This is a genomic window from Mesorhizobium sp. WSM1497 (genome assembly GCF_001672455.2).
Classification (GTDB): Bacteria; Pseudomonadota; Alphaproteobacteria; order Rhizobiales; family Rhizobiaceae; genus Mesorhizobium; species Mesorhizobium ciceri.
The window spans coordinates 3,916,356-4,026,634 of record NZ_CP021070.1 but is presented as its reverse complement, the minus strand read 5'-3'; the positions used below and the strand labels follow the sequence as shown (position 1 = coordinate 4,026,634).

The following is a 110,279-nucleotide window of genomic DNA, read 5'->3' as shown; positions in this document are numbered from 1 at the left end:
CCGCCGGTCTGAATCGATCGCGACTATCGACCTGACAAGCCCACTCGATGCGAGGGTAAAGGTCCTTGTCCATTTCATAAAGCAGTGAGTCGCTCATGATCCCGCTGGATGCAAATACCGACAACCGGTCCCCAGGTCCCATCTTTCCAAGAAGGTCATCGATAAGGCGCCTGTATTCTGGAAGATTGTCGAGTTGCAGCGGGAGCGTGGCTTCCCTGGCAAAGACGTAGCTGATCGGTGACAGCACCTGGCGGCCAATCGGGAAAAAAGTACCGAAAAACGCCAGCACGGCGGCAACGGCTATCGCGGCGGTCGACCATCGCGATCTCAGCGCCGGCATCGAAACGATCGCAACGATTGCCTGGGCGTAGGCAGGAAAAAGCCAAAGAAACATTGGCACCGAATGATGGCGATCCGGGTCCTGCATGCGGGTGAAGAGGAAGAAGGTAAGTACCGAAGCAACGGCACAGAACAGGGAAAATCTGTTTTGGCGTATGATGGAGATGCAAAGGCCGAATACGATCAACAGCCAGTTCACATAGCTGAGCCGCGATCCTGCCTGGTCAACCTGTGAAACGAAGCTTGTCTTGTATCCGCTGTAAAGGTCGCCATAGCTGGTTCCCAGTATCTTGAGGACCAGGGGTTGCTGGAAGGTCAGCGCGGCTCCGACAACCACGAGGATCACACACAGGCCCCCGACGGCGGCATTGCGGAGTGCCGGGACGTCGCGGTCTTTCGCGACCTGCAGAAAACAGAAGAAGGCCGCGGAAGTTCCGACCCCGATGACGGGATAGGCATACCAGCGGCGCAGCACGAATGCCAACCACAGGCATACGCCGACACGCATTCCGCTGATCACCGGTTCATGGGTCAGGAACCTCGATTTCCAGAGAAAATAGGTTGCCGCGCAAAGCGCGAGGCAGCCGGCAATGTCCGGCAACCCACGAAGCGTCGCCGCCCAGAAGGGCGTGTAGAGAAAGGCCGCAATCCATACGGTGAGCCAGCTTCGGCATGAAGGCGTCCCGGTCGCCGCCTCCAGATAGCTTGTTCTGCCGATGAGAAGAGCGGTCGGAACCAGGTAAACAGCGACTATTCCGGCGATGTAGGAAAACCTCGAATCGCCAAAAATGATGTGAAACGGCATCAGCGGCACCAGGATCGCCGCACTGTAGTCGTCGGTGGCGATCGAGGTCCTCAAATGGCTGAGCCACTCGAGAGGGCTCTGAACCAAGAGCGTGCCCTGCCGGCTAAACGTGTCGAAATAGGCAGCGAAGTCCCAGTAATAGACAGGCTGTTCAAGCCCTACATAGATGAGAGCAAGAGCAACTCCCAGCAGAGCGGTACACACATATGTCGTTGCCCAAAATCCGAGAGATTTGTTCTTCGTCACTTGCGGCCGCCAGAAGGAGAAGAGGCAGAACTATCAAAGCCAGCCCGGACTACCGTTTATGCAGCCAGGATCCGTTCCGGCGCATGAGCGGCCGACAAGGATTGGCCAAGTCTCACATGCAGAGCACCCAAACGCTGCCGGCAGGGCCGGCAGCGCCGATTTTCCAAGGCTCAGGTCGTCCCGGCATTCTTCGGCTTGGTCGAACCGATCATTTTCCAGTTCTTGTAGAACATGGAATTGATGCGCTCGACGCTCACCGAGACGATGGCCAGCATACCCGCGATGAGGCGGGGAACCGGCGATGGTCTGATAATGTCCATGAACACGCAGTAGCGGCGGCCGTCATACTCGTTGACCGAGCGATGCAGCAGCGTGTCGTCGAAGATGAACAGCGGATTGTCGTACCAGTAATTCTTGACGTTGCCGCACTCGACGAAAATCTCCGACTTCACCGGGATCAGATTGTAGAGAATGCGCAAGCTGAGCCGCAGCGGGCCGAAATGCCAGGACGTCGATTCGCGCTTGCTGAAGACGGAAACGGCGATGGTCTTGATGTATTTGAAATCCTTGTTGAACTCGGCGACGTTGTCGATCCTGTGCTTGCCGTACCACTGGTAGACATACATGCCGCGCCGGCCGGCGCCGAAATTGGCATCGATATCGGCGATGATCTCATCCTTGCGCGCCTTGAAGATATCCAGGACCTCGTTGACCTCGCGCTGATAGTCGGCGGGAAACTGCTCCAGCTTCCACACGCCAGGATTTCTGTAGCACAAGAGGTCGACCAGCAGGTTGAACGGCGAAAGCAGCCAGGTGAACAGGCCGTTGCCGAGAAAATAGCCTGAGAACAGCGACAGATCCTTGCGGTCGTTGCGCAGCACGTCGATCAGGCCGCAGACGATGAAGATCGTCGTCAGGATGGGGGTGAAATAGAAGCCAAGGGCGAGAAGCGGGATGGCAATGGCGAATTTGCGAAGGGATTTGCGAAGATTTTTTGTCATTTTTCCACGCGCCAAGCGCGATCCTGTTGCGAATGAGGTGCCCAAATCAAGGCAATGGCCACCGCCCGGTCGTGCGCCTTGATAAGGTTTTTTGGGTTACCACACAACGGCCCTGCTACCGCGGCCGGCTGGCTGCCTTCTGGATCTGGTCAATAGCCTCACGCAAGCCGGCTATTCCCGCTCTTTGCGCAGCTTTGCCCAATAATCGAGCCGCTTCCTGATATCGCGCTCGAAGCCGCGCTCGGGCGGATCATAGAAGGTCTGGCGACCCATCTTCTCCGGAAAATAATCCTGCCCCGAAAAGGCATCCGGCTCGTCATGGTCGTAGCGGTAGCCCGCGCCGTAATCCTCCTCTTTCATCAGCTTGGTCGGCGCGTTGAGGATGTGCTTGGGTGGCAGCAGCGAGCCGTGTTCCTTGGCGGCCCGCGTGGCGGCCTTGAAAGCGTTATAGACGGCGTTGGATTTGGGCGCGGTGGCGAGATAGACGGTGGCCTCGGCAAAGGCGAGTTCGCCTTCGGGCGAGCCGAGATAGTCGTAGGCATCCTTGGCGGCATTGGCGACGACAAGCGCCTGCGGGTCGGCAAGGCCGATGTCTTCCATGGCCATGCGCACCAGCCGGCGGCCTAGATAGAGCGGATCCTCGCCGGCATCGAACATGCGTGCGAGATAGTAGAGAGCCGCGTCAGGATCTGAACCGCGTACCGATTTGTGCAGCGCCGAGATCAGATTGTAATGGCCGTCCTGGCCCTTGTCGTAGATCGGCGCGCGGCGCTGGACGATGCGCTGCAGACCCTCGGGATCGAAGACCTCGCCGGGCTTGGCTGCTCGCCAGACTTCCTCTGCCAGGGTAAGAGAGGCGCGGCCGTCGCCATCGCTCATGCGGATGAGCATGGCCCGCGCCTCGTCGTCGAGCGGCAGCGCCCTGCCCTCGGTCTCCTCCGCCCGCGCCATCAGCTTGGAGATGCTCTCCTCGCCAAGCGAATGGAAGACCAGAACGCGCGCGCGTGACAACAAAGCGGCATTCAGTTCGAAGGACGGGTTTTCGGTCGTGGCGCCAACCAGCACGACTGTCCCGTCCTCCATGACCGGGAGGAAACTGTCCTGCTGTGCGCGGTTGAAGCGATGGATCTCGTCGACGAACAACAAGGTCTGGCGGCCATTGGCACGGCGCAATTTGGCTGATTCGAACACCTTTTTCAGGTCGGCGACGCCGGAAAAGACAGCCGATATCTGCTCGAAGGCGAGACTCGTTTCACCGGCGAGCAACCGCGCCACGGTGGTCTTGCCGGTGCCGGGCGGCCCCCAGAAAATCATCGAGCCGAGCGAGCCGGAACCGATCAACCGGGTCAACGCGCCGTCAGGCCCCGTCAGATGCTCCTGGCCGACGACCTCGCCAAGGTTCCTCGGCCGTAGCCTGTCGGCCAGCGGCCGCCCAGGCGGCTTCTTTTCCGGTTCATCGACGCTGAACAGATCGGCCATGCACTTCTTTTTCGTTGGAGCATGAGCCCGAATGCACGGAACCCAGCCCTAATAACGCAACACCTGACGCAGTATCTGCCCGCCGCGCTCGACCGTAAAGCGCCACCAGCGCGTATCCGTCTTGGCCGCCAGCTCCAGGGTCGCTGCGGTATCGATGGTGGTGCCGTTCACCTCGCGCACGATGTCGCCCGGCTGGAAGCCGAAATCGGCGGCCGGTGAATCGCGGTTGATGTCGACCACGGTGACACCCTTGATGTCCGTGCGCAGGCCAAGCCGCTGCGCGAGCCGGGGCGACAGCTCCGCGACCTTGGCGCCCGAGAACGGGCTGCGGCCATGCAGCGTCACCTCGGCAGCCTTCATGCCTTCCGGAGCACGCTCCAGCGCGATATCCATCGCCGCCTGCTGGCCCTTGAAATTGGCGGTGGTGCCGATCGACAGCGTCGCCATCCGGTAGTCCAGCGCTTCGATGCTCTCGACCGGCTTGCCGTTGAGCTGCAGCACCACGTCGCCGGGCTTGAGCCCTGCCTTGGCGGCCGGTCCGGTCGCCTCGACCGACGAAACCAGCGCACCGGTCGGCTTCTCCATGCCGAGCGATTCTGCGATCTGCGGCGTCACCGCTTCGAACTCGGCGCCGATATAGGGCCGTTCGAAGAAGTCGAGCCCGGCCTTGGCCGCGTCGGCAAAGGCGCGAACCATGTTCGAGGGAATGGCGAAGCCGATGCCGATCGAACCACCGCTGCGGCTGTAGATGGCCGTGTTGATGCCGACCAGCTGGCCGCCCATGTTGATCAGCGCGCCGCCGGAATTGCCGGGATTGATGGCGGCGTCGGTCTGGATGAAGAAGCTGGAATCGGAGACGCCGATATGGCTGCGGGCCAGTGCCGAGACGATGCCGCTGGTGGTGGTCTGGCCGACGCCGAAGGGGTTGCCGATGGCCAGCAGCAGGTCGCCGACCTCGAGCGCGTCGGAATCGCCGATGGCAATGACCGGAAACGGCTTGTCCGAGGTGATCTTGAGCACGGCAAGGTCGAGAGTCTCGTCCTTGAGCAGCACCTTGCTGTCGAACTCACGCCCATCAGCGGTCGCCACCTTGACCCGGTCGGCATCCTTGATGACGTGGTAATTGGTGACCACGACGCCGGTCGGATCGACCAGCACGCCGGAGCCCAGCGAAGACTGCGCGCGCGGCTGCGAGCGGCCGAAGAATTCCTCGAAGAACGGATCACCGTCGAAAGGCGATGTCACCTTGGCGGTCTGCGAGGCATAGACGTTGACCACCGCCGGCGCCGTCTGCTTGACCAGCGGCGCAAACGACAGCTGCACCTCCTCGCGGCCGAACGGCACGCGCTTGTCGGGACCGGACGTCGCGTTCTCGCCCTCGACGCCATGCAGCAGGTCGGTCAGCACATCTGACAGGCCGGGATCTGTCTTGGTCTCCTCGGCCAATGCCTGCCTGACCACCGGTGCGGCCGCAAACGCCATGATGGCGAAAAGCAGAACAAAGGGCAGTCTTCTGGCGCGCATTCGCGAATCCTCCAAGGCAAGTTCGGGGGCATTGTCCCGACGATTGTGCAAAATGAAAGGCTAAGCCGCTGAAATCCGACTATTTTGGGCCAAAACCCCAGGGGCATGCCCGGAAATCGGATTCCGGCGCGGTTTGCTGCTTTCAGAAAACAAAAAGGGGCCCGCAGGCCCCTTTGAACTCATTTGGGAAAACCGAGCCTTATGCGGCTGCGGCGTCCGCGTCAGCGCTTTCGGCCTCGATGCGAGCGCGGTCGCCGGCGCCCTTGGCCGAGACGTCGCGATCGACGAATTCGATGACAGCCATGGCGGCGTTGTCACCGTGACGGAAGCCCGCCTTCATGATGCGCAGATAGCCGCCATTGCGGTTGGCGTAGCGCGGCGCGATGGTGTCGAACAGACGCTTAACGACGCCTTCATTGCCGATCTGGGCAATGACCTGGCGGCGGGCGTGCAGGTCGCCACGCTTGCCGAGCGTCACCAGCTTCTCGACGATCGGACGCAGGTCCTTCGCCTTCGGCAAGGTGGTGACGATCTGCTCGTGCTCGAGCAGCGACACGGCGAGGTTGGCAAACATCGACTTGCGATGGCTAATGCTTCGGGCGAAGCGGCGGCCTTTGAAACCGTGGCGCATGGCTCTTTTCCTTCTTCAGTTGTTCAAGAGGCCGCGGCCTCTGATGGTTTTCCGCATGACCGTCGGATCGAGCGACCCACGCCGCTGATCCTTGGAATTCATGCTCAATATTGGTCTTCGTAACGCTTAGCGAGGTCTTCGATGTTTTCCGGCGGCCAGTCCGGCACTTCCATGCCGAGGTGCAGGCCCATCGCCGCCAGGACTTCCTTGATCTCGTTCAGCGACTTGCGGCCGAAGTTCGGGGTGCGCAGCATCTCGGCTTCGGTCTTCTGGATCAGGTCGCCGATATAGACGATGTTGTCGTTCTTCAGGCAGTTGGCCGAACGCACCGAAAGCTCGAGTTCGTCGACCTTCTTGAGCAGCGCCGGGTTGAAGGCGAGCTCGGTGACGGCCTCGGCGGCGACTTCCTTCTGCGGCTCGTCGAAGTTGACGAACAGGCCGAGCTGGTCCTGCAGGATGCGGGCGGCGAAAGCCACTGCGTCCTCGCCGGTGATCGAACCGTCGGTCTCGATCGTCATGGTCAGCTTGTCATAGTCGAGAACCTGGCCCTCGCGGGTGTTCTCGACCTTGTAGGAGACCTTCTTGACCGGCGAATAAAGGCTGTCGACCGGGATGAGGCCGATCGGCGCGTCTTCGGCGCGGTTGCGGTCGGCCGGCACGTAACCCTTGCCGGTGTCGACGGTGAATTCCATGCGGATTTCAGCGCCTTCGTCCAGCGTGCAGATGACGTGGTCGGGGTTGAGGATCTCGACATCGCCAACCGTCTGGATGTCGCCGGCAAGAACCGCACCCGGTCCCTGCTTGCGAACGACCATGCGCTTGGGACCATCGCCTTCCATGCGGATGGCGATTTCCTTGATATTCAAGACGATGTCGGTCACGTCCTCGCGCACACCGGCGATGGACGAGAATTCATGTAGAACGCCGTCGATCTGCACGGCGGTAACAGCCGCACCGCGCAGCGAAGACAGAAGCACGCGGCGCAGCGCGTTGCCCAGCGTCAGGCCAAAGCCACGCTCGAGAGGCTCGGCGACCAGCGTGGTCAGCGTCTTCTTCTTCGACGAGAACTCGATCTTGTTCGGCTTGATCAGTTCCTGCCAATTTTTCTGGATCATGATGCTTTCCTTCCGTTGACCCGCCACCATCCAATCGTGGCGGGCGACCTGGAATGCCGCGGAGGAGCGCCCAAGGGCGCTCGCGCGGCGTTCGGTAAATGCTTAGACGCGACGCTTCTTGCGCGGGCGGCAGCCATTGTGCGGGATCGGCGTCACATCACGGATCGAGGTGATGGTGAAGCCGGCCGCCTGCAGGGCACGCAGTGCCGATTCACGACCGGAGCCGGGTCCGCAGACCTCGACTTCGAGCATGCGCATGCCGTGTTCCTGGGCCTTCTTGGCAACATCCTCGGCAGCCATCTGGGCAGCGAACGGGGTCGACTTGCGCGAACCCTTGAAGCCCTGGGCACCGGCCGACGACCAGGCAATCGAATTGCCCTGTGCATCGGTGATGGTGATCATCGTGTTGTTGAAGGTCGAATTGACGTGGGCAACGCCCGACGAGATATTCTTGCGTTCGCGACGGCGAACACGAGCGGCTTCCTTGGCCATGATAGTCCTTTCAGTTGATCTCTACACCGCCGTAATGCCAGCGGCTCCACCTTCGTAAGGGAGTAGGGGAATAGGGCAGCAAGGAAGTAGGGAAAAGTGCGACCCGACTGGCGGGCATTCCCTACTGCCTTACTCCCCTACTCCCTTATTCCCCTAAAAAAATTACTTCTTCTTGCCGGCGATCGACTTGGCCGGGCCCTTGCGGGTGCGCGCATTGGTATGCGTGCGCTGGCCGCGGACCGGCAGCGAGCGGCGGTGACGCAGGCCGCGGTAGCAGCCGAGGTCCATGAGCCGCTTGATGTTCATCGAGACTTCGCGGCGCAGGTCGCCTTCAACCTGGTAATCGCGGTCGATGGTCTCGCGGATCTGCAGCACTTCCGCGTCGGTCAGCTGGTTGACGCGGCGCTCGGCCGGGATGCCGACCTTGTCGACGATCTCCTGGGCGAACCGCTTGCCAATGCCGTGAATGTACTGCAGCGCAATGACAACGCGCTTGTTGGTCGGAATGTTGACGCCGGCTATACGAGCCATGTTCTTCCCTTCTCCATGTGGGCCGGCCAATCCTCAAAAACAAGGTAGGCTCGGCGCTGTCTTAAGTTGCCCCGCGTCCGGTGGAGGCCGGCCCATGCGGGAGTTTCCAGTTCAATGCGGCTGCCTTGCCCTTGCGGACAAGCAAAGCTCATGCCTGATAGGAGGACGGGCCGCCATACCGCAGCGAACCGCCTCCGTCAAGTGCAATCGTTAATTTCCCCGCACCGCGTCCTTGAGCACCGCTTCGATCTGTTCCGTCACGGCGTCGATATCGGCCATGCCGTCGACACTGCGGAGCTTGCCCTTGGCATAATAGTAGCCAATCAGCGGCGACGTCTTCTTGTAGTATTCCCTCAGGCGCTCTTCGAACACGGTCGGATTGTCGTCCTTGCGAACGGGAAGGCCGGCGGCCTGCGCCTCGTCGGCGCGTTTGACGATCCGGCCAACCAGGGCCTTGTCGTCGACCACGAGTTCAATGACGGCGTCGAGCCCCTGGGAGCGGTCCGACAGCATCTGCTCGACCGCATCCGCCTGCACCAGGGTCCGCGGATAGCCGTCGAGGATGAACCCCTTGGCGCAGTCGGGCTGATCGATACGCTCAGCGACGATCGCGTTGACGATCGCGTCGGACACCAGTTCACCGGCATCCATCACCGCCTTGGCGCGCTTGCCAACCTCGGTGCCTGCCTGGACGGCAGCACGCAGCATGTCGCCCGTCGAGAGCTGGGGTATGCCGTGTTTTTCTACCAGTCTTTGTGCTTGCGTCCCCTTGCCCGCTCCTGGCGGCCCAAGCAATATCAACCTCATCTGGCTTTCTTCCCCCCGCGCAGCTTCGACTTCTTGATCAGGCCTTCATACTGGTGCGCGATCAGGTGACCCTGAATCTGCGCAACCGTATCGAGCGTGACACTGACCACGATCAGAAGCGATGTGCCACCAAGGTAGAATGGTACGCCAGTCGCCGAGATCAGGAACTCCGGCAGCAGGCACACCAGCACCAGATAGATGGCGCCGACGACGGTGATGCGGGTGAGAACGTAATCGATATAATCGGCGGTGCGCTCGCCCGGACGATAGCCCGGGATGAAGCCCGAATGCTTCTTGAGCTGGTCGGCGGTGTCCTTCGGGTTGAAGACAATCGCGGTGTAGAAGAAGGCGAAGAACACGATCATCGCCGCATAAAACAGCATGTAGAGCGGCTGGCCGTGGCCGAGCGAGGCGAGCACGGTGCTTGCCCACGCCGGCAGGTTCGTCGTCTGCGAGAAGCCGGCGACGGTGGCCGGCAGCAAAAGCAGCGACGAGGCAAAGATCGGCGGAATGACGCCCGACGTGTTGAGCTTCAGCGGCAGATGCGAGGTATCGCCCTGGAACATCCGGTTGCCGACCTGGCGCTTCGGATACTGGATCAGCAAACGGCGCTGGGCGCGCTCGAAGAACACGATGAGCGCAATGACGACGATAGCCAGCACGATGATCGCCAGGATCAGGCCGGTCGACAGCGCGCCGGTGCGGCCAAGCTCCAGCGTGCCGGAGATGGCGTGCGGCAGGCCGGCGACGATGCCGGAGAAGATGATCAGCGAAATACCGTTGCCGATGCCGCGGGCGGTGATCTGCTCGCCCAGCCACATCAGGAACATGGTGCCGCCGACCAGCGTGACGACGGTCGAGATGCGGAAGAACATGCCGGGGTCACTGACGATGCCGTTGCCGCCTTCCAGCCCGACAGAAATGCCATAGGCCTGGACCAGCGCAAGCAGCACGGTGCCGTAGCGCGTGTACTGGTTGATCACCTTGCGGCCCTGTTCGCCTTCCTTCTTCAGCGCTTCCAGTGACGGGATGACCGAGGTCATCAGCTGCATGATGATGGAGGCGGAGATGTAAGGCATGATGCCGAGCGCAAAGATCGCCATGCGCTGCACGGCGCCGCCGGCGAACATGTTGAACATGCCGAGCACGCCCTTGCTCTGCGAAGAGAAGGCCTGGGCGAAGGCGTCGGGATTGATACCGGGAAGCGGGATGTAGGTGCCGAGGCGATAAACCAGCAGCGCGCCGATCGTGAACCAGATGCGCTTCTTCAAATCCTCCGCCTTGGCGAAGGCCGAGAAATTCAGATTCGAGGCTAATTGTTCAGCAGCCGAAGCCATGCCTGATTCTCCGCTTGGTAACGCTTGATGGCCCTGAGGTCAGGCGGCGCGTTTCACCGAAGCTCACGAGATAAGCTCCGGGCTCTAAACATGCAAGCGGCCGCGTTGACGCGGCCGCCTCGTTGAGCAGATCAAAGCGAAATCGTGAGCAAAAACGGATCCCACTCCTGCCGATCGCGCTTCAAATTGCCGTTACTCGGCAGCTGCCTTTTCCTGCGGCAGCTTGACCGAACCGCCGGCCTTTTCGATCTTCTCGATCGCGGCCTTGGAGGCGCCGGCGACGTCAAAGGCGAGCTTCGCCTTGATCTCGCCATCCGAGAGGATGCGCACGCCGTCCTTGACGCGGCGGATGACGCCGGCGGCAACCAGCGATTCAGCCGTCACGGTTGCCTTGGCATCGAGCTTCTTGGCGTCGATGGCCACCTGGATGCGGGCCAGCGACACGACGGTGAAGCTCTTGGCGAAGATGTTGTTGAAGCCACGCTTCGGCAGGCGCCGGTAGAGCGGCATCTGGCCACCCTCGAAGCCGTTGATGGCGACGCCGGAGCGCGCCTTCTGGCCCTTGACGCCGCGACCGCCGGTCTTGCCGGAGCCGGAGCCGATACCACGGCCGAGACGCTTCTTGGAGTGCGTCGCGCCGTCCTTGTCACGCAGATCGTTGAGTTTCATCTGACTTCTCCTGCGCTCTGGCTCAGCCCTCGTCCACGACGCGGACGAGATGCTGGACGGCAGCGATCATGCCGCGCACGGAGGGCGTATCTTCCAGCGTGCGCTGCTTGTGCATCTTGTTGAGGCCGAGGCCGACCAGCGTCGCGCGCTGTTCCTTCGGACGGCGGATCGGCGAACCGATCTGCTCAACGGTGATGGTCTTGGTTGCTTTCTTGGCCATGGTCAAAATCCCTGGTCAGATCGACTATTCTTCAGCCGCAACGGCGGTGCCGCGGCGGGCCTGAAGGGTCGAATACTTGATGCCGCGAGCAGCAGCCACATCCTTGGGATGCATCTGGCTCTTCAGCGCGTCGAAGGTGGCGCGAACCATGTTGTAGGGGTTCGACGAACCCATCGACTTGGCGACCACGTCATGCATGCCGAGCGTCTCGAAGACAGCGCGCATCGGGCCACCGGCGATGATGCCGGTACCTTGCTTGGCGGCGCGCAGCAGCACGCGTCCAGCACCCCAGCGTCCTTCGACGTCGTGATGCAGCGTACGGCCCGAGCGCAGCGGCACGAAAATCATGTCGCGCTTGGCCGATTCAGTTGCCTTGCGGATAGCTTCCGGCACTTCGCGCGCCTTGCCGTGACCAAAGCCGACGCGGCCCTTCTGGTCGCCGACGACGACGAGTGCTGCAAAACCGAAGCGACGGCCGCCCTTGACGACCTTGGCGACGCGGTTGATGTGGACGAGCTTGTCCACCATGCCGTCATCGCGTTCTTCACGATCGCGGCCGCGGCCGCCATCCCTACGTTCCTGTGCCATATCCTGTTCCTTGTTTTTTTCCGGAAGCACGGTTGCTGATAAGATCCGATGCCTCGCCCCGAATAAATCGGGAAACGGTCACCGGGGGCGAAATCATTTCCTTCGCATAATCTTTATCCGAAAAGTCTGCAACTTTTCGGGATCATGCTTAGAAGCTCAAGCCACCTTCGCGGGCAGCCTCGGCGAGCGCCTTGACGCGGCCGTGATAGATGTAGGCGCCGCGGTCGAAGACGACTTCCTTGACGCCGGCCTTGGTGGCGCGCTCGGCGATCAGCTTGCCGATCGCGGTGGCGGCAGCGGTGTCGGCGCCGGTCTTGAGCGAACCCTTGAAGTCCTTCTCGAGCGTCGAAGCGGCGGCGATGGTGTGGCCCTTGGCGTCGTCGATGACCTGCACATAGATGTTCTTCGACGTGCGGTGAACCGACAGACGCGGACGCTCGCCGGCGACCTTCTTGATCTGACGACGGACGCGCTGCGCGCGGCGCTGCGTGGATTCCTTGGTACCCATGATGGTCTTCCTTGCCTTCAAAAAACGGGGGCCGCCATATGCGGTAGGCGAAAGCGCCTCCCGCGACCGCTCCCCGCGGCGTTACACTCTTGGCTTGGCCCTTTCCGAAAAGTCTTCAACTTCTCGAGGCCAGGCCTACTACTTCTTCTTGCCTTCCTTGCGGACGATCTTCTCGCCGGCGTAGCGGACGCCCTTGCCCTTGTAAGGCTCGGGACCACGATACTCGCGGATCTCGGCCGCAACCTGGCCGACCTGCTGCTTGTCGATGCCGGCCACAGTGATTTCAGTCGGCTTCGGCACGGTGATGGTGATGCCCTGCGGCGTCTCATAGACGACGTCATGGCTGAAGCCAAGCGCCAGCTGCAGGTTCTTGCCCTGAAGTGCCGCGCGATAGCCGACGCCGGTGATCTCGAGCTTCTTCTCGAAACCGTCCTTGACACCCTGCAGGATGTTGACGATCTGCGTGCGCGACATGCCCCACTTGGAGCGGGCGGTCTTGGTCTGGTCGCGCGGCTGGACAGCGATCTCGCTGCCTTCCATCTTGACCAGCACTTCGTCGTTCACCACGAACTTCAGCTCACCCTTGGGGCCCTTCGCCGTCACGGTCTGGCCGTTGACGGTCGCGGTCACGCCCTGCGGCAGCGAAACGGGTTTCTTTCCAATACGAGACATTTTGTTGTCCTCGTCACTTCTCTTGTTTCAGGTCTCTGTCTTCGGGAACGATCCGAAGACCGGATTCCACTTTGCGGTCAACTGCCAGATCAGAAGATCTGGCAGAGGATCTCACCGCCGACGTTCTGTTCACGTGCTTCATGGTCGGCCATCACGCCCTTCGGTGTCGAAAGGATGGCGATGCCGAGGCCGTTTGCGACCTGCGGGATCGACTTGGCCGAAACATAGACGCGGCGGCCTGGCTTCGAAACGCGGGCGATTTCGCGCACGACCGGCGCGCCGTCGAAATACTTCAGCTCGATCTCGATTTCGGACTTGCCGTTGTCGAAGTCGGTCTGGCTGTAATCGCGGATATAGCCTTCAGCCTTCAGCACGTCGAGGACGCGGGTGCGCAGACGCGAAGCCGGCGTCGAAACGCTCGACTTCTTGCGGCCATACGCGTTGCGGATGCGGGTCAGCATATCGCCGAGAGGATCGCTCAATGACATGTTATGTCCTCCTTACCAGCTCGACTTGACCAGGCCCGGGATCTGGCCGTTATTGCCGAGATCACGAAGCGCGATGCGCGATACTTTGAGCTTGCGATAGTAGGCGCGCGGACGGCCGGTGACTTCGCAGCGGTTGCGGATGCGGATCTTGGCCGAGTTGCGCGGCATGGCGGCAAGCTTGAGCTGAGCGCGGAAACGCTCTTCCATCGGCTTGGACTGATCCATGATGATCGCCTTGAGCGCAGCCCGCTTGGGACCATACTGGTCGGCAAGCTTGCGGCGCCTGTTGTTCTTCTCGACTGAGCTGGTCTTTGCCATTTCAGATTTTTCCTTTTCTCGCTGCCGTTACTGGCGGAAGGGGAAGTTGAAGGCCTTGAGCAATGCCCTGGCTTCGTCGTCCGTCTTCGCAGTCGTACAAACGATGACGTCCATGCCCCAGATCTGATCAACCTTGTCGTAGTTGATCTCCGGGAACACGATGTGTTCCTTGATGCCCATGGCGTAGTTGCCACGGCCATCGAAGCTCTTCGGATTCAGTCCGCGAAAGTCGCGGACGCGCGGCAGTGCGATGTTCACGAGGCGGTCGAGGAACTCATACATGCGTTCCTTGCGCAACGTGACCTTGGCGCCGATCGGCATCTTCTCGCGGACCTTGAAGCCGGCGATCGAGTTGCGGGCGCGGGTGACGACGGCCTTCTGGCCGGCAATCATCGCCAGGTCTTCGGCCGCGATCGAAGGCTTCTTCGAATCGGCGGTCGCTTCGCCAACGCCCATGTTCAGCACGATCTTGTCGATGCGCGGAACCTGCATCTCGTTGTCGTAGCCGAACTGTTCCTGCAGCGCCTTGCGGATGGTCTCGTTGTAGACCTGCTTGAGGCGCGGCGTGTTCTGAGCCTTGGACTGTTTGCTTTCAGCCTTGGGCTTCGTGGTTTGAGCCTTAGCCATTGATGACTTCTCCCGAGCGCTTGGCGACGCGCACCTTCTTGCCGTCCTTCTGGAAGATGAAGCCAACGCGGGTCGGCTTGCCATCCTTGGGGTCGGCCAGCGCGATGTTCGACAGCTGGATCGGCGCTTCCTTGGTGATGATCCCGCCCTCTTGGGACTGGGACTGCTTCTGGTGACGGCGGATCATGTTGACGCCGCGCACCAGCGCGGTGTCTTCCTTCGGCTGTACCGAGAGGACTTCGCCCGAACGGCCCTTGTCCTTGCCGGCCAGCACGACGACCTTGTCGCCTTTTCTAATCTTTTGCATTGGTCCGGCTCCTTACAGCACTTCAGGCGCGAGCGAGATGATCTTCATGTGGTTCTTGGCGCGGAGTTCGCGCGGAACCGGTCCGAAGATACGCGTGCCGATCGGCTCTTTCTTGTTGTCGACGAGAACGGCCGCGTTCTTGTCGAAACGGATCACGCTGCCGTCCGGGCGGCGGATGTCCTTGGCCGTGCGAACCACGACCGCCTTCATCACATCGCCCTTCTTCACGCGGCCGCGCGGAATGGCTTCCTTGATCGACACCACGATGATGTCGCCCACGGAAGCGTATTTCCGCTTCGAGCCGCCCAGCACCTTGATGCACATGACACGACGGGCGCCGGAATTATCCGCGACGTCGAGGTTTGTTTGCATCTGAATCATGACTGGCCGCCTTCTTCTCTTCTAACGGGATGGGCTCAAAGCCCCTCCCCGGTCTGTCCAAAATTCGTTGTTTACGCCCGAGGTCAGGCTTGGTCCGAAGACACGACGATCCAGCGCTTGTCCTTGGAAATCGGCTTCGATTCCTGGATGAACACCTGATCGCCAACCTTGTGGGCGTTGTTCTCGTCGTGCGCCTTGTACTTCTTGGTCATGCGCACGGTCTTCTTCATCACGGGATGCGTGAAGCGCCGTTCGACCTTGACGACAACCGTCTTCTCGTTCTTGTCGCTGACGACGGTGCCCTGCAGAATGCGCTTTGGCATGGTTTTCGTCCTTAAGCCTTCTTAGCCGCGGACTTTTCCGCAGCGATGGTCTTGATACGCGCAATGTCCTTACGAACCTGTCTCACGCGCGCGGTCTTCTCGAGCTGGCCGGTGGCCTTCTGGAAGCGCAGGTTGAACTGCTCCTTCTTCAGGCTGGCCAGGTCGTCGGTCAGCTGGTCCTGGGTCTTGGTCCGGATGTCTTCGGCTTTCATGATCAGCCCGTCCTTATTCTGCGATGCGCTGCACGAAGCGCGTCTTGACCGAGAGCTTGGCCGCGCCGAGACGCAGTGCCTCACGGGCGGTTTCTTCATTGACGCCGTCGATCTCGAACATGATGCGGCCCGGCTTGACACGCGCCGCCCAGTAATCGACCGCGCCCTTGCCCTTACCCATGCGGACTTCGGTCGGCTTCGAAGTGACCGGCACGTCCGGGAAAATACGGATCCAGACGCGACCAGCGCGCTTCATTTCACGGGTGATCGCGCGGCGGGCCGCCTCGATCTCACGTGCGGTGACGCGGTTCGGCTCAAGCGCCTTCAGCCCGAAACCACCGAAATCCAGGTTGGTGCCGCCCTTTGCGGTACCATGGATACGGCCCTTGAACTGCTTGCGGAACTTTGTGCGCTTTGGCTGCAGCATCGTTCTAACTCCAAATTCCTAAATGTCTCAGGCGTTTTCGCGACGACGACCGCGTTCGCGATCACCACCACCGCCATGCGCTGCATCGCTTTCGCTGGCCCGACGCTCCGAAGCCATCGGGTCATGCTCAAGGATCTCGCCCTTGAACACCCAGACCTTGACGCCGCAGATGCCATAAGCCGTGTGCGCTTCGGCCGTACCGTAGTCGACGTCCGCACGCAGCGTATGCAGCGGCACGCGGCCTTCGCGATACCATTCCATGCGCGCGATCTCAGCGCCGCCGAGGCGGCCGGCGCAGTTGATGCGGATGCCTTCGGCACCGAGGCGCATCGCCGACTGAACGGCACGCTTCATGGCGCGGCGGAACGCGATACGACGCTCGAGTTGCTGGGCGATCGACTGGGCGACCAGGGTCGCGTCGATCTCCGGCTTGCGCACTTCAACGATGTTGAGGTGCGTCTCGGACTTCGTCATCTCCATCAGCTTCTTGCGAAGCTTCTCGATGTCGGCGCCCTTCTTGCCGATGATCAGACCCGGGCGCGCGGCATGGATGGTGACGCGGCACTTCTTGTGCGGACGCTCGATCACGACCTTCGAGATGGCAGCCTGCTTGAGCTCCTTCTCGAGATACTTGCGGATCTTGATGTCCTCATGCAGCAGCTTGCCGTACTCGCCGGTGTTCGCGAACCAGCGCGAATCCCAGGTGCGGTTGATGCCGAGGCGAAGACCGATCGGATTGACTTTCTGGCCCATTATGCGGCCTCCCCTTTTTCTTCGACTTCACGAACGACGATCGTGAGGTGCGAGAACGGCTTCTCGATACGGCTGGCGCGACCGCGGCCACGGGCATGGAACCGCTTCATGACGATCGACTTGCCGACATAGGCTTCCGCCACGATCAGTGCATCGACATCCAGGTCGTGGTTGTTTTCCGCGTTGGCGATTGCCGATTCCAGCGTCTTCTTGACCGTGCCGGAAATCCGCTTGGCCGAGAATTCGAGATCGGAAAGCGCTGTCGCGACCTTCTTGCCGCGGATCAGCGCGGCAACGAGGTTCAGCTTCTGCGGGCTGATACGGATCGTGCGCAATACGGCGCGCGCTTCGTTATCAGCAAGCCTGCGCGGAGCTTTGGCCTTGCCCATGATTATTTCCTCTTCGCCTTCTTATCCGCGCCGTGACCGTAATAGGTCCGGGTCGGAGCGAATTCACCGAACTTGTGACCGACCATGTCCTCGTTCACCGAGACGGGAACATGCTTCTGGCCGTTGTAGACACCGAAGGTGAAGCCGACGAACTGCGGCAGGATGGTGGAGCGACGGCTCCACATCTTGATCACCTCATTGCGACCACCTTCACGAACCTTGTCCACCTTCTTGAGAAGGTAGCCGTCAATGAAGGGGCCTTTCCAAATCGAACGAGTCACTTGGCGTTACCTCTTCTTAGCTCTTGCGCTGATGGCGCGAGCGCAGGATGAACTTGTCGGTCGCCTTGTTGGACCGCGTCTTCTTGCCCTTGGTCGGCTTGCCCCAGGGCGAAACCGGATGGCGGCCACCCGATGTGCGGCCTTCGCCGCCGCCGTGCGGATGGTCGACCGGGTTCATGGTCACGCCGCGATTGTGCGGGCGCTTGCCACGCCAGACCGTGCGACCGGCCTTGCCGTCATTGATGTTGCCGTGGTCCGGATTGGACACGGCGCCAACAGTGGCCATGCAGGAGCCGTGAACGACACGCTGCTCGCCCGAATTGAGGCGCAGGATCGCCATGCCCTGGTCACGACCGACCAGCTGACCGTAACCACCTGCCGAACGGGCGACCTGAGCGCCCTTGCCCGGCTTCAGCTCGATGTTGTGGACGATGGTGCCGACCGGCATCGAAGCCAGCGGCATCGCATTGCCCGGCTTCACGTCGACCGATTCACCGGACACGATCTTGTCGCCGGGAGCCAGACGCTGCGGAGCGATGATGTAGGACAGCTCGCCATCGTCATACTTGATCAGCGCGATGAAGGCGGTGCGGTTCGGATCGTACTCAATGCGCTCGACCGTGCCGACGACGTCGAACTTGCGGCGCTTGAAGTCGATGATGCGGTACGAACGCTTGTGACCACCGCCGATGAAGCGGGCGGTGATGCGACCGTGATTGTTGCGGCCGCCCGACTTGGTCAGGCCTTCGGTCAGACCCTTGACGGGCTTGCCCTTGTAGAGGCCCGAGCGGTCGACGATGACCAGCTGACGGGTGCTGGGCGTTACCGGGTTGAATTTTTTCAGTGCCATTGTTCTGTCCTCGCGGCCTTGCTCAGAGACCCGTCGCGACGTCGATCGACTGGCCATCGGCCAGCGTCACAACCGCCTTCTTGACGTCGCTCTGGCGGCCAACCGTGCCACGGAAGCGCTTGATCTTGCCCTTGCGGACAAGCGTGTTCACGGCCATCACCTTGACGCCGAACAGCGCTTCGACGGCGGCCTTGATTTCCGGCTTCGACGCCTTCTTGGCGACGTTGAAGACGACCTTGTTCTGCTCGGAGGCCATGGTCGACTTTTCGGTGATCGCCGGCGAGACGATCACGTCGTAATGACGAAGGTCGGTCATTTAAAACGCTCCTCGAGAGCCTCGACGGCGGCCTTCGAAAGGACCAGCGTGCCGCGGCGCAGAATGTCGTAGACGTTGATGCCCTGGATGGGCAGCACGTCGATGTTGGGGATGTTCGTCGCCGCCAGCTTGAAGTTCTTGTCAAGCTCGGCGCCGCCGATCAGCAAAGCATTGGTCAGGCCCAGCGTCGCGAAATTCGCGATCAGCGCCTTCGTCTTGGCCTCGGTCAGCTTCAGCTCGTCGATGATGATGATCGACGCGCTCTTGGCCTTGGCCGAGAGAGCATGCTTGAGGCCGAGAGCGCGAACCTTCTTCGGCAGTTCGTGCTCGTGGCTGCGAACGACCGGGCCGTGGGCCTTGCCGCCGCCGCGGAACTGCGGAGCGCGTGCCGAATGGTGACGGGCGCGGCCCGTACCCTTCTGCTTGTACATCTTGGCGCCGGTGCGCGCGATCTCGGCGCGACCCTTGGTCTTGTGCGTGCCCTGCTGCTTCTTGGCAAGCTGCCAGCGCACGACGCGCTGCAGGATGTCTTCGCGCGGATCAAGGCCGAAAATCTCGTCGGAGAGTTCCACCTTGCCGGCGTCCTTGCCGCCCAGCGTTGTGATCTTGAGATCCATTATTCCGCTCCCTCTGTGGCCGGAGCCTCGTTCTTGGCGCCACTTTCGGCAGCAACGGCGCGGATCGCGGCAGGCTTCGGCGCATTGGCCGGCAGTGCCACCTTGGCCGCATCGCGGACCAGGATCCAGGCGCCCTTCGATCCGGGAACCGCACCGCGGATCAGGATCAGGCCGCGGTCGGCGTCGGTCGATACGATCTCGACATTCTGCGTGGTGACGCGGGTGTCGCCCATGTGGCCAGCCATATGCTTGCCCTTGAACACCTTGCCCGGGTCCTGGCGCTGGCCGGTCGAACCGTGCGTACGGTGCGAAACCGAGTTACCGTGCGTTGCACGGCCACCGCCCATGTGGTGGCGCTTGATGACGCCCTGAAAGCCCTTGCCGATCGTCGTGCCCGTCACATCGACCTTCTGGCCGGCGACGAAGTGCTCGACGGTGATCTCGGCGCCGACATCGATCATGTTGTCGGCGGAGACGCGGAACTCGGCGACCTTCGCCTTCGGCTCGACGGAAGCGGTCGCGAAATGGCCGCGCATCGCCTTCGACGTGTTCTTCACCTTGGCAAGGCCAACGCCGAGCTGAACGGCGGTGTAGCCATTCTTCTCTTGCGTGCGCTGGGCCACGACCTGGCAGTTCTCCATCAGGAGAACGGTGACGGGAACATGTTCCCCGGCATCGTTATAGATGCGGGTCATTCCCACCTTCTTTGCAATCACACCTGAACGCATCGGTTCAATTCCTTTAGAGTTCCGGGCCAGGGGCACCGCCCCTTACCGCGCTCTCATTCCCTTAGAGCTTGATCTCGACGTCGACGCCGGCGGCCAGATCGAGCTTCATCAAAGCATCGACCGTCTGCGGGGTCGGATCGACGATGTCGAGCAGACGCTTGTGCGTGCGCATCTCGAACTGCTCGCGGCTCTTCTTGTCGACGTGAGGCGACCGGTTGACCGTGAACTTTTCGATCCGCGTCGGCAGCGGAATGGGGCCGCGGACGTTTGCACCGGTACGCTTGGCCGTCGACACGATTTCCTTCGTCGAGGCGTCGAGCACGCGGTGGTCAAACGCCTTAAGGCGGATGCGGATATTCTGTCCGTTCATGCGTCACTTCCTTGTTCTGGCGCGGCGCGGGCAACTCCCGCGCCCGCGACAGATCGGTTTAAGTCCAAATTACTCTTTGATGGTGACGACGATGCCGGCACCGACGGTGCGGCCGCCTTCACGGATAGCGAAGCGCAGCTTCTCTTCCATGGCGATCGGCACGATCAGCTCGACATCGACCGTGATGTTGTCGCCCGGCATCACCATCTCGGTGCCTTCCGGCAGCGACACGATGCCGGTCACGTCGGTCGTGCGGAAGTAGAACTGCGGACGGTAGTTGGTGAAGAACGGCGTGTGACGGCCACCTTCGTCCTTGGTCAGGATGTAGGCTTCGGCCACGAACTTCTTGTGCGGCTTCACCGTGCCCGGCTTGGCCAGAACCTGGCCGCGCTCGACACCTTCACGATCAACGCCGCGCAGCAGCGCGCCGATGTTGTCGCCAGCCTGGCCCTGATCGAGCAGCTTGCGGAACATTTCCACGCCCGTGCAGGTCGTCTTGGTCGTCGGACGGATGCCGATGATCTCGAGTTCCTCGCCGACCTTGACCACGCCGCGCTCGACGCGGCCGGTCACCACCGTGCCGCGGCCCGAGATCGAGAACACGTCTTCGATCGGCATCAGGAACGGCTTGTCGAGCGGACGGACCGGCGTCGGGATGTAGGCATCGACCGCAGCCATCAGCTCGCGGATCGCGTCTTCACCGATCTTCTTGTCCGAGTCTTCGAGAGCAGCCAGAGCCGAACCCTTGACGATCGGAATGTCGTCGCCGGGGAATTCGTTCTTGGTCAGAAGCTCGCGAACCTCGAGCTCGACCAGTTCGAGCAGCTCGGCGTCGTCGACCTGGTCGACCTTGTTCAGGAACACCACGATCGACGGCACGCCGACCTGACGGGCCAGCAGGATGTGCTCGCGGGTCTGCGGCATCGGGCCGTCGGCAGCCGACACGACCAGGATCGCGCCGTCCATCTGCGCGGCGCCGGTGATCATGTTCTTCACATAGTCGGCGTGGCCGGGGCAGTCGACGTGAGCGTAGTGGCGGTTGGCCGTCTCGTATTCGACGTGAGCCGTCGAGATCGTGATGCCGCGCGCCTTCTCTTCAGGGGCAGCGTCGATCTGGTCGTAGCGCTTGTATTCGCCAAAATACTTGGTGATCGCCGCCGTCAGCGACGTCTTGCCATGGTCGACGTGGCCAATCGTGCCGATGTTCACGTGAGGCTTGTTACGCTCGAATTTACCTTTGGCCATAATCGTTCTCCGTCTATTCTACCCGCTTGGGGGAAATTGTTATTCGCTCTTCAGATCCGGCACCGCGCAAGGGACGCGACGTCGGTGGCTAAGGAACCCTTACGCGTATTTCTTCTGGACTTCCTGGGCCACTGCGGTCGGAACCGGCTCGTAGTGATCGAACTGCATCGTGTAGGCCGCACGGCCCTGGCTCATCGAGCGCAGGTTGTCGACATACTTGAACATGTTGGCGAGCGGCACCATCGCGTTGATGACAACGGCGACGCCACGCGCTTCCTGACCCTGGATCTGGCCACGACGACCGTTCAGATCGCCGATGACGCTGCCGACGTAGTCTTCCGGCGTCACGACTTCGACCTTCATGATCGGCTCGAGCAGCTGCACGCCAAGCTTGGGTGCTGCTTCACGGAAGCAGGCGCGGCCGGCGATTTCGAAGGCCAGAACGCTGGAGTCGACATCATGGTAAGCGCCGTCGATGAGGGTCGCCTTGACGCCGATCATCGGGAAGCCCGCGAACGGACCCGAGGTCATGACGCTGTTGATGCCCTTTTCGACACCAGGGATGTACTCCTTCGGCACGGCGCCGCCGATGATCTTGGTATCGAACTCGAACTCGCTGCTATCGGGGTTCGGCTCGAACAGGATCTTGACGCGAGCGAACTGACCGGTACCGCCGGTCTGCTTCTTGTGCGTGTAGTCCTGCTCGTGCTTGCGGGTGATCGTCTCGCGATAGGCCACCTGCGGTGCGCCGACATTGGCCTCGACCTTGAACTCGCGACGCATGCGGTCGACGATGATGTCGAGGTGGAGTTCGCCCATGCCGGAAATGATGGTCTGGCCGCTTTCCTCGTCGGTCTTGACGCGGAAGGACGGATCCTCGGCGGCCAGGCGGTGAAGGGCGAGGCCCATCTTTTCCTGGTCGTTCTTGGTCTTCGGCTCGATGGCGATCTGGATGACCGGATCGGGGAATTCCATGCGCTCGAGGATGACCGGATGCAGCGGATCGCTCAGCGTGTCGCCGGTGGTCGTGTCCTTGAGACCGGCAAGAGCAACGATATCACCGGCAAATGCCTCTTCGACGTCGGCGCGCGAGTTCGCATGCATCTGCAGCATGCGGCCGATGCGCTCTTTCTTGCCCTTCACGGTGTTGTCGACCGAGATGCCCTTGGTGAGCCTGCCCGAATAGATGCGCGCAAAGGTCAGCGAACCGACGAACGGGTCGTTCATGATCTTGAAGGCGAGCATCGACAGCGGCTCGTTGTCGTCGGCATGACGCTCGATCTCGGCGTCGGTCTTGGCATCGACGCCCTTGATGGCGGGAACATCGGCCGGCGACGGCAGATATTCGACGACGGCGTCGAGCAGCGGCTGCACGCCCTTGTTCTTGAAGGCCGAGCCACAGAACATCGGGTAGAACTTGACCGCGATGGTGCCCTTGCGGATCAGCGCGCGAATCTCGTCATTCGACGGCATCTTGCCTTCGAGGTAATTCTCAAGCGCCGTCTCGTCCATTTCGACAGCAGCCTCGATCATCTTCTCGCGGTATTCTTCGGCACGAGCCTTGAGGTCGTCCGGGATCTCGACGATATCCCAGGCAGCGCCCAGCGTCTCGTCGCGCCAGACCAGCGCGTTCATCTCGACGAGGTCGACAACGCCCTTGAACTCGGTCTCGGCACCAATCGGCAGCTGCATGACAACAGCATGCGCACCGAGGCGCGAGCCGATCATCTCGACCGAGCGATAGAAGTCGGCGCCGATCTTGTCCATCTTGTTGCAGAAGATCATGCGCGGAACGCGATATTTGTCGGCCTGGCGCCAGACAGTCTCGGTCTGCGGCTCAACACCGGCATTGGCATCGAGCAGCGCGATGGCGCCGTCGAGCACGCGCAGCGAACGCTCGACCTCGATGGTGAAGTCGACGTGGCCGGGGGTGTCGATGATGTTGAAGCGGTGCATCTTGCCGTCACGAGCCTTCCAGAAGGTCGTGGTCGCGGCGGACGTGATGGTGATGCCGCGCTCCTGCTCCTGCTCCATCCAATCCATGGTGGCAGCGCCGTCGTGGACTTCGCCGATCTTGTGCGACTTGCCCGTGTAGTAGAGGACGCGCTCGGTGGTCGTCGTCTTGCCGGCGTCAATATGCGCCATGATACCGAAATTGCGGTAGTCTTCGATTTTGTATTCGCGGGCCATCGTAGCTGCCTCTCAGTCTCGTTCGCGCTTTACCAGCGGTAGTGCGCGAAAGCGCGGTTGGCTTCAGCCATCTTGTGGGTGTCTTCACGCTTCTTGACAGCGGTGCCGCGGTTGTTGGCCGCGTCCATCAGCTCGCCGGAGAGGCGGTCGACCATCGTGGTCTCGTTGCGGTTGCGGGCCGCAGCAATCAGCCAGCGAATGGCCAATGCCTGGCGGCGCTCGGGGCGCACGTCGACCGGAACCTGGTAGGTGGCGCCGCCGACACGGCGCGAACGCACTTCCACATGCGGCGCGACATTGTCGAGCGCCTGATGGAAGACGGTGACCGGCTCCTGCTTGGTCTTCGACTGAACCTGGTCGAGCGCGCCGTAGACGATGGTCTCGGCGACCGACTTCTTACCGTCATACATGACGGCGTTCATGAACTTGGTGACGATCAGATCGCCGAACTTCGGGTCCGGATTGATCTCACGCTTTTCTGCACTGTGACGACGCGACATGGCTTTTGTCTCTCAATCTCATAGCCCGACGCACTCAAGGAGCGCCAAGGCCGGAAAATCTTATTTCGGACGCCCCTTACTTCGGGCGCTTGGCGCCGTACTTCGAACGGCGCTGCTTGCGGTTCTTCACACCCTGCGTGTCGAGCACGCCGCGGATGATGTGGTAGCGAACGCCCGGAAGATCCTTGACGCGGCCGCCGCGGATCATCACCACGGAGTGCTCCTGAAGGTTGTGGCCTTCGCCGGGGATGTACCCGATCACTTCAAAACCATTGGTCAGGCGGATCTTGGCCACCTTGCGCAGCGCCGAGTTCGGCTTCTTCGGCGTCGTTGTATAGACGCGCGTGCAGACGCCCCGCTTCTGCGGGTTCTGCTGCATGGCCGGGACCTTGTTGCGCTTCACCGGCGCAATGCGCGGCTTGCGGATCAGCTGGTTGACGGTAGGCATTAAACCCTCTTGTCTCTCAATTCCGTGTCTCGCCCGGTCAGGGCCGCTCAAAGCGTCATTTCCATACGCAAATTCGGGCCATAAACCGCGCCTCGCGGTCTTGCCCGAACAAAAGGCAGAGGAAGCGGAAGCCGCTTCGTGCACGCCGGAAATGTCTTTTCGCTCGTAAAACGAACCCTGTTTGAGGCAAACTCCAAAGCGTGTCGCTTCGGAAGGGAGAGCCTCACATCGGTTCTGACTGGGCGGCTTCTACCCGTAAGACCGCGGACCGTCAAGCCCGGAGCACCAAATATTGCGCGCCGACCAAGGCTTGGCAGCCATGCGAAAACCGCATGTAATTTTCTTTCGCATTTTTGCAAGAGCGAGGAAGAAAGTGACAAGCCTTCAGGCAAAGTGAATGGGTTTGCGCTGTTGCGCGGCCTTGCTTCATGCGAAAAGGCCGCATGAGCAGTCAAAACCCCCTCGCCCGCCCACCCGCTGCCAAGAGGAATCGGCCCGTGAACGACAACGAAGAACGCCCGGTCACCATCATCACCGGCCGGGTGTGGAAGAAAAAAGGCGGCAAACCGGAAGGCGTCCACGTCATGCTGGTTGCGCCCGACGACGATTCGGCGGTGCGCCGGGCGCTCGAATCGCTTGCCGCCGAAGGTTACGCCGAGGCCGAGCTCGACCAGATCGGCGACATGGACGGCATCCCCGACGAAGAGCCGCATATTTCCGCCTTCCAGGGCGCGCTCGAAGGCGAAGTGTCGATCGTTACCTTCGACGTGCCGATCTGACTCCGGTCCAGCTTTCGAATCGACTGCCGAACCGAATCGGCGACCGAGGCCTTCCCAGCCGACAAATGTGCTGCCGCTAAGGGAAGGCTGAGCTTGGCTGCTCGGCTTCGGCTTGCCCGGGGCAAGTGTTCTGATAAGAAGCCATCACCATCATCAAACAGACGGAGCGGCCGTGTCCCAGCCCATCAAGATAGGCATCGTCGGCGTCGGCAAGATCGTCCGCGACCAGCACCTGCCGGCCCTGGCGAAAGACCAGGACTATCGCCTCGTCGCGGCCGCCAGCCGTCACGGCAAGGTGGATGACATCCCGAATTTCCCCACCATCGAAGCCATGCTCGACGCCGTAGCCGAGCTCGAGGCCGTCTCGCTCTGCATGCCGCCGCAATTCCGCTACGACGCGGCGCGGACGGCGCTGACGGCAAAGAAGCATGTCTTCCTGGAGAAGCCGCCGGGCGCTACTGTCAGCGAGGTCGAAGACCTCAAGACATTGGCTGCGCACAACGGCGTCTCGCTGTTTGCCAGCTGGCACTCGCGCTATGCGCCGGCCGTCGAGGCCGCACGTGCTTTTCTAAGTTCAGCCCGCATCCGCTCGGCCGCCATCAACTGGAAAGAGGATGTGCGCCGCTGGCACCCGAACCAGGAATGGATCTGGGCTCCCGGCGGTTTTGGCGTCTTCGATCCCGGCATCAACGCGCTGTCGATTGCCACCCATATCCTGCCGGCCATGTTCATCACCTCGGCGGTGCTCGACTTTCCCGAAAACCGCGCCTCCCCGGTTGCCGCGCGCGTCATCTTCCGCACCTCGAATGGCCTGCCGGTGACGATGGACCTCGACTGGCTGCAGACAGGCCCGCAGAGCTGGGACATCCTGGCCGACACCGACAAGGGCGCCATGGTGCTGTCGGGTGGCGGCTCGAAGCTCGCCATCGACGGCAAGCTCATTCACGAAGAGCCGGAAGCGGAATATCCGATGCTCTACAAGCGCTTCGCCGAGATCGTGCGCGCCGGCGTTTCCGATGTCGATCTGGCCCCGCTCCAGCATGTCGCTGACGCCTTCATGCTCGGCAAGCGCAACGTAGTCGAGGCGTTTTTCGATTGAGCTCTGGAACCGCACTCGCTGATCGCGCGCGGGGGTCGCAGGTTGGGAATAGTCGCGCGACAGGATTGTCGCGCGACTGAGAACCAGCGGATCGCCAGGCTCAATTCCTGGTCCTGCAACCGGCACGCTTGACCATGTCGGCAATGATCAGTGGCGTCGCCGGTGTCTGAGACCAGTTACCCTGACGAGGGGCGCCCGCTTCAAGGGCGGCGCGCACCGCTCGTGTATCCAGGCTGAAAGAACTCTTGCAGGAAACGAGGCCGCCATTGCCGATCGTGTCGGCGATCACGCCGGCGGCTTCGCCAACCCCGGCGACATAGGCGACCAGCGTTTGCCTGGCGACCGGGCTCGTGTCGGCCTTGTCGAGCATTTCCCTCACCTGCCCCACCGATATCCGGCCTGTCGCTGTCGACGGGAGGGCGATGGCAGCAAAAGGCGTTATGGACGCGGCGACAATCGCGATGGCTGCCACGGCAATCCGGCGTTTGAACGAAGGCATAGGTTTCTCCTGTGATGAGGAATTGACAAGAATCATCATTGCGCATAAATAAATTATTGTAAAACGATAATTCATTACGATGGAGTGATAACGGCGATGATTGAACCTGTCATCACGGCTGTCCCCGCCGATCCTGCCCGCCAGCTTAGATTGAGACGCATCCGACTTTTCAGCCTAGTGCTGGCGAGGTGTTTTGTCGTCCTCGCCATATTGCTGACCATCGGTCTGCTGTTCTACTGGCTCAGCGTCTCCGCCAGTTCGATCGCGGCCGATGCGCAAATCCCACAGGAATGGCTGAGCGAGCTTGGCCTCGGTCGAAGACTGGTCGGGTTCGCGATCTCGTTCGTGCCGCTTGCCTGCCTCGTCTTCGCGCTCATGGCCGCAAGGCGCTGCTTCGGCGCTTTCGCGTCCGGCAACTTCTTCGGTCAGGGCGCCATCAGCAATTTGCGATACTTTGGCCTCGGCCTGCTGGCATCCGCCTTGCTGAAACCGGTTTCGGCGGCGGCATTGTCCGTTCTGCTCAGCTGGGACGCGCCTGCCGGCCAGCACCGGCTGACGCTCGGTCTCGACAGCGACACGATGCTGACCTTGCTGGCAGCTTGCATCGTCGCTGTCATCACCTGGGTCATGGCCGAGGCATCGGCACTCGCCGAAGAAAACGCGCAATTCATCTGATGAGGATCAGCTCATGCCCATAAGGGTCAGGCTCAATGTCGTCCTCGCCGAACGAAACGTGAAGTCAAAGGACCTGGCCGAATATGTCGGCATCACCGAGGCCAATCTTTCTCTTTTGAAGCAGGGAAAGGTCAAGGGTATCCGGTTCGACACGCTGGAGCGCATCTGCGACTATCTCGACTGTCAGCCGGGCGATCTGCTTCGCTTCGAGAGGGTGTCCGAATAGCACAAAGAAATAGGCCGCCGGGTTGCCCCGACGGCCTTATTGCCTGAGATCGTTGCCGTCCGCGCTTACTGCGCGGCGGTGGTCATGTCGGCCAGCATCGGCTCGGCGACTTCCGCACCCGAGGCCTTGCGGCGCTCGTCGATGATCAGTTCGTCGCGCGAGGTGGCGATGCGCCGGATCTGGCTCATCGTGCCGCCGGTACCGGCCGGGATCAACCGGCCGACGATGACGTTTTCCTTCAAGCCCTGCAGCATGTCGGTCTTGCCGGCAACGGCAGCTTCCGTCAGCACTCGCGTCGTCTCCTGGAAGGAGGCGGCCGAGATGAAGGACGGCGTCTGCAGCGATGCCTTGGTGATGCCGAGCAGCACCGGCAGGCCTTCGGCCGGCTTCTTGCCGTCCTCGACCAGACGCTCGTTGACCTCTTCCAGTTCGATCACGTCGACATGATCGCCCGGGATGTAGGTCGAGTCGCCCTGCACCGTGATCTCGACCTTCTGCAGCATCTGGCGAACGATCACCTCGATGTGCTTGTCGTTGATCGACACGCCCTGCAGACGGTAGACTTCCTGGATCTCGTTGACGAGGTAGGAAGCAAGTGCCTCCACGCCCTTGATCGCCAGGATGTCGTGCGGCGCCGGGTTGCCGTCGAGGATGTAGTCGCCCTTCTCGATGACGTCGCCGTCCTGGAGATGGAACGGCTTGCCCTTCGGGATCAGGTATTCGACCGGCTCAAGCGTCGAGTCATGCGGCTCGATGATGATGCGACGCTTGTTCTTGTAGTCGCGGCCGAAGCGGATCGTGCCGTCGATCTCGGCGATGATGGCGTGATCCTTCGGACGACGTGCCTCGAACAGCTCGGCAACACGCGGCAGACCGCCGGTGATGTCCTTGGTCTTGGCGCTTTCCATCGGAATACGCGCCAAAACGTCGCCGGGGCGAACCTGCGAACCCGGCTCGACCGAAAGAATGGCCTCGACCGAGAGCAGGAAGCGGGCGTCGCCGCCCTTCGACAGCTTGCCGACCTTGCCCTTGGCGTCCTGGATCGCAATCGCCGGCTTCAAGTCGTTGCCACGCGGCGTCGAGCGCCAGTCGATGACCTCACGCTTGGTGATGCCGGTCGACTCGTCGGCCGTTTCCTGAACGGAAATGCCGTCGACCAGATCCTCGTACGACACCCTGCCCTCGATTTCGGTGAGGACCGGGCGCGTGTAGGGATCCCACTCGGCGATACGCTGGCCGCGCTTCACCTTGTCACCATCGTCCACGAAGATACGCGAACCATAGGTGAGACGGTGCGAGGCGCGCTCCTTGCCGGCTTCGTCGAGGATCAGCACCGCCATGTTGCGGCCCATGACCATCTGCTGGCCGTCGGAGTTGCGCACCACGTTGCGGTTGCGGATCTCGACCTTGCCCTCATACGAGGCTTCAAGGAACGAGCTGTCCACCACCTGCGCGGTACCGCCCATGTGGAAGGTACGCATGGTGAGCTGGGTGCCCGGCTCGCCGATCGACTGCGCCGCGATGACGCCGACGGCTTCGCCCTGGTTGACCGGGGTGCCGCGGGCCAGATCGCGACCGTAGCAGACCGCGCAGACGCCAACCCTGACTTCGCAAGTCAGTGCCGAGCGGATGCGGACCGACTGGACGCCGGCCTTTTCGATCTGTTCCACGTCACGCTCGTCCATCAGCGTTCCAGCCTTGACCAGGATCTCGCCCGACACCGGATGGGTGATGTCGTCGAGCGACGTACGGCCCAGCACGCGCTGGCCGACCGAAGCAACGACCTGACCGGCATCGACGATCGGCTGCATGGTGAGGCCCTTGTCGGTGCCGCAGTCGACGGAGTTGACGATGCAGTCCTGCGCCACGTCGACCAGACGACGGGTGAGGTAACCCGAGTTCGCCGTCTTCAAGGCGGTGTCGGCCAGACCCTTGCGGGCGCCGTGGGTCGAGTTGAAGTACTCGAGCACGGTCAGGCCTTCCTTGAAGTTCGAGATGATCGGCGTCTCGATGATTTCACCCGACGGCTTGGCCATAAGGCCGCGCATGCCGGCAAGCTGGCGCATCTGGGTGGGCGAGCCACGCGCACCGGAGTGCGACATCATGTAGATCGAGTTCATCGGCTTCTGACGGCCATTGTCCTCGAACTCGACCGCCTTGATGCGGGCCATCATCTCGTCGGCGACCTTTTCCGAGCACTTGGCCCAGGCGTCGACGACCTTGTTGTACTTCTCGCCCTGCGTGATCAGACCGTCATTGTACTGCTGCTCGTATTCCTTGGCCAAAGCCTCGGTGTCGGAGACCAGCTTGATCTTGGCATCCGGGATCAGCATGTCGTCCTTGCCGAACGAAATGCCGGCACGGCAGGCATGGCTGAAGCCGAGCGCCATGATGCGATCGCAGAAAATGACCGTCTCCTTCTGACCGCAATGGCGGTAGACGGTGTCGATCATCTTGGAGATGTTCTTCTTGGTCATCTCCTGGTTGGCGGTCTCGTAAGGCACGTTGACGTTCTTCGGCAGAAGCTCGCCGATGATCATGCGGCCAGGCGTGGTGTCATGGATCTTCGACACGACCTTGCCTTCGGCGTCGACCGTGCGGAAACGACCCTTGATCTTGGAGTGCAGCGTCACCGCCTTGGTCTCGAGCGCGTGCTGGAGTTCGCCCATGTCGGCAAACACCATGCCCTCGCCCGGCTCGTTCTGGTTGACGATCGAGAGATAGTAGAGACCCAGAACCATGTCCTGCGACGGCACGATGATCGGCGCGCCGGAAGCCGGGTGCAGGATGTTGTTGGTCGACATCATCAGCACGCGGGCTTCAAGCTGCGCTTCCAGCGACAGCGGCACGTGAACGGCCATCTGGTCGCCGTCGAAGTCGGCGTTGAAGGCCGTGCAGACCAGCGGGTGCAGCTGGATCGCCTTGCCTTCGATCAGGATCGGCTCGAACGCCTGGATGCCGAGACGGTGCAGCGTCGGCGCACGGTTCAGCAGCACCGGATGCTCGCGGATGACCTCGTCGAGGATATCCCAGACTTCCGGACGCTCCTTTTCGACCAGCTTCTTCGCCTGCTTGACGGTCGAGGAGTAACCCTTGGCGTCGAGACGGGCGTAGATGAAGGGCTTGAACAGTTCGAGCGCCATCTTCTTGGGCAGGCCGCACTGGTGCAGCTTGAGCTCCGGACCGGTCACGATGACCGAGCGGCCGGAATAGTCGACGCGCTTGCCGAGCAGGTTCTGACGGAACCGGCCCTGCTTGCCCTTGAGCATGTCGGACAGCGACTTCAGCGGGCGCTTGTTGGCGCCGGTGATGACGCGGCCGCGGCGGCCGTTGTCGAACAGCGCATCGACGGCTTCCTGCAGCATGCGCTTTTCATTGCGCACGATGATGCCGGGGGCGCGCAGCTCGATCAGCCGCTTCAGACGGTTGTTGCGGTTGATGACGCGGCGATAGAGATCGTTCAGATCCGACGTGGCGAAACGGCCGCCGTCCAGCGGGACGAGCGGACGCAGGTCCGGCGGGATCACCGGAACCACCTTCATGATCATCCATTCCGGACGATTGCCGGATTCCATGAAGTTCTCGACGACCTTGAGCCGCTTCAGATACTTCTTCTGCTTCAGCTCGGAGGTGGTCGACGCCAGTTCCGAACGCAGGTCGCCGGCGATCTTCTCCAGGTCCATGCCGGCCAGGAGGTCATGAATGGCCTCGGCGCCGATCATGGCGGTGAACGAATCCTCGCCATACTCGTCGACGGCGATCATGTACTCTTCCTCGCTGAGCAGCTGGTGCTCCTTCAGCGCGGTGAGGCCAGGTTCGGTGACGATGTAGTTCTCGAAGTAGAGGACGCGCTCGATGTCCTTCAGGGTCATGTCGAGCAGCGTGCCGATGCGCGACGGCAGCGACTTCAGGAACCAGATATGGGCGACCGGTGCCGCCAGCTCGATATGGCCCATGCGCTCGCGGCGAACGCGCGACAGCGTGACTTCGACGCCGCACTTCTCGCAGATGACGCCCTTGTACTTCATGCGCTTGTACTTGCCGCACAGGCACTCGTAGTCCTTGATCGGGCCAAAAATGCGCGCGCAGAACAGACCGTCACGCTCCGGCTTGAAGGTGCGGTAGTTGATGGTCTCCGGCTTCTTGATCTCGCCGAAAGACCAGGACAGAATCTTCTCAGGGCTGGCAAGCGATATCCGGATGGAATCGAACACCTGCGCAGGCGCCTGCGGATTGAAGAGATTCATGACCTCTTGGTTCATGCCGTTCTCCTTTTCGGGATCCTCGAAGATCCCTTGCATCTAGTCGCGAGCCAAACGCCCGCCGTCTTTGTCGGCCACTGGCCGTCGAATTCTTCCTGGTTGAGCATGATCCTGTCCGAAAACCGGTAGCCACTTTTCGGGATCATGCTCGAGGCGCGCCGCGGACGGCCGTGGCGCGCCATTGCCTTACTCGGCCGCGTCGGGCAGCCGGACAGGGTTGTCGTCGAGCTTGGTGTTCTCCAGCTCGACGTTGAGGCCGAGAGACCGCATTTCCTTGACGAGAACGTTGAAGCTCTCCGGGATGCCGGCCTCGAAGGTGTCGTCGCCACGCACGATCGCCTCGTAGACCTTGGTACGGCCGGCGACGTCGTCGGACTTCACCGTCAGCATTTCCTGCAGCGTGTAGGCGGCGCCGTACGCTTCCAGCGCCCAGACCTCCATCTCGCCGAAGCGCTGGCCACCGAACTGCGCCTTGCCGCCCAGCGGCTGCTGGGTGACGAGCGAGTACGGACCGATCGAACGCGCGTGGATCTTGTCGTCCACGAGATGGTGAAGCTTGAGCATGTAGATGTAGCCCATCGTCACCTTGCGATCGAACGGCTCGCCCGTGCGTCCGTCATAGAGCTGCGACTGACCGCTGCTGTGCAGGCCCGCCTGCTCCAGCATGATGTTGATGTCAGCCTCATGCGCGCCGTCGAACACCGGGGTCGCGATCGAGACGCCGCGGCGCATCTGCTCGCTGAGGCGAACGATGCTCTCGTCGTCATAGTCGCGAACCGGCTCGTTGCGGTCGTTGGCCGGGATGAAGCTCTCGAGCGTCTTGCGCAGCGGCTTGATGTCGCCCGCTGCCTTGTACGTGTCGATCAGCTCGCCGATCTTCCTGCCCATGCCCGCACATGCCCAGCCCAGATGCGTTTCCAGGATCTGGCCGACATTCATGCGGCTCGGCACACCCAGCGGGTTGAGCACGATATCGGCATGCGTGCCGTCCTCGAGGAAAGGCATGTCCTCGACCGGAACGATCCGCGACACGACACCCTTGTTGCCGTGACGGCCGGCCATCTTGTCGCCGGGCTGCATCTTGCGCTTCACGGCCACGAAGACCTTGACCATCTTCATGACGCCCGGAGGCATTTCGTCGCCGCGCTGGACCTTCTCGACCTTGTCCATGAAACGCTGCTCGAGCGCCTTCTTGGAATCGTCGTACTGGCCACGCAGCGCTTCCAGCTCGCTCTGGAGCTTTTCGTTCTCCACGGCAAACTGCCACCACTGCGAACGCGGATACTCGTCGAGCGTATCCTTGGACAGCGTCGAGCCCTTCTTGAAGCCCTTCGGTCCAGCGATCGCTTCCTTGCCGACGAGCACGTCGGAAAGACGCGCGTAGACGTTACGGTCCAGAATGGCCTGCTCGTCGTCGCGGTCCTTGGCGAGGCGTTCGATCTCCTCGCGCTCGATCGCCATGGCGCGCTCGTCCTTCTCCACACCGTGGCGATTGAAGACGCGTACCTCGACGACGGTGCCGAAGGTGCCCGGAGGCATGCGCATCGAGGTGTCGCGCACATCGGATGCCTTTTCGCCGAAGATGGCGCGCAGAAGCTTCTCTTCCGGCGTCATCGGGCTTTCGCCCTTCGGCGTGATCTTGCCGACCAGGATGTCGCCCGGCTGAACTTCCGCACCGATGTAGACGATGCCGGCTTCGTCGAGGTTCTTCAGCGCTTCTTCCGAGACGTTCGGGATATCGCGCGTGATTTCCTCCGGTCCAAGCTTGGTATCGCGCGCCATGACCTCGAACTCCTCGATGTGGATCGAGGTGAAGACGTCGTCGGCGACGATGCGTTCGGACAGGAGGATCGAGTCCTCGTAGTTGTAGCCGTTCCACGGCATGAACGCGACCAGCACGTTGCGGCCGAGCGCCAGATCACCGAGCTCGGTCGACGGACCGTCGGCGATGATGTCGCCCTTGTTGACCCGGTCGCCCATGCGAACCAGCGGGCGCTGGTTGATGCAGGTGTTCTGGTTCGAACGCTGGAACTTCATCAACCGGTAGATGTCGACGCCGGACTTGCCCGGATCGAGATCTTCGGTGGCGCGGATAACGATACGCGTCGCGTCCACCTGGTCGACGATGCCGCCGCGGCGGGCGCCGATGGCGGCGCCCGAGTCACGGGCGACGATCGGCTCCATGCCGGTGCCGACGAACGGCGCCTCGGCGCGCACCAGCGGCACGGCCTGACGCTGCATGTTCGAGCCCATCAGAGCGCGGTTGGCGTCGTCGTTTTCCAGGAACGGGATCAGGGCCGCGGCCACCGACACCATCTGCTTGGGCGACACGTCCATCAGATCGACGTTTTCGCGCGGCGCCATCATCACTTCGCCGGCACTGCGGCAAATGACGAATTCGTCGACGAAACCACCGTTCTTGTCGAGCTCGGCGTTGGCCTGCGCGACATGGTGCTTGGCCTCTTCCATCGCCGAGAGATAGACGACGTCATTGGTCAGCTTGCCGTCGACGATCTTGCGGTACGGGCTCTCGATGAAGCCGTACTTGTTGACGCGTGCGAAGGTGGCCAGCGAGTTGATCAGACCGATATTCGGGCCTTCCGGCGTCTCGATCGGGCAGATGCGGCCGTAATGCGTCGGGTGCACGTCGCGCACTTCGAAGCCGGCGCGCTCGCGGGTCAGACCGCCCGGTCCAAGCGCCGAGAGGCGGCGCTTGTGGGTGATCTCCGACAGCGGGTTGGTCTGGTCCATGAACTGCGACAGCTGCGAGGAACCGAAGAACTCGCGCACGGCGGCAGCCGCCGGCTTGGCGTTGATCAGGTCCTGCGGCATGACCGTGTCGATCTCGATCGAGGACATACGCTCCTTGATCGCGCGCTCCATGCGCAGCAGGCCGACGCGGTACTGGTTTTCCATCAGCTCGCCGACCGAACGCACGCGGCGGTTGCCGAGATTGTCGATGTCGTCGATCTCGCCCTTGCCGTCGCGCAGTTCAACCAGCGTCCTGACCACGGCCAGGATGTCGTCCTTGCGCAGCACGCGCACGGTGTCCTCGGCCTTCAGCTCGAGGCGCATGTTCATCTTGACGCGGCCGACGGCCGACAGATCGTAGCGCTCGCTATCGAAGAACAGCGAGTTGAACATGGCTTCGGCGGTTTCAAGCGTCGGCGGCTCGCCGGGGCGCATGACACGATAGATGTCGAACAGCGCGTCCTGGCGGCTCTCGTTCTTGTCGACGTTGAGCGTGTTGCGGATATAGGCGCCGACATTGACGTGGTCGATGTCGAGAACCTTGATCTCCTCTTCGCCGGTGCCGAGCAGTACCTTCAGCGTCTTCTCGTCGATCTCGTCACCGGCCTCGAGGAAGATCTCGCCGGTGGCGTAGTTGACGATGTCCTCGGCCAGATAGTTGCCGAGCAGGTCCTCGTCGGTCGCCTTGATCGCCTTCAGACCCTTTTCGCCAAGCGCCCGTGCCTGGCGTGCGGTGATCTTCTTGCCGGCCTCGACGACGACTTCGCCGGTATCGGCATCGACCAGGTCGCCGACAGCCTTGAGGCCGCGGAAACGCTCGACGTTGAACGGAATGCGCCAATGGTCGCCGGCACGCTTGTAGGTGATCTTGTTGTAGAAGGTCGACAGGATCTCTTCGCCGTCCATGCCGAGCGCCATCAGCAGCGACGTCACCGGAATTTTGCGGCGGCGATCGATGCGGGCGTGCACGACGTCCTTGGAATCGAACTCGATGTCGAGCCACGAACCGCGATACGGGATGACGCGCGCGGCAAACAGAAGCTTGCCCGACGAGTGCGACTTGCCCTTGTCATGGTCGAAGAAGACGCCCGGCGAACGGTGCATCTGCGAAACGATGACGCGCTCGGTGCCGTTCACGATAAAGGTGCCGTTCAAGGTCATGAGCGGCATGTCGCCCATGTAGACGTCCTGCTCCTTGATGTCCTTGATGGACTTGGCGCCGGTGTCCTCGTCGATATCGAACACGATGAGGCGCAGCGTCACCTTGAGCGGCGCGGCATAGGTGAGGTCGCGCTGACGGCATTCGTCAACGTCGAATTTCGGTCCTTCGAACTCGTACTTCACGAACTCCAGCATGGAGGAGCCGGAAAAATCGGAGATCGGGAAGACCGACTTGAAAACGGCCTGCAGCCCCTCGTCCGGACGCCCACCCTTGGGCTCCGCCACCATCAGGAACTGGTCATAGGATGCCTTCTGAACCTCGATCAGGTTCGGCATCTCCGCAACTTCCGGAATCTTTCCGAAGAACTTGCGTACGCGTCTGCGGCCATTGAAAGTCTGGGTCTGGGCCATCGTCGCTCCTTAGCTCTAAACTCGGGACGAGCCTCGCCGCGGCTCGCCTTGCATACTGGGCCACCTTGGCGGCAACCCTCTGTCTGTTTTCCCGGCGCCTGTCGGCGGCCGGCTAGAACGGGAGAAAACCCGTTTCCTGAAGGCCGGTTTTCGGCCCTCAGGAAAGAGGTTCTCGCAGATCTCGCGTTACGCGCTCTCCCTTCGGGCGAAGGGAGTGGCGGACGGCGCGAGGCCGCCCGCCGCTTTTACGCTTACTTCAGTTCGACCTTGGCGCCGGCTGCTTCCAGCTGGGCCTTGAACTTGTCAGCGTCGGCCTTGGAAACGGCTTCCTTGACCGGCTTCGGAGCCGCTTCAACCAGATCCTTGGCTTCCTTGAGGCCAAGACCGGTGATGGCGCGGACTTCCTTGATGACGTTGATCTTCTGAGCGCCTGCGTCGGTGAGGACGACGTCGAATTCCGTCTTTTCCTCGGCCGGAGCAGCAGCGGCCGCAGCGCCGCCAGCAGCGGCAACCGCCACCGGAGCAGCAGCCGAAACGCCCCACTTTTCTTCCAGAAGCTTCGACAGCTCGGCCGCCTCGAGGACGGTCAGCTTCGAAAGGTCGTCTACGATCTTTGCGAGATCAGCCATTGTTGTGTTCCTTCATAAGGTTCGAACGTGTGTTTGTGATAGCGAGGAACGGCCTCATGCCGCCTCGTCCTTCCGGGCGTAAGCGCCGATGACGCGCGCGACCGAGGCCGCTGGCGCATTGACGATCTGGGCGATCCGGGTTGCCGGCGTGGCGATCATGCCAACCAGCCTGGCGCGCAGCTCATCGAGCGACGGAAGTGTGGCGAGTGCCTTCACACCGTCGGCATTGAGCGAGGTGGTGCCCATTGCGCCGCCGAGAATGACGAGCTTGTCATTTCCCTTGGCGAAATCGGACGCGACCTTCGGCGCCGCAATCGGATCCTCCGAATAAGCAATCAGCGTCTGTCCCTTGAACAGCTGGATGATCGATGCGGAGTCCGTGCCCTGAAGAGCGATTTTGGCGAGACGGTTCTTCGCGACTTTGACGGTGCCACCGGCAGCGCGCATTTTCGACCGAAGGTCGTTCATTTGCGCGACGGTGATACCGGCGTAGTGGGCCACGACCACTGAACCTGCGTTCGAGAACGCACCGTTCAGGCCCGTGACGAGTTCGCGTTTTTCCGCTCTGTCCACTGCCTATCTCCAGTTGACCCCAATCCTGTTAACGGGAACATCCCATTGACGAGGACAGGCGTCGGGTTGCCTTTTGTCGGCCGGGCCATCCAGTAACGGATCTCCCGAACGACGCTCGAGGATCCTGCCCCCTTTCGCCACATCGACAATCAAGCCGGCGATGCGCAGACAAAAGGCAAACACGGTTCGAACCTTTCATTGGAGCAATCGCTCCGTTGTCCGGTCTTCACCCGTCTCATGCAGGCCCAAATCGAATTAAGGCTTCTGGGCCGCCTGCAATCTCGGACAGGATGTCCGGAAACCTTTCGGCTTCCGGTACCGGGCCGCCGACAAGTCGGAGGTCCGGAATTCACTTGCGGATCAGCCGCTTGGCGGCCGATCCAAATGTTCGTATCAGGACGCGTTAAGCGTCGCGACGTCGAGCTTGAGGCCCGGGCCCATCGTCGAGGTGACCGACACCTTCTTGACGTAGTTGCCCTTGGCGCCAGTCGGCTTTGCCTTGGTCACCGCATCGGCAAAGGCGCGGATGTTCTCTTCCAGGGCCTTGACGTCGAACGAGACCTTGCCGACGCCGGCATGGACGATGCCAGCCTTCTCGACACGGAACTCGACGGCGCCGCCCTTGGACGCCTTGACGGCGGCGGCAACGTCGGTGGTCACGGTTCCGACCTTCGGGTTCGGCATCATGCCGCGCGGGCCGAGCACCTTGCCCAGACGGCCGACCAGCGGCATCATGTCCGGCGTGGCGATGCAGCGATCGAAATCGATCGTGCCCTTCTGGACGATGTCGACCAGATCCTCGGCACCAACGATGTCGGCGCCGGCGGCGCGCGCTTCGTCGGCCTTGTCGCCACGGGCGAACACGGCGACACGTACCGAGCGGCCGGTGCCGTTCGGCAGGTTGACCACGCCGCGGACCATCTGGTCGGCATGGCGCGGGTCGACGCCGAGGTTCATGGCGACTTCGATGGTCTCATCGAACTTCACCGAGGAACGGTCCTTGAGCAGCTTCAGCGCATCACCCAGGGCATAAGCCTTGTTGGGATCGATGCCTTCGCGGGTCTTCGATACACGCTTTGCAATCTTTGCCATGATCTTAGCCCACCACTTCCAGACCCATCGAGCGGGCGGAGCCCTCGACCATGCGCATGGCCGCTTCGACGTCGTTTGCGTTCAGGTCTTTCATCTTCGCGGTGGCAATCTCGCGGACCTTGTCACGCGAAACCGTACCGGCCTTGACCTTGCCCGGCTCCTTGGAACCAGAGGTCAGGTTCGCCGCCTTCTTCAGGAAGTAGCTCACCGGCGCCGTCTTCATGACGAAGGTGAAGGACTTGTCCTGATAGTAGGTGATGACAACCGGAACCGGCGATCCCTTTTCCATTTCCTGGGTCTGCGCGTTGAACGCCTTGCAGAACTCCATGATGTTGATGCCACGCTGACCAAGCGCCGGGCCGATCGGGGGAGACGGCGTAGCCGATCCCGCTTTCACCTGGAGCTTGAGCTGGCCTGCAATTTTCTTAGCCATCTCTTTTCCTGCCTTTGTCTATGCCGGTCATGCCGGCGGTTGCAGTCTGGTGGTGCGATCCATGCGGCCGGCTAAAGCCGCATTCGTCTCCCACCGTTCTCAGGCCGCGCTTCCGCGCCGCCTCCCCTGATCGCCAAACCGGCTTCAGGGATTTCGGATCAGCCCTTTTCGACCTGCCCGAATTCCAGATCGACAGGCACGGCGCGCCCGAAGATCGAAACTTCCACCTTGAGCCGCGCCCGCTCCTCGTCCACTTCCTGGACGAAACCGTTGAACGACGCGAAGGGACCATCCGAAACGCGGATCGCTTCGCCGATCTCGAACGTGACCGAGGGCTTGGGCCGCTCGACGCCTTCCTGCACCTGGTTCAGGATGCGCTGCGCTTCCGCCTCGGTGATCGGCACCGGCTTGGAGTCACCCAGGAAGCCGGTGACCTTCGGCGTGTTCTTGACCAGCGAGAACACGGCGTCGGTCAGATTGGCCTTCAGCAGCACATAGCCCGGGAAGAACTTGCGCTCGGCATCGACCTTGCGGCCGCGGCGAACTTCGACGACCTTCTCGGTCGGAACCACGATCTGGTGGATGTCGGCAGACAGGCCCTTCTGCTTGGCCTTGTTCTCGATATCCTCGGCGACCTTCTTTTCAAAGTTCGAATAGGCGTGGACGATGTACCAGCGCGCGGTCATTTCAAGACTTCTCCGTAATCGCCGGACTTAGCGTCCGATGCCCAGAATCTGTTCGACCGCGAGGCCCATGAGCTGATCAGCGGTGAAGAAAAAGATCATCGCGATCACTGCGAAGGCCAGAACCATCACCGTCGAGATCATCGTTTCGCGCCGCGACGGCCAAGTCACCTTGGCGGTCTCCGCGCGAACCTGCTGGAGAAAGACGAAAGGATTTGTGGTTTTCGAAGCCATATGCCGCTCTGTCTTCAAGACCCGTTGGCCGGGTCTCCTGGATGATCCCGCTGGCCGGGACGTGCCGCCTGAGCGAATTTCGCGCCGAATCAGCGCAATCATTTCGCCCATGCAAATCAGACGCGTAAAGCCGGTTTCCCAGCTCCACGCGTCGCGTGTCTGTTTCGTCTACATAAAACCGATTCTTGATCCACGCAAGTGGCAAGTCTCCGCTTTATGACCAAACACCGCCTCGGAACCATCCAGTCGTTCCGTCCCGGCTATGGCGCTCTTATGCCCCAATCGACCCTATATGGCAAGCGGGTCGCCGATTTTCAAAGGCCGGACCATGGAAATATCGTTTTGAACGCCATTCCGAAACGGCGAGACATTGGGTTGAATGCCATTCAGGGAATGGCACGGGCAGCAGGGCTCGAACCTACGACCTGCGGTTTTGGAGACCGCCGCTCTACCAACTGAGCTATGCCCGTACGTGCGCATGTCGGCGCAGCAGGCGCTTCCTAAAAGCTTCCGCACGCTCTGTAAAGAGCGGTTTGCATGCAAACACGCCTTAACCTCTGCGCCAGAAATCGGGATAGTCGACAACCAGCCCGTTGCGGTCGATTTCAAGTTCCCGCCTGAAGTCGCTGGCGCGCGATTCATAGAGATATCGCCTGCCCTCTTCGAGGCATGTGTAGCGCTGCGGGTTGGCGACGACCGTGAGGGCGGGGAAGTCGATGAAGGCAGTGGTTATCTCGGCACTCTGCCCGGCGGAAAGTTGCAATCGCCGGATCGGCAGCGTGTTGGTGAACGGCGTGATGGTCAGGTCGGGATCGAAAATGCCGTCGAGCTCCGGCATCGGCAGGCCGTCCCTGGTCCAGCGACCATCGCCATCGGCGGAAAGAACAAGCGTGCGGCCGCTACCGATCATGTCGACAACGACACGCTTGGCGTGCCAGCCGACATCGCAAACGATGCGGTAACGGACGGCAAAAGGCGTTTGCCCGGAGCAGACTGCGACAGAGTCGGCCGAGACCTCCCCTGCCCGCTCCTGCAGCACCAAATGTTCGAGACCCGGTCCGTCCCACTCGCGCCAACGTATGATCTTCACATCTTCCGGCATCAGCCCAACACCTCCATGGCGACTGGACGCTAGTTTGTACCCGGTGGCTGATAGGGGCCGCCCGGCACACCCCAGCCCCAGGCCGGCATCGGTTCCGTCTGCGGATCGCAGGTTTCGCCGAGATTGGAGTTCATCTTGGCCAGGCGCGATCCCCATTCGACATAGCCCATGAAGGCCGAACGGAATTCCGGATCGTCAGGCAGGCCGACCGCGTCGGCGGCATCGGCCAGGAGGCTGATCCAGCGGCGGCGCTGCTCCTCGGTGAGATGCTTGCCCAGATGGTGCATGACCATCTCGCGGTGGCCGCCGAACTGCTCGCTGTAGGTCTTCGGTCCGCCGAAAACCTCGCCGATGAAGGCCGCGACATGGGCGGGGTGATCCGGCGACATGGTCTTGAACACCGGCCCGACGATCGGGTCCTGCGCCACCTTGTCATAGAAGGTCTGGGTGAGCCGGTTCAAAGCCTCGCTGCCGCCGGCCCATTCGTAGAGTGTCGGGATATCCTGGCCCATTCTCGATCCTCCGCCTGCCTGAAGCCGCCAGCAGCGACGATAGCGGAAAAATCGAAAGCGGCTCAACCTGCCTCGATGGCCAGTTTCGGGCTCCGTCGCCCACTACAATTTGGCCGGCGCGTCAGCCTCGGCATTGGCGGAAGGCCGGATCCGGCAATTCTCGGGTCTTGGCACCGCCTCGCAAATGGTCGCACCGGTCAGCGCGTCGACCGATTGCAGGCTCGTCGTCAGGCCAACCTTCAGCATCATGTCGGGTTCCAGCCGGCGCTCGACCGAGCGCCGCTCGATCGCCGCGAACAGGGCGGAACTGATCGCCATCTCCTCCAGGTAGGCCTTGACCATCAGCTTTTGCCCCATCGGGTAGAGGCTAAGTCGCGCCTGGGGACCGACAAGCCGCCTGATGCCGCCGGCAAGCATGAACGCGCAGGCCGAATCGCACTCCACGCCCGCATCGATGCTCAGCCCGGCATAGGCGCCCTCCTTGGCCAGGCAATTCCACGCTCCTGGGTCACAGCCGACGAAATCGGTGCGGCCAACGGCGACGTCGAGATTCTTTTCATGGATAAGCCGTCCCGCCGCCAGGGCGCTGAACAGGTCGCCTCCCTTTGAGCTGATCACGACAGGCAGTTGCCGTTTGCCGATCGTGGCGAGCAGCTGGCGCAGCTTCTGCGGGGTCTGGGGGGTGATCGCGCCTTCCGCCGAGATCCATTCCGGGCAGTCTGGATTGCAGAGCGGATTGGTGCCGCGAACGACAACGAAGCGCATGTCTTCATCGCGCCGCGCCGCCTCGGGTTCGATCGCTGGCGGAGTAGGCCTGGCCGCGGTCGCCATCAGGCCATCAGGCTTGTTCCCCGGCACCTCCCGGCAATTCGTGGCCAGGCGGCCGGGTTCGCACAGGCTCGCCGCGGTCAACAGGCCCACGGCGTCCGTGCTGGTGACCAGCTTCATCGCCAGCATGTCATCGAGGGCGATCTGGTGGATTTCGCTGGCCGGGGTGCCCTTCATCGTTTCGAGCATGCTTTGTTCGATGCCCATCTGGTCCAGGTAGGCCGCCAGCTTTTTCTCCACCGACTTGCTCATTTCGTAGGTCTTGTAGCTGCCGGCGTTCTTGCGGCTGACGATCTTCGTGTTGAGGATCTTCTTCTTGCCCCCGACGATCCGGTAGGTGGTCCGGTATTGCAATTTCGTGCGGATGTAGGTCGTGGTGATCTGATGGACGCCGAGATAGGCCCATTCGCCGGCCACTCGCCTGATGCCGCCGGCAAACATCAGAGGACAGGCGGAATTGCACATGGCGCCATAGTCGATGACATCGCCGAAGTAGCGGGCGTCACGGTCCTGGCACCCCTTCGCGTCGGGCTGGCAGCTGGAAAACACCGTCTTGCCGATGGCGATATCGAGCTTGTTCTTGCGGATCAGCCGGCCAAGCGTCAGCGCCGCCTCGACATTGCCGCCGGGAGAATCCACGACAACAGGCAGTTTCCGCCCGCCAAGCGTCTTCAGCATGCGTTTGAAGAGCGCCGGAGTTCCGGCTTCTATGGAGCCCTCGGCCGATATCCATTCCGGGCAGATCGGCTCGCACCCCGCTGCGTTGCTGCGGACAATGCCGAACCGCATCGTCGGCCCAAGATCCGGCGCCGCATCCGCCGCGAAGGCTGCCGGGCCTGTGGCAAGCAACGCAATCAGCCAGGTCAGAGCCAGCGGCCACAATGCCCGACGATGAAAATACCGCCTTGGAACCATTTGGAAAAAGCCCCTTGATGCAACCTATACTAGACGAGGTCCAGAGCCTTGCAACAGGGTTCGGCCGACGGGGCGGCAGCCGGTAGCCTGGCAAACAAAAAGGGCGGCCCGAAGACCGCCCTTTCTTGTCGATCCGGCGAATGCCGGGCTCGGTTATTCCTTGATGGTGACGACGATGCCGGCACCGACGGTGCGGCCGCCTTCACGGATAGCGAAGCGCAGCTTCTCTTCCATGGCGATCGGCACGATCAGCTCGACATCGACCGTGATGTTGTCGCCCGGCATCACCATCTCGGTGCCTTCCGGCAGCGACACGATGCCGGTCACGTCGGTCGTGCGGAAGTAGAACTGCGGACGGTAGTTGGTGAAGAACGGCGTGTGACGGCCACCTTCGTCCTTGGTCAGGATATAGGCTTCGGCCACGAACTTCTTGTGCGGCTTCACCGTGCCCGGCTTGGCCAGAACCTGGCCGCGCTCGACACCTTCACGATCAACGCCGCGCAGCAGCGCGCCGATGTTGTCGCCAGCCTGGCCCTGATCGAGCAGCTTGCGGAACATTTCCACGCCCGTGCAGGTCGTCTTGGTCGTCGGACGGATGCCGATGATTTCGAGTTCCTCGCCGACCTTGACCACGCCGCGCTCGACGCGGCCAGTCACCACCGTGCCGCGGCCCGAGATCGAGAACACGTCCTCGATCGGCATCAGGAACGGCTTGTCGAGCGGACGAACCGGCGTCGGGATGTAGGCATCGACCGCAGCCATCAGCTCGCGGATCGCGTCTTCACCGATCTTCTTGTCCGAGTCTTCGAGAGCAGCCAGAGCCGAACCCTTGACGATCGGAATGTCGTCGCCGGGGAATTCGTTCTTGGTCAGAAGCTCGCGAACCTCGAGCTCGACCAGTTCGAGCAGCTCGGCGTCGTCGACCTGGTCGACCTTGTTCAGGAACACCACGATCGACGGCACGCCGACCTGACGGGCCAGCAGGATGTGCTCGCGGGTCTGCGGCATCGGGCCGTCGGCAGCCGACACGACCAGGATCGCGCCGTCCATCTGCGCGGCGCCGGTGATCATGTTCTTCACATAGTCGGCGTGGCCGGGGCAGTCGACGTGAGCGTAGTGGCGGTTGGCCGTCTCGTATTCGACGTGAGCCGTCGAGATCGTGATGCCGCGCGCCTTCTCTTCAGGGGCAGCGTCGATCTGGTCGTAGCGCTTGTATTCGCCAAAATACTTGGTGATCGCCGCCGTCAGCGACGTCTTGCCATGGTCGACGTGGCCAATCGTGCCGATGTTCACGTGAGGCTTGTTACGCTCGAATTTACCTTTTGCCATTGTCTCTTTCCTTGGACGGCCCGGATCTTCAGTTCGGTCGAAGACCTTCAGTTCAGTCGAATGCGGGGCGATTAGCGACAAAGGCCAAAAAACACAAGCGTCTTTTGGCCGGGTGCCGTCTCACTCAGTCCGAACCATCGATCCGATTGCGGGGATGTGGCGCTGATATAGGAAGGCTCCGGGCAAAATGAAGGGGTAGCGGGCCGACCGATCGAGGCCGCGAAAGCGCCGGCTTGCTTGCCCGGCCCTGTCTGAATCATGGCCAGGCCATGGACCATTGCCGCCGCCATCCGCCTCTGATCTTGTGGCCGGATGCATTTCATCCCTGCCTCTGTCCGCGGCCCGCTGTTTATGATCGTCTCGACGGGGTCGTATCTCGTCAACGATACAATGATGAAGCTCGCGACGGCGGGCCTGCCGTCTTATGAGGTGCTGTTTCTGCGGGGTGCCGCGGCGGCCCTCTGGGGCTTCCCGCTGCTGTTCGCGCTGGGCTACGGCAAGCAGATCCCGCTGATCTTCGACAAGCGCGTCCTGAGCCGGAACGTGCTCGAGCTGGCGGCGATCCTTTGCTATGTGGTCGCGCTCGCCAACATGCAGATCGCCGATTCCACCGCGCTCGGCCAGATCACGCCGCTCTTGATGCTGGTTGGCTCCTCGATCCTGTTTGGCGAGCGGATCGGCGGCCGGCGCATGGCGCTGATCGGGCTCGGCTTCGTCGGCGCGCTGATGGTGGCGCAGCCGACCATGCAAGGCATTTCGGTCTATGCCCTGCTGGCGCTCGGCAACGCAGCCCTTGCAGCGGCGCGCGACCTAGCCGGCCGGCGGGTCTCGGCCGAGGTGCCGGGGATGATCGTGGCGATTTCCGCCGTCGTGGTGGTGCTGATCGGCGCCGGCGCCGCGCATCTTGTTTCCGAGCGCTGGGTCATGCCCGGGGCGCATCACCTGCTGCTGATGGCAGGTGCTGGATTTTTCCTGATCTTCGGCCACTTCTTCATCTTCATGGCCTATCGCGTCGGACCGACCAGCGCCGTGGCGCCGTTCTACTATTGCTTCACCGTCTGGGCGGTCATTTCGGGCCTGCTGGTGTTCGGGCAATTCCCCAACACATTGGCGGTCTGTGGCATCCTGCTGGTCGTCGGCAGCGGACTGACCATCGTGTCGCTGGATCAGCGCCAGCGCCGGTTGGCCGTCGTCGCCTAGCCTCGTTTCATTGCGGGAACGCCGATCTTTGTTTTCGCCGCCCCGATGCCATAGGCAAGCCACTGCCGGGCATACCGGCCTGAAGCCGGTCTTGCCTTCAGAAACTCGAAACCTCAGACGATCCGCAGGCGCCTAAAGCGTCCGCCTTGCGCTGAACTGATGGTAGGCCCACAGAACAACCACCGCCCCGATGACGGCAACGATCAGGCTGTAGATGTTGAGACCGGTGACGCCCGATGCGCCGAAGGCACTGAAGATCAGCCCGCCGACAATGGCGCCGACGATGCCCAGCACGATATCCATTATGACACCCTGGCCGGTCTTGTTGACGATCTTGCTGCCTATGAAGCCGGCGACCACGCCGAGAATGATCCAGCTGATGATACCCATTTTTTCCTCTCCATCCCCTCGCCAGCCGAACATTTTCATATGATTGTCAAAACCTCAAGCCAGCTTGAAATTCCGCCCGAATGCTTCATTGTTGAGGAGGGGTCGGGCCTTGGTCGCTATGGAGGATCCACGATGGGACTTTTTGACAACGCCGTTCCCGGCGGCAACATCACCAAACCTCTGATGATCGCACTCGGCGCATTGCTGGTCGGCAAGATGCTGAGCGGCAGAAGTGCCGAAGAACCGGAACAGTCTCCCGCGTCCGCTCCGACCGCCCCCGTCCCGACGGAAACCACATCCGCCGACGGTGGCCTGCTGGGCGGCCTGGGCGGACTGCTCGAAAAGCTCCGGGACGCCGGTCACGGCAACACCGCGGACTCCTGGGTCGGTACCGGCCAGAACCAGTCGATCAACGCCAACGATCTTGGCGCCGCGATCGGACCGCAGATCATCCGCGAGATCGCGCAACGGACCGGACTGGACGAGCAGGAACTGCTCAAGCAACTGTCCACCGCCCTGCCCGGCATCGTCGACAAGCTGACGCCGAACGGCCAGGTGCCGCAGCAGCACCAGGTCGCATCCGCGTTCAACAGCTGACGCGGCGCAGCCACGACAATTGGAGCGCTGCGCTTCGTGCGCAGTGCTTCGGCTTGCCGGTGATGGGATGAGTGTCTGGAGCGGGTAGCGGGAATCGAACCCGCATATTCAGCTTGGAAGGCTGCTGCTCTACCACTGAGCTATACCCGCGCCTTACCTGAAGTACCGGATTCATCCGAAAAGCGCCATGCACTTTTCGGTCCGATTCTTGTCGCGTTTCAGGGCTTCCGGGCCGGCAGTGGTGGAGAGGGTTGGATTCGAACCAACGTAAGCTAAGCTAACGGATTTACAGTCCGTCCCCTTTAACCACTCGGGCACCTCTCCAGTCTGCCGCCGGAGCCATGCAACGAGGCATTCACGCCGATCCGGACCCGAGTTATGTGTTCTCCGAAACCAGCGCAGCGCCTTATGGCGGCAAGGCCATTGGGTGTCAACCGCGCAGCCAGCGTTTTTCGATGTTGTTCGCCGGCTGTGACGGCGGGCCATATCCTTGGCCGGAGGACACCGCTATAGAAGCCAGCCATGAGCGATAAAACCAACACCCCCAAAGACACCCATTACGCCAAGCTGCGCCGCGCCTATCGCGACGAGAAAAGCGGCGGCGCGCCGGCGTTCCGGCCTCGACAGCCGGTTCCGCCGGGCGAAAATGCCGCGGACGGACTGGTGCGGCTCTACGGCCTGCACACGGTTCGCGCCGCACTCGACAATCCGCGCCGCAAGATCAGGAAGATGCTGGTAACGCGCAATGCGGCCGAGCGCCTCGAAATCGCCGATCTCGCCGCCCTGCCCTTCAAGACGGAACTGGTCGAACCCAGGGATATCGACAAGATCACCGGGTCGGATGCCGTGCATCAGGGTGTGCTGATCGAGGCCGAGCCGCTTAAAGCCAAGCGGCTCGATGCGCTTGGTGACGCGAAGCTGGTGCTGGTGCTCGACCAGATCACCGACCCGCACAATGTCGGCGCCATCCTGCGCTCGGCGGTCGCCTTCGGCGCCGGCGCGCTGATCACCACGGCCCGCCACAGCCCGCAGGAATCGGGCGTGCTGGCGAAATCCGCCTCGGGCGCGCTGGAGCACATCGACCAGATCGAGGTGAAGAACCTCGCCGAAGCGCTCGGCCAGCTGCACGAGGCCGGCTTTCGCACCATCGGGCTTGATTCGGACGCGCCGGCCGAACTCGAAAAGAGCTTTGCCGGAGAAAAGATCGCACTGGTGCTGGGCGCCGAGGGCAAGGGCCTGCGCCAGAAGACCCGCGAGACGGTGACCACGCTGGCGCGGCTCGACATGCCCGGCGCCATCCATTCGCTCAACGTATCGAATGCCGCGGCGATCAGCCTTTACGTGGCACGGGCATTTTTGAAGCGCGGCTAAGCCAAAAAACATCTCGACGAGAAACGGGTCCCGACAGACGTCGGAACCCGTTCTTCGATGGGCCAGGAGTTGGCGGCTTGGGAACGTTGCGCCGCCCTCTCCTGACCTATGCCGCTTTGCCCCGGGTGCCGGCTGCCTCGCTGCCGACCTCGAAATCGGCCATCCTCTCAAGCGCCCTGACCAGTGCCGAATGATCCTCCTTGGCGCCGCCATTGGCCGCGCAGGCGTTGAACAGTTGCTGCGTGGTGGACGTGTTGGGCAGCGACACGCCGAGCGCTTTCGCGCCCTCCAGCGCGAGGTTCAGATCCTTCTGGTGCAGTTCGATCCGAAAACCCGGGGCGAAGGTGCGCTTGACCATACGCTCGCCATGCACTTCCAGAATGCGCGAAGCCGCCAGCCCGCCCATCAGCGCCTGCCTGACCTTGGCCGGATCCGCGCCGGCTTTCGAAGCAAAAACAAGCGCTTCGGCGACGGCTTCAATAGTCAGCGCAACGACGATCTGGTTGGCCACCTTGGTGGTCTGGCCAACGCCGTTGGGCCCGACCAGGGTGATGTTCTTGCCCATCTTCTCGAACACGGGCTTGGCGCGCTCGAAGGGTTTCTCCTCGCCGCCGACCATGATGGTGAGCGACGCCGCCTTGGCGCCAACCTCGCCGCCCGAGACCGGCGCGTCGAGATAGTCGCAGCCTAGATCGTTGATTTTCCTGGCAAAAATCTTGGTCTCGATCGGTGAGATCGAGCTCATGTCGATGACCAGCTTGCCTTTGGTCAGACCGGACGCGACGCCGTTCTCGTGAAACAGCACATCGGCGACCTGCGGTGTGTCGGGCACCATCAGAATGATGATGTCGGCGGCCTTCGCCACGGCAGCATGGCCGGTGACTGACGTTAGGCCCTTGGCGACGAGATCGGCTGAGAGTTTCGATCGATGGTCGCTGGTTATGACCCTGTAGCCCGCGTCCAACAGGTGCCCCGCCATCGGTGCGCCCATGATGCCGAGGCCGATGAAGCCGATGGTTTCCATTTTGGTTCTCCAGTTGCTTGTGTGAAACGCCCCCTCATCCGGCCGCTAGCGCGGCCATCTTCCCCCGAGGGGAGAAGAGAAGCCGACGTTGGTGCCTGTCTCTTCTCCCCACCGGGGAGAAGGTGGCCCGAAGGGCCGGATGAGGGGGCGCGGCGTTGGCTAGGCCGCAGCACTTCCCTGCCCGGCTAATGCTTGAAACCACCCCAGCCCAGCCTCCGTCCCGGCCTTCGGCTTGTATTCCGCCCCGATCCACCCGGAATAGCCGATGCGGTCGATGTGCTCGTACAGGAAGGGAAAATTGATCTCGCCCGTCCCCGGCTCGTGACGGCCTGGATTGTCCGCAAGCTGGATATGCGCGATGCGGTCGAGGTTTGCCTCGATGGTACGGGCGAGATCCCCCTCCATGATCTGCATGTGATAGATGTCATATTGCAGGAACAGGTTCTTCGACCCGACACGGTCGATAAGCGCCAGCGCCTGGTCGGAATAGTTGAGAAAGAAGCCCGGGATATCTTGCGTGTTGATCGGCTCGATCAGCAGCCTGATGCCGGCCTGCTCCAGCTTTTCCGCCGCGAAGGCGAGGTTTTCGGCAAAGACGTCCTCCAGCACCTTGCGATCGGCGCCGGCGGGCGCGATGCCGGCCAGGCAATTGACCTGCTGGCAGCCGAGCGCCTGCGCGTAGGTGATCGCCTTGGCGATGCCCTGGCGGAATTCCGGCACGCGGTCCGGCAGCACGGCAATGCCGCGCTCGCCCTTGCCCCAGTCGCCGGCCGGCAGGTTGAACAGCACCTGCGTCAGGCCGTTCTTCTTCAGCCGGGCAGCGACGGCATCGGGCGCATGGTCATAGGGGCCGATATATTCGACGCCCTTGAAGCCGGCGCGGGCGGCGGCATCGAAACGGTCGAGGAACTCATGCTCGCCAAAGAGCATCGAAAGATTGGCTGAAAAACGCGGCATTCTTTTTCTCCTTTTCTCCGCCAAGCCTAATCCAGCATGACGATCGACGTCGGCGCATCTTCGTGGCTCTCGGCAAGGTCCTCGAATTCGGTGATCTTGTCGATCTCGGTGCCCATCGAGATGTTGGTGACGCGTTCGAGGATGAATTCGAGGACGACCGGAACCCGGTGCTCCTTCATCAGCCGCTGGGCCTCCTTGAACGCGGCGGCGAACTCTTCCGGCTTGCGCACCCTGACCGCCTTGCAGCCCATGGCCTCGGCGACGGCAACATGGTCGACGCCGTAGCCGGCCTCGGGATCGCCTGCCCGGTTGATGTTCTCGAAGGCAAGGTCGACCTCAAAGTCCATCGAGAAACCCCGCTGCGCCTGGCGGATCAGGCCGAGATAGGCGTTGTTCACCACGACATGGAGATAGGGCAGCTTGTGCTGGGCGCCGACCGCCAGTTCCTCGATCATGAACTGGAAATCATAGTCGCCCGACAGCGCCACGATGGTCCGGTCGGGATCGGCGGCGCGCACACCAAGGGCCGCCGGCAAGGTCCAGCCGAGCGGGCCGGCCTGGCCGCAATTGATCCAGTTGCGCGGCTTGTAGACATGCAGGAACTGCGCGCCGGCGATCTGCGACAGGCCGATCGTGGTGACGTAGGTGACGTCGCGGCCGAACGCCTTGTTCATCTCCTCATAGACACGCTGCGGCTTCAGCGGCACCTGGTCGAAATGCGTCTTGCGCTTCATCGTCTTCTTGCGAGCCTGGCATTCCTTCGCCCAGCCCGACCAGTCGCGCAGTCTGCCTGATGTCTTCCATTCGGTGGCGACGTCGAGCAGCATCTTCAGTGCGGCGCCCGCATCGGAGACGACGCCGAGATCCGGCGCGAAGACACGGCCGATCTGCGTCGGCTCGATGTCGACATGGATGAACTTTTTGCCCTTGGTATAGACATCGACGGAGCCGGTGTGACGGTTGGCCCAGCGGTTGCCGATGCCGAAGACGAAATCGGCTTCCAGCATCGTCGCATTGCCATAGCGGTGCGAGGTCTGCAGCCCGCACATGCCGGCCATCAGCCGGTGGTCGTCGGGGATCGCGCCCCAGCCCATCAAGGTCGGGATGACCGGCACGCCTGAAATCTCGGCGAATTCGATCAGCAAATCCGACGCATCGGCGTTTATGATGCCGCCGCCGGCGACGATCAGCGGCTTTTCGGCGGCGTTGAGCATGGTCAACGCCTTTTCGGCCTGGGCGCGCGTCATGGCCGGCTTGAACGGCGTCAACGGCTCATAGGCATCGATGTCGAATTCGATCTCGGCCAGCTGGACATCGACCGGCAGGTCGATCAGCACCGGACCCGGCCGCGACGAGCGCATCAGATGAAAGGCCTTCTGCAGCGCCATGGGGACGAGATAGGGCTCCATGACCGTGACTGCCCATTTGGCGACCGGCGCGGCAATGGCTGATATGTCGACGGCCTGGAAATCCTCCTTGTTCAGCCGCGCCCGCGGCGCCTGGCCGGTGATGCACAGGATCGGAATGGAATCAGCGGCGGCCGAATAGAGCCCGGTGATCATGTCGGTGCCGGCCGGACCCGAAGTGCCGATGCACAGGCCGATATTGCCTGCCTTGGCCCGGGTAAAGCCTTCCGCCATGTGCGAGGCGCCCTCGACGTGACGGGCAAGCACGTGGCGGATCGTTCCCCTCGCCTTCAGCGCCGAATAGAGCGGATTGATCGCCGCGCCCGGCACGCCGAAAGCGCAGGAAATGCCTTCCTTTTCGAGAACGAGAACCGCGGCATCGACAGCGCGCATCCTGGCCATTTTCCAGCCCTCCACGGGGTTTGTCATTGTTGGATTGGCTGAGGATGCCAGCACGCCGGCTATTTTTCAATTTTTTCAGAATATTTTTTCATTTATAGAAAACGACGACTATACGATGATTTTGTTGGATTTTCCGTTTTCCAGCAATTCGGCCGGCGATATCAGTGAAAAACTTTTTCATTGTGCATTTGGCGAAATCGGTCGAGAATGGCGCCATGGAAACCACGGAAAAACGCCAGCGCGGCCGGCCGCGCGCTTTCAATGGGCCCTCGGAAGCCAGTTCGGTGCAGTCGCTCGATCGGGCGCTGCGGATCCTGGCCATTGTCGCGGAAGGCAGCGGCCTGTCGCTGAGCGAAATATCGGCGCAGAGCGGGCTTGCCGCCTCCACCGCCTACCGCATGCTGACGACGCTGCAAAACCACGGAATGGTCGAATTCGACACATCAGACCAGTTGTGGTCGATCGGCGTCGAGACCTACCGTATGGGCGCGGCCTTCCTGCGCCGCCGCAAGCTGGTCGACCGCGCGCGTGTCGTCATGCAGGAGCTGATGGAGAGAACCGGCGAGACCGCCAATCTCGGCGTCGCCGAGGACGATTGCGTGGTCTTCGTCAGCCAGGTCGAGACGCATCAGGCGATCCGCGCCTTCTTCCGGCCGGGCACGCGCAGCCCCTTCCATGCGTCCGGCATCGGCAAGGCGGTGCTGGCGCATCTCGAGCCGGAGCGCGTCGGAACCATCCTGCGCAAGGCAGGCCTGCAGCGCTTCACCGACAGGACGCTGTCCGACATTTCGGCGCTTGCCCACGATCTGGCGCGGATCAAGCTGCGCGGCTGGTCGGTCGACGACGAGGAGCGGCACCCCGGCATGCGTTGCGTGGCAGCCGCCATCTTCAACGAATTCGGCGAGCCGATCGGCGGCGTTTCGGTGTCAGGGCCGACGGTGCGGGTGACGCCGGAGCGGCTGGCCGAGATCGGCCCGCTGGTGCGCGATGCGGCAGCCGAGGTGACCAGGACGATCGGTGGCGTGCGAGCCGGCTGATCAGCCCGCCCCGGGCAGCGCGCTCCTGGTCGCGATATCAAAGAAATCGAGAAGGATGGCCATGCCGACGCCGCAGGCGGTGAATATCAGGCCGGCCATGAAGATGCGGTTGGCGCGTTCATAGATGCGCCGCTGCAGGCATTTCGTGTCGAGCAGCAGCGAGAGCGCCCGCATCTGCAAGGCAATGCCGGCCAGGATCGGCAGGACGGCGACAAGATGGTAGGTCTGCCACGGGATCGGGTTGGCGGCCCAATGGGTGATGAAGCCCAGCGAAAACGCCAGCAGGATGCCGACGGTGGTGACGGTGCCGTTGCGGAAAACCGTTTCGACCAGGTCTTCCCTGGGGTCCTGCTCGTCCAAGGGTCTCTCCCCGCGTTTCGCGGTCCAGGATAGACGCTCGGAAAATCTCTGTACACTGTCCGATCTGTCGCCGGACCAATCCCTTCAGTTCTGCTCTGAATCGGCCGATGGAGCACGCACCGCTACCATCCAGACAACAGAAGAGGGGCTCGCATGTCCCCTCTGTTGCTGAAACGGTCCTCCTCCCCTCAGAGACGGCAATAGTGGCGGTATCCGTCGTGGCCGAGATAGGTATCGGAGTCCGCGTCGTAGCTGGCATAGCGATCGTAGCAGCGGCGGACATGCCACGCGCCACCGCCTTCGTCGACATAGACGGTGCGCGGCTGGGCGAGCAGGCTGCCGAGGACGAAGCCGCCGACGCCGGCAGCAATGCCGATGCCGATTTCGCGGTTGTGGTGATGGCTGTGGGCGGCCGAAGGCTGCACGGTGCCGGCCAGCGTGGCGGCGGCGACGGCGGTGGCGATAAGGCCGGAAACGAGTGTGTTCTTGAACATGACGATCTCCTTGCTTCGTTGACCGAGGCGATCCATCCGCCTCTTGATCATCTGTCGTCACAGCCAGGAAAAAGGTTCGAACTTTTTTGATTTTTCTGGAGCTGGGAAATCGGATGGACCGAGGTCCACGCTGACGGCGACTGGAAAGGGTTGGCGAGGACGTTGATGCGGCCAATCTCCCCCACTTGCTGGGGGCTATGCCATGCACATATCTGCTATGACTGGGGTGACTGATCGGCCCGAGGCCCGATTGCCGGGTGGGTCCCCCAATCCGTCGCTGCTTCGCAGCGCCACCTTCCCCCCTCCGGAGGGAAAGGAAAGGAGCGTTGGTGGGCGAGCGTTGGCTCGGCGAAGCCGAGACGGAGCGGGACCAGCGCCGCATAGGCAATGCATGCGCCAAGCTGCCATGCACTCTATCGCCAAAGACCAGTTGCTTGGAAATGTGTGCATGCCGTAGCTTGCGGGGATCAGCAGCTTTGCCGCCCGACTTCACAAGGTGATCGCCGAACGCAAAAAGGGCGGCCGAAGCCGCCCTCTTGGGGAATTGGGTCCCTCCATCAAAGGAAAATGATCACCCTGCCGTGCCTGTGGTGATGGTTGTGGTGGTGGTTGTAGTGCTTCCACCAGAACTTCTTGAAGTGCTTCTTGTGATGGTTGTGGTTGTGGTGGTGATGATGATGGCCATGCATGCCGTGGGCTGACGACGTGCCGACAGTGCCGGCGAGCGCGCCGGTGGCGACGAAGATGGCGACGAGGCCCGAGGTAAGAGTGCGCTTGAACATGATGATCTCCTGGATCTTTTGATCGAGGCGACCCATTCGCCTCTGACCATCAGTCGGCGCGGCGCAGCAAAAGGTTCGATAGGTGGAGGAGATTTTTTGTGGGGTGCCGCTGAAGCCAGCGCGGCGACGGCAAGGACACCAATGACCCGTCGCCCCCTATTCCCCTATTCCCCTATTCCCCTATTCCCCTATTCCCCTATTCCCTCACCCCATCCCCGTGACATGGCGCAGCCAGAACGCCAGCGCGATGAAGCCGATGATGGTGGTGACGCCGGTCCAGTCGACGTTGGCCTTCTTCACGTCGCTGATGATCTTCACCAGCAGCATCCAGGCCACGAAGATGATCGGGAGAATGATGACAAATCTGATCATGCGACACCCCTGCTCGAAGCGATTGCACCCTTCCCTAGATGTAGGAAGCAATCCGGCGGTTTTCAGGATGCCCTCGCCGACGGCCCATGCGGCATGCCGGGAAAAACGGAGTTTTGTCTTTACTGGCGCAACAAATATGCTAACCGGAGCGCCGTGCCCTTGTAGCTCAGCTGGTAGAGCAGCGGTTTTGTAAACCGAAGGTCGGCGGTTCGATTCCGTCCGGGGGCACCAGCACAATGCAAAAACCATAACATTTTCAAAAGCTTAGAAAACAAGGTTCGGGTTCGATCCACCGCTTATCCACCTGGAATTTTTCATTTGCCAACGCGAGTATCCGCCCCAGAGCATCACCGTATCCGGATCATCCTCTTCGTCCTCCTCCGGCTCGTAAGGTTCCGGCGCCACCAGCAAATCGATTCGCCTAAGGTCAGTCCCTCCCATTGGCGCATCGAGCGAGAGCGTTTGGAAGGTGTCATATTTGTGGATAGTGTGCTTGGTGCTAGGTTGCCAAATATTCAGCCTGGCTCAGATTTGGGAATATTGGGGGGACGTCACTTTGATCCGCATTTTGGTCGCACTCGCCGCCGCAATTTGCTTCGCGTCTTCGGCGGCTTCGGCAGGACAGGACAATATCCACTTCCTGGTCGGGATGCCCGATGCCAAGTTAAATTTGGCCGCTAAAATGGCAGGTAACCTCAACGGCGTTATGCAAAGGTGCCGGCTGAGGCCTACAGAAGATGGAAAAGCTATCATTGCTGTCCCTGTGCTTTTGTACGAGGGGATTAGAAAAACACCTGACGCCTAATCCTCCTAAGTTCCGGAAGGCCATTCGCACCTATGAAAGAGCTTACGCCATGGCGGTCCAGAGAGCGGGAAATTGCCAGGCTGAGAAGGCCAAATACCCGGGACTTTACCGATAGATGGCTGAGAAGGGACCCGGACATTGGGCGAGTCACCGCCCTGCGCGCCGCCGCCTAACTATGGCGTCGACGGCATCCTTCCTGATTGCTGCGGATTGAGCCGTCCGGTATACCCATCGGCATTCTTCGCGAACACAGCTGCAAGCTTGATCCGTGCGGCAGCGGCTTCATTGAAGATCAGAACGGCACCCTTCCACGCTCCGCACTTGAATTTCTCGATAATGCCCGCATCGAAGCCTGACGCGGAAGTATTGAGCTCTTCGAGGGATGCCTACTTGCACCGGCCATCCCGATACCTATTTCGCCGAATTCAGGCGCAGCAACTTAGCCTACGGGTGTGACTTCCTAGCTATATACAAAGTTGCAGGCTCATCGATATAAAGCGATTGGCGATTTTGATGGGGATTTCATGAAAGCTTTTTTGCTCGCTTCATTCGTGGCGCTTTCCGCGGCTCCGGCCATGGCTGCCGATATGACGATCGCTCCTGTCGATACCCCTGAATGGACCTGGCAAGGGCCATACGCCGGCGTGTTCGGCGCCGGAACGTTGGAACACTACAAGATCTATGGACCGGGCGCCCAGGCTGGCGCAACGCATAATGTCGGCTCGGCAACGGTCGGCGGCTTTGCAGGCTATAACCTCCAATCCGGCAAGATTGTCTATGGCGTCGAAGGCGAGCTTGGCTACCGCTTCAAGAAGAACACCTTCGACGATATTCCAGGCCCAGGCGTCCTTGACGCCTCCACAGGTTTGTTCGGATCCGTAAAGGGTCGCGTTGGCATGGACATGGGAGCCTACATGCCGTTCGTCACGGCTGGTGTAACCGCTGCAAAGCTGAAGACATTCTACCCAGGTGGAAACGCTGAGCGGGATGCCACCTTGGTCGGTGGTGTTGTTGGAGCAGGCATCGACGTCGCGCTCACACACAACGTGTTCTTGCGCGGCGAATACGACTTCTCCTTCTTCGGCAAGAAGTCGCTTGAATATTGTGGCGGCGGATGCACGCTGGAACACACGCTTCAGACGCACGATTTCCGCGTCGGCATCGCGATGAAGTTCTAACTGTTCAGCGCGTCTCCGACGTTGACGCCCTCCGCGGGAATGGCAAGACCAAGGTCCAGCTTGTGAACGGCATTCCGCGGGCGCAATGTCGCCACGAACCCGACGGCCAGGGGCCTGGATCGCAAATAGTTTGCCGTTCAGGCCCTTCTTTCGTTCGGGACCATGCCCATCTGCGCGCCACCCCTTCGTATCAAACCGTACGTTGAATCCTTCTTGGGTCACGCGTGACAAGAGAGTAAATAAATCCTTTCGCAGGAAGGGAGGCCGCGATGGCAGAAACGCATATAGAAGTCGCACGCGCGGTTATAGAAACCAGCTTTCGGTTGCGGCACCATTCCCTGGCCGGAACTGCCTCATTTCGCCGTGATATGGACCACTCCCGACGCGCAATCGAGGCCTCGCGCGAACTGCTCAAGCGCCTTCGCCAACGTCATCGCGATGACATGGCCCGAGGTTGGGAAGATCTGGACCCAGGTCCTGTTGCTGTCTCGGCCTTCGATGCCGACATTCTCCGCTCTGCATTTCGAAACCTGGTCAGGGAAGCAAGCGTTCCCGAGTGTGAATGGCGCCACCTGGCTGAAAGCCTGGTCCGCGAATATGTCGGGTGCGAGCAGGTTGACGTTGGCTTGTTGGACTGGATTACCCACAAGTAGTCAGCGGTATAAATTGCGTACCTACGCAAAACAGCCCGCCCCGCCCACATTGCCGGTGACACGAAACGGGCTGCGGAAGCCCGCATGCGATGCTTCCTGCAATCCAACTTTGGGCGAGTACGGATGTTCCGTTAGTTTCTGCTGAAAGGCGGTACATTCTGCTGCCGCGGCCATTCGACAGTCACTGGTAGGGTAGACCCGCCGCTCCATTTGCGAAGCGACGGGCTCTCGCCCACCCCATACCTGTGAAAGCAATTTAGATGCCAAACTTTTGACCCGTTATGGGGCACAGCCGTCGCGTTGCCAGTCGGTCGGTCGCCCTCTCGTCGCTCTGCCTCGACATTGATAACCATGTACATCATGCCGGCTCGTTGGCTGCGATCACAAATTGTCGGATTCGTACGAAGCAGAGTTCTGTACGATTCCAACCCTTTAACTTTGTACACCCCTGTTTTGTAATTGGGCGGCTGAGGGGACGCCGTGCATCAGGTTGCATTTCACTGTCAATCGCGCGCCAGAGGGCGTATGTTTTCTAAATCGTCTGCACGTGTTTACGGGCGCAGACGGCAGGGAGATTGGAAAGCTCTTGCCCCAAGCGGGATTGAGCTATGACCAATCCAGAGAACGATTCCTACAGAAACCAATTGTTGCGACGCCTTAACCCTGGTGACCTGGGGCTTTTGCAGCCACACCTTGAACTGTGTGACCTCGAGCCGAGAATGACCTTAGAGAAAGCCGACTCGGAGATCGAGACGGTGTACTTCCTGGAGGAAGGCATCGCTTCTGTGGTCGCGACGGCTTCAGGTAAGGAAGCCGAGGTAGGCCTTGTCGGCTTTGAGGGAATGACCGGTGCCGCGCTCGTGATGGGCGCTGACTATGCAGCGCATCAATGTTACGTTCAGTCGGCCGGCAGCGCTTTCAGGATGGGAACCGAGCCCTTCAAGGAGGCTCTTGCGAACAGCCCAACGTTGCGCCTTTTCCTGTTGCGCTATGTCCACTACTTCCACATCCAGACCAGCTATACGGCCCTGATCAACGCAAAATCAAACCTTGAAGAGCGGTTGGCGCGCTGGCTTCTAATGTGTGACGATCGGGTCCACGGCGAGCGCCTTGCGATCACCCATGAGTTTCTCGCCGTCATGCTTGGAGCAAGACGCCCAGGCGTTACCGTTGGGCTGCAAGTTCTGGAAGGACGTGGTTTCATCTATTCTCGACGTGGCGAAGTGCACATCAGGGACCGCAGCGGACTTGCGGCCTGCGCAAACGGCACCTACGGCAAGCCAGAAGCCGATTACGTTCGGCTAGTTGGATTATAGCGCTCCAAGCATGCCGGACGTAGGCCGCGGTGATCCAAGCACCTGCGCCTCGCGCCAGCAATACAGCCCGTCCCGCCCACATTGCCGGTGACACGAAACGGCTGCGGAAGCCGCGATCCGATGCGATTGCAATCCAACCCTGGGCGCGCACGGATGTCCCGCAAGCTTCATATCCCGTGCGTCAGCACAAGATAAATAGCGGGGACGAGCATCAACCAGCCGCTCAGTCCAAGAACCACCAAGATGGCCATGCGCTCTGTTCGCCTGACAAGGTCGGCAATGTTTTCTTTGTCCGGCAAAGCGACGGAGGCCACAAACCCGGGCGCACGATCATCGTTGCCATTTCCCGGTTGGTTCGCGCTGCCACTCTCATTCGATCTCTGGACCAATGTCATTGTGATCGTTCACCGAAAAGAATCTAAACCGGCCCGTTCTCGGCGCGTGAGCCGGAACGGGCCGAGGCGGGAAATCAGTTAAAATCGAAGGACGACCGAAGGACCACGTCGGCGGTAGCACCGGACGCGACGGCGACCATGCCGCCAATAACTGCGGCAAACCCGTCTCCAGCCCCGCCGGCGGCGGTGGGGACGGTAGTGCCATTCCCGATGGTAGACTTGCTGCACTTCTGCCTGTGCGTCTTCTTCAAGGGTCTCTGTTTGTGGCGTCTCAAGTTCATCGAGGATGCCGTGTCCGGCCCCTGGAACACCCGCCATTGCGTCAGTTGGGCGGACAGCGCTTGCAAGGGCCGCTACCCCGGCAACGCCAAACATTGCAGTCAAGAAGGATCGCCGATCCATAATAAACCTCCCAAGGTACATGAGCTAGAAATGCGCCCACGCCTGCCGAATGAGCATGCGTGGGCGCACGGTGAAATACAGGACCCGTCAGCTGCCGAAGCGGCTCACGGATCCTATCAGCGCAGGAAGGGACGTAGCTGCGCCGATCCACGCCGTGTCAGCCAAGAACGACCCCCATCACCAGGAAGGTGATGGCTGTTGCGAAAATCGGTGCGAGCAACCATCGCGCCTGGCCGACACTTTTTTCCACTGTTTCTCTCCGAATTTGCAGAGACAACAACCTTTAGGCCTAAGCCGTTCCGCCTACTCCCAACGGGTAAGACCATTGCGTTTTCCAACCAGACTTTGGTCCTGCGCGGATTCAGACAGAGGCCCGTATGAGGAACGTTTGGCCTGGCGACGTGTTCGGGTGGTGCCCAGCCGATCGTGCTGCCGCCAGGTTACAAGAGGAGAAAAACAAATGAGGATGCACCTAAGCAGCGCCGCTGCGGCGCTCTTGCTATTGGCCAGCGTCGGCGCGGTTGCGGCACAGGATGTGGTTATCACACCGGAACAGGACACCGTCGTCCGCGAATACGTGAAGAAGCAACCCTTGGCTTCTGTGAAGCTTCCGGGGGTGGAGTTGAATGTCGGCACGGCTCTGCCAGACACGGTCGAACTCCACGAGGTTCCCAACGTCAAATACCGCTATACGGTGGTCGACAACCGAACGGTTTTGGTGGACCCGAGCACACGCAAGATTGTGAAAGTCTACGACTGAAACTTCGAACCGGCCAGGCCCGCCGGCAGGGATGCCGGCGGGTTGCGCTCGTCAAATCGCCACTCAATCGGACAAATGAAAATGATGAACCCTGAAGTCGAGACGTCGCAATCGCTCGTGGCGCGCCTGGTTGATCTCCAGGCGAGAGCGCGGGCAGCACGTATAAATGAGGACGAAATAAAGACCTTCCAAAAGGTCGCAGCCGTCACGGATGATGGTCGAGGTCGGTCGGCTCAGGATCTGGCCGTTCCAGGTTCGATGGCGACATAGTGGTGCACGAGGTCACACCCCAATCGCCGCCACAAGAATTCGGTTCTGCCCGCGGATCGCCGCGCGCAGTTCCAACATTCCAAGTTGTGCCTTCTTCTACGACGCGCCAGCAACCTGGGTGGATGCCCCAACCCTGGTGAAGGTATTCCGCACCCTGACGGACTTGTAGACGTAGGCGACCCAGAGCCCTATCAGCACAAACGAGACTATGTGCGTCGCAAGCGCCTCGCCAGTGACCACTTGCCGAACCGAAACCCCGATCGCGGTGGAGACCCAGATCGCGTCCAGTATGACCGCCACCGGGATTGCGAGCCATTGGATGAGAAACAACTGCTTGAACCGAAGGCTCCGCCTCAGCATGGCAACGAGCACCACAAGCTGAAGCACCATGAATGCCAGCAGCAGGGCAACCTCGCCATAGACCACCATGGTCCATTCGGCACCAGCATGAGCTGGTTGTAGCCATCGCTGGAGGCCCCCAATTCGGCGAGTGTGCGCAGCGGTGACAATGCCTGACCGATAGCCAGCAGCATCAGCCAGCCGCCGAAGCCCACAAGAGCCTCAGGATTCTGCGACGGCTTCGCGGCCGATCGAACAGCAAAGAAAACAGGCACGCCGATCAACAGCAGCATGATCGCCCAATGCCAGATGGAAAACGCCCCCATTTACGCCTCCCCTTTTTATGCCCCCTTAAGTTGTACCAGGTTTTAAATTCAACTCAAGAGGCGAGCGCTGGTGTGAAATGACAATATGCCGAACCGACGATTTTCTCCTGTCTGCTCCTGACTCCCTCACACCCCGATCGCCGCCACCAAAATCCGGTTCTGCCTCCGTATCGCTGCGCGCAGCTCCGGTATCCTCGCCGCGTCGCGTTTCACGAACTCGATGAACATCATGTTCATGTTGTTGAAGATCAGTTCGCCGAGCGCCGCCCCGTCGATGTCCTGGCGCACCAGGCCGAGCGCCTGCAGGCGGGCGATCAGGGCGCGGATCTGTTCGGTCAGCGCGCGGTCGAGCGCGGTGTAGGCCTGGCCGAACGGGCTGTCGGGCAGTTGCGTCGAGATCGCCATCGCCTGCCGCCACATCTCCTTGCTGAGATAGTGCAGCGAGTGCTCGATGTAGATGCCGATCAGCGTATCCAGCGCATCGCCGACATTGGCCGGCGGCCTGGCGACGACGCCCTGCCCGGCATTCAGCACCTCGTTGACCTCCAGCGAGACGATGGCGCCGAGGATGTCGCCCTTGTTCTCATAGTAGTTGTAGATGGTGCCGACCGAGACCTCGGCCTGCGCGGCGATCGCCTCGATCTTGGCGCCTTCATAGCCGGCCTCGCGAAACAGTTCCGCCGCCGCCTCGATGATGCGCCTGTGCCGGTCCGCCTTTTGCCTTGCCCGCAATCCGCTCATTCCAGCCTCTTGCCACAAAAACAGAATTGACTCAATTTTAGAATTGGTTCAATTTTTTGCAAGAAGCCACAAAGGCAAGGGAGAACACTCGATGTCCGCACATTCCAAGACCATGAATTCGCTTTCCATGTTGAAGAGCCATCTGCATGCTGCGTGCGAGGCCGCGGCGCTGTTGCTCGCAGCCGGCAGCGCTGTCCAGGCCGCCGACCTCAACGCGCTGATCTGGTGCGATCATGCCGATCCAGCACTGCTGCAGCCCTTCGAGGAGGCCAATGGCGTCAAGGTCAACGTCAAGGAGTTCGAGGGCACCGGCGCAGGTCTCGCCATCGTCGAACAGTCGCAGCCGGGCGACTGGGACGTGATGGTGATCGATTCGATCGACGTGCCGCGCGGCGTCGAAAAAGGCCTGTTCGAGCCGCTGCCGGAAGACAAGCTGCCGCTGGCCGACCTGTTTGCGCAGGTGAAGATGGACGGCTCCACCATGGTCGGCGGCAAGCGCTACGGCATCACCGAAAAGTTCGGCTACAACACGATCGGCTACAACAAGACCAAGGTCGACCCGGCCGACATGCAGTCGATGGCGGCCCTGACCGGCGACAAGTACAAGGGCAAGGTCGCCATCTACGACTACTACCTGCCGGTCATCGGCATGGCCGCACTGGCGATCGGCAAGAAGACGGCCGATCTCACCGAAGCCGACCTGCCCGCCCTCAAGGACGAGCTCTTGAAGATGAAAGCCAATGCCAAGCTGGTCGGCGAAGTGACCGCCAGCCAGACGGCGCTGGCGACGGGCGAGGTCGACATACTGGTCGGCGGCGGCGAATGGGTGACGGCGGGCCTGGCCAAGGAAAACCCGGCGCTGGACTTCTCCATCCCGAAGGAGGGGGCGGTTCTGTGGTCGCAGTCGCTGGCCATGTTCAAGGATTCCAAGAACAAGGACATGGCGCTGAAGTTCATCCAGTACATTATGAGCCCGGAGGGCCAGGCGCGGCTTGCCACCTCCTCCTGCTACTGGGGCATGCCGGCCAACACCAAGGCAGCACTGACCGACGACCAGAAGAAGGTGCTGCGCTTCGACGAACAGCCGGGCTTCCTGACGCGTGCCCAGGCCTATCCGGCGCCGAACGCCGATCTCGACAAGAAGATGCAGGACATGTGGACCGAAATGCTGCAGGCGAAATGAGCCGATAGCGCTCATGAGCTCGGCTGGAGACAACCCCTTGCCCCGGGCGGGCCGTACCCTGCCCCGGGCGAGCTCTGCTCTGCCCCGGGCGAGCTCTGCTCTGCCCTGGGCGCTGGTCACGCCGGCGCTCGGCTGGACGCTGCTGTTCTTCGTGCTGCCGTTCATTGCCATGGGGTTTTCCAGCCTGACGGCGCATGAGGGCGGCGGCTTCACGCTGTCCAACTACAGCCAATTCTTCACCAACCCTTCCTACTGGCAGGCGATGGTGAACTCGCTTGAGGTGACCGCGATCGTCACCGTGGTCTCGGTGCTGCTCGCCTATCCCTTCGCCTGGATCCTCGCCGAACAGGTGCCGGAGCGCTGGCAGCGGCTGGCGCTGATGCTGGCGGTGCTGCCGTTCTGGACCTCCTATGTCGTGCGCTCCTATTCCTGGCTGCTGGTGCTGGCGCAGAACGGCGTCGTAAACCGGGCGCTGACCGGCTCCGGCCTCATCAGCGAGCCTGTGCATCTCGCCAACACGCGTTTCGCCACCATCACCGGCTTCGTGCACTTCTTCGTCATGTTGTTGACGCTGACGATCTTCGCCAATCTCAAACAGCTCAGCCCGAGCTACCGCAAGGCGGCCGCCGATCTCGGCGCCGGGCCGGTGCGAACCTTCCTGCATGTCGTGCTGCCGCTGACCTTGCCCGGCATCATGGTCGGCGCCTTCCTCACTTTCGTGCTGTGCATCGGCGACTACATCACGCCGCAGATCCTGGGCGGCAACAACGAGCTGCTGATGCCGCAGCTGGTGATGATGCAGATCGGCCGGCGCGGCGACTTTCCGCTGGCCTCGGCGCTGTCGATCATCCTGATGGCGGTGGTCACCATCGCCTATCTCGCCTGCGCCCGCTGGCTGAAGATCGAGCGGGCCTGAGATGCGCAGGATTGTCCGCATCGCCTCCTGGCTCTACGCGCTTGCCGTCTACGGCTTCATCTTCCTGCCCGTGATCGTGCTGGTGCTGTTTTCGCTGCAGGCGACGTCGTTCCCGATCCCGCCCTTCACCGGCCCATCGCTGCGCTGGTACGACGCAGTGCTCTCGGACCCACGGCTGACTTCGGCGTTGGTCAATTCGCTGCTGGTCGCGTCCATCTCGTCGCTCGCCGCCGTGACGCTCGGCTTCCTTTCCGCCTGGGGTTTTGCCCGCTTCGTCCTGCCCGGCTCCGGCCTGCTGCGCGGGCTGATCACCCTGCCGCTGACGGTCAGCTATCTCATCATCGGCATGGGGCTGCTGGTGCTGTTCAACTGGGCCGGCGTACCGAAATCCTTGCTTGCCGCCGGCATCGGCCATGTCGTGATCAATCTGCCGCTGTGCTTTGCCATCATCTACAGCCAGATGGGCGACCACCAGATCAACATCGAGCGCGCCGCGCGCGACCTCGGCGCGCCGGAATGGAAGGTGCTGCTGTTGATCACCGTGCCGGTCATGGCGCCGGCCATCTTCGCCGGCTTCTTCCTGTCGATGACCTTCTCCTGGGACGAATTCGTGATCTCCTTCCTGCTCACCCGCTTCGACACCACGCTGCCGGTCGAGATCTGGAACCTGCTGCGTTCCGGCCTCAACCCCAAGACCAATGCCGTCGGCTCGCTGGTCTTCGCCGTCTCCATCGTGCTGGTGGTGTTTTTTGAACTGACATTGCTTCGGAGAAAGCCCGCATGAGCGCGCCCCTCGTCGACATCAGCAGTGTCTCGCATCGCTTCGGCCAGCACACCGTGCTGAAGGATGTCTCGCTGCAGATCGAGCCCGGCAGCTACACGATCCTGCTCGGGCCGTCCGGCTCCGGCAAGACGACGCTCTTGTCCATTCTGGGCGGCTTCGTCACGCCCAGCGAAGGCAAGGTGTTCATCCGTGGCGAGGATTGCACGTCGGTGCCGCCGGCCAAGCGCCCAACGACGACGGTGTTCCAGGACTATGCGCTGTTTCCGCATATGAGCGTCGGCAGCAATGTCGGCTTCGGCCTGCGCATGCAGGGCGTCGACGGCGCGACACGCGCCGCAAAGGCGCGCGAGGCGCTGGCGCTGGTCGGTCTCGCCTCTGCCTTCGACAAGAAGCCGCATCAGCTCTCCGGCGGCCAACGGCAGCGCGTGGCGCTGGCGCGCGCGCTGGTGATCGAGCCGGCGGTGCTGTTGCTCGACGAGCCGCTCGGCGCCCTCGACCTCAAACTTCGCCGGCAGATGCAGGATGAATTGAAGGCGATCCAGAAGCGCGTCGGCACCGCCTTTATCCATGTCACGCACGACCAGGAAGAGGCGATGGCGCTGGCTGACCATTGCGTGGTGATGAATGACGGGCGCATCGAGGACGAAGGTCCGCCAGAGCGCGTCTACGCACGGCCGGCGACGCGTTTTTCGGCGACCTTCATGGGCGAAAGCACGATCCTCGCCGGCACGGTCACGGAGGCGAAGGATAGGACAAGCACCGTCGCGACGCCGGTCGGGCCGGTCTCGCTGCCCGGCGCCTTGCCGGTCGGCTCTACCGTTGCGCTGGCCATACGCCCGGAGCATCTTGTCCTCGGCGAGGCGCGCGGCGGTGTCAGGCTTGGCACAGCCGAGGTAAGCGACGTGGTTTTCCAGGGCAGCTTCAAGCGCGTGCTCGCCGTTTCCGTCGAGGACCCCTCGCTCCACTTCATCGCCAAATTGCCCGCGACGGCGACCGTCCAGCCGGGCGACAGGGTCGCGATTTCCTGCGATACCTACCAGATCATCCTGCTGACGGACTGAACTTTCTGACGGATTGAAACATGGCAACGCTTGCGGTCATCGAGGCACCAGACTGGTACGAGACCATCCGCATGGGCGATGGCGTGACCTTGATCCACGAGCCATGGATAAAACCGTTCTTCCGCTGCAACATGTGGCATGTGCGCGGCCGCGATCGTGACCTTCTGTTCGACACCGGGCTCGGCCATTTCAGCCTCAGGCGTCACGTGCCGCTGGTGACCGAGCGAAATCTGACCTGCGTCGCCAGCCACACGCATTTCGACCATATCGGCTGTCACCACGAATTTCCCGAGCGCTGCGTGCACGCTGCCGAGGCCGACATCCTCGCCGATCCGCGTAACGAGTGGACGGCAGCCGGCACCTATGCGACCGACGAAATGTTCGATTGCCAGCCGCAAGGCTGGAACACGGCGCGCTACCGTATTCCGCCCGCACCGGCAGGCCGTTTGCTCAAGCATGGGGACGTCGTCGATCTCGGCGATCGTGCCTTCGAGGTGATCCACACGCCCGGCCATTCGCCCGGCGGCATCGCGCTCTATGAAAACAGGACGGGCATCCTGTTATCAGGCGACATCATCTATGACGGCCCGCTGATCGACGACGTCTACCACTCGGACATATCAGACTACATGGCGACACTGCTGCGCCTGCGCGACCTCGATGTCTCGGTCGTGCATGGCGGCCATTTCCCGAGTTTCGGCAAGGTGCGCTACCGCCAGCTCGTCGACGAGTATCTGGAACAAAAGCGGCGAGCCGGCTGCCATCTGCGGCAGCCCTGAAAGCGGTCAGAGCGGTTCACCGTTTCACGGAAACGGCGAACCACTCCAACTCCTTGCTTGGCGCAATTCCGGACGGAAAACCGTTTCACACTTTTCCTGGAATTGCTCTAGCGCATCAGTTCGAAATGCCGCGGGAATGCCTGATGCAGCAGGAGCAGCATGGTCTTGCGCAGCACGTTGGTGTCGCGGCTGGATGGATTGAGATGATCCCAGTACCAGGCGCCATGAACCAGATAATTCAGGCTCTCCGACAGCGTGTCGATGTCGACGCCGGTGTAACCGCCGCTGCGCGAAATCTCGATCAGCAGCTCGCGCGCTTCGGCGGTGTAGGCAAGATCGCTCGGCAGGCCGATCTCATTGTAGATCTGCATGCTCTTGCGGTCGCTGGAGAACACGACAAAGACCGAAACCCATTTCGGGTGCTGGCGGGCGAAACGTTGCGCGCAATCGACCGCGCCCAGGGCCCGCTCAACCGGCGACAGGCCGGGCGCTCGCACCAGCGTCACCCACAGCTCATCATATCGATCGCTGAGATACTGCAGGACGGCGCGAAACAGGTTCTCCTTGCTGCGGAAATGGAAGACGACCAGGGCATTGGACGAGCCGACATGTTCGGCGATGCGCTGCATGGTGACGCTTGCCAGCCCCTCCTCCGCGATGAGCTCGATGGTGGCGTCGATGATCCGCTGCACGCTGGCTTCGCCGCGTTCGCGCCGACGGTCCTTGGGCGGCGCGGCATCGTTTGCGGCACGTCCATTCTTCGCCGTTGCGCCTTTGCGTTTTGCCGCCGCAGCTTTTTGTTGCGCCATCTTCGTCCAGCTCCTTTCGGATCTTGCGGCGGCGATCGCCGGCGCCGCCACGGATCCGTCTATTCGAGGTGTCCGGCGTCGGCTCACCACAACCGAAACCGCAGATCAACCACGATCGCGGCAAGGGCCGCATCGCCCTGTTATAGCGACGGGCGCGTTTCGGCGTTTGTGTACCACTGCCCCTTGGCCGTCTCATAGGCCATGGCCGCCCGGAAGACATCGGCATCGCAATAGGTGCGGCCGACGATCTGGATGCCTGTCGGCACGCCGCTTGCCGCCCGGCCCGACGGCACGGATAGAACCGGACAGCGGCTCATCATGTTGAACGGCGTCGTCATCACCCAGCCAAGCGACGGGTTCACCTGCTTGCCGTTGATCTCGACCGTGCCCGTTGTCTGATCGAACTCCGCCGGCACGGCGGGAAGCGCGTTGGTCGGGCAGATCAGCACATCGTAGGTCTCCAGCAGCGGCCCCAGCGTCTGGTACATCCTGGCCGCCACTTCCAGTGTTCCGACAAAGTCCGTCGCCTTCGACCTTTGCCCGTCCTCGGCGAACTGCCTGGCATAGCTCGTCATGTCCTTGCCGTGCTCCTTGAGCAGTTGCGACAGTGAGGCGCCGAACAGATGTTCGAGATAGGCCATGCCCGCCTTGAGCACGTCGTCGCCCCAGCCCAGATCGACTTCCTCGACCGTGGCGCCAAGCGAGCGAAACACATCGCAGGCGGCAAGCGTGTTCTTGCGCACATCGGGGTCCACTTCGAAAGAACCGAGGTCCATCGAGAAAGCAATCTTCCAGCCCTTGATCGGCTTGTAGTCGCTGGGCAGGCGCAGTTTGGGGCGGAGCGTGGCGATGTCGAGCGGGCTCGGTCCGGCCATCACGTTCTGCAGCAGGATCGCATCCCCGACGTTTCGCGCCAAAGGTCCGGTGTGGCAGTAGAAATCGAGGTTGAACGGCGGCTCGTCCGGATTGCGCCCGTAAGGCGGCTTGAAGCCGACAAGACCGCAGGCCGACGCGGGAATTCGGATCGACCCGGCAATGTCCGAGCCGGTGGCGATCGACGACGTGCCGGACGCCAGCGTCGCCGCGGCACCGCCGGACGAACCGCCGGGCGTGAAATCCGGGTTCCACGGATTGCGCGTCACGCCCCAGCGTTTCGACCAGGTGTAGCCGGCGCAGCTGAATTCAGGCGTCGCCGTGCGGGCATGGACAATGCCTCCGGCCTTGATGATGCGCTCGTTCATCGTCGACGTATGGCCACCGATGGCATCCCGGGACAGCAGCGAGCCGTGCGAGGTCGGCTTGTCCTTGATGTAGCTCTCGTCCTTGATGCCGATCGGCAGCCCCTCGAGCGCCCCGGTACGGGCCCCCCTGGCGTATTTCGCCTCGGCTTTCCTGGCCAGATCCATCGCCTCGTCGAAATGCGTGAAGGTGAGGCAGTTGATCGTCGGCTTGGTGGCTTCGGCGCGGCGGATGGTGGCCTGCATCAGTTCGACGGGCGAAAGCTTCTTTGCCTTGAACAGCCGCAGCGCCTCGCTGGCCGGCATGTAGCAAAGGTCGAGATCGGTCATGGGAAGTCTCCTGCGATCTGCGCATCGCGTTGCATGGACGGAGATGACCGCGCCGCGTGCTGCGGCGCGGGAAAGCCTGGTCAGGTCATTTCTGCAGATCGGTCCAGATCTTCGTGTAGAGCGCCTGCACGTCGGGCGGGCATGCCTGCATGAACTGGCCCTTGGCGGCGAAATCGGCGGGAATGTTGACTTCCGGCGCGGTCTTCATGTCGTCGGGCATGAAGGCTTCCGAGCCCTTGATACCGTTCGAATAACGCGCAAAGGCTGAGATCAGTGCCGCATTCTGCGGATCCATGATGAAATTCTGGAACAGCTTGGCGTTGTCGACGTTTTTGGCGTCCTTGAGGACAGCGACATTGTCCATCCAGATCGGATAGCCTTCCTTGGGATAGCCATAGACGATCTTGTCGTTCTCAAGCCGCTCGCGCAGCGATATGCCGTTCCAGTTGACGCCCGCGGCGATGTCGCCCCTGCCCAGGCCATCGACGGCCGCATAGTCGAGCGAAAGCCATTTCGCCTTGGCCTCCACCAGCTTGTCATGCACCTTCTTCAGCATCTGCATGTCGCTGCTGCAATATTTGCCACCCTCGTAAGCGATGGCGAGAAACATGATGTCACCCATTTCGGGTACGACATTGATCTTGCCGACGAGTTCGGGGGGTGGGTCGAGGAAGATCGCCGATGTGTTGGGGTCGCCGGCATAAACCGACTTGTTCACCGAAATGCCGGTCGTTCCCCACTGCCATGGAACGGTATATTTGCGGCCTGGATCGAATGGAACATCGACCCACCTGGGATCGACGTTCTTGAAGTTCTCCATCTTGTTGGGATCGGTCTCCAAGAGCAGACCTTCGCTGATCCAGACCGGCACGACGCTCGCCGAGGGCACGACGATGTCATAGCCGGAGGCGCCCTGCCGGACCTTGGCCAGGGCGGTATCGTTGGAATCATAGTCGGTGACGGTGACCTTGACCTTGTAGGTCTCCTCGAACTTCTTGATCAGCTCGGGACTGGTGTAGTTGCCCCAATTGTAGATGTTGAGTTCGCCGTCGGCATGGGCAACGCCCGTGACAGTCAGCAGCGACAGGCCGATGGCCGTCGCGGTCAGTTTCCAGTTCATGCTGTATGCTCCCATTGTTGGGACCGGCGGCGTTACGGCCTCAGGTCCGTTCCTGCTGACGAAAAGATGGCCGCGACAATGCCGATCGACGGCACGAGAACGGCCGTCGACATCGCATTTGCGGCATGCGGCGCACCGGCAACGGCAAGCCGCATCGCAGTCGAGATATTCCCCTCTTCATGGTGGCCATTCACCGGCTGGCGCCGGCTGTCCAACTCAATTCGCGACCTCAGGAGTAACTATGACTAAACATGCAGTCAATATCTTTATGCGGATACGGCCAGGGCTCGCCGATGGGTGCGCCCGATGCGGTGGTGACCAAGTGGGCAGCCAGGAAAGAGCTTTGGCCGCGACGCCGGGCGCGTCAGGCCGTTGGGGCCGCAACGGTTCCGGCCGCAATTCGCTGACGGAACCAATCGAAGGTGCGCCCGATGCCTTCCTGATAGCCCGTCCTGGCTTCCCAGCCAGGAAGGACATGCCTCGCCGACGTCAGGTCCGGACGCCGATTTGTCGGATCCTGGGGAGCCGGAGGGTGGTGCTCGATGCGGCTGCCGGGGACAAGCGACCTGACGAATTCCGCGATGCGCAGGACGGAAACCTCGTGATCGTTGCCGATGTTCAGAGGGCCGCGATGCGAGATGCCGTCGCGCCAGAAGTAACGTTCCAGCCCCTCGACGATGTCGTCGACGTAACCCCAACTGCGCGATTGGGACCCGTCGCCATAGACCGTCAGCACCCCGGTTGTCAGAGCCTGGATGGCAAAGTTCGAAACGGCGCGTCCGTCGTCGATGCGGGTTCGCGGCCCATATGTGTTGAAAATCCTGACGACGCGAATGTCGAGCCCGACAACCCGCTGCTGTTCGAACAGCAATGCCTCGGTGCAGCGTTTGCTTTCATCATAAGAGGCCCTGGGACCGGTGCAGTCCACCGATCCCCTGTAACTTTCGGGTTGGGGTGAAACCAGGGGGTCGCCATAGACTTCCGAGGTCGAGGCGAAGCAGAAACGGCCGCCGGGCTTGAGCAGCGTCAGAAGATTGAGCGCGCCGCCGATGTTGGCCTTGATCGTGCGTACCGGCTCGCGCATGTACCAAAGCGGCGAAGCCGGCGACGCGAGATGGATGATCTCATCGAAGCGTTGAAGGGATGAAAAGCTTTCGGCATCGGCAATCTGCAGATCGAAACGCGGATCGGCGATATGTGCGACGTTGTCTCGCGTCCCGGTCCAAAGATTGTCGACGACGATCAGCTTTTCCAGATCGCTTCGCCGCAACAGACGGTCGACCAGATGTGAGCCGAGGAAGCCGCAGCCACCAGAAATCAACACGCTGCGCGACATGGACCCCCCTGCTCCAGACACCCGGCCAGTCAACGAGCCGCAGGGCTTGTTTCCCAACAACGGCGGATACGAGGCTACCCAAAAACCTTTCCGCCAATCGGTGCACCCATCTACACCGCCAAGCGCCGCGAGTGCAAACAGCAAGCTTTCACGAGTGGAACGTGCGGCAGCCGACCGGCCTCTGTTTTTAAGGAGAGAAACTGCCGCGCGATGTCGCGCACCGAAGCGGCCGCCAATGCCGCCGGTCATCCGAAAGGATGATCAGGTTACAGCGCTACAGCGCCCTTTGCGGGCATGGCGCTCCGGCTGCGTCACCACAGCGCGACGCCGTGGGCTGCGGTCGGAAGCTCGTCTCTTCGGACTGGCGCACCAGTTCGGCAAAGAGCAGCGCGAAGCTTCCCAGCATCAGAAAGACAATGATCAGGCGTGTTACCGGCAATATGTCGGCCTCGACTGGCTAGCCCCCACGCCACCCATCCACTGCCGGCTAACATGACCGATCCGGCTTTACGAGACTTTAAGGCCGGTCTTAACCATCACATTCGCGTAGCCTTTGACATGATACGCGAACGCATGTCCGCATCCGCCGTCCCGCGGTCGCCTCGCCATCCCGGAATGGCATTGCCATCCGGGATGGCGGCTCCGTTTGCAGACCTACCCCGCCCATGCTACCCCGAAATTGGCGCGGCCCTGCCGCTGCCAACCGGTCGTCATCGGGGAGCCATGAGCAAAGCCGCCAGCCACATCGCCTTCGTCTCGTCCGACACCGCTGACGCCAAGACGGCGCTGGAAAGCCTGTCGGCGCGCTATGGCCAGTCTTCCGTCGAGGAGGCCGAGATCGTCGTTGCCCTTGGGGGTGACGGCTTCCTGCTGCAGACCCTGCGCGACACGATGGGGACCGGCAAGAAGGTCTACGGCATGAACCGTGGCACCATCGGCTTCCTGATGAACGAGTATCGTTCCGGTGGCCTGACCGAGCGTCTCGAAGCCGCCGTCGCCGAAACCATCCGCCCGCTGGAGATGCTGGCCGTGACCTCGGAAGGCGAAACGATTTCGGCACTGGCTATCAACGAGGTGGCGCTGTGGCGTCAATCGTACCAGACGGCCAAGATCCGCATCACCGTCGACGAACAGGTCCGGCTTGAGGAACTGAACTGCGACGGCGTCATGATCGCAACCCCGGCCGGGTCCACCGCCTATAATCTTTCGGCGCACGGGCCGATCCTGCCGCTCGACGCGCCGCTGCTGGCGCTGACCCCGGTCAGCCCGTTTCGCCCGCGCCGCTGGCGCGGCGCGCTGCTCTCCAACAAAGCGACGGTGCGCTTCGACATCCGCGAGCCGGAAAAGCGGCCGGTGAACGCCGCCGCCGACCATACCGAGGTCAAGGCGGTGACCTCGGTGACGGTGCGAGAATCACCCACGGCGACAGCAACGTTGCTGTTCGATCCCAATCATTCCTGGAACGAGCGTATTCTCGCCGAACAGTTCCGCTATTGAGCCGGCTCTGCGACCGACAGGTCGATTAAGCATCCCGATTAAGGTTACAACTTCACAATCGTGCCATTGCTGCCCGTTTCTGTTGACAAATCGAGGGCTTGCTCCTAATTGCAATACCGATCTTGCAGGCGCGTGGCGCTTGCCGCGACGCCATTAGACGCCGTTGCGCTTCCCCGAACCAGCCAAAGACAACAACACTTGTCCTCAGACACCACGACCGCTCAAGAAGCGTTGACCTTCGCAGACCTCGGCCTGTCGCCGAAGGTCCTTTCCGCAGTCACCGACGCCGGCTACACCCAGCCGACGCCGATCCAGGCTGGTGCGATCCCGCACGCCTTGCTCGGCAAGGATATTTTGGGCATCGCCCAGACCGGCACTGGCAAGACGGCTTCCTTCGTGCTGCCGATGCTGACCCGCCTCGAAAACGGCCGGGCCCGCGCCCGTATGCCGCGCACGCTGATCCTGGAGCCGACGCGCGAACTCGCCGCGCAGGTCGAAGAGAATTTCATCCGATATGGCAAGAACCACAAGCTCAACATCGCGCTCCTGATCGGCGGTGTCTCATTCGACGAACAGAACAAGAAGCTGGAGCGCGGCGTCGACGTGCTGATCGCGACGCCCGGCCGCCTGCTCGATCACCGCGAGCGCGGCAAGCTGTTGCTCAATGGCGTCGAGATCCTCGTCATCGACGAAGCCGACCGCATGCTCGACATGGGCTTCATTCCCGACATCGAGCGCATCTGCGAGATGATCCCGTTCACCAGGCAGACGCTGTTCTTCTCGGCGACGATGCCGCCGGAAATCACCAAGCTGACCGAGAAATTCCTGCATGCGCCGGTGCGCGTCGAGGTCTCGAAGGCCGCGTCCGCCGCCACCAACATCACCCAGCGGCTGGTCAAATCAGGCTCCAAGCCGTGGGACAAGCGCGAGACGCTGCGCAACCTGATCAAGGCCGAAGATGCCGAACTGAAGAACGCCATCATCTTCTGCAACCGCAAGATCGAAGTGTCGGAACTGTTCCGCTCGCTGCTGAAGTATGATTTCGACGCCGGTGCGCTGCATGGCGACATGGACCAGCGCGCGCGCATGCAGATGCTGGCCAATTTCCGCGACGGCAAGCTGCGCTACCTCGTCGCTTCCGACGTCGCCGCGCGCGGCTTGGACATCCCCGACGTCAGCCATGTCTTCAACTATGACGTGCCGATCCATGCCGAGGATTATGTCCACCGTATCGGCCGTACCGGCCGCGCCGGACGCTCCGGAAAATCCTTCACCATCGCGACCAGGTCGGACACCAAATACATCGACGCCATCGAGCGGCTGATCGGCAACAAGATCGAATGGCATGACGGCGACTTGTCGACGGTGGTTGCCAGCGAAGGCGGCGAGGACGATGCTCCGCGCCGTGGCAAGGGCGCACCGCGCCGCGCCGGCCGCAAGGACGACGACCGCAGCAGGGAAAAGGGCGGCGAGCGCAGACCGCGCGAACGCCACGCTAAGCGCAGCGAAGACACGGCACCGGAAACAGTCCGCGAGGACCAGCCGGTGGCCGAGGTCGCAGCGGCAGCCGCCGACGTCGGCGAACGGCGCTCGCGCAAGGAAGCGATCCGTTCGGAAAACACCGAGCGCAAATCGTCCGATCGCAACGAACAGCGCGCACCGGAACGCGGCGATACCCGGCCGCAGCGAGACAACAGCCGCCCTGCCCGCCAACGTCACCAGGAAGACAACGATTCCACCGTTGGCTTCGGCGATGACATGCCGGCCTTCATGCGGATCGTCGCCAAGGTCTGATCCCGACCGCTTCGAAGGCAAGCCAGCCATCCGGCTTGCCTTCTCGGTAGAGCTCCAGCCTGGTTCGCCCGTTACATCGGCCCAGGCATCATCTTGGTCGGTTTTTCCAGCATCGGAAACTCGGCCTTCGAGCATTTCACGTTCGGGTTCGTCGGACTGAACATGCCGTTCGGATTGTCTCCGAGCCAGGCATGAAGGTCATAGTGGACGAACTCCTTCGGGATGAGAGGGTAGTGCCCCTCCATCGGCCCCATGAAGGTTTGGCCAAACAGCTTCGGAGGCTCCTTTATGTCCGGCGTCAGAGGCACCAGCCATTCCGCGCCCACCAGCCGCAAACCCTTCTTGGTCGGTTCATAGATCAGCACGTTGGGGTGCATCGGGTCGAGCTTCTGGCCGACACTCGGGACATTGACGAAGTGAATACCCATGGCGCCCTTCGGGTAATCCATCGCGCCCGCTATCTTTTCTCCGCTGTAGTAGACGCAGCCGACCGTCGACAGATAGAGGTCGCGGACGGCAGCGGTGTAATCCTCATATTTGGCGAGCGACTTTTTCAAGGCTTCGATGTCGGCCTTGTTGGCGTCCTCGGCCCGAGCCGAAGCAACGTTCAGCCACGCGCCTACCAAACCTGTTAAAACGAGGACGCCACAGCGCCCAAGGCTGGCTGTTCTTGTCATGCATTCCTCCCAGATTTCTGATCTGGCCGTGCAAGACCGAGGCGGAAAAATGCTGATTGCGCGGCCGGTTACACCGCCTCATCCCCGCTGGACTGCCATGATGCTATTCCTTTCCATGGCCGCCGGAAAGCTATATTTTAGCAATAACTAAATCTATACCGTACCCATCCAGAGCGCTGATGTCAGCTCAAACAAAAACGGCCCCGCATGAGGGCCGTTTCGCATCCGCTTGCCGGACGGATCAGGTGAGCGGCGACAGCTGGATCTCGACGCGGCGGTTCTGGGCCCGACCTTCGGCTGTGGCATTGGATGCGACCGGACGTGTCTTGCCGAAGCCTGTGACGGCGAAGCGCCGCTGATCCACGCCCTGACCGGACAGATAGTTCGCCACCGCCAAAGCACGACGCTGCGACAAATCGAAATTGTGCTGGTCGCCACCGGTCGAATCGGTGTGGCCGAACACGTCGACCGTGGTCTGCTTGAACTTCTTCAGCACCAGCGCGACGGAGTTCAGGACCTGATAGAAGCCGGGCTTCACCGCATCCTGATCCGAGTTGAAAGTGATATCGGACGGCATGTTGAGGATGATCTGGTCGCCGCTGCGGGTGACGCTGACACCGGTGCCCTCGAGCTGCCGGCGCAGTTCGGCCTCGTTCTGGTCCATCGTGGCGCCGATGGCGCCGCCGGCCAGCGCGCCGATGCCGGCGCCGATCAGTGCGTTGCGGCGGTCGTTGCCACCGGCAAGCAGGCCAAGGCTGGCACCCGCCAGGGCGCCAAGGCCGGCACCGGCTGCCGTGTTGGAAATCTTCTGGTCGCCTGTATACGGATCGGTGGTGGTGCAGGCGCTCACGAGCACAGCCGTCGCCACGACGACGAGCACAGTCTTTTTCATAGGATGGTCCCTCTCCAAGTCACGCCTTGCGGTGGCGCCAAATCAGCCCTTCCCGCGACTTGTACCATGAATTGCGGCGAAAAGCGGAACGGCAAAAGCGCCGTTCACGGCTTTTCCCGAGAGACCAATACCCGGTGGTGGCGCCGCATCGCCGTGCCGGAATTGTTTGGATAAGCTACCAGAGGTTCTTGCCGTCTATGACAACCACTTCGACCTTTTCGAGATCGAAATCATCGAACAGCCGCGAGTTGACGCTGATCTTGCGATTGTCGAAATCCGGCTCGCCTGTCGACCAGTCCGGCGTTTCGGTAAAGGTGCCGCAGCCGCAGGTGGCGCAAAAACCGTGCTTTACGGTCTTCGACCCCCAACGATAGAAAGAGACGTTCTCCATCGGGCTGGTGAGCTTGAATTGCGAAGGCACGTAATAGGCCCAGAGCGAGCCGCGTTTCGAGCAGAAAGAACAGGTGCATTGCGTCACCGTCTGCGGTGCTTGCGAAACCTCGAACGTCGTCGCCTTGCAATGACAGCTTGCCTTGATGGTCATCAACGAACTCCTCCTGTCGCCGCCACCCTGTGCGGCAAAGGCAGCATAAAGAGGTGCTCCTGACAACTGTCTGTCAGCAAGCATCACCCGGCGCTACCGCGACAGGCTGGTCTCAGCAAGCCCGTCCCGTCACACGCGCTCAGGCGGACTTCGGAATGCGTTCCTATCGTCAATAAGAGCGCGGCGGCACGAACAGGCAGATTGTCCTGCCGGCGTCGAGCCCCCCCTGGTGCGCGCACCAATGGAACTCGCCGTCCGGGCTGTCCTTGACACGCTTGTCGGTCATTGGAACGACCTCACCCGTTCCGGCGATGACATAGCCCTCGGGTTTCTCCAGCACTTCGCCCGTATGGGTCGTGCGACAATCATAGTTGGCGCAGCATGCGAACGGATAACTCCAGCCTTGTGGCTTTGCCGCCGTGGGCGTGGCGTCATGCGCGAAGGCAGGTGCCGTCAGCATTGCCATCGCGCCGATCGCGAACAGGGAAAACAAAAGTCGGCCAGCCGGTTGAACGGCATTGGCCGATCTGAGTGTGGCAGCAGACATGGAAACGTTCCTTTCAAACGAGCATCAAGCGTTTCGCTTGCCCGTTCCCGGAACGTATCTTCCCAGTGGCCGGATCGTCGGGTCGCAGATATGCCGCGTCCGGCCATAAATGCTTTTTCTCTCCCAGCCCTTGGATGCTGGGCTGATTCCTTGGTCGGCGCAAGAACATGCATTCCCGACATCGTTCTACAGACGTCAGGCATCCGCTACCGCCGACGAGATGAGGCCAAGGTCAATTCCCGGCAAACGGGCGTCGAATAAACGGGATTGGCCCGCTGTGGTTCCAGCTATTGCTGGTCGAAGCCGGCAATCACGTGCTCTTGATACTGCGGCAGGTCATCGGTGATGGTGAACCAGCCCGCCTTCGAACCGACGAAGATGTGCTCGGTTGGACGAATGGATGGGTCGTCGACGAGCGTTCCCATGGCGACATGGACGTAGGCGCCGTCGCGCACGAGCGAATAAAGCAAGGAGCCGCACTGGCAGCAATGCGCGTTGTGGCCGCTTTGGTCGCCGAAGATCAGGAGTTTGTCCTCGCCTTCGGTGAGGACAAACTTTTCACGCTCGATACCGGCGAAAGGCTTGAATGCCGAACCGGTGGTGCGCCGGCAGTCCGAACAATGGCAATTCGCGGCATAGAGGAATTCGTCGGCCACCTCGTAGTGAACCGCGCCGCAAAAGCATTTTCCGGTGAGCTTGCTCGGCACTCTCTCCTCCATTGCTGTGGTGCGCAGGGGTATGTTCAGATGAGGCCAGGCCAGCCTCACCTGAATATGGGCATATCCTAGTCCAGGTCCGCCACGGCTTCGCCGGCACCGCCTTCGATGCGCTGCGACAACGAGGCTTCCATGAAATCGTCGAGGTCGCCATCGAGCACGCTCGACGGGCTGGTGCTCTCGACGCCGGTGCGGAGATCCTTCACCAACTGATAGGGCTGCAGCACATAGGAGCGGATCTGGTGGCCCCAGCCGATATCGCTCTTCGATGCTTCGGTGGCGTTTGCAACCGCCTCGCGCTTCTTCAGCTCTTCCTCGTAAAGGCGCGAGCGCAGCATCTCCCAGGCCTTGGCCTTGTTCTTGTGCTGCGAACGTTCGGCCTGGCAGGCGACCGCGATGCCAGTGGCCAGATGCGTGATGCGCACCGCCGAATCGGTGGTGTTGACGTGCTGGCCGCCCGAGCCGGACGAACGATAAGTATCGATGCGGACGTCGGATTCGGAGACGTCGATCTCGATCGTGTCGTCGATGACCGGATAGACCCAGACGCTGGCGAAGGACGTATGCCGGCGCGCATTGCTGTCATAGGGCGAAATACGCACCAGGCGATGAACGCCCGATTCCGTCTTCATCCAGCCATAGGCGTTGTGGCCTTTGATCATCAACGTGGCGGACTTGATGCCGGCCTCTTCGCCGTCATGCATTTCCAGCACTTCGACTTTGAAACGGCGCCGCTCGGCCCAGCGCGTGTACATGCGCAGCAGCATCGAGGCCCAGTCCTGGCTTTCGGTGCCGCCGGCACCGGCATGGATTTCGAGATAGGTGTCGTTGGAGTCTGCTTCACCCGACAGCAGCGTCTCGACCTGGCGGGCCTTCGCTTCGCCTTGCATCGAGCGGATCGCGGCTTCCGCCTCGGCGATCACGCCCTCATCGCGCTCTTCCTCGCCGAGTTCGATCAGGCCGATATTGTCTTCCAGCGCCTGCGTCAGACCTTTCACCGAGGCGATGCCTTCTTCGAGGCTCTGGCGTTCGCGCATCAGCTTCTGCGCTTCCAGCGGCTCGTTCCAGAGGCTGGCGTCCTCGGCGCGCACATTGAGGTATTCAAGCCGCTTTATGGCTTGATCCCAGTCAAAGATGCCTCCTCAGCAGGGTTATCGCCTGCCTGATCTCGTCGACAATATTCTGCGTTTCCGCGCGCATGGCTGGCTGTTCTGTCCTGTTTGCTGAAATCGGTCGGCGCGATACATAGGCACGCCGCCGCCGGCTGTAAAGCAAAATGGGCCGGCCCAAGGCCAGCCCATCCGCCCCTGAAAATCGTCAGTAGAGGCCGCCGCCGCCGGACTGGATAGCCTGATTGGCTTGCGGCGACAGTGCGCCACCGGTGGCATTGGAGCCATCGGCGCCCATGCCGATCACCCAATAGCTGTCGGCGGGACCGGTGCCCGGCTTGAAGGCTTCGATGATGGTGCCGGGATCGCCCGATGCGGCACGCATGCCGGTCTTGCGATTGATGGCGACCAGGTTCATGCCTTCGGGCACCTTGAAGTCGACATTGGGCGTGCCGTCCAGCGCCACTCGCATGAAGTCCTTGAAGATCGGGGCTGCGAGGCCGCCACCGGTGGCGCCATGGCCGAGGCCGCGCGGCGTGTCATAGCCCATGTAGAGGCCGACGACGAGGTTGGGCGTGTAACCGATGAACCAGGCGTCCTTTTCGTCGTTGGTGGTTCCGGTCTTGCCGGCGATGTGACGGCCGAGTTCGCCGATGGTGGCGCCGGTGCCGCGCTGCACGACGCCTTCCATCATCGAGGTGATCTGGTAGGCGGTCATCGGGTCGAGCACCTGCTCGGAATTGTCGACCAGCTCCGGCTCCGGCTGGTTCTGCCATTCCTGCGCATTGCAACCCTGGCAGCCACGTTCGTCCTGCTTGAACACCGTCTTGCCGTAGCGGTCCTGGATGCGGTCGATGAGCGACGGTTTGATCGACTTGCCGCCATTGGCCATGATCGAATAGGCCGACACCATGCGCATCACGGTGGTTTCGCCGGAACCCAGCGCCATTGGCAGATAGGGTGCCAGATGGTCGTAGACACCGAAGCGCTCGGCATATTCGACCACCAGCTTCATCCCCATGTCATTGGCAAGCCGCACCGTCATCAGGTTGCGCGACTTCTCGATGCCGGAGCGCAGGGTCGCCGGACCGGCGACGGTGCCGTCATAGTTCTTCGGCGTCCAGCTCGTGTTGCCGCTCTGGATCGTGATCGGCCCGTCCATGATCACCGAGGCCGGCGTATAGCCATTGTCGAGCGCTGCCGAATAGACGATCGGCTTGAACGAGGAGCCCGGCTGGCGCATGGCTTGCGTGGCGCGGTTGAATTCGGACTGCGCATAGGAGAAGCCGCCGACCATGGCCAGCACGCGGCCGGTGTGCGGGTCCATGGCGATCAGGCCGCCTTCCACTTCGGGCACCTGGCGCAGGCTGTAGGTGCCCTCGGCACCATCGTTTTTCTGCACGAAGATGACGTCGCCCGGCTTCAGCACCTCCGCCGGCGACTTGGCCTTGACGGTCTTGCCGGCGACCACATGGCGCATGGCAAAACCCATGTCCTCCTTGCTGATAGTGCCTTCGACGCGCTCCTTGACGATCTCGCCCGACGCCTGCCGTGCGGGCTGCAGGCCGATCGACAGGCCGGTCGCCGAACTGTCGAGCACGACGGCGAGCGACCATTCGGGAACATCCTCCAGTCCCTTGACGGCGCCAAGCGGCACGCCCCAGTCGCCCGAGACATCGATCGATGTCACCGGCCCGCGATAGCCGCGCAGCGTGTCGTATTTCATCAACCCGTTCTGCATCGATTTGCGGGCAATGAGCTGGATCTTCGGATCGAGCGTGGTGCGGACGGAGAGGCCGCCTTCGTAGAGCGCATTCTCGCCGTAGCGGGCGATGATCTGGCGGCGCACCTCTTCGGTGAAGTACTCGCCGGCGAACAGATAGGTGCCGCTGCGCCGCGGCGTCACGCCCAGCGGCTCGGCCTTGGCCTTGTTGCCTTCCTCACGCGTGACATAGCCGTTCTCGACCATCTGATCGATGACCCAGTTGCGGCGCTCGATCGCGCGATCGGCATGCTTGAAAGGGTGATAGTTGTTCGGCCCCTTGGGCAGGGAGGCCAGGTAGGCGGCCTCGGCCACGGACAGTTCGTTGACCGACTTGTCGAAATAGGTCAGCGCCGCACCGGCGACGCCATAGGCGCCGAAGCCGAAGAAGATTTCGTTGAGGTAGAGCTCGAGAATGCGATCCTTGGGATAGGCCTGCTCGATGCGGAAGGCGAGGATCATCTCCTTGATCTTGCGCTCGTAGGTCTGGTCCGAGGACAACAGGAAGTTCTTCGCCACCTGCTGGGTGATCGTCGAAGCGCCGACCTGGCGCCGGCCCGAGCCGAAATTCTGCAGGTTGACGATGATGGCGCGGCCGAGGCCGGTCACATCGATGCCCGGGTGATTGTAGAAATTCTTGTCTTCCGCCGACAGGAAGGCCGCCTTGACGCGGTCCGGAATGGCCTGGATCGGCAGATACAGGCGCCGTTCGCGCGCATATTCGGCCATCAGCGCGCCGTCGGACGCATGGATGCGGGTGGTCACCGGCGGCTCGTATTTGGCCAGCACCTCGTAGTCGGGCAGATCCTTCGACAAATGGCCGATGTAGATCGCAACGCCCGCCGCGACCAGAAGGGCCAGCGTCGTGCCGATGCCGAAAAAATAGCCAATGAGACGAATCATACCCGCTCCAGTCCTTGGTTCGGGAATTTCCTAGACGAAGCCGCCTTTCACGCAAGCTTTCGAGCCGGTCCCAATCCGTAATCGAAAACCCTTGTCGCCGCCATGTGGACAAAATACGGCAATGCCTGATTTCACGGCTGCTGGCCGGAAATAAAAGCACTGGGTGTTGTCGTCGCGCAACGCCGCCTCTGGTTGCAGGCGTCGCCGGTCATGTCAACCTCCGGTTCCCGATCCGGCCTTGGCCGACGCGAACAGCGCGACGGCGTTGGTTATGCTCTGGGCCGCCTTGCCGCGCCAGTCGGCGTTGAGCAACTGCGCCTCGTCCTTGGCGTTCGAGAGATAACCGAGTTCGACCAGCACCGACGGCACATCGGGTGCCTTGAGCACCTTGAAACCCGCGGAGCGCTGCGGATTGTTGATAAGACCGACGCTGGTCGACAACTGGCCAACCAGCGTGTGGGCGAAACTCATCGAGAAATTGTGTGTTTCGCGGCGGATCAGGTCGATCAGGATGTCGGTGACTTCCTTGTTGTCGTTCTTGATTTCCATGCCGGCGAACTGGTCGGAGAGGTTCTCACGGTCGGCAAGCGCCTGCGCCTCGGGGTCCGAAGCCTTGTCGGAGACGGTATAGACGGTGGCGCCGCGAATGCCCTTGACGCTGATCGTGTCGGCATGGATCGAAATAAGCAGGTCGGCCTCATGCTGACGGGCAATGCGCACGCGGTCGTCCAGACGCAGGAATTCGTCTGTGTCGCGCGTCATGAACACATCATAATTGCCGACGGCCGCGAGTTTGTCGCGCAGCTCCGTGGCGAAGGCCAGCGTGACGTTTTTTTCGATGGTGCCGTTCAGGCCCTCGGCACCGCCGTCGATGCCGCCATGGCCGGGGTCGATGACGACGGTGAACCGATGGCCCGGATTGGAGACCGGCCCGGTGCCGACCCGCCCTCCCTTGTCGGTCGAAACGGTCGATCCGGTGGTCAGCGCCTGATTGGCAAGTGCGGCATCGAACTCGCGTTCGGATGCCGCCGACATATCGATGGCAATGCGGTAGCCGGTTCCGTCCTCGTTCTTGAGCACGTCGAGCTTGTCGACGGCAAAGGGTCCCTTGCCGGTGAGGATCAGACGCGAAACGCCCTCGCCGAGTTCGCCCAGGCGCACGCCCTTGACCAGGCCCCGCGCCTTCAAATCCTTGGCATCCACGGCGAATCTCGTATTCGCGAGATCGATGACAAGACGGTTGGGACCACGCAGCAGGAACCATTTGATATCGGGTTCGCGGTCGAAATCCATGACGATGCGCATCTTGGTGGCATCGCCGGCCATCTTGTAGCCTTTTGCCACGAGCGGAGCGTCGGCGGCACTGGCATTTGAAGACAAGACGGATGAGGCCGCCAGCAGCAGCAAGAGGCAGAAAGAGGCCAGGATCCGGCCGCCGACACGACATCCCTTGTCTGTGAAGTCCGCCAATCCCATCTCTCTTGCAGTCGCTCCCGGTTTGGCGCCCGGCGCCCGGTCGTTTCGTCGAAATGCCGGTTAGGCCGCGAACTCGATTAACGATTGGTATCCAGAGAAGGTTAACCAAGCCTTTTCATGCAGGGCCGCAAGCCTGGCTTTACGCTACGGAACGGCTTTTTGCCGGCATCGGAAATCGGGGTTGCCTTCCACCCCGCCAAATCATAAAAGCGATGGTGGATCACTGCAATCCTGGAACCGCCCTCCTCCGCAGCTTCTTGCTACAGGGTCAGACGTAAAGGCGGCTCCTTTCGCTTCAGGCGAAAAGGGTTCAGGTGATCGCGACGAATTTCGCAGGCGTGCTCCCGTGGCGGGGGAATCGCCTGCGTGAGGAAAACGGCCGGGTTTGTTCCCGTGCCGGCTCTGTATGAGCAAACAAGCTGGTCCGGTTCGTCCGGGCTTTGGTTCAAAAGGTTCTGTTGGTGACGATGGCTTCAAGCGCAATCATGGAAAGGTCCGCATCAAACCGCGCCATTATGGCTGCGGGCGGCACCGCCATGGCGCTCAAGCGGCGGCCGACGGACGTTCAAATATCCGGCACCCACATTCCAGACACGCAGCAGCAGGCTTTGCCTCGCAAGCTGCGGCTGACGGCTGCCGGGGGGAAACGAAATAATGCCCAACAAAATGCTGATAGACGCCTCCCACCCGGAGGAAACACGCGTTGTCGTCATACGCGGTAACCGTATTGAAGAATTCGACTTTGAATCCCAGGACAAGAAGCAGCTCAAAGGAAACATCTACCTAGCCCGCGTAACGCGCGTAGAGCCCTCCCTTCAGGCAGCCTTTGTCGAATATGGCGGCAACCGTCACGGTTTTCTCGCCTTCAGTGAAATCCACCCCGATTACTACCAGATTCCGGTCGCCGATCGTCAGGCACTGCTGCGCGCGGAAGCGCAGGAGGCTGAGGACGAGGAGAACGAGGACGGCGACGGCGATGATCGCCAGAGCCGCGATCGCGGACGGCGCGGCCGCAGGCGCGGCGGCAAGCCCCGCGACCGGGGCGAGCACAAGCGCGATGCAGCCGATTCCAGCGAGGCGAGCGACGCTGCCGACGAGGCAGAAGAAGGTGCCGACGCTGGTGTCGAGGACATCTCGCATACGTCCGAGATCATCGAACATGCGGCTGATTCGTCCGAACATGCAGATGCGTCCGAGCATGGCGAGGATTCGGCCGAACAGGACGAAGGCGAAATCCGCGAAGGCGGCCCGACGTCGATCGCCGCCTCGGTCGAGGCCGATGTGATTTCCGAAGCCGTCCCGCTGGCCGAACAAGGCAGCGAAGCGACCTCCGGCGACAATGATCGCGGCATGCTGGAAGAAGTGCAGTCCTCGCATCCGGACGATCACGAGGTCGAATCGGTCGGCGCCGAGGATGCGCTGGAAGAAGTGCGCAACCGCCGCAAGCCGGTGCGCCGCCAGTACAAGATCCAGGAAGTGATCAAGCGCCGGCAGATCCTCCTGGTGCAGGTCGTCAAGGAAGAGCGCGGCAACAAGGGCGCGGCGCTGACCACCTATCTGTCGCTGGCCGGCCGCTATTCGGTGCTGATGCCGAACACGGCGCGTGGCGGCGGCATTTCGCGCAAGATCACCAGCGCGGTCGACCGCAGGCGGCTCAAGGAGGTCGTCGCCGATCTCGAAGTGCCGCAGGGCATGGGCGTCATCCTGCGCACCGCCGGCGAGAGCCGCACCAAGGCAGAGATCAAGCGCGACTACGAATATCTGATGCGGCTTTGGGAAAATGTCCGCAATCTCACCTTGCAGTCCACGGCCCCTGCCTTGGTCTACGAGGAAGGCAGCCTGATCAAGCGCTCGGTGCGCGACCTCTACAACAAGGATATCGACGAGATTCTTGTCTCCGGCGAGGAAGGCTACCGCGAGGCCAAGGACTTCATGCGCATGCTGATGCCGAGCCACGCCAAGGTGGTTCAGCCGTTCCGCGACACGACGCCGATCTTCGTGCGCAACGGCATCGAGGCACAGCTCGACCGCATGCTGCAGCCGCAAGTGACGCTGAAGAGCGGCGGCTACATCATCATCAACCAGACCGAAGCGCTGGTTGCCATCGACGTGAATTCGGGCCGTTCCACCAAGGAGCACTCGATCGAGGACACCGCGCTCCACACCAATCTGGAAGCGGCCGAGGAAGTCGCGCGTCAGCTCAGGCTGCGCGATCTTGCCGGCCTGATCGTCATCGACTTCATCGACATGGAGGAGAACCGCAACAACCGCTCCGTCGAGAAGCGGCTGAAGGATCACCTCAAGAACGATCGTGCGCGCATCCAGGTCGGCCGTATCTCGCATTTCGGCCTGATGGAGATGTCACGCCAGCGCATCCGCGCCAGCGTGCTGGAATCGACCATGAAGCCTTGCCCGCATTGCGGCGGCACCGGCCATGTGCGCTCCGATTCGTCGGTCGCGCTGATGGTGGTGCGGGCGATCGAGGAATTCCTGCTCAAGGATTCGCGCAGCCACATCACGGTGCGGACGCCAGCGGCGACAGCACTCTACGTGCTCAACCACAAGCGCGGCACGCTGGTGGAACTCGAAAGCCGCTTCGGGCTGACGATCACCGTCGAGGCCGACGATTCGGTGGGTTCGCAGCACTATGCGATCTTCCGCGGCGCGTTGGCTGAAAAGCCGGAAGGCTTTGTCGAGGCGCGCAGCTTCCCGGCCTATGTCGAGCCGGACGAGCCCGAGGATGAGATTGCCGTCATCGAGGAAGACGACGAGGCGCCGATCCAGGCAGAACAGCCACGCCAGCAGCCGCAGCAACAGCAGCCGCGGCCCGCTGCCGGTGGTGAGGAAGGCGAAGGCCGCGACCGCAAGCGCCGCAAGCGTCGGCGTCGGCGTGGCGGCAAGGATCGCGATCGCGAACATGGCGCCCCTGCGGACGGTGCTTCCGTCTCGGCTCCGGCCGGCGAGTTTTCGGACTCGGACTCGGCCGCCGGAGATGGCGACGCGGAAGCGGACGACAATGCCCCTGTTGGTGTTTCCGAAACTCCTGCCACAGCTGAAGCTTCGGACGAAGGCCAGGGCAAGAAGCGCCGGCGCGGCAAGCGCGGCGGCAAGCGCAACCGCCGCGAAGACGGTGAAGGCGAGGCTGAGGCAAGTGCTGGCGAAGCAGCCGACGCGTCCGAAGGCGAAGTCTCGGCAACCGAGGTGATCGCTAGCGAGCCGGTGGTTACCGCAGCGGCCGAAGAGCCGGTGGTGCTTGCTCCGGCCAATGACGACGCGCCGAGCACGGAGAAGCCGAAGAAGCCACGCCGTGCCGCCAAGCCGAAGAAGGCCGCAGCCGAAATCGTCGCCGAAGAGCCGGCTGCCGAGGCGGAAGCACCGGTCGAGACGCCGGCCACGGCGTCCGACGAAGCAGCGGCTGTCGAGAAGGCACCGAAGGCCCGCCCGTCGCGGCGCAAGCCGGCGGCGGTGAATGCGCCGGTCGAGCCGGTGGTGTCTTCGACCGTAGCGGAAGAACCCGCGGCCAAGGCCGAGGACAAGACCGACGACAAGACCGACGACAAGCCGAAACGCGGCGGATGGTGGCAGCGGAAGGGCTTTTTCTAAGCCTTTCAGCCACCTGAGCTAGTTTGTTGACAAAAATCCCGCGCCGTCTCGAAGACGGTGCGGGATTTTCTTGTCTGGCGCTATTCCGGATCGCGAAAGGCTAAAACGCTTCTTTGATTTTTATGCATGTCGTTGTCCCAAAACCGCTGCGCACTTTTGGGCGACATGCATCACGGCGCGAAGATCGACCAGTTCATCATCCTGGCCAGCTTTTCCAGCGCGATCGACCCCAGCTTGGAGTTGCCGTTGGCATTGAGGCCGGGCGACCAGACGGCAAGCGACGCCACGCCCGGCACGATGCCCAATATGCCGCCGCCGACGCCGCTCTTGCCGGGGATGCCGACGCGGAAGGCGAAATCGCCGGAGCCATCATAGTGACCGCAGGTCAGCATCATCGCGCCGATGCGGCGTGCCCGTTCAGCCGACACCACGGAATGCCCGGTCGCCGGGTTCTTGCCGCCATTGGCGAGGAAGCGGCCGGCGAGCGCCAGTTGCCGGCAACTCATTGCGATGGCGCAATGGTGGAAGTAGACGCCCAGCGCCAGCTCCGGCGCGTGGTGGAGATTGCCGAAGGATTTCATGTAGTTGGCAAGCGCGAAGTTGCGATAGCCGGTGGCCCGTTCGGACGCCGCGACCTCACGATCGATGATGATCGTTTCGTCGTCGGCGAGGAACTGGATGAAGCGCAGGATTTCGCCGATCGCCTCGCGCGGCTGGTGGCCGGCAAGCAGGATGTCGGAAATGACAATGGCGCCGGCATTGATGAACGGGTTGCGCGGAATGCCGTTCTCATGCTCGAGCTGCACGATCGAGTTGAATGGATTGCCTGACGGTTCGCGGCCTACCCGCTGCCAAAGCGCGTCACCGACATTACCGAGCGCCAGTGTCAGCGTGAACACTTTCGAGATGCTCTGGATGGAAAATGCCTGGTCGGCATCGCCGGCCATCAGCACGCGGCCGTCATTGGTGACCGCCGCGATGCCGAACTTCTTCGGATCGACCTTGCCCAGCTGCGGAATGTAGGAAGCGACGTCGCCGCGATCGGTGCGCTCGGCCATTTCGGCGGCGACTTCGGCCAATGCCCGATCAAGTTTGGGGGCCTGTTCAAGTTCCGGCATGGTGCTGCCTCAACCAGCGTTCGATGCGCACCATTGCCTCGACCATGTCGTCGTGGCTGCCGGCATAGGAGAAACGCATGGTCCGGTGCCCAGCCTGAGTGTCGAAGTCGCGGCCGGGCGTTGCTGCAACATGCGCCTCGGCCAGCATCTTTCGCGCAAAGGCCATGCTGTCATTGGTATGCCTGGTGACGTCACAGAACGCATAAAAGGCGCCGTCCATGGGCGCCGCCAGCGGAAAGCCGAGTTCCGGCAGGCGTTTCATCAAGAGCTCGCGATTCCAGGCGTAGCGGCCTTTTACCGCCTCCAGTTCCTCGGTCGCCCTGAACGCTTCGATCGCGGCAATCTGCGATAGCTCCGGCGGCGAGATGTAGAGGCTCTGGGCGACGCGCTCGACCGGCCGCACCAGTTCCTGCGGCAGCACCATCCAGCCGATTCGCCAGCCGGTCATGCAGTAATATTTGGAGAAGGAATTGATCACCGTCACATCGCCGCCATAGGCAAGTGCCGTGGTGTCGGGGGCGGCATAGGCCAGCCGGTGATAGATTTCGTCGGAGATGACGGCGATGCCGAGGTCCTGTGCCGTCCTTACCAGAGCCGCCAGTTCATCGGCTGGTATGACCGCGCCGGTTGGATTGGCGGGACTGGCGAAGAGAACGCCTTTCAGCGGCTTTTCACGATGCGCGGCTTCCAAATGGCCGGCATGCAGGTAGGCGGCGTCGCCGAGCTCGATCTCGACCACCTCGATGCCGAGTGCGGCCATGATGTTGCGGTAGGCAGGATAACCGGGTGTCGCGATGGCGACGCGGTCACCCCGATCGAACATCGCCAGGAAGGCGAGGTTGAAGGCGGCCGACGATCCCGTGGTCACCGCGATCCGGCCGGGCTCGATCTCAAGCCCGTAGTGATCGGCGTAGTGTCCGGCTATCGCCTTGCGCAAACCTGCCAGTCCGAGCGCGTCGGTGTAGCCGATGCGCCCATCCTGCAGCGCCTTGGCTGCTGCGGCGCGAACCAGAACCGGTGCGGGATCGGAGGGTTGGCCGACGGCCATCGAAACAACCGGCACGCCCTGGGACTTCAGCCGGTTTGCCTCTGCCAGAATGTCCATCGCATGGAAGGGCTCGACATTGCCACGGCGTGAGAGCGAAACGACCATTTAACCAGTATTCCCGATGACTGACGGCGCCAGGCACTGGCGCATGTGCCGCACAAATGCCCGATTGATGTGAGGATCACAAGTTGAGGAAGTTTCCGGCGCCGACTTTTCATCTTTCGCCCGCTCGTCTACCAGTGGACACATCATGTTGAGCCGACCCAGATCGACGATTGCCCAGGCAGCGCGCGTCTTCGCGACGCTTTCGCTTGGCGTTGCCGTTGCAATGTCGAGCTCGGTCAGCGCCTTCGCCCAGAACGTGCCGGTGGTGCGCGACGCCGAGATCGAGGCGCTGGTGCGCGATTACGCGCGGCCGATCTTCAGGGCGGCCGGCCTGGCGAATGACGGCATCGACATCGTCCTGGTCAACGACCAGAGTTTCAACGCCTTCGTCACCGGGCGTCGGCTGTTCATCAACACCGGCGCGCTGATGACGGCTGAAACGCCCAACGAGATCATCGGCGTCATCGCGCACGAAGCCGGTCATATTGCCGGCGGCCACCAGCAGAAGCTGCGCGACCAGCTCGAACGAGCCAAGACGATGGCTGTCATCGCGACATTGCTTGGCGCCGGCGCCATTGTCGCCGGTGCCACAACCAGCAGCCGCGGTCTCGCCGGCGCCGGCATGGGCGTGGCTGCCGGCGGCGGCGAAATGGCACAGCGCAGCATCCTCGCCTATCAGCGCACCGAGGAGATGACGGCCGACCGCTCGGCGATCACCTATCTCAACGCCACCGGCCAGTCCGGCATGGGCATGCTGAAGACATTCCGCCGCTTCCAGACCGCACTTTCGCTTTCGGGCGCCCAGGTCGATCCGTATCGGATCAGCCATCCGATGCCGCAGGATCGCATCGCCAATCTCGAAGTGCTGGTGAAACAGGACCCCAATGTCGACAGGCCGGACCCGCCCGCGCTGCAGCAGCGCCATGACATGATGCGGGTGAAGATCGCCGTTTACGTGGAAGGCCAGGCGGCCGCGTCCCGGCTGATGCGAAAGATGCAAGGAACCCTCGCCGCCCAGTACGGCGACGCCCAGTCGACCTACCTGTTCGGCAACATCGCCGCCGCCCTCGCCAAGACCAATGCACTGATCAGGGCGCAACCGAAGAATGCCTACTTCCAGGAACTGCGCGGCGACATCCTGATGAAAGCCAACAAACCCAAGGAAGCTGCGGACGCCTATGCCAAGGCGGTCAGCCTCGATTCGGCTCGGTCCGGTCTGCTGCCGGTGTCCGTGGGCCAGGCGCTGATGGCCGTCGGCACGCCCGACTCCCTCAAAAAAGCCGTCGTGCAGATCAACAATGGCCTCGGTCGCGACAAGGAAAATTCAGCCGGATATCGCTATCTGGCGCAGGCCTATGGCGAGTTGGGCGACATACCTGGCGCTGAACTTGCCACCGCCGAAAGCCATTTCTATTCCGGCAACTACAAGGATGCGAAGATTTTCGCCATGCGGGCGCAGCAGCAGATGAAACGCGGCGAGCCGCGCTGGCTTCGCGCCCAGGATATCATAAACTACAAGCCGTCAACCAAGATCAAGTGAACCTTCCGGCCCCGCGCCACGACATAGCCAGACCGGAAAACAGGCAGAAGGAACAGGAACGATGAAAAAGGCACTGCTGCTGGGCACCACGGGGGTTGCGGTCGCTCTGGCCATGCTGGCTTTCGGATTCGTTGCCGGAAACCCGCAGATCGCCAAGGCCGGGACCGCACAGCCGGTCGAGACGGCGGCGGCCGATACCAAGATCGACCGCACCGAGGTCGAAGGCATCATCCGCGACTATTTGTTGAAAAACCCGGAAGTCCTCCTGGAAGTCCAGGATGCGCTTGAGGCCAAGCAGAAGGAAGAGCAACGCATCGCTCATCTCGGCGTGATCAAAGATGCCAAGGACCAGATTTTCAACTCCGCCTTCGACGGCGTCGTCGGCAATCCGACCGGCAAGGTCACCATCGTCGAGTTCTACGACTATAATTGCGGCTTCTGCAAACGTGCCATCGACGACATGAAGGCGCTGACCAAGACCGATCCGGACCTGCGTTTCGTGCTCAAGGAATTCCCCATCCTCGGACCGGATTCGCAGAAGGCGAGCGTGGTCTCGATGGCCTTCCACCTGATGCACCCGGAAAAGTACGGCGAGTTCCACAATGCGTTGCTCGGCGGTCAGGGACGCGCCACCGAGGCGGCGGCCATGAAGGTCGCGCTGTCGCTCGGCGCCGACGAAGCGGCGCTGCGCGAGAAGATGAAGGACCCGACAATCAACGAGGCCCTCGCCAAGACCTACGATCTTGCCAACAAGCTGGCGATCACCGGAACGCCGTCCTATGTCGTCGGCAACGAGGTGGTGTTCGGGGCGCTCGGGCAGGAAGTGCTGGCTGAAAAGATCGAGGCGGCGAAAGCCGCGCTCTGATCTTGCTCGCCAGCTATCTCTCACTGGCACATTTCCGCCTGTTGTGGACAGTGAAAGAACGCACTTGCGCTCTTTCCGCGGGCGGCTATGCCCATTATAGAGGGCCCAGCGCGCCGGCTTGATGACGGCGCCGGGAAAGGTCGGCTTTTTTGAAAACGGTTTTCGTCCTGAACGGTCCCAATCTCAACGCGCTCGGCAAGCGCGAGCCGGGCATCTATGGCGGCAAGACGCTTGCCGCGATCGCCGACGACTGCAAGCAGGCAGGCACGGCGCTGGGGTTCGAGATCGATTTCCGCCAGTCGAACCATGAGGGCGACCTTGTCGACTGGATTCAGGAAGCCGGCGACAAGGCTGTCGGCATCGTCATCAATCCGGGCGCCTACAGCCACACCTCGATTGCCATCCACGACGCCATCCGCGCCGTCGCACCATTGCCGGTGGCCGAAGTTCATCTTTCCAACATCCATGCGCGGGAACCATTCCGCCACGTCTCCATGGTCGCGCCGGTCGCCGTCGGCATGATCTGTGGCTTTGGGCCGCTCGGCTATACGCTGGCGCTACAGGCGCTGGCCGCACGCCTATGACCGGCCAACAAACAGAAGGCTCGAAAATGTCGATAAAGAAGACCGGTGTTGACCAGCAACTGATCCGCGATCTGGCGGGCATACTGAACGACACCAACCTCACCGAGATCGAGGTTGAACTGGGCGACCTGAAGGTGCGCGTCTCGCGGCAGGCGCCGGCCGTTCATGCAATCGCGGCGCCGCAACCGGCCTATGCGCCGGCAGCAGCGCAGGCTGCCGCCGTTGCCGTGCCTGTGGTGGCGGACCTTTCCAAGAATGCGGTCACCTCACCGATGGTCGGCACGGCCTATTTGGCGCCGTCGCCGGACGCCAAGGCATTCATCGAAGTCGGCCAGAAGGTCAAGGAAGGCCAGACGCTGCTGATCATCGAAGCAATGAAGACGATGAACCAGATCCCCTCGCCACGCGCCGGCACGGTGACCGCGATCCTTTTCGAGGATTCGCAGCCGGTCGAATATGGCATGCCGCTCGTCGTGATCGAGTAGAGCGGGCCTGATGTTTCAGAAGATCCTCATCGCCAATCGCGGCGAAATCGCCCTCCGGGTACTGCGCGCCTGCAAGGAACTCGGCATCCAGACGGTGGTGGTGCATTCGACCGCCGATGCCGACGCCATGCATGTGCGGCTCGCGGACGAGAGCGTCTGCATCGGTCCGCCGCCATCGCGCGACAGCTATCTCAACATCCATCAGATCGTTGCGGCCTGCGAAATCACCGGCGCCGACGCCGTGCATCCGGGCTACGGCTTCCTGTCGGAGAACGCCAAGTTCGCCGACATACTGGCCGCGCACAACATCACCTTCATCGGTCCGTCCGGCGATCATATCCGCATCATGGGCGACAAGATCGAGGCCAAGCGAACCGCCAAGCGCCTCGGCATTCCGGTTGTGCCCGGTTCGGACGGCGCCGTCACCGACCAAAAAGAAGCCAGGCGCATTGCCGCCGAGATCGGCTATCCCGTGATCATCAAGGCATCGGCCGGTGGTGGCGGGCGCGGTATGAAGGTAGCGCTTACCGAGGCCGACCTTGAGGTTGCCTTGCAAACGGCGAGCACGGAAGCCGGTGCGGCCTTCGGCGACGATGCGGTCTACATCGAGAAATACCTGGAAAAGCCGCGCCATATCGAGGTGCAGGTGTTCGGCGACGGCTTTGGCCGCGGCGTGCATTTCGGCGAGCGCGACTGTTCCTTGCAGCGCCGCCACCAGAAAGTCTGGGAAGAGGCGCCCTCGCCGGCCCTCAATGCCGAAGAGCGCGCCCGTATCGGCGGCATCTGCGCCAAGGCGATTGCCGACCTCGGCTATTCCGGCGCCGGCACGATCGAGTTCCTCTACGAAAATGGCGAGTTCTATTTCATCGAGATGAACACGCGCCTGCAGGTCGAGCATCCGGTGACGGAAGCGATCACCGGCATCGATCTCGTGCATGAGCAGATCCGCGTCGCTTCCGGCGGCGGCCTCTCGGTGAAGCAGGAGGACATCAAGTTCAACGGCCACGCCATCGAATGCCGCATCAACGCCGAGGACCCACGCACCTTCACCCCCTCGCCCGGTACGATCACCCATTTCCACACACCGGGTGGTCTGGGCATCCGCGTCGATTCCGGCGTCTATTCCGGCTACAAGATCCCGCCCTATTACGACAGCCTGATCGGCAAGCTGATTGTACATGGGCGTAACCGCGTCGAGTGCATGATGCGCCTGCGCCGCGCCCTGGACGAGTTCGTCGTCGACGGTATCAAGACGACGCTGCCGCTGTTTCGCGATCTCGTCGGCAATGCCGACATCGCCAATGGCGATTATGACATCCACTGGCTGGAAAAATACCTGGCCAAGGAAGAGTAGCGCGGAGACGCGATGACCCGCCCCTACGCGCCCGGCTATCGCATCCCCACCGACCTGCTGCTCAAGGCCTACGCCTCGGGCGTCTTCCCAATGGCAGAAAGTGCCGGCGACCCGGAGGTGTTCTGGGTGCGGCCGGAGACACGCGGCATCATCCCGCTTGACGGCTTTCACACGCCGAAAAGTCTCTGGAAAACGATCAAGAAACATCCCTTCGACATCCGTTTCGATTTCGATTTCGAGGCGACCATCGACGGCTGCGCCGAAAAGCGCGCGGAGCGGCGCTCGACCTGGATCAATGCGCCGATCCGCGAAGCCTATATCGAGTTGCATCGGATAGGCCATTGTCATTCGGTCGAGGCGTGGCGTGAGGACCGGCTGGTCGGCGGCCTCTATGGCGTGTCGCTCGGCCGGGTGTTTTTTGGCGAGAGCATGTTCGCCAGGGAGACGGACGCTTCCAAGACCTGCCTCTTCTACCTCGTCGAGCGCTTGAAGGCGCGGGGCTTTGCTCTGCTTGATACGCAGTTCACCACCGAGCACCTCAAGCGGTTCGGCGCGGTCGACGTGCCGCGCGGCAAGTATGAGAAGATGCTCGCCGATGCGTTGAAGGGCGAGGCAATATTCTATCCCTGAGGATTGAGCCTACTTCCCGGTAGCGGCTTCCAATGGCGTCTGCGAATGGAACATCATCTTCCAGCCGTTGGCGCGATGGACGTAGCCGGTGCTGACCAGCGCGGCATAAGCCTCGCCATTCTCCCGTGTCGCACGCGCCTCGTAAGTCAGCATGATGATGTCGCTGCCCGGCTCGATAATGCCCTTGAGATCCATCTGCAGGTTGCGCCAGCGGTTGGGCTTGGCCGCGGTCTTGGCCAGATCCGCATTGTCCATCGCCTGTGCCATCTGCGGAAATGCCACCAGGCATTCGGTGTCGGCGTTGGCCGCGTAGTAGGCGGAGTCGCCCGTCCAGAATCCCTTTTCGAGTTCCAGCAATTCGGCCTTGCTAGCCGTGATCCGTTTGCTGTCTGACATCGGAAGATCCTCCTTGCGCATGAATGTGCGCTCGTCCGTGGCCCAACGCATTGTGGCCAGGACGGTTCCGGGGGATCAGTTGGTGTCGGTAGTATCGGGTTCCGAAGCGTCCGGCTCCGCCACATCAGGCGTTGTGACGTCCGGAGTGGTCGCGGCTTCCGGTTTGGCTGCGGCGGGCTTGGGAGCCTCCGTTTTGGTTGCGTCAGCCTTGGCTCCGTCGGGCGCCGGCACATCCGACTTCTGCTTGCAGGCCTTCAGCCAGACGTCGTAGACGGCATGCTCGACGGCGTTGAGGCCGGGGCTTTCGGCAAACATCCAGCCGGTGAAGATGCGGCGGATCTTGCGGTCGAGCGTGATCTCGTCGACCTCGACGAAGGAATCGGTCTTCGGCGCCTCCGCCTGCGGCCGCGAATAGCAGACGCGCGGCGTCACCTGCAAAGCGCCGAACTGCACCGTCTCGTCGATATAGACATCGAAGGTGATGATCCGGCCGGTGATCTTGTCGATACCGGCAAACTCGGCAACGGCATTGGTAACCCGGTCCGCTCCCGCGGGCGGCGCCGGCGCGGGTGCCGCGGGCTCAGGCGAAGCGGCGAAGGCCACGGTGCTGACGGCAAGACCGGCGGCTAGCGCCAGACTGGCCGATATTGAGTAAGAAAAGCTCATGCAAAGATACCGGTGGTTCGCGCCCGGGTGATTCTGTCGATCGCCAAGGCTAGTCGCCGTTTTCTGATCAGCAAGCAGCTAAACACCAATTGTGGCGATAAAGGACCGGCTTGCACCCTGTCGCTACGACCCGGGTGTCCAGGCATCGTAGTCGCCGGTGACCTGCGGGCGATGCTGATTGGTGAGCACCGAGCCCTTCGGGCGATAGGCCGCCGGGCTGCCGGTCAGATTGGGCTGATGCGGCTTCTGCCAGTCGCGTGGCTTGTAGTCCTCGCTGGACGGCGCGACGTCGACACGGTGGTGCATCCAGCCGTGCCAGCCGGGCGGTATCGCCGAAGCTTCCGAATAATTGCGGTAGATGACCCAGCGGCGCATGCGGCCTTCCGAATCGATGCCGCCTTCGTAGTAAAAATTGCCGGTCTCGTCCTGGCCGACCTTCTTGCCATACCGCCACGTGTGCAGGCGGGTTCCTATCGTCTGGCTGTTCCACCAGGTGAAAAACTGCGTAAGGAAAGTCTTCATCTCAAAACCCTCGCGCCAGCAGCGCCCGTTTCCTGCTTATGGCGTCAGGCCTTGCCGAAGGCAAGGCTTTTGCCACGGCGTGTGCGCAAATGGCTTTCCTGAAACCCGACACAAGCCGGTGATCCTGCCGGTGGCTGCATGCACGCTTGCCAAGCCTTTGCGGTGTTTCTAAAGCTCTGCGCGCCCATGCTTGTATCCAGCCCGGCTTGAGGCCAAAGGAGGTGACGATTGGCCACGGAATTGCCGACCACCGACATGCGCATCAGCGCCGAGGCGATTCGCCACCGCAAGGGCGGCACGCCGATCGTTTGCCTGACCGCCTACACCTATCCCATCGCCCGTCTGCTTGATCACCATGTCGATCTGCTTCTGGTCGGTGACAGTGTCGCCATGGTCCTCCATGGCCACAAGACGACACTGGGTGCCTCGCTGGAGATGATGATCGCGCATGGGCAAGCCGTGATGCGCGGCTCGGCCAGTGCCTGCGTCGTCATCGACCTGCCGGCTGGCAGCTATGAGGTCACGGCAGCACTTGCCGTCGCCTCGGCGCGGCGGGTCGTCGACGAAACCGGCTGCCAGGCGGTGAAGCTCGAAGGCGGCGTCGACATGGTTAGCCAGATCGCGGCCATCGTCGCCGCCGGCATTCCGGTCATGGGGCATATCGGCCTCCAGCCGCAATCGGTCGAGAAGGACGGCGGCTACAAGATCAAAGGCCGCACCGAGGGGGCTGTTGCGGCATTGCTTCGCGATGCGCTCGCCGTCGAGAACGCCGGGGCTTTCTCGGTGGTCATCGAAGGCACGGTCGAGAGGGTCGCCGCCGATATCAGCCGCCGCCTCGCCATTCCAACCATCGGCATCGGCGCCAGCGGCGACTGCGACGGCCAGATCCTGGTCATCGACGACATGGTCGGGCTGACCGTCGATCGCGTGCCGAAATTCGTCAAGGAATACGCCGACCTGCGCAGCGCGATCTCGCATGCCGCAAAGAGCTATGCAGCAGAAGTGCGAAACCGGACCTTCCCGGGCCCCGGCCATGTCTTTTCGGCGACAAACAGCAGGGATGACGCATGAGCCAACCCGTCGTCGTCGACAGCGTTGCCGCACTTCGCACGCAAATCCATGACTGGCGCCGTGACGGCCTTCGTGTCGCCATGGTGCCGACTATGGGCGCTTTGCACGACGGGCACATCTCGCTGGTCAGGATCGCGCTCGAAAGAGCCGAGCGCTGCGTCGTGTCGATCTTCGTCAACCCGACACAGTTCGCGCCGAGCGAAGACCTCGACAAGTACCCGCGCCAACTCGCCCGCGATCTCGACCGGCTCGGCGCGGCAAAGGCCGACCTTGCTTTCACACCGACGGTTGGCGAGATGTATCCCGCCGGCTTCGCGACGAAAATCTCGGTCGGCGGCCCCTCCGCCGGGCTCGAATCGGACTTTCGGCCGACCTTTTTCGACGGCGTCGCCACCGTGGTGGCAAAGCTCCTCCTGCAGGCAACGCCCGACTTTGCGGTCTTCGGCGAGAAGGACTACCAGCAGCTTTGCGTGGTGAGACAGCTCTGCGGCGATCTCGACCTGCCCGTCGAGGTCGTCGGCGCCCCGACGATACGCGACGCGCATGGTCTCGCCATGTCGTCACGCAACGCCTATCTCGATGAGGCCGAACTGAAGGTCGCCCGCCAACTCAACGTGATATTGCGCAAAACGGCTGCGGCCCTGGCGGCAGTCGCCCACCAAACCGACGCAACCGAAGAGGCCAGCCGCGACCTCATCGCCGCCGGTTTCCAGAAGGTCGACTATGTCGAGGCACGCGAAAGCCTGACGCTTGCGCCATGGCGTCGAAACCGCGAAGGGCGTCTTCTCGCAGCGGCGTGGCTCGGCGAGACCAGGCTAATCGACAATGTGCAGGTTCCCGCTGCCTAGCGAAGGCTCGATCCGCCGCGGCGGATTGCTGCCGCGCCTAGCTCTCGCTCTTTTGCCGGCCGGCCCTGACGATCAGGTGTCCCGCGACGATCCCAACCACCCCGGCAAAGGCTTTCACCAATGCATCGATGAGGCGTGCATGGCGACCGGGATCAATGAGCTGAAGCAGTTCCAGCATGCCGGCGATCACAGCCACAAAGATCACCACTTGATACAGTCGGTTGGGGAAGCCGACCGCCAGGGCGAAGCCCAGCAGGACATAAGCCATGGCACGCTCGATATTTGCTTCAGCGAGATGCGGCCGCATCTGGATCGGCGACAAGGTCGCGAAAATGATGATGGCGAGCAGCGCCAGCGCCGCAGTGCGGAACAATTTGGTCATGGCCCTTGCATATCCGTGGTGAGCCGGCACGGCAAACGCCGCGATGACGCATGGCCGGGTCGCGGCCGCCATTGCTGCCCGCCAGTGGCCTTCGCCGAACTATTCCTCCGTCGGCATATGCAGATACATCGACTGGATGCCGACACGGCCCGGTCCGGTGAATCGGTTGACGATGAAATTCATGTTGGCGCCGAAGAAGCCGCTCGACAGGCGATCGATCTTGGTCTCCATCCTGACCGAGGCATCCTTGAACAGCCAGCCGCCTGGTTCGATGTCGATGGTTTCGCCGGCGGCGAGCGTCTTTTCGAAGACGTTGCCATAGCCGTGCAGCCAGACGATGCCATCGCCGGAATCACCGCGAAAGCGGTCGATGAAAAAGCCGCTCTGGCCGAACAGCATCGTCGCCAGGCCGCGCACCCGTTCGAAGGTGTAGTCGACATTGCCGGTGGCGGCGAGAAACTGGTGCTCGCGCACCTGGATCTCTTCGCCGTGCCTGAGATGGATCGGCACGATGTGGCCCGGCCCATCGCGGCTGAAGGCAATGATGCCCGCCCCCGACGCCTCGGCGACGAAGATCTGCATGCCGGCCATCATCCGCTTCAGCGCGCCCTTCAGCGATTTCAGGCCGATGGTGATGGTGGAATTCTTCCACAAAAGGATGTGGTGCTCGAAATAGACCGGCATGCGCGTGACATCGACCGAAAGCACCGGCACCAGCTCGCCCGCTATATGATAGGTGACGCCGCCAAAGGTCTCGTCCGACACCTGTGTCGGCTTCAGTTCCGGCAAGCTTGGCATGACGATTCCCCAAGCTGCCTCGCATGCCACCGGTCAAACACCGATCATGGCTGGGGTCAGCGGCCGCAGCTTTGCGCTCGATATTTGCGCCGTCAAATGAAAGCCGTGTGCTCGAGGGTCCACTCGCAACAACGTGATGCAATCGAGCGCTCAGGCGGTCAGCATCCGCTCAAGAATCAACGCAGCAATACCGGACTGCGCCGGCCCATAATTGTCGGCCCGGCCAATCTCGGCAAAGCCGTTGGCCAGATAGAAGGCGACCGCACGCTTGTTCTGCTCCACGACCTCGCTGCGTAGAGAGCGGGCTTCCGGAAAATTCTCGATCACCTCATCGAGCAACATCCCGCCGATGCCCCGGCCTTGCAGGTCGGGTGCGACATGGAGCTGTTGCAGGTCGACCACGGTGCCGCCTTCGACGCTTTCGGCATAGGCGACGCCGCCGATGCGCTTGCCGTCGTCGGCGACCAGGAATTCGGCATTCGGCCGCTCAAGGCTAGCTCTCAATTTCGCCGGCGAACACCAATCCTCGATGACCCGGTCGATCCGATCAGGGCCATAGACCGCGTCATAGGTCGTGTGCCAGGTTTCGACCAGCAGCGCCCGGATGGCCGTCAGATCACGTTCACCTGCGGTGCGGACAAACACCGCGCTACTCGATGCCCAGCTTGGTCTTGACGAGGTCGTTGACCGCTTGTGGATTGGCCTTGCCGCCGGTCACCTTCATCACCTGGCCAACGAACCAACCGGCCATGCTCGGCTTGGCGCGCGCCTGTTCGACCTTGTCGGGGTTGGCTGCGATCACCTCGTCTACGGCCTTCTCGATGGCGCCGGTGTCGGTGACCTGCTTCATGCCACGGCTCTCGACCAGCTGGCGCGGATCGCCGCCCTCATTCCAGACGATCTCGAACAGGTCCTTGGCGATCTTGCCGGAAATGGTGCCGTCCTTGATCAGATCGATGACCGCGCCAAGCTGCTCGGGGGAAACCGGAGCGTTTTCAATGTCTTTTCCGGCCTTGTTCAATTGCCCGAGCAGATCGTTGATGACCCAGTTGGCGGCGAGCTTGCCGTCGCGGCCGGCGGCCACCTTCTCGAAATAGTCGGCGATCGGCTTTTCCGAAACCAGGATCGAGGCGTCATAGGCCGACAGGCCGAGCGACGCGATCAGCCGCGCCTTCTTGTCGTCTGGCAGTTCCGGCAATTCCTTGGCCAGCGCATCGACATAGGCCTGGTCGAATTCCAGCGGCAAGAGGTCCGGATCGGGGAAGTAGCGGTAATCATGCGCCTCTTCCTTGGAGCGCATCGAACGCGTCTCGCCCTTGGCGGCGTCGAACAGCCGCGTCTCCTGCTCGATCTTGCCGCCATCCTCGAGAATGGCGATCTGCCGGCGCGCCTCGTAGTCGATGGCCTGGCCGATGAAGCGGATCGAGTTGACGTTCTTGATCTCGCAGCGCGTGCCGAACTCGCCGCCCGGCTTGCGCACCGAAACGTTGACGTCGGCGCGCATCGAACCTTCGTCCATGTTGCCGTCGCAGGTGCCGAGATAGCGCACGATGGTACGCAGCTTGGTGACATAAGCCTTGGCTTCGTCGGCCGAGCGCATGTCGGGCTTGGAGACGATCTCCATCAGCGCCACGCCGGAGCGGTTGAGATCGACATAGGACATGGTCACATGCTGGTCGTGCATCGACTTTCCGGCATCCTGCTCCAGATGCAGCCGCTCGATGCCGACCTCGATGTCCTCGAATTCGCCCTGACGATCGGGGCCAACGGAAACGATCACCGTGCCCTCGCCGACGATCGGCTGCTTGAACTGCGAGATCTGGTAGCCCTGCGGCAGGTCTGGATAGAAGTAGTTCTTCCGATCGAAGACCGACTTGTGGTTGATCTGCGCTTTCAGCCCAAGGCCGGTGCGGATCGCCTGCTTGACGCATTCCTCGTTGATGACCGGCAGCATGCCGGGCATCGCCGCATCGACCAGGCTGACATTGGCGTTGGGCGCCGCGCCGAAAGCGGTCGAGGCGCCGGAAAACAGCTTTGCTTCCGATGTAATCTGGGCATGGACCTCGAGGCCGATGATGATCTCCCAGTCGCCGGTGGCACCGGAAACAAGGCGCTTGGCGTCGGGAGTGCGGGTGTCGATGAGGGACATGGTGGCCTGCGTATTGGAACTGCGGATAATGCGTTTCGCACACTTTGGTGTGCAACTTCGCTAGTGCAAACCGCCAAAAGAGACAAGCGCCCAAAAAACACAAGCGCAAAGCCGCGGACTGGCCTTTTCAGCCGCGTTCGCCTATAGGAGGTCCATTCCAATGGAGAGTGGATGTCCACTTACGCTCAGTCCCGGTAAGGCCCTGACCTCCTGGCGAGGCAGGGCAGAAAACCTGAAACCCCGTGCCGCGAAGCTTCACGGCGGCGGCATTTTTTGTTTTCCCGAAAACTCTCACATGGATATTTCGCGCAGCGCATGACCCCGAAAATCGGTATCGATTTTCGGAAAGGATCATGCGCCAAATCATAAGTGCCACAGCGTCCTTTGCGCGTCCAAGAGGACGCGCGGCGCTGTGGAAACAGCGCATCCTGCACCTGCTCGCGCAGGGCGGACGCATTGAAATCGAAAAGAACGAGAAGAAACGGATCGCCTCCGTCAAATGCCTGACCCGCGACGGCTGGCATTATCCGGGCGTCGATCTCGAGCTGTTTCGAAAACTGAAGCGGAAGAAGGCTGTTTCTTCGTCTGACGGTGGACCCTACCGCATCACCCGGCGCGGGCTCGCACTCGTCCGCTCCGAACTCGACAACAGGTGACCACGGCTCCGCCGGTCGGTTCTCCGGCCGGCGGTTCGCCTCACCGCTCAGGCGGTGGCGATGTAGGCTCTGATCTCGTCGGCCTCGCGCTCGACATCCTCGATGCGGCGCTTGACCACGTCGCCAATGGACACGATGCCATCGAGCATGCCGTCCTTTTCCACCGGCAGATGGCGGAAGCGGCCTCGGGTCATGATCTCCATCACCTCGTTGACGGTGTGGTTTTCGTTGCAGATCTTCACTTTCGGCGTCATCGCCGAACGCACGGGGATATCGAGCGCGGCTCCACCTTCGCGGGCGACAACCCGGACGATGTCGCGCTCTGACAGGATGCCGACGATCTTGCGATCGCCATTGGTGATGACCAGCGCCCCGATCTTGTGCTCTGCCAGGATACGGATGGCTTCGCTAAGCTTTTCGTTCGGCCCGAGCGTCAACACGTCATGGCCTTTTCTCTCGAGAATTGCCTTAACCGTCATGGCGTCCTCCTCTGCTTTGCCTGCCGGTTCCTGCCCTGACCGGCCTTCACGTAAGAGTGAACATCGTGCGCCGTGATCGGTTGCATTTCAAGTGTGGTGGTCGGCCGTCTCCCATTCGGGCGCCTGCCATCTCCTGTCGAACCAGCGCAGGCCGAAGAAGCCGGCGACAAAGCCGCCAATATGGGCCTCCCAGGCGATCTGGCCGTCTACCCCCGGGGCAAAACCGAGCAGGCCGGTGGCGAGATTGATGACCATCCACATGGCAAGGAAAATCACGACACCGCGTAAGCGCAACACGAATGCGATCGGCAGCACCGGGCCGGCGAAGGCGGCCTTGCCGGCCGAACGATCAGTGCGGAAGCCAAAACGCGCCGCAGCCCCCATCATGCCTGATATCGCACCGGAAGCCCCGACCAGCGGCGCCTCACCGTAAGGATGCAGTGCCCAGAAAAGCGCGACCGAAGCCAGCCCGGTTGCGGCAAAGAACAGCGCGAACCACAGCGTTCCCAGACGGTTTGCCAATGGTGAACCAAACGCGGCGAGCCACACCATGTTGATGGCGATATGGGCAAAGCCGCCATGCATGAACGCGTAGGTGAAGGGCCGCGAAAACAGGAACCAGTCGAAGCCGTATTGCCCGGTGTAGAGAACGGGGATGAAGGCCCCGTCATACAGCAATGTCATCTGCTGGGATTCGCTCAACTCATATTGCTGCAACAGATAGACGACGACGCAGATGCCGATCACCGCCAGCACGACGGGCGGCAGGTTGAACACCGGCTCGCGCCGCGGCTCGGGCGCGCCCTCGACCGGGTCGGCTTCCGAGGGAATTACCGGTTCACTCATTTGAAATTGCACTCACTGCGGGATTCCAGGTTCGAGCATCTAGATTAACGCGGACCGAACAGCAAACCGCGAATCATCTGGCGCGAATCAAAAAAGAAGCCGTTCAAGGTTTCCCTTGAACGGCCGGTCGAGCCCCCTGCTCCCCTAAAACTCTGACTGAAGTGCTGCCGATCGTCGCGAAACGACCGCTTCTGGAGTGGTTTTTGTGTGCCACGGGGCTGGCTCAGACGCAACGTAAACCACTTGTTAACCTTAACGACCCCGACCCGTGAACAAGTGTTAACGACGCTGGCACGCTTCCTGCTCCGCAACGCATGTAGGTCCTCGGAGGGCGCCCTTCTGTTCACCGATGGGACATCAGACGACAGATTGCGCGGAGCAGCATAGCATGAACCAGAATGGATCGATCACGCTGTTCCAATATTGGAACCGCCTGCGTGATGGACGCCCCGCCCCGAAGCGTTCGGAGGTCGAACCGGCCGACATCAAGTCGCTGCTGGCCGACACCTTTATCCTGGAACGTGACACGCGCGGACAGGCCGTATTCCGGCTGGCCGGCACAAGGCTTTGCGCCTGCTACGGCCGCGAGCTCAAGGGGTTTTCCTTTCCATCGCTGTGGCGCGAGAAGGACCAGCGGCTCGTCTCGCGCCTGATCCATGGCGTGTTCGAGCAGAAATCGGTCGTGCTCATCAGCTATGAGGGCTTCAGCCGCAACGGGCGCTCCAATAAGTTCGAACTGCTTGCCCTGCCGCTGGACGGCGGCGTCGAAAATCCGCGCTGCCTGGGCGTCATCAGCGCCGTGGAGAAACCCTTCTGGCTGGGTGCCGATCCGATCACCGATGCGTTGATCGATTCAATCCGCGTCATAGATCCGGAGAAGGAGCTTCTGAACAATCGCCCGGCGATCGATGTTCCCTCGCTTGTTCCCGATGAACTTGGGGCACCCGAGACGATCTCGGCGCTCGGCCGGGTGCGTCGCATCCGTCATCTCGTCGTCTTCGATGGCGGGCGCGAGGAATAGTCCGCTGTTTTTTGAGACCTGATGCACGTCGCCCAAAACTGCGCGGCAGTTTTGGCACCACGGCCTGCAAAAAGGAAAACGCTGGAGCGCCCGCTTTTCCCCTTTGTTAACCCGCTTTGTTGTACTTCTCTGATGAAGTTCCTCGCATCGGCGCGCGGGATGCCAAACGGGGTGTAGGCAGTCATGAGGTCAGCGGCGGTCGACTATGCGCCGTCCCAAGCTGAAAGGCGAAACTTTCAGCGCGTCCGGGTTAAAATTTACGGACGCTTCATGCTGGAAGACCGCACCGAACATCCCTGCCAGGTCGTCGACATGTCACCGGGCAATGTCGCGTTTCGCACCGACCGCATCGGCATGCCCGGCGAAAAAATCATCGCCTACATCGATCATATCGGCCGCATCGAAGGCGTCGTCACACGCACCCTGCAGGACGGTTTCGCAATGACCGTCATTGCGTCGGATCGCAAGAAGGACAAGCTGGCCGCGCAATTGACCTGGCTGGCCAACAAGCATGAACTCGACCTGCCGGAAGATCGCCGCCACGAGCGCGTCGCACCGCGCAATCCGACAAGCGTGCTGCAGCTCACCGACGGCCGCCAGTACCAGTGCCGCATCATCGACCTTTCGCTCTCCGGCGCCGCTGTCGAAATCGACGTCAAACCGGCGATCGGCATCCAGGTCATGCTTGGCACCATGCGCGGGCAGGTCGTGCGTCATTTCGAGGACGGCGTCGCCATCGAATTCGCTGTGATCCAGCGTCCCGAAACGCTTGATTCCGAATTCAACACGCCACGCGCCTGAGCAGGCCCGACAGCAACATTCCAGGAACCGGCCCTTGCGGCCGGTTTTTTGTTTCTGGGAGCTTGTTTCTGGGAGCGCTCCGTGCCCGAGGTGGGAGCCTTCAGATCCAAACGAATTAATACTCAAATGATTCAAATTTTACGTTTATTCTATTGGAGTTTTACTCAATATCTACTTCGCGCTTTTGCGTCAAATAAATCCACATGTGGCAATGTCTCCTTCGAACGGGGAGACTACAACAATGAAGAAAACGAGGGGCAAGCTGTTGCTGGCGGCAATGGCGATGCAGCTTTCCGCTTGGGGATCAGCATATGCCGCGGGACCGGCCTATATGCACACCGGCGGACGCACCACCCAGCCTGTTGGTCACTATGAGTTCTGCCAGCGCATTCCCGGCGAATGCAGCGAACGGACCCGCAGGGGTGCGCCGGTCGAACTGACCCGCAAGCTGTGGGCGACGATCGTCAACATCAACAATTCGGTCAACACCCGCATCAAGCCGCGCACCGACATGGAAAACTACGGTGTCGAGGAATATTGGGCCTATCCGGCCAATGGCTATGGCGATTGCGAGGATTACGCGCTGGAAAAGCGCCGCGAGTTGATGGATGCGGGCGTCCCCGCCGGCAATCTGCTGATGACGGTGGCGCGCCAGCCGAATGGCGACGGCCACGCGGTGCTGACCGTGCGCACCAGCCTCGGAGAATTCATCCTCGACAATCTTGAGACCAAGGTCCTGTCCTGGACGGACACCGACTACACCTATCTCAAGCGCCAGTCGGACCAGAATTCCGGCGTTTGGGTGACGATCAATGACGGCCGCTCCGACGCGGTCGCCAGCGTCCGCTAAAACAGAGCTCAAGCGCGCCGCGTGAATGCGAGGCGCTTCAGGAGAAACCCGGTCGAGTCCCCACCCTCCCCGTCCCCAACGACCGGGTGAAAGGAGCCGGCCCCGTCCCCGGGCCGGCTCCGCCATTTCTGGCTATGGCCGTTCGAAAACCAATCAGGTTCCGAGAAATCTGCGTTGCAAAAGGTCAGCTATTGCGGTGCGGTGGGCTTGTCCACCAGCCTCTCAACCAGTCGCCTGAGTTCCGAAGGTGTCGTGTGACCGCCGACGATCTCATGGTAACTGATGCCAGCACGTCGCAGCGCTTCCTTTTTGACCGCATCACGTGCTGCTGCTGTGCCTTGGTGATGCGCATGGCCTTGGTATTCGAGCGCATGTCGAGGCAGACAAGTCTCGTCCACAAGAAGAAGGTCCACTCGTTTCGAGTTGATGCAGCTGTAGGCGTCAGCGTTCGCGCTGCGCAAAATTTCGCCCAGTGACACTTGGGCCATCACCTGCCATCCCGGATTGCAGCTGATCACCATGCGATCAAGTTCCTTGAAGACGCGCACTTCACTCCTGTTGAGGAGCGGTTGAATAGTGAAGCTCGCACCCATGACGATCCGCAACTGGTCAGCAGGATCAGTCGGTTTCGGTGGCGCGGAAACAGGCTTCGGGGCAACCCATAGGCCGCTAAGAATGTCGCCCCCTCTGCGCTCTCTCGCCCAGCGCCTGCTATTGCTCTCCCTCCATGCCTGCCTCCGTTTCCTCGATAGGAGACGTTCCAAGGCCATACCAATGAAGACGCCAGCTAACAGAATGCAAATTAGCGAAAGAATTTGCTGCGTTTGCTCACTGAGCTGGAATGGCATGCCGGAAAGCTACCTCCGCGATGCAGATTATTATTCAGCGATGACTTATATCAGCAATCCGTGAAATGGTATGCGCATCGTCGACCTACTGGACGCATCGGACGACCGCCTTTCCACGCGCAGGGGATCGGGGCAATATAGGCCGTTGGTTTTCGCCTTCTGGAACACGGCGATGTTGGAAATCCCGGAAGATCGATGCGAGCGTCATCGCCTCTTCAAGGCGATCGACGATGCCTTCAAGGCCGGCGACTTCGACGGCCTCGGTCTAGCCTTGGGCGGCTCTTCCCGATGGTTCGACGAGCGCATGCCGTTTGAGTTCGGCCTTGGGCATCCGCTGGAATATGCGATCTATTGGAGCCCCGTCAGCTTCATCTCGATCTTACTGGAGGCGGGCTCGGATCCGAATTATCAGGATCATGGCGGGTTTCCGTCCATCATTGCGGCGCTGTCCACCGATCGCGCCAATAGGCTGGACATCGTGCGGGTGCTGATCGAAGCTGGCGCCGACCCCAACATGCGGGGCGTCAACGACTGGACTCCGCTGCACTATTCGGTGGCCATCCGCAGTGTCGATGCGATCCGCCTGCTTTTGGCGGCGGGCGCCGACCCGGCGCTCGAAACCCGCATCGATGACTACAGGACCGCGATCAAGGAAGCCGAGATTGCCGGCTTTGAAGGCGGTGCTTCCTTGCTGCGCGATGCGATGGCTGGGCGCAACTGACGGACAGTGAGTTGAGGCGCTAAGAAACCAGCAAATGCCAGGCTAGCCTCAAACCTTCTTCAACCCCGCCTTGAAGCGCTTGCCGTTGGCGACATAATGCGCCGCCGAGCCGCGCAACCTTGCCACGGCCGCGTCGTCCAGCACCCTGATCGCCTTGGCGGGCGAGCCGACGATCAGCGAATTGTCCGGGAATTCCTTGCCCTCGGTAACCAGCGCACCGGCGCCGACCAGGCAGTTCCTGCCGATTTTCGCGCCGTTCAGCACGATGGCGCCCATGCCGATCAGGCTGTTGTCGCCGATCGTGCAGCCATGCAGCAAGGCGCGGTGGCCGATCGTGCAGCCTTCGCCGATCGTCAGCGGAAAACCGGGATCGGTGTGCATGACTGTATGTTCCTGCACGTTGGTGTCGGCACCGATGACGATGGGCTCATTGTCGCCGCGGATGACGGCGCCGAACCAGAAGCCGGCATTGCGTCCGACCCTGACGTCGCCGATCAGCGTCGCATCGGGTGCGATCCAGTTCGAGTCCGCATCGGCGAAGCTGGGCTCTGTTCCATCGATCGCATAAAGCGGCATTTCTGGTCTCCGAATCGTCTCAGCCTGGCAGCTCGGACCCTAGGAGACGGACCGACCATGAGGCAATGGCAAGCACGACGACGCCCAGCGCCAAGGTCCACGCAATTGCCGTGCAGCCGCAGGACATCAGCGCCAACGTTGAAATGCGGCGCTGACGCCGGGCATCGATGGCGTCGTTGACCAGCATGAACGGTCCCGCACAGGCCGTGGCGAGCAGCGAGCGCAAGACATGTGACGGCGACACATAGGGTTCGGTGAAGGCGACCTTGCGGCCCGACACCAGTTCCATGGCCGATCCGGCCAGCCCGCAGGCCGTCAACCCGACGGCAAAAGCAAAGAGTGTGAGTTCCAGCGGTCCCATCTTAACTTTCCGTTTACCATGAAATTGCACAGTCGTTCCATGCAGGCTGCAAGAGCCATGCCGTGCGGTGTGTGCCGCCCGGGGACACTGCAGGCGGACGGGCGGCCCGAGATCCGAGGACTGAGATGAAGCAGGCAGCGCTCGCCAACGAACTCACCGTGGTCGATTCCAGGCTGATGAAGCGGGTGCTCTACGGGTTCGCGGCGCTCGCCCTGTTGTCGGTGGCGATCAGCCTTGCCGGCAAATGGTTCGGCCATTCGATCGCCATGGCCGGATACACCGACGACGCAACAGCCCACCAGGTGGTGATCGGCAACAATGTCATCACGGTCCCGGCCAATGCCATCCGTTTCGCCCAGGCCCGGCGCGACGGCATCGCCTCGCGGCTCGACCTCTATCTGCGCTATCCTCAGATGGACGGCTACAGCGAGGCCGCGCGGGATGATTTCAACCATACGGGAACAGCCAAAAGCATCGTCTTCCTGTCCTTCGAACAGCAGATGATGTCGCGTGACATGAGCGGCCGCTTCGCGCCGATCTACAGCGCGCTGATCACCCGACCCGGCACTGCCGGGCCTGGCGGCACGATGATTTATGGTTTCAACGAGAAATCAGGCTATCTGAACGAGGTGCTGGTTGTCGGCAATCGCCCCGGCAAGGAGCCGTTCGTGGCCCGTTGCCTGAGCGGGCCGAGTGCCGACCAATCGCTGGCGCCTTGCGAGCGCGACATCCAGGTCGGCGACGAACTCAGCCTCACCTATCGCTTCCCAAGGGAGTTTCTGGGCGATTGGCAGGCGCTCGATGCGGCAATCGCCACCGAAGCCGGGCGCGTTCTGAAGGCGGGACGTTAAGAACGCTTCAAGGGAACCGGCTGGCCGGCCGCATGAGCCGGCCGACCGCAAGATTTGCTGGCTCAGGCCAGATCGATGTCGAGAATCGCCATCGAAAAATTGTAGTCGCCGTCGTCCTCGTCCTTGAA

At 61.8% G+C, this 110,279-nt stretch carries 120 protein-coding genes and 4 tRNA genes (2 of these 124 cut by a window edge); 35 read left to right on the top strand and 89 right to left on the bottom strand.

The window, feature by feature from the left end:
- The 35 genes from A9K65_RS19665 to rpsL form a co-directional block, all read right to left on the bottom strand.
- Nucleotides 1–1,390: the 5' portion of a hypothetical protein gene (locus A9K65_RS19665; RefSeq protein WP_064994183.1), read on the bottom strand. The gene continues 269 nt to the left of window position 1, outside the view; 1,390 of the gene's 1,659 nt are visible here — the first part of the coding sequence; its start codon is at nt 1,388–1,390; its stop codon lies off the left edge, out of view.
- Nucleotides 1,391–1,560: 170 nt separating this feature from the next.
- On the bottom strand, nt 1,561–2,391 hold the full coding sequence (locus tag A9K65_RS19660) for an aspartyl/asparaginyl beta-hydroxylase domain-containing protein (protein WP_064994184.1): 831 nt from the start codon (nt 2,389–2,391) through the stop codon (nt 1,561–1,563).
- A 171-nt stretch (nt 2,392–2,562) separates the two neighbouring features.
- On the bottom strand, nt 2,563–3,870 hold the full coding sequence (locus A9K65_RS19655; protein ID WP_013531441.1) for a replication-associated recombination protein A: 1,308 nt from the start codon (nt 3,868–3,870) through the stop codon (nt 2,563–2,565).
- Between the two features lie 48 nt (nt 3,871–3,918).
- Nucleotides 3,919–5,394 (bottom strand): DegQ family serine endoprotease, encoded by a 1,476-nt coding sequence (locus A9K65_RS19650; protein WP_064994185.1) that lies wholly within the window; start codon nt 5,392–5,394, stop codon nt 3,919–3,921.
- A gap of 199 nt (nt 5,395–5,593) precedes the next feature.
- Nucleotides 5,594–6,025, bottom strand: a complete 432-nt coding sequence (gene rplQ / locus A9K65_RS19645; RefSeq protein WP_013531439.1) for a 50S ribosomal protein L17 — start codon at nt 6,023–6,025, stop codon at nt 5,594–5,596.
- A 104-nt stretch (nt 6,026–6,129) separates the two neighbouring features.
- Nucleotides 6,130–7,140 carry a DNA-directed RNA polymerase subunit alpha gene (locus tag A9K65_RS19640; RefSeq protein ID WP_013531438.1) on the bottom strand — a complete coding sequence of 337 codons (1,011 nt, stop codon included), beginning with the start codon at nt 7,138–7,140 and terminating at the stop codon, nt 6,130–6,132.
- A gap of 102 nt (nt 7,141–7,242) precedes the next feature.
- A complete protein-coding gene (gene rpsK, locus A9K65_RS19635; RefSeq protein WP_006205444.1) occupies nt 7,243–7,632 on the bottom strand; it encodes a 30S ribosomal protein S11 in 390 nt (129 codons plus the stop codon).
- A gap of 162 nt (nt 7,633–7,794) precedes the next feature.
- Entirely contained in the window at nt 7,795–8,163 is a 369-nt protein-coding gene (gene rpsM / locus A9K65_RS19630) for a 30S ribosomal protein S13 (protein WP_013531437.1), read from the bottom strand.
- 210 nt (nt 8,164–8,373) lie between these two features.
- Nucleotides 8,374–8,970, bottom strand: coding sequence for an adenylate kinase (locus tag A9K65_RS19625; protein WP_013531436.1), 597 nt, complete (start codon nt 8,968–8,970; stop codon nt 8,374–8,376).
- Nucleotides 8,967–10,307, bottom strand: coding sequence for a preprotein translocase subunit SecY (gene secY / locus A9K65_RS19620; protein ID WP_013531435.1), 1,341 nt, complete (start codon nt 10,305–10,307; stop codon nt 8,967–8,969). Before secY ends, A9K65_RS19625 begins: the two co-directional genes overlap by 4 nt.
- A 192-nt stretch (nt 10,308–10,499) precedes the next feature.
- Nucleotides 10,500–10,976 carry a 50S ribosomal protein L15 gene (gene rplO, locus A9K65_RS19615; RefSeq protein ID WP_013531434.1) on the bottom strand — a complete coding sequence of 159 codons (477 nt, stop codon included), beginning with the start codon at nt 10,974–10,976 and terminating at the stop codon, nt 10,500–10,502.
- A 22-nt stretch (nt 10,977–10,998) separates the two neighbouring features.
- A complete protein-coding gene (gene rpmD, locus A9K65_RS19610; RefSeq protein ID WP_006205449.1) occupies nt 10,999–11,196 on the bottom strand; it encodes a 50S ribosomal protein L30 in 198 nt (65 codons plus the stop codon).
- Between the two features lie 24 nt (nt 11,197–11,220).
- Nucleotides 11,221–11,784, bottom strand: a complete 564-nt coding sequence (gene rpsE / locus A9K65_RS19605; RefSeq protein WP_006333394.1) for a 30S ribosomal protein S5 — start codon at nt 11,782–11,784, stop codon at nt 11,221–11,223.
- Nucleotides 11,785–11,932: 148 nt separating this feature from the next.
- Entirely contained in the window at nt 11,933–12,292 is a 360-nt protein-coding gene (gene rplR / locus A9K65_RS19600; protein WP_013531433.1) for a 50S ribosomal protein L18, read from the bottom strand.
- 138 nt (nt 12,293–12,430) lie between these two features.
- Nucleotides 12,431–12,964: a 50S ribosomal protein L6 gene (gene rplF, locus A9K65_RS19595; RefSeq protein ID WP_013531432.1), complete on the bottom strand. Its 534-nt coding sequence runs from the start codon at nt 12,962–12,964 to the stop codon at nt 12,431–12,433.
- An 89-nt stretch (nt 12,965–13,053) separates the two neighbouring features.
- Nucleotides 13,054–13,452, bottom strand: coding sequence for a 30S ribosomal protein S8 (rpsH, locus tag A9K65_RS19590; RefSeq protein ID WP_013531431.1), 399 nt, complete (start codon nt 13,450–13,452; stop codon nt 13,054–13,056).
- Between the two features lie 12 nt (nt 13,453–13,464).
- Nucleotides 13,465–13,770 carry a 30S ribosomal protein S14 gene (rpsN, locus tag A9K65_RS19585; protein ID WP_013895695.1) on the bottom strand — a complete coding sequence of 102 codons (306 nt, stop codon included), beginning with the start codon at nt 13,768–13,770 and terminating at the stop codon, nt 13,465–13,467.
- Between the two features lie 27 nt (nt 13,771–13,797).
- Nucleotides 13,798–14,397: a 50S ribosomal protein L5 gene (rplE, locus tag A9K65_RS19580; protein WP_013531429.1), complete on the bottom strand. Its 600-nt coding sequence runs from the start codon at nt 14,395–14,397 to the stop codon at nt 13,798–13,800.
- Nucleotides 14,390–14,704 carry a 50S ribosomal protein L24 gene (rplX, locus tag A9K65_RS19575; protein WP_013531428.1) on the bottom strand — a complete coding sequence of 105 codons (315 nt, stop codon included), beginning with the start codon at nt 14,702–14,704 and terminating at the stop codon, nt 14,390–14,392. The genes rplE and rplX overlap by 8 nt, the downstream gene beginning before the upstream one ends.
- A gap of 12 nt (nt 14,705–14,716) precedes the next feature.
- Nucleotides 14,717–15,085, bottom strand: a complete 369-nt coding sequence (gene rplN, locus A9K65_RS19570; protein ID WP_006205457.1) for a 50S ribosomal protein L14 — start codon at nt 15,083–15,085, stop codon at nt 14,717–14,719.
- Nucleotides 15,086–15,168: 83 nt separating this feature from the next.
- Nucleotides 15,169–15,408 carry a 30S ribosomal protein S17 gene (gene rpsQ, locus A9K65_RS19565; protein WP_010909280.1) on the bottom strand — a complete coding sequence of 80 codons (240 nt, stop codon included), beginning with the start codon at nt 15,406–15,408 and terminating at the stop codon, nt 15,169–15,171.
- Nucleotides 15,409–15,419: 11 nt separating this feature from the next.
- Nucleotides 15,420–15,620, bottom strand: coding sequence for a 50S ribosomal protein L29 (gene rpmC / locus A9K65_RS19560; RefSeq protein WP_006205459.1), 201 nt, complete (start codon nt 15,618–15,620; stop codon nt 15,420–15,422).
- A gap of 13 nt (nt 15,621–15,633) precedes the next feature.
- Entirely contained in the window at nt 15,634–16,047 is a 414-nt protein-coding gene (gene rplP, locus A9K65_RS19555; RefSeq protein WP_013531427.1) for a 50S ribosomal protein L16, read from the bottom strand.
- A gap of 27 nt (nt 16,048–16,074) precedes the next feature.
- Complete coding sequence (gene rpsC / locus A9K65_RS19550) at nt 16,075–16,800, bottom strand: 30S ribosomal protein S3 (RefSeq protein WP_013531426.1); 726 nt, start codon at nt 16,798–16,800, stop codon at nt 16,075–16,077.
- Entirely contained in the window at nt 16,800–17,189 is a 390-nt protein-coding gene (gene rplV / locus A9K65_RS19545) for a 50S ribosomal protein L22 (protein ID WP_006205462.1), read from the bottom strand. Before rplV ends, rpsC begins: the two co-directional genes overlap by 1 nt.
- Nucleotides 17,190–17,191: 2 nt before the next feature.
- Nucleotides 17,192–17,470, bottom strand: coding sequence for a 30S ribosomal protein S19 (gene rpsS / locus A9K65_RS19540; RefSeq protein WP_006205463.1), 279 nt, complete (start codon nt 17,468–17,470; stop codon nt 17,192–17,194).
- 16 nt (nt 17,471–17,486) lie between these two features.
- Nucleotides 17,487–18,320 carry a 50S ribosomal protein L2 gene (gene rplB / locus A9K65_RS19535; protein WP_024505067.1) on the bottom strand — a complete coding sequence of 278 codons (834 nt, stop codon included), beginning with the start codon at nt 18,318–18,320 and terminating at the stop codon, nt 17,487–17,489.
- A gap of 22 nt (nt 18,321–18,342) precedes the next feature.
- A complete protein-coding gene (locus A9K65_RS19530; protein WP_013531424.1) occupies nt 18,343–18,636 on the bottom strand; it encodes a 50S ribosomal protein L23 in 294 nt (97 codons plus the stop codon).
- Nucleotides 18,633–19,253: a 50S ribosomal protein L4 gene (rplD, locus tag A9K65_RS19525; RefSeq protein WP_013531423.1), complete on the bottom strand. Its 621-nt coding sequence runs from the start codon at nt 19,251–19,253 to the stop codon at nt 18,633–18,635. Before rplD ends, A9K65_RS19530 begins: the two co-directional genes overlap by 4 nt.
- Nucleotides 19,253–19,981 (bottom strand): 50S ribosomal protein L3, encoded by a 729-nt coding sequence (gene rplC / locus A9K65_RS19520; protein ID WP_013531422.1) that lies wholly within the window; start codon nt 19,979–19,981, stop codon nt 19,253–19,255. The genes rplD and rplC overlap by 1 nt, the downstream gene beginning before the upstream one ends.
- A 61-nt stretch (nt 19,982–20,042) precedes the next feature.
- Entirely contained in the window at nt 20,043–20,351 is a 309-nt protein-coding gene (rpsJ, locus tag A9K65_RS19515; protein ID WP_010909272.1) for a 30S ribosomal protein S10, read from the bottom strand.
- Nucleotides 20,352–20,420: 69 nt separating this feature from the next.
- Entirely contained in the window at nt 20,421–21,596 is a 1,176-nt protein-coding gene (gene tuf / locus A9K65_RS19510) for an elongation factor Tu (RefSeq protein ID WP_013531404.1), read from the bottom strand.
- A gap of 99 nt (nt 21,597–21,695) precedes the next feature.
- Nucleotides 21,696–23,786 carry an elongation factor G gene (gene fusA, locus A9K65_RS19505; RefSeq protein ID WP_064995204.1) on the bottom strand — a complete coding sequence of 697 codons (2,091 nt, stop codon included), beginning with the start codon at nt 23,784–23,786 and terminating at the stop codon, nt 21,696–21,698.
- A 29-nt stretch (nt 23,787–23,815) separates the two neighbouring features.
- Nucleotides 23,816–24,286 (bottom strand): 30S ribosomal protein S7, encoded by a 471-nt coding sequence (rpsG, locus tag A9K65_RS19500; protein WP_008875664.1) that lies wholly within the window; start codon nt 24,284–24,286, stop codon nt 23,816–23,818.
- 76 nt (nt 24,287–24,362) lie between these two features.
- Nucleotides 24,363–24,734 (bottom strand): 30S ribosomal protein S12, encoded by a 372-nt coding sequence (gene rpsL, locus A9K65_RS19495; RefSeq protein ID WP_006333356.1) that lies wholly within the window; start codon nt 24,732–24,734, stop codon nt 24,363–24,365.
- 497 nt (nt 24,735–25,231) lie between these two features.
- Here rpsL and A9K65_RS19490 point away from each other — a divergent pair, with 497 nt between their 5' ends.
- Complete coding sequence (locus A9K65_RS19490) at nt 25,232–25,513, top strand: transcriptional regulator (protein WP_013531420.1); 282 nt, start codon at nt 25,232–25,234, stop codon at nt 25,511–25,513.
- 172 nt (nt 25,514–25,685) lie between these two features.
- A complete protein-coding gene (locus tag A9K65_RS19485; RefSeq protein ID WP_064995203.1) occupies nt 25,686–26,612 on the top strand; it encodes a Gfo/Idh/MocA family oxidoreductase in 927 nt (308 codons plus the stop codon).
- Nucleotides 26,613–26,712: 100 nt separating this feature from the next.
- On the opposite strand, the gene A9K65_RS19480 is transcribed toward A9K65_RS19485, so the two are convergent.
- Complete coding sequence (locus A9K65_RS19480) at nt 26,713–27,111, bottom strand: chlorophyllide reductase (protein ID WP_064995202.1); 399 nt, start codon at nt 27,109–27,111, stop codon at nt 26,713–26,715.
- A gap of 96 nt (nt 27,112–27,207) precedes the next feature.
- Between A9K65_RS19480 and A9K65_RS19475 the strand changes: the two genes are divergently transcribed.
- Nucleotides 27,208–27,786: a DUF2975 domain-containing protein gene (locus A9K65_RS19475; protein WP_063168071.1), complete on the top strand. Its 579-nt coding sequence runs from the start codon at nt 27,208–27,210 to the stop codon at nt 27,784–27,786.
- A gap of 13 nt (nt 27,787–27,799) precedes the next feature.
- The gene (locus A9K65_RS19470) at nt 27,800–28,012 is read left to right on the top strand and encodes a helix-turn-helix transcriptional regulator (RefSeq protein WP_013531416.1); all 213 of its coding nucleotides are present in this window, start codon (nt 27,800–27,802) and stop codon (nt 28,010–28,012) included.
- Between the two features lie 65 nt (nt 28,013–28,077).
- Here the strand turns inward: A9K65_RS19470 and rpoC are convergent, their stop codons facing one another.
- The 13 genes from rpoC to tuf (A9K65_RS19405) form a co-directional block, all read right to left on the bottom strand.
- Nucleotides 28,078–32,274, bottom strand: coding sequence for a DNA-directed RNA polymerase subunit beta' (rpoC, locus tag A9K65_RS19465; RefSeq protein ID WP_013531415.1), 4,197 nt, complete (start codon nt 32,272–32,274; stop codon nt 28,078–28,080).
- Between the two features lie 186 nt (nt 32,275–32,460).
- The gene (rpoB, locus tag A9K65_RS19460; RefSeq protein WP_013531414.1) at nt 32,461–36,597 is read right to left on the bottom strand and encodes a DNA-directed RNA polymerase subunit beta; all 4,137 of its coding nucleotides are present in this window, start codon (nt 36,595–36,597) and stop codon (nt 32,461–32,463) included.
- A 251-nt stretch (nt 36,598–36,848) separates the two neighbouring features.
- Nucleotides 36,849–37,226, bottom strand: a complete 378-nt coding sequence (gene rplL, locus A9K65_RS19455; protein WP_013531413.1) for a 50S ribosomal protein L7/L12 — start codon at nt 37,224–37,226, stop codon at nt 36,849–36,851.
- Between the two features lie 54 nt (nt 37,227–37,280).
- A complete protein-coding gene (gene rplJ, locus A9K65_RS19450; protein WP_064995201.1) occupies nt 37,281–37,799 on the bottom strand; it encodes a 50S ribosomal protein L10 in 519 nt (172 codons plus the stop codon).
- Between the two features lie 393 nt (nt 37,800–38,192).
- Entirely contained in the window at nt 38,193–38,891 is a 699-nt protein-coding gene (rplA, locus tag A9K65_RS19445) for a 50S ribosomal protein L1 (protein WP_013531411.1), read from the bottom strand.
- 4 nt (nt 38,892–38,895) lie between these two features.
- Nucleotides 38,896–39,324 (bottom strand): 50S ribosomal protein L11, encoded by a 429-nt coding sequence (gene rplK, locus A9K65_RS19440; protein ID WP_013531410.1) that lies wholly within the window; start codon nt 39,322–39,324, stop codon nt 38,896–38,898.
- 158 nt (nt 39,325–39,482) lie between these two features.
- Nucleotides 39,483–40,010: a transcription termination/antitermination protein NusG gene (nusG, locus tag A9K65_RS19435; RefSeq protein WP_013531409.1), complete on the bottom strand. Its 528-nt coding sequence runs from the start codon at nt 40,008–40,010 to the stop codon at nt 39,483–39,485.
- Nucleotides 40,011–40,037: 27 nt separating this feature from the next.
- Nucleotides 40,038–40,241, bottom strand: a complete 204-nt coding sequence (secE, locus tag A9K65_RS19430; RefSeq protein ID WP_013531408.1) for a preprotein translocase subunit SecE — start codon at nt 40,239–40,241, stop codon at nt 40,038–40,040.
- A gap of 394 nt (nt 40,242–40,635) precedes the next feature.
- A tRNA-Trp gene (locus A9K65_RS19425) sits at nt 40,636–40,711 on the bottom strand.
- Nucleotides 40,712–40,791: 80 nt separating this feature from the next.
- Nucleotides 40,792–41,343, bottom strand: a complete 552-nt coding sequence (locus tag A9K65_RS19420) for a putative glycolipid-binding domain-containing protein (protein ID WP_064995200.1) — start codon at nt 41,341–41,343, stop codon at nt 40,792–40,794.
- 29 nt (nt 41,344–41,372) lie between these two features.
- Entirely contained in the window at nt 41,373–41,855 is a 483-nt protein-coding gene (locus A9K65_RS19415) for a group II truncated hemoglobin (protein ID WP_013531406.1), read from the bottom strand.
- A gap of 102 nt (nt 41,856–41,957) precedes the next feature.
- A complete protein-coding gene (locus A9K65_RS19410; RefSeq protein ID WP_027163735.1) occupies nt 41,958–43,598 on the bottom strand; it encodes a hypothetical protein in 1,641 nt (546 codons plus the stop codon).
- A 153-nt stretch (nt 43,599–43,751) separates the two neighbouring features.
- Nucleotides 43,752–44,927 (bottom strand): elongation factor Tu, encoded by a 1,176-nt coding sequence (tuf, locus tag A9K65_RS19405; RefSeq protein ID WP_013531404.1) that lies wholly within the window; start codon nt 44,925–44,927, stop codon nt 43,752–43,754.
- A 312-nt stretch (nt 44,928–45,239) separates the two neighbouring features.
- Here tuf (A9K65_RS19405) and A9K65_RS19400 point away from each other — a divergent pair, with 312 nt between their 5' ends.
- Complete coding sequence (locus tag A9K65_RS19400) at nt 45,240–46,127, top strand: DMT family transporter (protein ID WP_064993614.1); 888 nt, start codon at nt 45,240–45,242, stop codon at nt 46,125–46,127.
- A 132-nt stretch (nt 46,128–46,259) separates the two neighbouring features.
- Here the strand turns inward: A9K65_RS19400 and A9K65_RS19395 are convergent, their stop codons facing one another.
- Nucleotides 46,260–46,517, bottom strand: a complete 258-nt coding sequence (locus A9K65_RS19395) for a GlsB/YeaQ/YmgE family stress response membrane protein (protein WP_013531402.1) — start codon at nt 46,515–46,517, stop codon at nt 46,260–46,262.
- Between the two features lie 132 nt (nt 46,518–46,649).
- Between A9K65_RS19395 and A9K65_RS19390 the strand changes: the two genes are divergently transcribed.
- Nucleotides 46,650–47,114, top strand: coding sequence for a YidB family protein (locus A9K65_RS19390; protein ID WP_064994022.1), 465 nt, complete (start codon nt 46,650–46,652; stop codon nt 47,112–47,114).
- Nucleotides 47,115–47,190: 76 nt separating this feature from the next.
- On the opposite strand, the gene A9K65_RS19385 is transcribed toward A9K65_RS19390, so the two are convergent.
- Together A9K65_RS19385 and A9K65_RS19380 are read right to left on the bottom strand one after the other, a co-directional pair.
- Nucleotides 47,191–47,264, bottom strand: a tRNA-Gly gene (locus A9K65_RS19385).
- Between the two features lie 89 nt (nt 47,265–47,353).
- Nucleotides 47,354–47,438: transfer RNA gene (locus A9K65_RS19380), tRNA-Tyr, on the bottom strand.
- A gap of 198 nt (nt 47,439–47,636) precedes the next feature.
- On the opposite strand from A9K65_RS19380, the gene rlmB reads away from it, so the two are divergent.
- On the top strand, nt 47,637–48,485 hold the full coding sequence (gene rlmB, locus A9K65_RS19375; RefSeq protein WP_027163677.1) for a 23S rRNA (guanosine(2251)-2'-O)-methyltransferase RlmB: 849 nt from the start codon (nt 47,637–47,639) through the stop codon (nt 48,483–48,485).
- 106 nt (nt 48,486–48,591) lie between these two features.
- On the opposite strand, the gene A9K65_RS19370 is transcribed toward rlmB, so the two are convergent.
- The 3 genes from A9K65_RS19370 to gcl all read right to left on the bottom strand — a co-directional run bounded on the left by A9K65_RS19370 (nt 48,592) and on the right by gcl (nt 52,274).
- Nucleotides 48,592–49,509 (bottom strand): 2-hydroxy-3-oxopropionate reductase, encoded by a 918-nt coding sequence (locus A9K65_RS19370; protein ID WP_064993615.1) that lies wholly within the window; start codon nt 49,507–49,509, stop codon nt 48,592–48,594.
- A 159-nt stretch (nt 49,510–49,668) separates the two neighbouring features.
- On the bottom strand, nt 49,669–50,466 hold the full coding sequence (hyi, locus tag A9K65_RS19365; protein WP_064993616.1) for a hydroxypyruvate isomerase: 798 nt from the start codon (nt 50,464–50,466) through the stop codon (nt 49,669–49,671).
- A gap of 26 nt (nt 50,467–50,492) precedes the next feature.
- Nucleotides 50,493–52,274 carry a glyoxylate carboligase gene (gene gcl / locus A9K65_RS19360; RefSeq protein ID WP_064993617.1) on the bottom strand — a complete coding sequence of 594 codons (1,782 nt, stop codon included), beginning with the start codon at nt 52,272–52,274 and terminating at the stop codon, nt 50,493–50,495.
- Nucleotides 52,275–52,489: 215 nt separating this feature from the next.
- On the opposite strand from gcl, the gene bhcR reads away from it, so the two are divergent.
- Nucleotides 52,490–53,311: an HTH-type transcriptional regulator BhcR gene (gene bhcR, locus A9K65_RS19355; protein WP_064994023.1), complete on the top strand. Its 822-nt coding sequence runs from the start codon at nt 52,490–52,492 to the stop codon at nt 53,309–53,311.
- Here the strand turns inward: bhcR and A9K65_RS19350 are convergent, their stop codons facing one another.
- The 4 genes from A9K65_RS19350 to A9K65_RS19335 all read right to left on the bottom strand — a co-directional run bounded on the left by A9K65_RS19350 (nt 53,312) and on the right by A9K65_RS19335 (nt 55,319).
- The gene (locus tag A9K65_RS19350) at nt 53,312–53,671 is read right to left on the bottom strand and encodes a hypothetical protein (protein ID WP_013531395.1); all 360 of its coding nucleotides are present in this window, start codon (nt 53,669–53,671) and stop codon (nt 53,312–53,314) included.
- Nucleotides 53,672–53,859: 188 nt separating this feature from the next.
- Nucleotides 53,860–54,165, bottom strand: a complete 306-nt coding sequence (locus tag A9K65_RS19345; RefSeq protein WP_064994024.1) for a BA14K family protein — start codon at nt 54,163–54,165, stop codon at nt 53,860–53,862.
- Nucleotides 54,166–54,722: 557 nt separating this feature from the next.
- On the bottom strand, nt 54,723–54,947 hold the full coding sequence (locus A9K65_RS19340) for a hypothetical protein (RefSeq protein WP_064994025.1): 225 nt from the start codon (nt 54,945–54,947) through the stop codon (nt 54,723–54,725).
- A 204-nt stretch (nt 54,948–55,151) separates the two neighbouring features.
- Nucleotides 55,152–55,319, bottom strand: a complete 168-nt coding sequence (locus A9K65_RS19335; protein ID WP_013531392.1) for a hypothetical protein — start codon at nt 55,317–55,319, stop codon at nt 55,152–55,154.
- A 155-nt stretch (nt 55,320–55,474) separates the two neighbouring features.
- Between A9K65_RS19335 and A9K65_RS19330 the strand changes: the two genes are divergently transcribed.
- The 5 genes from A9K65_RS19330 to A9K65_RS19295 all read left to right on the top strand — a co-directional run bounded on the left by A9K65_RS19330 (nt 55,475) and on the right by A9K65_RS19295 (nt 60,828).
- Nucleotides 55,475–55,550 (top strand) — tRNA-Thr (locus A9K65_RS19330).
- Nucleotides 55,551–56,648: 1,098 nt separating this feature from the next.
- The gene (locus tag A9K65_RS19320) at nt 56,649–57,302 is read left to right on the top strand and encodes an outer membrane beta-barrel protein (RefSeq protein WP_013531390.1); all 654 of its coding nucleotides are present in this window, start codon (nt 56,649–56,651) and stop codon (nt 57,300–57,302) included.
- Between the two features lie 269 nt (nt 57,303–57,571).
- Complete coding sequence (locus A9K65_RS19315) at nt 57,572–57,955, top strand: hypothetical protein (RefSeq protein WP_084015764.1); 384 nt, start codon at nt 57,572–57,574, stop codon at nt 57,953–57,955.
- Between the two features lie 608 nt (nt 57,956–58,563).
- A complete protein-coding gene (locus tag A9K65_RS19310) occupies nt 58,564–59,271 on the top strand; it encodes a Crp/Fnr family transcriptional regulator (RefSeq protein ID WP_064993620.1) in 708 nt (235 codons plus the stop codon).
- A 1,257-nt stretch (nt 59,272–60,528) separates the two neighbouring features.
- Nucleotides 60,529–60,828, top strand: coding sequence for a DUF1236 domain-containing protein (locus tag A9K65_RS19295; RefSeq protein WP_013531386.1), 300 nt, complete (start codon nt 60,529–60,531; stop codon nt 60,826–60,828).
- A gap of 366 nt (nt 60,829–61,194) precedes the next feature.
- Here A9K65_RS19295 and A9K65_RS36015 read toward each other — a convergent pair whose 3' ends face one another.
- The 3 genes from A9K65_RS36015 to A9K65_RS19280 form a co-directional block, all read right to left on the bottom strand.
- Nucleotides 61,195–61,527: a DUF2569 family protein gene (locus A9K65_RS36015; protein ID WP_245321836.1), complete on the bottom strand. Its 333-nt coding sequence runs from the start codon at nt 61,525–61,527 to the stop codon at nt 61,195–61,197.
- Nucleotides 61,452–61,763: a hypothetical protein gene (locus A9K65_RS36010; protein ID WP_245321835.1), complete on the bottom strand. Its 312-nt coding sequence runs from the start codon at nt 61,761–61,763 to the stop codon at nt 61,452–61,454. Before A9K65_RS36010 ends, A9K65_RS36015 begins: the two co-directional genes overlap by 76 nt.
- 126 nt (nt 61,764–61,889) lie before the next feature.
- Complete coding sequence (locus tag A9K65_RS19280) at nt 61,890–62,504, bottom strand: TetR/AcrR family transcriptional regulator (RefSeq protein ID WP_063172289.1); 615 nt, start codon at nt 62,502–62,504, stop codon at nt 61,890–61,892.
- Nucleotides 62,505–62,595: 91 nt separating this feature from the next.
- Here A9K65_RS19280 and A9K65_RS19275 point away from each other — a divergent pair, with 91 nt between their 5' ends.
- Genes A9K65_RS19275 through A9K65_RS19255 form a run of 5 tightly spaced genes read left to right on the top strand, consistent with a single transcriptional unit; the run spans nt 62,596 to nt 67,227 of the window.
- Nucleotides 62,596–63,687 carry a spermidine/putrescine ABC transporter substrate-binding protein gene (locus tag A9K65_RS19275; RefSeq protein WP_064993622.1) on the top strand — a complete coding sequence of 364 codons (1,092 nt, stop codon included), beginning with the start codon at nt 62,596–62,598 and terminating at the stop codon, nt 63,685–63,687.
- A 13-nt stretch (nt 63,688–63,700) separates the two neighbouring features.
- Complete coding sequence (locus A9K65_RS19270; RefSeq protein WP_064993623.1) at nt 63,701–64,603, top strand: ABC transporter permease; 903 nt, start codon at nt 63,701–63,703, stop codon at nt 64,601–64,603.
- A 1-nt stretch (nt 64,604) separates the two neighbouring features.
- The gene (locus A9K65_RS19265; protein WP_013531381.1) at nt 64,605–65,387 is read left to right on the top strand and encodes an ABC transporter permease; all 783 of its coding nucleotides are present in this window, start codon (nt 64,605–64,607) and stop codon (nt 65,385–65,387) included.
- A complete protein-coding gene (locus tag A9K65_RS19260) occupies nt 65,384–66,448 on the top strand; it encodes an ABC transporter ATP-binding protein (RefSeq protein ID WP_064993624.1) in 1,065 nt (354 codons plus the stop codon). The genes A9K65_RS19265 and A9K65_RS19260 overlap by 4 nt, the downstream gene beginning before the upstream one ends.
- Nucleotides 66,449–66,468: 20 nt before the next feature.
- Nucleotides 66,469–67,227, top strand: coding sequence for an MBL fold metallo-hydrolase (locus A9K65_RS19255; RefSeq protein ID WP_064993625.1), 759 nt, complete (start codon nt 66,469–66,471; stop codon nt 67,225–67,227).
- A 107-nt stretch (nt 67,228–67,334) separates the two neighbouring features.
- Here the strand turns inward: A9K65_RS19255 and A9K65_RS19250 are convergent, their stop codons facing one another.
- The 4 genes from A9K65_RS19250 to A9K65_RS19235 form a co-directional block, all read right to left on the bottom strand.
- Entirely contained in the window at nt 67,335–68,036 is a 702-nt protein-coding gene (locus tag A9K65_RS19250; protein ID WP_013531378.1) for a TetR/AcrR family transcriptional regulator, read from the bottom strand.
- 140 nt (nt 68,037–68,176) lie between these two features.
- Complete coding sequence (locus A9K65_RS19245; protein ID WP_064993626.1) at nt 68,177–69,604, bottom strand: amidase; 1,428 nt, start codon at nt 69,602–69,604, stop codon at nt 68,177–68,179.
- Between the two features lie 85 nt (nt 69,605–69,689).
- Complete coding sequence (locus tag A9K65_RS19240; protein WP_024503894.1) at nt 69,690–70,724, bottom strand: extracellular solute-binding protein; 1,035 nt, start codon at nt 70,722–70,724, stop codon at nt 69,690–69,692.
- A gap of 364 nt (nt 70,725–71,088) precedes the next feature.
- Nucleotides 71,089–72,060 carry an NAD-dependent epimerase/dehydratase family protein gene (locus A9K65_RS19235; RefSeq protein ID WP_063168088.1) on the bottom strand — a complete coding sequence of 324 codons (972 nt, stop codon included), beginning with the start codon at nt 72,058–72,060 and terminating at the stop codon, nt 71,089–71,091.
- A gap of 723 nt (nt 72,061–72,783) precedes the next feature.
- Here A9K65_RS19235 and A9K65_RS19230 point away from each other — a divergent pair.
- Complete coding sequence (locus A9K65_RS19230) at nt 72,784–73,557, top strand: NAD kinase (protein ID WP_013531374.1); 774 nt, start codon at nt 72,784–72,786, stop codon at nt 73,555–73,557.
- A gap of 198 nt (nt 73,558–73,755) precedes the next feature.
- Nucleotides 73,756–75,351, top strand: coding sequence for a DEAD/DEAH box helicase (locus tag A9K65_RS19225; RefSeq protein WP_064993628.1), 1,596 nt, complete (start codon nt 73,756–73,758; stop codon nt 75,349–75,351).
- Between the two features lie 71 nt (nt 75,352–75,422).
- Here A9K65_RS19225 and A9K65_RS19220 read toward each other — a convergent pair whose 3' ends face one another.
- The 8 genes from A9K65_RS19220 to A9K65_RS19185 form a co-directional block, all read right to left on the bottom strand.
- A complete protein-coding gene (locus tag A9K65_RS19220) occupies nt 75,423–76,028 on the bottom strand; it encodes a hypothetical protein (RefSeq protein ID WP_013531372.1) in 606 nt (201 codons plus the stop codon).
- Between the two features lie 241 nt (nt 76,029–76,269).
- On the bottom strand, nt 76,270–76,920 hold the full coding sequence (locus A9K65_RS19215; RefSeq protein WP_013531371.1) for an OmpA family protein: 651 nt from the start codon (nt 76,918–76,920) through the stop codon (nt 76,270–76,272).
- 175 nt (nt 76,921–77,095) lie between these two features.
- Nucleotides 77,096–77,464, bottom strand: a complete 369-nt coding sequence (locus tag A9K65_RS19210) for a GFA family protein (RefSeq protein ID WP_064993629.1) — start codon at nt 77,462–77,464, stop codon at nt 77,096–77,098.
- A 169-nt stretch (nt 77,465–77,633) separates the two neighbouring features.
- Entirely contained in the window at nt 77,634–78,011 is a 378-nt protein-coding gene (locus A9K65_RS19205; RefSeq protein ID WP_013531369.1) for a hypothetical protein, read from the bottom strand.
- 287 nt (nt 78,012–78,298) lie between these two features.
- Nucleotides 78,299–78,730: a GFA family protein gene (locus A9K65_RS19200; RefSeq protein WP_064993630.1), complete on the bottom strand. Its 432-nt coding sequence runs from the start codon at nt 78,728–78,730 to the stop codon at nt 78,299–78,301.
- 65 nt (nt 78,731–78,795) lie between these two features.
- Nucleotides 78,796–79,927, bottom strand: a protein-coding gene (gene prfB / locus A9K65_RS19195; protein WP_013531367.1) for a peptide chain release factor 2 whose coding sequence is annotated in 2 segments (ribosomal slippage) — nt 78,796–79,860 and nt 79,862–79,927 — 1,131 coding nt in all. Because the reading frame shifts where the segments join, the coding sequence is not laid out codon by codon here.
- Nucleotides 79,928–80,044: 117 nt separating this feature from the next.
- Complete coding sequence (locus A9K65_RS19190) at nt 80,045–82,501, bottom strand: penicillin-binding protein 1A (protein ID WP_013531366.1); 2,457 nt, start codon at nt 82,499–82,501, stop codon at nt 80,045–80,047.
- Nucleotides 82,502–82,714: 213 nt separating this feature from the next.
- Nucleotides 82,715–83,977, bottom strand: a complete 1,263-nt coding sequence (locus A9K65_RS19185; RefSeq protein WP_064993631.1) for an N-acetylmuramoyl-L-alanine amidase — start codon at nt 83,975–83,977, stop codon at nt 82,715–82,717.
- A 654-nt stretch (nt 83,978–84,631) separates the two neighbouring features.
- Here A9K65_RS19185 and A9K65_RS19180 point away from each other — a divergent pair.
- Nucleotides 84,632–87,580: a ribonuclease E/G gene (locus A9K65_RS19180; protein ID WP_064993632.1), complete on the top strand. Its 2,949-nt coding sequence runs from the start codon at nt 84,632–84,634 to the stop codon at nt 87,578–87,580.
- A 170-nt stretch (nt 87,581–87,750) separates the two neighbouring features.
- Here A9K65_RS19180 and A9K65_RS19175 read toward each other — a convergent pair whose 3' ends face one another.
- The gene (locus tag A9K65_RS19175) at nt 87,751–88,698 is read right to left on the bottom strand and encodes a glutaminase (protein ID WP_013531363.1); all 948 of its coding nucleotides are present in this window, start codon (nt 88,696–88,698) and stop codon (nt 87,751–87,753) included.
- The gene (locus tag A9K65_RS19170) at nt 88,685–89,851 is read right to left on the bottom strand and encodes an aminotransferase class I/II-fold pyridoxal phosphate-dependent enzyme (protein ID WP_064993633.1); all 1,167 of its coding nucleotides are present in this window, start codon (nt 89,849–89,851) and stop codon (nt 88,685–88,687) included. Before A9K65_RS19170 ends, A9K65_RS19175 begins: the two co-directional genes overlap by 14 nt.
- A 145-nt stretch (nt 89,852–89,996) precedes the next feature.
- Between A9K65_RS19170 and A9K65_RS19165 the strand changes: the two genes are divergently transcribed.
- From A9K65_RS19165 to aat, 6 genes are all read left to right on the top strand, one after another.
- Complete coding sequence (locus A9K65_RS19165; protein ID WP_084015768.1) at nt 89,997–91,391, top strand: M48 family metalloprotease; 1,395 nt, start codon at nt 89,997–89,999, stop codon at nt 91,389–91,391.
- 61 nt (nt 91,392–91,452) lie between these two features.
- The gene (locus tag A9K65_RS19160; RefSeq protein ID WP_013531360.1) at nt 91,453–92,256 is read left to right on the top strand and encodes a DsbA family protein; all 804 of its coding nucleotides are present in this window, start codon (nt 91,453–91,455) and stop codon (nt 92,254–92,256) included.
- A 149-nt stretch (nt 92,257–92,405) separates the two neighbouring features.
- Nucleotides 92,406–92,840 (top strand): type II 3-dehydroquinate dehydratase, encoded by a 435-nt coding sequence (gene aroQ / locus A9K65_RS19155; RefSeq protein ID WP_013531359.1) that lies wholly within the window; start codon nt 92,406–92,408, stop codon nt 92,838–92,840.
- A gap of 26 nt (nt 92,841–92,866) precedes the next feature.
- Nucleotides 92,867–93,325, top strand: coding sequence for an acetyl-CoA carboxylase biotin carboxyl carrier protein (gene accB / locus A9K65_RS19150; protein WP_013531358.1), 459 nt, complete (start codon nt 92,867–92,869; stop codon nt 93,323–93,325).
- A 10-nt stretch (nt 93,326–93,335) separates the two neighbouring features.
- Nucleotides 93,336–94,679, top strand: coding sequence for an acetyl-CoA carboxylase biotin carboxylase subunit (accC, locus tag A9K65_RS19145; RefSeq protein ID WP_013531357.1), 1,344 nt, complete (start codon nt 93,336–93,338; stop codon nt 94,677–94,679).
- Nucleotides 94,680–94,691: 12 nt separating this feature from the next.
- Nucleotides 94,692–95,309 carry a leucyl/phenylalanyl-tRNA--protein transferase gene (aat, locus tag A9K65_RS19140; RefSeq protein ID WP_024503883.1) on the top strand — a complete coding sequence of 206 codons (618 nt, stop codon included), beginning with the start codon at nt 94,692–94,694 and terminating at the stop codon, nt 95,307–95,309.
- Between the two features lie 9 nt (nt 95,310–95,318).
- Here aat and A9K65_RS19135 read toward each other — a convergent pair whose 3' ends face one another.
- The 3 genes from A9K65_RS19135 to A9K65_RS19125 all read right to left on the bottom strand — a co-directional run bounded on the left by A9K65_RS19135 (nt 95,319) and on the right by A9K65_RS19125 (nt 96,893).
- Entirely contained in the window at nt 95,319–95,705 is a 387-nt protein-coding gene (locus A9K65_RS19135) for a hypothetical protein (RefSeq protein ID WP_024503882.1), read from the bottom strand.
- Between the two features lie 75 nt (nt 95,706–95,780).
- Entirely contained in the window at nt 95,781–96,371 is a 591-nt protein-coding gene (locus A9K65_RS19130) for a DUF2155 domain-containing protein (protein WP_064993635.1), read from the bottom strand.
- Between the two features lie 123 nt (nt 96,372–96,494).
- Nucleotides 96,495–96,893: an NADH:ubiquinone oxidoreductase subunit NDUFA12 gene (locus A9K65_RS19125; protein WP_064993636.1), complete on the bottom strand. Its 399-nt coding sequence runs from the start codon at nt 96,891–96,893 to the stop codon at nt 96,495–96,497.
- 255 nt (nt 96,894–97,148) lie between these two features.
- Here A9K65_RS19125 and panB point away from each other — a divergent pair, with 255 nt between their 5' ends.
- Together panB and panC are read left to right on the top strand one after the other, a co-directional pair.
- Nucleotides 97,149–97,964 (top strand): 3-methyl-2-oxobutanoate hydroxymethyltransferase, encoded by an 816-nt coding sequence (gene panB / locus A9K65_RS19120; RefSeq protein ID WP_198327644.1) that lies wholly within the window; start codon nt 97,149–97,151, stop codon nt 97,962–97,964.
- Nucleotides 97,961–98,812, top strand: coding sequence for a pantoate--beta-alanine ligase (panC, locus tag A9K65_RS19115; RefSeq protein ID WP_064993638.1), 852 nt, complete (start codon nt 97,961–97,963; stop codon nt 98,810–98,812). The genes panB and panC overlap by 4 nt, the downstream gene beginning before the upstream one ends.
- 37 nt (nt 98,813–98,849) lie before the next feature.
- On the opposite strand, the gene A9K65_RS19110 is transcribed toward panC, so the two are convergent.
- The 4 genes from A9K65_RS19110 to gatB all read right to left on the bottom strand — a co-directional run bounded on the left by A9K65_RS19110 (nt 98,850) and on the right by gatB (nt 102,141).
- On the bottom strand, nt 98,850–99,266 hold the full coding sequence (locus A9K65_RS19110; RefSeq protein ID WP_084015770.1) for a hypothetical protein: 417 nt from the start codon (nt 99,264–99,266) through the stop codon (nt 98,850–98,852).
- Between the two features lie 27 nt (nt 99,267–99,293).
- Nucleotides 99,294–99,992 carry an AIM24 family protein gene (locus A9K65_RS19105; RefSeq protein ID WP_064993639.1) on the bottom strand — a complete coding sequence of 233 codons (699 nt, stop codon included), beginning with the start codon at nt 99,990–99,992 and terminating at the stop codon, nt 99,294–99,296.
- Between the two features lie 150 nt (nt 99,993–100,142).
- A complete protein-coding gene (locus A9K65_RS19100) occupies nt 100,143–100,637 on the bottom strand; it encodes a GNAT family N-acetyltransferase (RefSeq protein WP_064993640.1) in 495 nt (164 codons plus the stop codon).
- A gap of 4 nt (nt 100,638–100,641) precedes the next feature.
- Complete coding sequence (gene gatB / locus A9K65_RS19095; RefSeq protein WP_063172302.1) at nt 100,642–102,141, bottom strand: Asp-tRNA(Asn)/Glu-tRNA(Gln) amidotransferase subunit GatB; 1,500 nt, start codon at nt 102,139–102,141, stop codon at nt 100,642–100,644.
- Nucleotides 102,142–102,551: 410 nt separating this feature from the next.
- Between gatB and A9K65_RS19085 the strand changes: the two genes are divergently transcribed.
- Entirely contained in the window at nt 102,552–102,797 is a 246-nt protein-coding gene (locus A9K65_RS19085; protein ID WP_032899321.1) for a YjhX family toxin, read from the top strand.
- Between the two features lie 47 nt (nt 102,798–102,844).
- On the opposite strand, the gene A9K65_RS19080 is transcribed toward A9K65_RS19085, so the two are convergent.
- Both A9K65_RS19080 and A9K65_RS19075 read right to left on the bottom strand, forming a co-directional pair.
- Nucleotides 102,845–103,276, bottom strand: a complete 432-nt coding sequence (locus A9K65_RS19080; protein ID WP_013531344.1) for a CBS domain-containing protein — start codon at nt 103,274–103,276, stop codon at nt 102,845–102,847.
- 87 nt (nt 103,277–103,363) lie between these two features.
- The gene (locus tag A9K65_RS19075; RefSeq protein WP_064993641.1) at nt 103,364–104,122 is read right to left on the bottom strand and encodes a rhomboid family intramembrane serine protease; all 759 of its coding nucleotides are present in this window, start codon (nt 104,120–104,122) and stop codon (nt 103,364–103,366) included.
- Nucleotides 104,123–104,510: 388 nt separating this feature from the next.
- On the opposite strand from A9K65_RS19075, the gene A9K65_RS19070 reads away from it, so the two are divergent.
- The 3 genes from A9K65_RS19070 (at nt 104,511) to A9K65_RS19060 (ending at nt 106,794) form a co-directional block, all read left to right on the top strand.
- Nucleotides 104,511–105,143, top strand: coding sequence for a PAS domain-containing protein (locus tag A9K65_RS19070; protein WP_024503876.1), 633 nt, complete (start codon nt 104,511–104,513; stop codon nt 105,141–105,143).
- A gap of 183 nt (nt 105,144–105,326) precedes the next feature.
- Nucleotides 105,327–105,944 carry a PilZ domain-containing protein gene (locus tag A9K65_RS19065; protein WP_013531341.1) on the top strand — a complete coding sequence of 206 codons (618 nt, stop codon included), beginning with the start codon at nt 105,327–105,329 and terminating at the stop codon, nt 105,942–105,944.
- A 241-nt stretch (nt 105,945–106,185) separates the two neighbouring features.
- The gene (locus A9K65_RS19060; RefSeq protein WP_013531340.1) at nt 106,186–106,794 is read left to right on the top strand and encodes a transglutaminase-like cysteine peptidase; all 609 of its coding nucleotides are present in this window, start codon (nt 106,186–106,188) and stop codon (nt 106,792–106,794) included.
- 188 nt (nt 106,795–106,982) lie between these two features.
- Here A9K65_RS19060 and A9K65_RS19055 read toward each other — a convergent pair whose 3' ends face one another.
- Nucleotides 106,983–107,642, bottom strand: a complete 660-nt coding sequence (locus A9K65_RS19055; RefSeq protein ID WP_027160404.1) for a DUF2726 domain-containing protein — start codon at nt 107,640–107,642, stop codon at nt 106,983–106,985.
- Nucleotides 107,643–107,814: 172 nt separating this feature from the next.
- On the opposite strand from A9K65_RS19055, the gene A9K65_RS19050 reads away from it, so the two are divergent.
- Nucleotides 107,815–108,363, top strand: a complete 549-nt coding sequence (locus A9K65_RS19050; protein WP_027160405.1) for an ankyrin repeat domain-containing protein — start codon at nt 107,815–107,817, stop codon at nt 108,361–108,363.
- Between the two features lie 48 nt (nt 108,364–108,411).
- Here the strand turns inward: A9K65_RS19050 and A9K65_RS19045 are convergent, their stop codons facing one another.
- Both A9K65_RS19045 and A9K65_RS19040 read right to left on the bottom strand, forming a co-directional pair.
- Entirely contained in the window at nt 108,412–108,939 is a 528-nt protein-coding gene (locus A9K65_RS19045; protein WP_027160406.1) for a gamma carbonic anhydrase family protein, read from the bottom strand.
- Between the two features lie 19 nt (nt 108,940–108,958).
- Complete coding sequence (locus A9K65_RS19040; protein ID WP_013531336.1) at nt 108,959–109,300, bottom strand: hypothetical protein; 342 nt, start codon at nt 109,298–109,300, stop codon at nt 108,959–108,961.
- Nucleotides 109,301–109,425: 125 nt separating this feature from the next.
- Here A9K65_RS19040 and A9K65_RS19035 point away from each other — a divergent pair, with 125 nt between their 5' ends.
- Entirely contained in the window at nt 109,426–110,151 is a 726-nt protein-coding gene (locus A9K65_RS19035; protein WP_064993642.1) for a hypothetical protein, read from the top strand.
- A 62-nt stretch (nt 110,152–110,213) separates the two neighbouring features.
- On the opposite strand, the gene A9K65_RS19030 is transcribed toward A9K65_RS19035, so the two are convergent.
- Nucleotides 110,214–110,279 carry the final stretch of a DUF3126 family protein gene (locus A9K65_RS19030; RefSeq protein WP_013531334.1) on the bottom strand. Its footprint extends 138 nt past the window's final position, so 66 of the gene's 204 nt are visible here — the last part of the coding sequence; its start codon lies beyond the right edge, outside the window — the gene reads right to left on this strand; the stop codon is at nt 110,214–110,216.

Coding starts and splice junctions, on each gene's coding strand:
- A9K65_RS19310 (WP_064993620.1), top strand. CDS start 58,564: ATGACCAATCCAGAGAACGATTCCTACAGAAACCAATTGTTGCGACGC.
- fusA (WP_064995204.1), bottom strand. CDS start 23,786: ATGGCCCGCGAATACAAAATCGAAGACTACCGCAATTTCGGTATCATG.
- A9K65_RS19070 (WP_024503876.1), top strand. CDS start 104,511: ATGAACCAGAATGGATCGATCACGCTGTTCCAATATTGGAACCGCCTG.
- rplX (WP_013531428.1), bottom strand. CDS start 14,704: ATGCAAAAGATTAGAAAAGGCGACAAGGTCGTCGTGCTGGCCGGCAAG.
- A9K65_RS19175 (WP_013531363.1), bottom strand. CDS start 88,698: ATGCCGGAACTTGAACAGGCCCCCAAACTTGATCGGGCATTGGCCGAA.
- A9K65_RS19420 (WP_064995200.1), bottom strand. CDS start 41,343: ATGCCGGAAGATGTGAAGATCATACGTTGGCGCGAGTGGGACGGACCG.
- A9K65_RS19235 (WP_063168088.1), bottom strand. CDS start 72,060: ATGTCGCGCAGCGTGTTGATTTCTGGTGGCTGCGGCTTCCTCGGCTCA.
- gatB (WP_063172302.1), bottom strand. CDS start 102,141: ATGTCCCTCATCGACACCCGCACTCCCGACGCCAAGCGCCTTGTTTCC.
- A9K65_RS19255 (WP_064993625.1), top strand. CDS start 66,469: ATGGCAACGCTTGCGGTCATCGAGGCACCAGACTGGTACGAGACCATC.
- A9K65_RS19280 (WP_063172289.1), bottom strand. CDS start 62,504: ATGAGCGGATTGCGGGCAAGGCAAAAGGCGGACCGGCACAGGCGCATC.
- rpsH (WP_013531431.1), bottom strand. CDS start 13,452: ATGTCATTGAGCGATCCTCTCGGCGATATGCTGACCCGCATCCGCAAC.
- A9K65_RS19415 (WP_013531406.1), bottom strand. CDS start 41,855: ATGGGCCAGGATATCCCGACACTCTACGAATGGGCCGGCGGCAGCGAG.
- A9K65_RS19480 (WP_064995202.1), bottom strand. CDS start 27,111: ATGCCTTCGTTCAAACGCCGGATTGCCGTGGCAGCCATCGCGATTGTC.
- rpsG (WP_008875664.1), bottom strand. CDS start 24,286: ATGTCGCGTCGTCACAGTGCAGAAAAGCGTGAGATCAATCCGGACCCG.
- rplA (WP_013531411.1), bottom strand. CDS start 38,891: ATGGCAAAGATTGCAAAGCGTGTATCGAAGACCCGCGAAGGCATCGAT.
- A9K65_RS19475 (WP_063168071.1), top strand. CDS start 27,208: ATGATTGAACCTGTCATCACGGCTGTCCCCGCCGATCCTGCCCGCCAG.
- rplC (WP_013531422.1), bottom strand. CDS start 19,981: ATGCGTTCAGGTGTGATTGCAAAGAAGGTGGGAATGACCCGCATCTAT.
- tuf (WP_013531404.1), bottom strand. CDS start 44,927: ATGGCAAAAGGTAAATTCGAGCGTAACAAGCCTCACGTGAACATCGGC.
- A9K65_RS19260 (WP_064993624.1), top strand. CDS start 65,384: ATGAGCGCGCCCCTCGTCGACATCAGCAGTGTCTCGCATCGCTTCGGC.
- A9K65_RS19295 (WP_013531386.1), top strand. CDS start 60,529: ATGAGGATGCACCTAAGCAGCGCCGCTGCGGCGCTCTTGCTATTGGCC.
- A9K65_RS19060 (WP_013531340.1), top strand. CDS start 106,186: ATGAAGAAAACGAGGGGCAAGCTGTTGCTGGCGGCAATGGCGATGCAG.
- accC (WP_013531357.1), top strand. CDS start 93,336: ATGTTTCAGAAGATCCTCATCGCCAATCGCGGCGAAATCGCCCTCCGG.
- accB (WP_013531358.1), top strand. CDS start 92,867: ATGTCGATAAAGAAGACCGGTGTTGACCAGCAACTGATCCGCGATCTG.
- rplV (WP_006205462.1), bottom strand. CDS start 17,189: ATGGGCAAGGCCAAAGCTCCGCGCAGGCTTGCTGATAACGAAGCGCGC.
- bhcR (WP_064994023.1), top strand. CDS start 52,490: ATGGAAACCACGGAAAAACGCCAGCGCGGCCGGCCGCGCGCTTTCAAT.
- A9K65_RS19035 (WP_064993642.1), top strand. CDS start 109,426: ATGAAGCAGGCAGCGCTCGCCAACGAACTCACCGTGGTCGATTCCAGG.
- A9K65_RS19250 (WP_013531378.1), bottom strand. CDS start 68,036: ATGGCGCAACAAAAAGCTGCGGCGGCAAAACGCAAAGGCGCAACGGCG.
- A9K65_RS19370 (WP_064993615.1), bottom strand. CDS start 49,509: ATGGAAACCATCGGCTTCATCGGCCTCGGCATCATGGGCGCACCGATG.
- rplO (WP_013531434.1), bottom strand. CDS start 10,976: ATGAAACTCAACGATCTGCGTGACAAGGACGGCGCGACGCACTCCAAG.
- rplF (WP_013531432.1), bottom strand. CDS start 12,964: ATGTCTCGTATTGGAAAGAAACCCGTTTCGCTGCCGCAGGGCGTGACC.
- rpsQ (WP_010909280.1), bottom strand. CDS start 15,408: ATGCCAAAGCGCATTCTGCAGGGCACCGTCGTCAGCGACAAGAACGAG.
- A9K65_RS19180 (WP_064993632.1), top strand. CDS start 84,632: ATGCCCAACAAAATGCTGATAGACGCCTCCCACCCGGAGGAAACACGC.
- secY (WP_013531435.1), bottom strand. CDS start 10,307: ATGGCTTCGGCTGCTGAACAATTAGCCTCGAATCTGAATTTCTCGGCC.
- hyi (WP_064993616.1), bottom strand. CDS start 50,466: ATGCCGCGTTTTTCAGCCAATCTTTCGATGCTCTTTGGCGAGCATGAG.
- A9K65_RS19215 (WP_013531371.1), bottom strand. CDS start 76,920: ATGAAAAAGACTGTGCTCGTCGTCGTGGCGACGGCTGTGCTCGTGAGC.
- A9K65_RS19410 (WP_027163735.1), bottom strand. CDS start 43,598: ATGGTTCCAAGGCGGTATTTTCATCGTCGGGCATTGTGGCCGCTGGCT.
- A9K65_RS19240 (WP_024503894.1), bottom strand. CDS start 70,724: ATGAACTGGAAACTGACCGCGACGGCCATCGGCCTGTCGCTGCTGACT.
- A9K65_RS19530 (WP_013531424.1), bottom strand. CDS start 18,636: ATGACCGACCTTCGTCATTACGACGTGATCGTCTCGCCGGCGATCACC.
- rpsJ (WP_010909272.1), bottom strand. CDS start 20,351: ATGAACGGACAGAATATCCGCATCCGCCTTAAGGCGTTTGACCACCGC.
- A9K65_RS19135 (WP_024503882.1), bottom strand. CDS start 95,705: ATGTCAGACAGCAAACGGATCACGGCTAGCAAGGCCGAATTGCTGGAA.
- rpoC (WP_013531415.1), bottom strand. CDS start 32,274: ATGAACCAAGAGGTCATGAATCTCTTCAATCCGCAGGCGCCTGCGCAG.
- A9K65_RS19185 (WP_064993631.1), bottom strand. CDS start 83,977: ATGGGATTGGCGGACTTCACAGACAAGGGATGTCGTGTCGGCGGCCGG.
- rpsM (WP_013531437.1), bottom strand. CDS start 8,163: ATGGCTCGTATAGCCGGCGTCAACATTCCGACCAACAAGCGCGTTGTC.
- A9K65_RS19080 (WP_013531344.1), bottom strand. CDS start 103,276: ATGACGGTTAAGGCAATTCTCGAGAGAAAAGGCCATGACGTGTTGACG.
- A9K65_RS19125 (WP_064993636.1), bottom strand. CDS start 96,893: ATGAAGACTTTCCTTACGCAGTTTTTCACCTGGTGGAACAGCCAGACG.
- A9K65_RS19040 (WP_013531336.1), bottom strand. CDS start 109,300: ATGGGACCGCTGGAACTCACACTCTTTGCTTTTGCCGTCGGGTTGACG.
- A9K65_RS19390 (WP_064994022.1), top strand. CDS start 46,650: ATGGGACTTTTTGACAACGCCGTTCCCGGCGGCAACATCACCAAACCT.
- A9K65_RS36015 (WP_245321836.1), bottom strand. CDS start 61,527: ATGGTGGTCTATGGCGAGGTTGCCCTGCTGCTGGCATTCATGGTGCTT.
- A9K65_RS36010 (WP_245321835.1), bottom strand. CDS start 61,763: ATGGGGGCGTTTTCCATCTGGCATTGGGCGATCATGCTGCTGTTGATC.
- rplL (WP_013531413.1), bottom strand. CDS start 37,226: ATGGCTGATCTCGCAAAGATCGTAGACGACCTTTCGAAGCTGACCGTC.
- A9K65_RS19625 (WP_013531436.1), bottom strand. CDS start 8,970: ATGAGGTTGATATTGCTTGGGCCGCCAGGAGCGGGCAAGGGGACGCAA.
- A9K65_RS19400 (WP_064993614.1), top strand. CDS start 45,240: ATGCATTTCATCCCTGCCTCTGTCCGCGGCCCGCTGTTTATGATCGTC.
- A9K65_RS19320 (WP_013531390.1), top strand. CDS start 56,649: ATGAAAGCTTTTTTGCTCGCTTCATTCGTGGCGCTTTCCGCGGCTCCG.
- A9K65_RS19265 (WP_013531381.1), top strand. CDS start 64,605: ATGCGCAGGATTGTCCGCATCGCCTCCTGGCTCTACGCGCTTGCCGTC.
- A9K65_RS19065 (WP_013531341.1), top strand. CDS start 105,327: ATGAGGTCAGCGGCGGTCGACTATGCGCCGTCCCAAGCTGAAAGGCGA.
- A9K65_RS19165 (WP_084015768.1), top strand. CDS start 89,997: ATGTTGAGCCGACCCAGATCGACGATTGCCCAGGCAGCGCGCGTCTTC.
- A9K65_RS19470 (WP_013531416.1), top strand. CDS start 27,800: ATGCCCATAAGGGTCAGGCTCAATGTCGTCCTCGCCGAACGAAACGTG.
- rplD (WP_013531423.1), bottom strand. CDS start 19,253: ATGGATCTCAAGATCACAACGCTGGGCGGCAAGGACGCCGGCAAGGTG.
- A9K65_RS19230 (WP_013531374.1), top strand. CDS start 72,784: ATGAGCAAAGCCGCCAGCCACATCGCCTTCGTCTCGTCCGACACCGCT.
- A9K65_RS19160 (WP_013531360.1), top strand. CDS start 91,453: ATGAAAAAGGCACTGCTGCTGGGCACCACGGGGGTTGCGGTCGCTCTG.
- A9K65_RS19045 (WP_027160406.1), bottom strand. CDS start 108,939: ATGCCGCTTTATGCGATCGATGGAACAGAGCCCAGCTTCGCCGATGCG.
- rplN (WP_006205457.1), bottom strand. CDS start 15,085: ATGATTCAGATGCAAACAAACCTCGACGTCGCGGATAATTCCGGCGCC.
- rpsC (WP_013531426.1), bottom strand. CDS start 16,800: ATGGGCCAGAAAGTCAATCCGATCGGTCTTCGCCTCGGCATCAACCGC.
- rpsN (WP_013895695.1), bottom strand. CDS start 13,770: ATGGCAAAGACCAGCTCAGTCGAGAAGAACAACAGGCGCCGCAAGCTT.
- rplE (WP_013531429.1), bottom strand. CDS start 14,397: ATGGCTAAGGCTCAAACCACGAAGCCCAAGGCTGAAAGCAAACAGTCC.
- rplK (WP_013531410.1), bottom strand. CDS start 39,324: ATGGCTAAGAAAATTGCAGGCCAGCTCAAGCTCCAGGTGAAAGCGGGA.
- rpmD (WP_006205449.1), bottom strand. CDS start 11,196: ATGGCCAAGAAAGCAACCAAGACCATCACCGTTGAGCAGATCGGTTCG.
- A9K65_RS19210 (WP_064993629.1), bottom strand. CDS start 77,464: ATGACCATCAAGGCAAGCTGTCATTGCAAGGCGACGACGTTCGAGGTT.
- rplB (WP_024505067.1), bottom strand. CDS start 18,320: ATGGCACTGAAAAAATTCAACCCGGTAACGCCCAGCACCCGTCAGCTG.
- rpsE (WP_006333394.1), bottom strand. CDS start 11,784: ATGGCACAGGAACGTAGGGATGGCGGCCGCGGCCGCGATCGTGAAGAA.
- A9K65_RS19650 (WP_064994185.1), bottom strand. CDS start 5,394: ATGCGCGCCAGAAGACTGCCCTTTGTTCTGCTTTTCGCCATCATGGCG.
- A9K65_RS19640 (WP_013531438.1), bottom strand. CDS start 7,140: ATGATCCAGAAAAATTGGCAGGAACTGATCAAGCCGAACAAGATCGAG.
- A9K65_RS19395 (WP_013531402.1), bottom strand. CDS start 46,517: ATGGGTATCATCAGCTGGATCATTCTCGGCGTGGTCGCCGGCTTCATA.
- A9K65_RS19275 (WP_064993622.1), top strand. CDS start 62,596: ATGTCCGCACATTCCAAGACCATGAATTCGCTTTCCATGTTGAAGAGC.
- A9K65_RS19655 (WP_013531441.1), bottom strand. CDS start 3,870: ATGGCCGATCTGTTCAGCGTCGATGAACCGGAAAAGAAGCCGCCTGGG.
- A9K65_RS19270 (WP_064993623.1), top strand. CDS start 63,701: ATGAGCTCGGCTGGAGACAACCCCTTGCCCCGGGCGGGCCGTACCCTG.
- A9K65_RS19335 (WP_013531392.1), bottom strand. CDS start 55,319: ATGATCAGATTTGTCATCATTCTCCCGATCATCTTCGTGGCCTGGATG.
- rplQ (WP_013531439.1), bottom strand. CDS start 6,025: ATGCGCCACGGTTTCAAAGGCCGCCGCTTCGCCCGAAGCATTAGCCAT.
- A9K65_RS19315 (WP_084015764.1), top strand. CDS start 57,572: ATGGCAGAAACGCATATAGAAGTCGCACGCGCGGTTATAGAAACCAGC.
- A9K65_RS19205 (WP_013531369.1), bottom strand. CDS start 78,011: ATGTCTGCTGCCACACTCAGATCGGCCAATGCCGTTCAACCGGCTGGC.
- A9K65_RS19245 (WP_064993626.1), bottom strand. CDS start 69,604: ATGACCGATCTCGACCTTTGCTACATGCCGGCCAGCGAGGCGCTGCGG.
- A9K65_RS19345 (WP_064994024.1), bottom strand. CDS start 54,165: ATGTTCAAGAACACACTCGTTTCCGGCCTTATCGCCACCGCCGTCGCC.
- panB (WP_198327644.1), top strand. CDS start 97,149: ATGCGCATCAGCGCCGAGGCGATTCGCCACCGCAAGGGCGGCACGCCG.
- A9K65_RS19200 (WP_064993630.1), bottom strand. CDS start 78,730: ATGGAGGAGAGAGTGCCGAGCAAGCTCACCGGAAAATGCTTTTGCGGC.
- A9K65_RS19660 (WP_064994184.1), bottom strand. CDS start 2,391: ATGACAAAAAATCTTCGCAAATCCCTTCGCAAATTCGCCATTGCCATC.
- A9K65_RS19190 (WP_013531366.1), bottom strand. CDS start 82,501: ATGATTCGTCTCATTGGCTATTTTTTCGGCATCGGCACGACGCTGGCC.
- rpmC (WP_006205459.1), bottom strand. CDS start 15,620: ATGAAAGCCGAAGACATCCGGACCAAGACCCAGGACCAGCTGACCGAC.
- A9K65_RS19130 (WP_064993635.1), bottom strand. CDS start 96,371: ATGAGCTTTTCTTACTCAATATCGGCCAGTCTGGCGCTAGCCGCCGGT.
- gcl (WP_064993617.1), bottom strand. CDS start 52,274: ATGGCCAGGATGCGCGCTGTCGATGCCGCGGTTCTCGTTCTCGAAAAG.
- rlmB (WP_027163677.1), top strand. CDS start 47,637: ATGAGCGATAAAACCAACACCCCCAAAGACACCCATTACGCCAAGCTG.
- rpsL (WP_006333356.1), bottom strand. CDS start 24,734: ATGCCTACCGTCAACCAGCTGATCCGCAAGCCGCGCATTGCGCCGGTG.
- A9K65_RS19105 (WP_064993639.1), bottom strand. CDS start 99,992: ATGCCAAGCTTGCCGGAACTGAAGCCGACACAGGTGTCGGACGAGACC.
- rplR (WP_013531433.1), bottom strand. CDS start 12,292: ATGGGTACCAAGGAATCCACGCAGCGCCGCGCGCAGCGCGTCCGTCGT.
- A9K65_RS19220 (WP_013531372.1), bottom strand. CDS start 76,028: ATGACAAGAACAGCCAGCCTTGGGCGCTGTGGCGTCCTCGTTTTAACA.
- A9K65_RS19075 (WP_064993641.1), bottom strand. CDS start 104,122: ATGAGTGAACCGGTAATTCCCTCGGAAGCCGACCCGGTCGAGGGCGCG.
- A9K65_RS19050 (WP_027160405.1), top strand. CDS start 107,815: ATGTTGGAAATCCCGGAAGATCGATGCGAGCGTCATCGCCTCTTCAAG.
- rpsK (WP_006205444.1), bottom strand. CDS start 7,632: ATGGCCAAGGAAGCCGCTCGTGTTCGCCGTCGCGAACGCAAGAATATC.
- A9K65_RS19110 (WP_084015770.1), bottom strand. CDS start 99,266: ATGGCGGCCGCGACCCGGCCATGCGTCATCGCGGCGTTTGCCGTGCCG.
- A9K65_RS19170 (WP_064993633.1), bottom strand. CDS start 89,851: ATGGTCGTTTCGCTCTCACGCCGTGGCAATGTCGAGCCCTTCCATGCG.
- aat (WP_024503883.1), top strand. CDS start 94,692: ATGACCCGCCCCTACGCGCCCGGCTATCGCATCCCCACCGACCTGCTG.
- tuf (WP_013531404.1), bottom strand. CDS start 21,596: ATGGCCAAAGGTAAATTCGAGCGTAACAAGCCTCACGTGAACATCGGC.
- panC (WP_064993638.1), top strand. CDS start 97,961: ATGAGCCAACCCGTCGTCGTCGACAGCGTTGCCGCACTTCGCACGCAA.
- secE (WP_013531408.1), bottom strand. CDS start 40,241: ATGGCTTCGAAAACCACAAATCCTTTCGTCTTTCTCCAGCAGGTTCGC.
- A9K65_RS19055 (WP_027160404.1), bottom strand. CDS start 107,642: ATGCCATTCCAGCTCAGTGAGCAAACGCAGCAAATTCTTTCGCTAATT.
- nusG (WP_013531409.1), bottom strand. CDS start 40,010: ATGACCGCGCGCTGGTACATCGTCCACGCCTATTCGAACTTTGAAAAG.
- rplP (WP_013531427.1), bottom strand. CDS start 16,047: ATGCTGCAGCCAAAGCGCACAAAGTTCCGCAAGCAGTTCAAGGGCCGT.
- rpoB (WP_013531414.1), bottom strand. CDS start 36,597: ATGGCCCAGACCCAGACTTTCAATGGCCGCAGACGCGTACGCAAGTTC.
- A9K65_RS19340 (WP_064994025.1), bottom strand. CDS start 54,947: ATGTTCAAGCGCACTCTTACCTCGGGCCTCGTCGCCATCTTCGTCGCC.